The sequence below is a fragment of the Nostoc sp. genome (genome assembly GCF_036917465.1).
Taxonomy (GTDB): Bacteria; Cyanobacteriota; Cyanobacteriia; order Cyanobacteriales; family Nostocaceae; genus Nostoc.
In genome coordinates, this window is sequence record NZ_JBALDL010000086.1 from 173,015 (window position 1) to 254,864 (window position 81,850).

The 81,850-nt window shown below is 40.3% G+C and carries 60 protein-coding genes (1 of these 60 only partly in view); 28 read left to right on the plus strand and 32 right to left on the minus strand.

The window, feature by feature from the left end:
* The 4 genes from V7K38_RS21890 to V7K38_RS21900 all read left to right on the plus strand — a co-directional run.
* Positions 1–25, plus strand: the 3' end of a protein-coding gene (locus tag V7K38_RS21890; RefSeq protein WP_334860567.1) for a XisI protein. It extends 314 nt beyond the left edge of the window; only the last 25 of its 339 coding nucleotides appear in the window; the start codon falls outside the window, past its left edge; it ends in the stop codon at positions 23–25.
* Between the two features lie 529 nt (positions 26–554).
* A complete protein-coding gene (locus V7K38_RS21895; protein WP_334860569.1) occupies positions 555–1,004 on the plus strand; it encodes a pyridoxamine 5'-phosphate oxidase family protein in 450 nt (149 codons plus the stop codon).
* A 263-nt stretch (positions 1,005–1,267) separates the two neighbouring features.
* Complete coding sequence (locus tag V7K38_RS29715; protein WP_442940792.1) at positions 1,268–1,357, plus strand: hypothetical protein; 90 nt, start codon at positions 1,268–1,270, stop codon at positions 1,355–1,357.
* Positions 1,358–1,505: 148 nt separating this feature from the next.
* Positions 1,506–2,990, plus strand: coding sequence for a CIA30 family protein (locus V7K38_RS21900; protein ID WP_334860571.1), 1,485 nt, complete (start codon positions 1,506–1,508; stop codon positions 2,988–2,990).
* Positions 2,991–3,713: 723 nt separating this feature from the next.
* On the opposite strand, the gene V7K38_RS21905 is transcribed toward V7K38_RS21900, so the two are convergent.
* Together V7K38_RS21905 and tmk are read right to left on the minus strand one after the other, a co-directional pair.
* Positions 3,714–4,526, minus strand: a complete 813-nt coding sequence (locus V7K38_RS21905; protein ID WP_334860573.1) for an alpha/beta fold hydrolase — start codon at positions 4,524–4,526, stop codon at positions 3,714–3,716.
* Positions 4,527–5,190: 664 nt separating this feature from the next.
* Positions 5,191–5,826 carry a dTMP kinase gene (tmk, locus tag V7K38_RS21910; protein ID WP_334860575.1) on the minus strand — a complete coding sequence of 212 codons (636 nt, stop codon included), beginning with the start codon at positions 5,824–5,826 and terminating at the stop codon, positions 5,191–5,193.
* Positions 5,827–6,153: 327 nt separating this feature from the next.
* On the opposite strand from tmk, the gene V7K38_RS21915 reads away from it, so the two are divergent.
* The 5 genes from V7K38_RS21915 to V7K38_RS21935 all read left to right on the plus strand — a co-directional run bounded on the left by V7K38_RS21915 (position 6,154) and on the right by V7K38_RS21935 (position 16,887).
* Positions 6,154–7,722, plus strand: coding sequence for a GMC oxidoreductase (locus V7K38_RS21915; protein WP_334860577.1), 1,569 nt, complete (start codon positions 6,154–6,156; stop codon positions 7,720–7,722).
* 284 nt (positions 7,723–8,006) lie between these two features.
* Positions 8,007–10,817 (plus strand): ATP-binding protein, encoded by a 2,811-nt coding sequence (locus V7K38_RS21920; RefSeq protein WP_334860579.1) that lies wholly within the window; start codon positions 8,007–8,009, stop codon positions 10,815–10,817.
* A gap of 329 nt (positions 10,818–11,146) precedes the next feature.
* Positions 11,147–12,754, plus strand: a complete 1,608-nt coding sequence (locus V7K38_RS21925) for an ABC transporter substrate-binding protein (RefSeq protein WP_334860580.1) — start codon at positions 11,147–11,149, stop codon at positions 12,752–12,754.
* 138 nt (positions 12,755–12,892) lie between these two features.
* The gene (locus V7K38_RS21930) at positions 12,893–14,992 is read left to right on the plus strand and encodes a hydantoinase/oxoprolinase family protein (RefSeq protein WP_334860581.1); all 2,100 of its coding nucleotides are present in this window, start codon (positions 12,893–12,895) and stop codon (positions 14,990–14,992) included.
* 317 nt (positions 14,993–15,309) lie between these two features.
* Positions 15,310–16,887, plus strand: a complete 1,578-nt coding sequence (locus tag V7K38_RS21935; RefSeq protein ID WP_334860583.1) for a hydantoinase B/oxoprolinase family protein — start codon at positions 15,310–15,312, stop codon at positions 16,885–16,887.
* Between the two features lie 157 nt (positions 16,888–17,044).
* Here the strand turns inward: V7K38_RS21935 and V7K38_RS21940 are convergent, their stop codons facing one another.
* Positions 17,045–17,260, minus strand: a complete 216-nt coding sequence (locus V7K38_RS21940) for a hypothetical protein (protein WP_334860585.1) — start codon at positions 17,258–17,260, stop codon at positions 17,045–17,047.
* Positions 17,261–17,476: 216 nt separating this feature from the next.
* On the opposite strand from V7K38_RS21940, the gene V7K38_RS21945 reads away from it, so the two are divergent.
* From V7K38_RS21945 to V7K38_RS21955, 3 genes are all read left to right on the plus strand, one after another.
* Complete coding sequence (locus V7K38_RS21945; RefSeq protein WP_334860587.1) at positions 17,477–18,994, plus strand: aminotransferase-like domain-containing protein; 1,518 nt, start codon at positions 17,477–17,479, stop codon at positions 18,992–18,994.
* Between the two features lie 269 nt (positions 18,995–19,263).
* On the plus strand, positions 19,264–20,511 hold the full coding sequence (locus V7K38_RS21950; protein WP_334860589.1) for a TIR domain-containing protein: 1,248 nt from the start codon (positions 19,264–19,266) through the stop codon (positions 20,509–20,511).
* Positions 20,512–20,629: 118 nt separating this feature from the next.
* The gene (locus tag V7K38_RS21955; protein WP_334860591.1) at positions 20,630–24,256 is read left to right on the plus strand and encodes an nSTAND1 domain-containing NTPase; all 3,627 of its coding nucleotides are present in this window, start codon (positions 20,630–20,632) and stop codon (positions 24,254–24,256) included.
* Between the two features lie 234 nt (positions 24,257–24,490).
* Here V7K38_RS21955 and V7K38_RS21960 read toward each other — a convergent pair whose 3' ends face one another.
* From V7K38_RS21960 to V7K38_RS21980, 5 genes are all read right to left on the minus strand, one after another.
* Positions 24,491–24,769 (minus strand): hypothetical protein, encoded by a 279-nt coding sequence (locus tag V7K38_RS21960; RefSeq protein ID WP_334860593.1) that lies wholly within the window; start codon positions 24,767–24,769, stop codon positions 24,491–24,493.
* A 597-nt stretch (positions 24,770–25,366) separates the two neighbouring features.
* A complete protein-coding gene (locus V7K38_RS21965; protein ID WP_334860595.1) occupies positions 25,367–27,607 on the minus strand; it encodes a glycoside hydrolase family 10 protein in 2,241 nt (746 codons plus the stop codon).
* 334 nt (positions 27,608–27,941) lie between these two features.
* Entirely contained in the window at positions 27,942–28,208 is a 267-nt protein-coding gene (locus V7K38_RS21970; RefSeq protein WP_334860597.1) for a Precorrin-3B methylase, read from the minus strand.
* A gap of 253 nt (positions 28,209–28,461) precedes the next feature.
* Positions 28,462–29,541 (minus strand): homoserine O-acetyltransferase MetX, encoded by a 1,080-nt coding sequence (gene metX, locus V7K38_RS21975; RefSeq protein ID WP_334860599.1) that lies wholly within the window; start codon positions 29,539–29,541, stop codon positions 28,462–28,464.
* 430 nt (positions 29,542–29,971) lie between these two features.
* A complete protein-coding gene (locus V7K38_RS21980; RefSeq protein WP_334860601.1) occupies positions 29,972–31,261 on the minus strand; it encodes an O-acetylhomoserine aminocarboxypropyltransferase/cysteine synthase family protein in 1,290 nt (429 codons plus the stop codon).
* Between the two features lie 527 nt (positions 31,262–31,788).
* Between V7K38_RS21980 and V7K38_RS21985 the strand changes: the two genes are divergently transcribed.
* Together V7K38_RS21985 and V7K38_RS21990 are read left to right on the plus strand one after the other, a co-directional pair.
* The gene (locus V7K38_RS21985) at positions 31,789–32,181 is read left to right on the plus strand and encodes a hypothetical protein (RefSeq protein ID WP_334860603.1); all 393 of its coding nucleotides are present in this window, start codon (positions 31,789–31,791) and stop codon (positions 32,179–32,181) included.
* A 223-nt stretch (positions 32,182–32,404) separates the two neighbouring features.
* Positions 32,405–33,352 carry a tetratricopeptide repeat protein gene (locus tag V7K38_RS21990; RefSeq protein ID WP_334860605.1) on the plus strand — a complete coding sequence of 316 codons (948 nt, stop codon included), beginning with the start codon at positions 32,405–32,407 and terminating at the stop codon, positions 33,350–33,352.
* A gap of 118 nt (positions 33,353–33,470) precedes the next feature.
* Here the strand turns inward: V7K38_RS21990 and V7K38_RS21995 are convergent, their stop codons facing one another.
* Complete coding sequence (locus tag V7K38_RS21995) at positions 33,471–34,088, minus strand: DUF411 domain-containing protein (protein ID WP_334860607.1); 618 nt, start codon at positions 34,086–34,088, stop codon at positions 33,471–33,473.
* Positions 34,089–34,197: 109 nt separating this feature from the next.
* Here V7K38_RS21995 and V7K38_RS22000 point away from each other — a divergent pair, with 109 nt between their 5' ends.
* The 3 genes from V7K38_RS22000 to V7K38_RS22010 all read left to right on the plus strand — a co-directional run bounded on the left by V7K38_RS22000 (position 34,198) and on the right by V7K38_RS22010 (position 36,559).
* Entirely contained in the window at positions 34,198–34,470 is a 273-nt protein-coding gene (locus V7K38_RS22000) for a hypothetical protein (RefSeq protein WP_334860609.1), read from the plus strand.
* Positions 34,471–34,546: 76 nt separating this feature from the next.
* The gene (locus V7K38_RS22005; protein WP_334860678.1) at positions 34,547–35,488 is read left to right on the plus strand and encodes a DNA polymerase III subunit delta'; all 942 of its coding nucleotides are present in this window, start codon (positions 34,547–34,549) and stop codon (positions 35,486–35,488) included.
* 444 nt (positions 35,489–35,932) lie between these two features.
* Positions 35,933–36,559 (plus strand): hypothetical protein, encoded by a 627-nt coding sequence (locus V7K38_RS22010; protein WP_334860611.1) that lies wholly within the window; start codon positions 35,933–35,935, stop codon positions 36,557–36,559.
* Positions 36,560–36,796: 237 nt separating this feature from the next.
* On the opposite strand, the gene V7K38_RS22015 is transcribed toward V7K38_RS22010, so the two are convergent.
* The 4 genes from V7K38_RS22015 to mnmG all read right to left on the minus strand — a co-directional run bounded on the left by V7K38_RS22015 (position 36,797) and on the right by mnmG (position 42,238).
* A complete protein-coding gene (locus V7K38_RS22015; protein ID WP_334860613.1) occupies positions 36,797–37,771 on the minus strand; it encodes a bestrophin family protein in 975 nt (324 codons plus the stop codon).
* 985 nt (positions 37,772–38,756) lie between these two features.
* Positions 38,757–40,085, minus strand: coding sequence for a hypothetical protein (locus V7K38_RS22020; RefSeq protein WP_334860615.1), 1,329 nt, complete (start codon positions 40,083–40,085; stop codon positions 38,757–38,759).
* 60 nt (positions 40,086–40,145) lie between these two features.
* Entirely contained in the window at positions 40,146–40,268 is a 123-nt protein-coding gene (locus V7K38_RS22025; protein ID WP_334860617.1) for a hypothetical protein, read from the minus strand.
* A 47-nt stretch (positions 40,269–40,315) separates the two neighbouring features.
* Positions 40,316–42,238, minus strand: coding sequence for a tRNA uridine-5-carboxymethylaminomethyl(34) synthesis enzyme MnmG (gene mnmG / locus V7K38_RS22030; protein ID WP_334860680.1), 1,923 nt, complete (start codon positions 42,236–42,238; stop codon positions 40,316–40,318).
* A gap of 380 nt (positions 42,239–42,618) precedes the next feature.
* Here mnmG and V7K38_RS22035 point away from each other — a divergent pair, with 380 nt between their 5' ends.
* Both V7K38_RS22035 and V7K38_RS22040 read left to right on the plus strand, forming a co-directional pair.
* Positions 42,619–43,491: a D-alanyl-D-alanine carboxypeptidase family protein gene (locus tag V7K38_RS22035; RefSeq protein WP_334860619.1), complete on the plus strand. Its 873-nt coding sequence runs from the start codon at positions 42,619–42,621 to the stop codon at positions 43,489–43,491.
* Positions 43,492–43,554: 63 nt separating this feature from the next.
* Positions 43,555–45,069 carry an NYN domain-containing protein gene (locus tag V7K38_RS22040; RefSeq protein WP_334860621.1) on the plus strand — a complete coding sequence of 505 codons (1,515 nt, stop codon included), beginning with the start codon at positions 43,555–43,557 and terminating at the stop codon, positions 45,067–45,069.
* 244 nt (positions 45,070–45,313) lie between these two features.
* Here V7K38_RS22040 and V7K38_RS22045 read toward each other — a convergent pair whose 3' ends face one another.
* Complete coding sequence (locus V7K38_RS22045) at positions 45,314–45,676, minus strand: hypothetical protein (RefSeq protein WP_334860623.1); 363 nt, start codon at positions 45,674–45,676, stop codon at positions 45,314–45,316.
* A 208-nt stretch (positions 45,677–45,884) separates the two neighbouring features.
* Here V7K38_RS22045 and V7K38_RS22050 point away from each other — a divergent pair, with 208 nt between their 5' ends.
* The 3 genes from V7K38_RS22050 (at position 45,885) to acsF (ending at position 49,451) form a co-directional block, all read left to right on the plus strand.
* On the plus strand, positions 45,885–46,985 hold the full coding sequence (locus V7K38_RS22050) for a DMT family transporter (RefSeq protein ID WP_442940789.1): 1,101 nt from the start codon (positions 45,885–45,887) through the stop codon (positions 46,983–46,985).
* Between the two features lie 246 nt (positions 46,986–47,231).
* Positions 47,232–47,891 carry a DUF2996 domain-containing protein gene (locus V7K38_RS22055; protein ID WP_334860627.1) on the plus strand — a complete coding sequence of 220 codons (660 nt, stop codon included), beginning with the start codon at positions 47,232–47,234 and terminating at the stop codon, positions 47,889–47,891.
* A 483-nt stretch (positions 47,892–48,374) separates the two neighbouring features.
* A complete protein-coding gene (gene acsF, locus V7K38_RS22060; protein WP_334860629.1) occupies positions 48,375–49,451 on the plus strand; it encodes a magnesium-protoporphyrin IX monomethyl ester (oxidative) cyclase in 1,077 nt (358 codons plus the stop codon).
* Positions 49,452–49,794: 343 nt separating this feature from the next.
* Here the strand turns inward: acsF and V7K38_RS22065 are convergent, their stop codons facing one another.
* From V7K38_RS22065 to V7K38_RS22080, 4 genes are all read right to left on the minus strand, one after another.
* Complete coding sequence (locus tag V7K38_RS22065; RefSeq protein WP_334860631.1) at positions 49,795–50,046, minus strand: hypothetical protein; 252 nt, start codon at positions 50,044–50,046, stop codon at positions 49,795–49,797.
* A 2-nt stretch (positions 50,047–50,048) separates the two neighbouring features.
* Positions 50,049–50,906 (minus strand): hypothetical protein, encoded by an 858-nt coding sequence (locus tag V7K38_RS22070; RefSeq protein ID WP_334860633.1) that lies wholly within the window; start codon positions 50,904–50,906, stop codon positions 50,049–50,051.
* A gap of 165 nt (positions 50,907–51,071) precedes the next feature.
* A complete protein-coding gene (locus tag V7K38_RS22075; RefSeq protein ID WP_334860635.1) occupies positions 51,072–51,848 on the minus strand; it encodes an RNA polymerase sigma factor SigF in 777 nt (258 codons plus the stop codon).
* 877 nt (positions 51,849–52,725) lie between these two features.
* Entirely contained in the window at positions 52,726–53,559 is an 834-nt protein-coding gene (locus V7K38_RS22080; RefSeq protein ID WP_334860637.1) for a photosystem II manganese-stabilizing polypeptide, read from the minus strand.
* Positions 53,560–54,376: 817 nt separating this feature from the next.
* Here V7K38_RS22080 and V7K38_RS22085 point away from each other — a divergent pair.
* Positions 54,377–54,727, plus strand: a complete 351-nt coding sequence (locus V7K38_RS22085) for a hypothetical protein (protein ID WP_334860639.1) — start codon at positions 54,377–54,379, stop codon at positions 54,725–54,727.
* Positions 54,728–54,845: 118 nt separating this feature from the next.
* On the opposite strand, the gene V7K38_RS22090 is transcribed toward V7K38_RS22085, so the two are convergent.
* Together V7K38_RS22090 and V7K38_RS22095 are read right to left on the minus strand one after the other, a co-directional pair.
* Positions 54,846–59,903 carry an nSTAND1 domain-containing NTPase gene (locus V7K38_RS22090; protein WP_334860641.1) on the minus strand — a complete coding sequence of 1,686 codons (5,058 nt, stop codon included), beginning with the start codon at positions 59,901–59,903 and terminating at the stop codon, positions 54,846–54,848.
* 95 nt (positions 59,904–59,998) lie between these two features.
* Entirely contained in the window at positions 59,999–61,330 is a 1,332-nt protein-coding gene (locus V7K38_RS22095; RefSeq protein ID WP_334860643.1) for a P-loop NTPase fold protein, read from the minus strand.
* 789 nt (positions 61,331–62,119) lie between these two features.
* Between V7K38_RS22095 and V7K38_RS22100 the strand changes: the two genes are divergently transcribed.
* From V7K38_RS22100 to ftsZ, 3 genes are all read left to right on the plus strand, one after another.
* Positions 62,120–62,974, plus strand: a complete 855-nt coding sequence (locus tag V7K38_RS22100; RefSeq protein WP_334860645.1) for a cell division protein FtsQ/DivIB — start codon at positions 62,120–62,122, stop codon at positions 62,972–62,974.
* Between the two features lie 560 nt (positions 62,975–63,534).
* A complete protein-coding gene (locus V7K38_RS22105; RefSeq protein ID WP_334860647.1) occupies positions 63,535–63,825 on the plus strand; it encodes a hypothetical protein in 291 nt (96 codons plus the stop codon).
* 54 nt (positions 63,826–63,879) lie between these two features.
* Positions 63,880–65,208 (plus strand): cell division protein FtsZ, encoded by a 1,329-nt coding sequence (ftsZ, locus tag V7K38_RS22110; protein ID WP_334860649.1) that lies wholly within the window; start codon positions 63,880–63,882, stop codon positions 65,206–65,208.
* A 575-nt stretch (positions 65,209–65,783) separates the two neighbouring features.
* Here ftsZ and gshB read toward each other — a convergent pair.
* The 12 genes from gshB to V7K38_RS22170 all read right to left on the minus strand — a co-directional run bounded on the left by gshB (position 65,784) and on the right by V7K38_RS22170 (position 79,556).
* Entirely contained in the window at positions 65,784–66,749 is a 966-nt protein-coding gene (gene gshB / locus V7K38_RS22115; protein ID WP_334860651.1) for a glutathione synthase, read from the minus strand.
* A 192-nt stretch (positions 66,750–66,941) separates the two neighbouring features.
* Positions 66,942–67,205 carry a glutaredoxin 3 gene (gene grxC / locus V7K38_RS22120; RefSeq protein WP_334860653.1) on the minus strand — a complete coding sequence of 88 codons (264 nt, stop codon included), beginning with the start codon at positions 67,203–67,205 and terminating at the stop codon, positions 66,942–66,944.
* Positions 67,206–67,579: 374 nt separating this feature from the next.
* A complete protein-coding gene (locus V7K38_RS22125; protein WP_334860655.1) occupies positions 67,580–68,401 on the minus strand; it encodes an XDD4 family exosortase-dependent surface protein in 822 nt (273 codons plus the stop codon).
* A gap of 745 nt (positions 68,402–69,146) precedes the next feature.
* Entirely contained in the window at positions 69,147–70,892 is a 1,746-nt protein-coding gene (gene hflX / locus V7K38_RS22130) for a GTPase HflX (RefSeq protein ID WP_334860682.1), read from the minus strand.
* 154 nt (positions 70,893–71,046) lie between these two features.
* Positions 71,047–72,018 carry a 7,8-didemethyl-8-hydroxy-5-deazariboflavin synthase subunit CofG gene (gene cofG / locus V7K38_RS22135; protein ID WP_334860657.1) on the minus strand — a complete coding sequence of 324 codons (972 nt, stop codon included), beginning with the start codon at positions 72,016–72,018 and terminating at the stop codon, positions 71,047–71,049.
* 248 nt (positions 72,019–72,266) lie between these two features.
* Positions 72,267–73,028 carry a beta-carotene ketolase CrtW gene (crtW, locus tag V7K38_RS22140; protein WP_334860659.1) on the minus strand — a complete coding sequence of 254 codons (762 nt, stop codon included), beginning with the start codon at positions 73,026–73,028 and terminating at the stop codon, positions 72,267–72,269.
* 847 nt (positions 73,029–73,875) lie between these two features.
* Positions 73,876–74,325 (minus strand): SRPBCC family protein, encoded by a 450-nt coding sequence (locus V7K38_RS22145; protein WP_334860660.1) that lies wholly within the window; start codon positions 74,323–74,325, stop codon positions 73,876–73,878.
* Between the two features lie 19 nt (positions 74,326–74,344).
* A complete protein-coding gene (locus V7K38_RS22150; protein ID WP_334860686.1) occupies positions 74,345–74,533 on the minus strand; it encodes a CPXCG motif-containing cysteine-rich protein in 189 nt (62 codons plus the stop codon).
* A gap of 131 nt (positions 74,534–74,664) precedes the next feature.
* The gene (locus V7K38_RS22155) at positions 74,665–76,320 is read right to left on the minus strand and encodes a B12-binding domain-containing radical SAM protein (protein WP_334860661.1); all 1,656 of its coding nucleotides are present in this window, start codon (positions 76,318–76,320) and stop codon (positions 74,665–74,667) included.
* Positions 76,321–76,441: 121 nt separating this feature from the next.
* Complete coding sequence (locus V7K38_RS22160) at positions 76,442–76,696, minus strand: SemiSWEET transporter (protein WP_334860663.1); 255 nt, start codon at positions 76,694–76,696, stop codon at positions 76,442–76,444.
* A 458-nt stretch (positions 76,697–77,154) separates the two neighbouring features.
* Positions 77,155–78,036: a hypothetical protein gene (locus V7K38_RS22165; protein WP_334860665.1), complete on the minus strand. Its 882-nt coding sequence runs from the start codon at positions 78,034–78,036 to the stop codon at positions 77,155–77,157.
* 29 nt (positions 78,037–78,065) lie between these two features.
* Complete coding sequence (locus tag V7K38_RS22170) at positions 78,066–79,556, minus strand: hypothetical protein (RefSeq protein WP_334860667.1); 1,491 nt, start codon at positions 79,554–79,556, stop codon at positions 78,066–78,068.
* A 272-nt stretch (positions 79,557–79,828) separates the two neighbouring features.
* Between V7K38_RS22170 and V7K38_RS22175 the strand changes: the two genes are divergently transcribed.
* Positions 79,829–81,544 (plus strand): tetratricopeptide repeat protein, encoded by a 1,716-nt coding sequence (locus tag V7K38_RS22175; protein ID WP_334860669.1) that lies wholly within the window; start codon positions 79,829–79,831, stop codon positions 81,542–81,544.
* The coding region (locus tag V7K38_RS22180; protein ID WP_442940790.1) for a hypothetical protein at positions 81,528–81,850 on the plus strand (323 nt) is incomplete at its 3' end. The genes V7K38_RS22175 and V7K38_RS22180, both read left to right, overlap by 17 nt.

Sequence of the window (81,850 nt, forward strand, 5' to 3'; positions counted from 1 at the left end):
ATATACAGGGTTTGCTGTTGCCTGATGGGTAACAGTTACTATCCTAGAAAAAAGTAAATTTATATCTGACATTTTTCTTACTTTTTATATTGTAATCAAACAAATAACCCTAGAAATCAAACAACACTATGTCATGGTGTAGAAAATTAACAAGAGTGCAAAAGTGCTTTTTGACCTCTTGTTGATATTTGGTTCACCAAACCCCTGGATTTTGATGAGTTACTTGCTGTGCTTACTTGTTTAGCGATTTCCCAACAGTCCTCATCTGCGAACGGCTTGCCGTCTGCGACAGCGATCGCTTAACGGATTTTGGGTCAAGTCTCTAGAAATGGAGAACTAAGTCTTTAAAAGCAGTTAGAAAAGGCATATCTCAGTTATTATCACCATTTTTGAAACACTATCAAACAACTCATTTGATTTGCTTATGTAGATTTACAAGGGGGATATTTTTTGCTATCCATACCCTCGGAATAGTTAGGATGAAAGTAGGCAAAATGTCAACAACATATTTGTGACTAGATTAATCAATTAAATATTTATTCTGGAGAATGACAATGTTAGATATCGATGAAATGGGCACAAAAGAGATACATGAACTCTTGCAGAAAGTAGGATATGGACACTTAGGTTGTGCTATTGAAGGACATCCTTATGTTGTGCCTATGCGCTATTATTTTGAAGAGCCAAACATCTACATCTTTACTACGGTTGGGATGAAGACCAAGTATATGGATGCGAATCCAGAAGTTTGTTTGCAAGTTGAAGATGTCCACAATCAAAAGCATTGGCGCAGCGTTACTGTGACAGGTCTTGCTGAACACATCACTCTTGGGCAAGACATCGATCGCGTGATGCAATTTGTAAAAACCCAAAATCCAACGCTTTCACCCGCGATTAATCGCACCTGGATTGATGCCTGGGGTCGTGCGGAGGAGATGGCGCTCTATTGTATCCATCCTACTGAGATGGCTGGGCGAACTACTGATGGACTTAGCAGCCGGTGAGAATCTAGATGTCCAAATAGGCAGGGGAGAAGTTGTAGTAAGTCTTTCCCCTCTGCCTCTTATCATAGTCAAGCCTTAGAAAAACAGGAGGAAAAAATGTCTCCTGAAACAACCTGTAAAGACTCGGTAGATAAAGAAGTATGTGTGAAAAATGTTTTGATATTCTAATGCAGAGTTATCAACAAGTATTGTGCTACACGTCTGGAGTAACGGCAGTCGCAAAAACAGAGAGTAACTAACTGCCGTTAGCAAAACTTAATCTTATTAGAAGTCTTGCCATTAGCTCAGATGGGCAGAATCTAGTTAGTAGTTGCAGTTGGAACAAAACTATTAAAGTGTGGGGACTGGCTTAAAGACAACATAACTAGTACAACAAGGCAAAAGTAAAAAGAAAGAACGCTGATTTTGTAGGGTGTCTAGCGATTTTAAATGGGTGGTTTATTTACGCCGTGAGGTACTAGCTTATTGGGCTAAACTGAAGAAAGTTATGAGGACGCAAATATGACTGACAAAAATCGTTCTCAATGGGACTTAGGCAGGTTTATCGAAACCCTGACTTACTTTGAGGTAATTCCTTTCCTTAACTGGGTACAGCAGTTAAGGAAAGGCCGTCCTAAGGATAATCAAAATAGACCCAATGGAGGAAGAAACGTGGGTGTAATATTAGTAGCAGGTGCAACAGGTGGTGTAGGTAAACGAGTCGTACAGCGATCGCTCCAACAAGGTTATAAAGTTCGCGCCCTAGTTCGAGATATTGACAAAGCGCGGTCAATTATTGGTAACAATATAGACTTAGCAGTTGCGGACATCACTCAACCAGAAACCTTAACTTCTGTAGTTATGGCTGATATCCAAGCTGTAGTTTGTTGCACAGCAGTGCGCGTACAACCAGTTGAGGGAGACACAGCAGATAGAGCAAAATATTATCAAGGTGTTAAATTTTACCATCCAGAAATTGTTGGCGACACTCCAGAAAATGTTGAATATCAAGGTGTCAAAAACTTAGTTCAAGCAGCTGCAAAATATCTACCTCAAGCAAATGAAAAAGTAATATTTGATTTCACCAAGCCATCAGCAGAATTAAAGGATTACTGGGGGGCGCTGGATGATGTCGTTATGGGTGGGGTGAGTGCTAGTAATATTCAATTAGTAGAAAATGCAGCTTTGTTTGCTGGTAATGTCTCCACGGCTAACTCTGGTGGATTTGCTTCTATCAGAACCAAGAATTTTGATCCACCCTTCAACTTATCCGGTTGCAAAGGTGTAAAATTGCGCGTCAAAGGTGACGGTCAACGTTATAAAATATTCTTACGGACAGAGGCAAAATGGGATGGCATTGGGTATAGCTATTCTTTCGATACTGTAGCTAGTACCTGGATAGATGTTGATATTCCCTTTGCAGATTTGATTCCCGTCTTTCGGGCAAAAACTGTCAAAGATGCACCGCCACTTGAGGATAATAGAATTTGTTCATTCCAACTGATGTTGAGCAAATTTGAACACGATGGTGCTTTAAATCCCAAATTTTCTCCTGGTGGTTTTACTTTGGAGTTGGAATCAATTAAAGCTTATGGCGGGACAACTTTACCACAATTTATCCTAGTCAGTTCAGCAGGCGTGACTCGTCCCGGCCGCCCTGGGATTAATTTAGATGAAGAACCGCCAGCAGTGAAATTAAATGACCAATTGGGAGGAATTTTAACTTGGAAGTTGAAGGGAGAAGATAGTTTAAGAGAAAGCAAAATTCCTTATACGATTATTAGACCTTGTGCTTTAACTGAAGAATCAGGAGGTAAGGAATTAATATTTGAGCAAGGTGATAATATTAAGGGCAAAATCAGCCGTGAGGATGTGGCAGAACTTTGTGTGCAAGCATTAAAATTAGCGAAAGCTTCTAATGTTACCTTTGAGGTAAAACAGGCAGACAATACTGTTAGCTCTATCGATTGGCAGAAGCTATTTTCTAATTTAATAAAGGATAAATAAGTAGGTAGGCTTAATTAAATATAAGCTCAAACCTCACCCTCAATCCCTTTCCTTAGTAAGGCTACGGTTCTAATTACCCCCCTTAATCCCCCCTTGGAAAGGTGGGAAACAAGAGAATTTCTTTTCCTCACCTTTCTAAGGCTACGGTGTACACACAAGTCTTTGAGAGTGGCCTCATAGGCTTTTGATCCCCCCAACCCCCCGATAAATTGGGGGGCAAAAGTCTCTTAAAGTCCCCCTTTTTAAGGGGAGCCACTGCGGTCTTGGGGTTTCCCCAAGTGGAGCATGTGGCGTGGATTTAGGGGGATCTCCAACGATTTTGGGTTTGTACAAAGATGTGTGTACACCGTAGCCTTTCTAAGGGGAGGGTTAGGGTGGGGTAATTCAAGAACTGGTAGTGATTCGATAACTTGTGTGTACACCATAGCCTTAGTAAGGAGAGGGAAGCCGGAGGCAGGGTGAGGTTTTATATTTAATTTGACCCACTTACTTAAAGTGGCTATAGAGTTATATAGAACTAGTATTTGATTTTTGAAATCCACGTAGGGGAGCTAGTCGCGTGGGCGGGTTTCCCGACTTGAGCATTAGCGTAGCCCGCCAGCTTATGGTGCGTTGTTCCGTCTAACACACCCTACAGATACTTGTATTTTTTCAATAATCAAATATGATTCCTATAGTCTGTAGCCATACCAATAAATATGTCTATAAAACCAGTTTTATTAATTACATAATGTAAGCTGGCTTCAATTTTCGTAGGAAGTTAAGCATGGCTGAAATCACCATATCCGGCGACTCAACTAAGAAGCCATGACCACCACAGTCGAGGACTACTAGTTCAGCGTTAGAAATGCCTTGGACAAGTTGCTGAGAAAACTTTAGCGGGGTAAGAATGTCTTGTTTCCCAACTAGAACTAGGGTAGGACAATGAATTTGTTGAAGGCGGTCTGTTGTGTCAAAGTCAAGAATGGCTCGGCTGTGATGATGGAGTGAATGAGTTGCTGGTGGGAAAGGATATCTGATTGCAAATTCGATTAGACCTTCAATCATTCCAGGAATCGAGTAGAAGGTATCTGTAAATATCCAGGGTAAGAGGACTTTTTCGTAAAGTTTTAAGTCTACATTAGCGCAGAGATCGCCCCAAGTCTCAATGATGCTGTTAAATAATCCATCACCCTTAGCCAACGATGAAAGTAGCATCAGACTTTTTACTTTTTCGGGATGTGCTAATACTAACTCTTGCGCTATTTGACCACCCATTGAATGACCTGCTAGATGTACCTTCTCGATCGCAAGATAATCGAGCAATGCTGCAACGTCATTAGCCATCTGTTTCAGACTATAGGGGGTTTCGGGAGCAGAACTTCGCCCCATACCTCGGTTGTCTAAGCGAATCACTTGATATTGCGAAACCAGCGATGGCATGAGCAGTGACCAATAGGCATGATCGCAAAGGAAGCCAGCTATTAATAGCAAAGGCTCACCTGTTCCCTTAATGTCGTAAAACAAATCAATCCCGTTTATCTGAATCTTTGGCATAGTTAATAATCCTGCTGAACCCGATCTGAAGTAGGGATGGATAAGGCTACACTCCTACGTCTTTAATCTCTCGTATACCGGAATTTGATAGCCGTTGGCGAGGCGATTGATCGTGTTGGCAGTAGCTGCGATCGCCATTAGTTCCCCGAATATCGTATCATTCATACTTTGGGTAAGTGCCGATTATTATTTATATTTCTATACAAATGACCAAGAACAAGGGCAAGCCAGAGAATCTAAAACCGTTCGCTACAGACAGAGAAGAACCATTAACCGAAAGATTAAATTTACACATCACTAAGAGGTTGAATGAACAAGTATTTCACTGTGATTTTAGGCACTTTTAGATCCCCCCTATCCCCCCTTAAAAAGGGGGGAACCGGAGTCAAAGTCCCCCTTTTTAAGGGGAGCCACTGCGTTGGGCGGCTCTGCCGACTTGAAGCACGTGGCGTGGATTTAGGGGGATCTAAAACTTTTTATACCGACAAGATGACTAGTTCATTCATCCTCTAAGACAATGAAAGAGAAAGTGCAGCAACAAGACGACCCTCCTGAATTCTGTAGAGAAGCTATTCAGAAAGCACTAGATGAGAAAAAAGGGAAGTAGTGAAAAGTTGTTGGAGTTTAGTGCAGGAACTTTTATAAAAATAGGTTTATTTTTGTCCTAACTCGGTAAGTGCAGGTGTACGCGCAAAATTTCTTGAATTGCACGTTTTACAGCTTCTTTACTCAAGCTGCCATCTACCCGCATAATTCTTGAGGGATGGGATGCTGCTAACTCTGCGTATCCTTGCTGAACGCGCTGATGAAAAGCGATCGTTTCTTGTTCAATGCGGTCTAATCCGATTCCATCTCCCCGTTTGCGGGCTAGTCCGACTTCGACATCGACATCTAACCAAATAGTTAAGTCACTCTCTAAACCAGCAGTGGCAATATAGTTAAGCTGATGGATTAAACTCATGTTCAAACCACGACCATATCCTTGGTAGGCAATGGTAGAGTCAGTATAGCGATCGCATAAAATATATTTTCCTGCTGCGAGATTTGGTTTGAGTTCTTGTTCAACGTGTTGCGATCGGTCAGCAGCATACAATAAAAGTTCTGTCACTTCAGCAACTGGCTTATCCTCTGCCTTCTCTAGTAGCAAGCGGCGAAGATGTAAGCCTAACTCCGTTCCCCCTGGTTCACGAGTTACCACCAGAGAAACACCCAGACTTTCTAACCACTGACAACAAAGCTGCATTTGGCTGGTTTTGCCGCAGCCTTCCACCCCTTCAAATACAATTAATTTGCCACCCATGCTTTTTTAAAGTTCGCTGACGCTTGATCAAGAATACCGTGAAGTGTTACAGGCGGGTGAGACAACTACCCCGCAATCAGTAATTGGATATTTTTATCTGGAAGTTTTGAAATAGACAAAACAAGTTTTTGGCAATTTGGCAGATCAACTATTTTTGATACTGATATTTTTGGGATTGTGCAACGAGTGTAACAGAAGTTGCCATAACCAGGTGGTCGAGATTTTTAAGTTACTTCTGTAATTCCTTGAAGACATCAATCGCAGCTAGTTATTTCAACTGGTATGTCAACGTGTCAGTGCATAATCAACTCGTACAGGAAATCAATTATGTCAGGCGTAATTAAACGTCGTCAATTTATTCAGGCAACACTGGCAGCAACTGCAAGCATAGCTGTGCCTAACATTGCTTCTGCTACCTATCGTGGTGAAGAATGTGTAGAAGCGCTGGTGATTGGTAGCGGTTTTGGTGGAGCAGTTGCAGCATTACGCCTTGGTGAAGCTGGAATTCAAACCATAGTATTGGAGCGAGGACGACGATGGCCAATAACCAATGCAGGTAATACTTTCTCCACATATCAAAACCCAGATGGTCGGTCTACTTGGTTAAGTCCGACTACAGTTATATTCAACAAAGTTCCGATTGATATTTATACTGGTGTTCTTGATGTTAAGGTAGGCGATGGTATTATTGCTTATCGTGGGGCGGGGGTAGGAGGCGGTTCGCTAGTCTACAATGCTGTCAGTTATCAGCCAACTAAAGAACTTTTTTATCAGGTTTTTCCACGCAGTATCAAATATGAGGAACTGGATAAAGTTTACTATCCAAGAGTGCGTTCCATCATCAAACCATCTCCTATACCGGATGATATTTTACAGACTGACTACTATTTGGCAAGCTGCATTTTATTAGAGCAAGCAGCCAAAGCTGGTTTAAGAGCTAGGAAGCTTGATGTCGCTGTTGATTGGGATATCGTTCGCCAAGAAATTGCGGGTAAGAAGGTTCCTTCAGCGATCGCAGGTCAAGTTTACTATGGGCTTAATAGTGGTGCAAAAAATAGTTTAGATCGAAATTATCTCAGCATGGCAGAAGCTACTAAAAAGGTGGAAATCCGACCCTTACATGTAGTAAACACAATCGAAGAATACCATGCTGGGCGTTACCGAGTTACCTGCAATCAAATCGATGAGCGCGGAGTTGTACTGTCCAAAAAATCCTTTATCTGTCGCTATCTATTTTTAGCAGCCGGTTCCATTGGCACTACTGAATTGCTTTTGCGTGCCAAGCAGAATGGGACATTGCGCCGCTTGAACAATCAAGTCGGAAAATTGTGGGGAACTAACGGTGATGGAATAAGTGCGATTGTCACCTCTGGTCAAACTAATGCCACACTGGGCGGGCCAGCATCGGTAGTAATTGAAGACTTTGACAATCCCATCGCTCCATTAGTTATCGAGCAACTTCCTTTTCCCATAGTTCCCCAAGGGGTGTTAGCTCCTCTGAGCCTTGCGATCGTCAAGCCAGAGGGCTATCTGACTTACAATACTTCTACGCAATCAGCTAATCTGTTCTGGCCGAAAGACTCAGCCAACAATCAAAAAATTACTCAAGCTAATCAGTATACTTACCAACGGCTAAATCAAGCTAATGGTACTACTTTTGGCGCTCCACTTGACTTTAGTGCTACAGCGCATCCTCTTGGTGGTGCAACGATAGGTGCTGTATGCAACACTTACGGTAAAGTCCACGGCTATTCTAACTTATTTGTTGTTGATGGTTCTTTGATTCCTGGTTCGACTGCCTGCACTAACCCATCACTAACCATCGCGGCTTTAGCGGAGCGCTGCATGGATCGCTTTCTTAATAAGAAGCTTCCTGAAAGTATGGAGTGGGAGTAAAGATAAGACATCTCCAGAAATCAATTAAGACCTCTCCCCGTTGGCGTTAGCCTGCCGTTAGGCAAGCGGAGAGAGGCTTAATTTCCGTGATATTTTTATGTAAATTTAAGGTAACAAAATCTTTTCTGGAGATGTCTATAGGTTACTGAAGCTGTACCGTCAAAAAATGCTGATGTTGTAAATATGTTTTGATTCCGAGCAAAAAGTCTCTGTTCAGAACACTTAGAAGATGGGAACTCTAGCTAATAAGCTTAATTACAGTATCCCATCCAGCACTGCCAATCATGTCCCATCCTGCTGATCTTACTTTGGGCCAGTCTTCTTACCCTCGCTTGACTAGAAGCCTGAGTGCTGTTGAAAGTTGGGGCTTCGGTTTAACGGCTCATATTTCCTGGACAGCATTGGTTCCGGCAATTCATGCTGCTCTCGGTTCCCAAGCTATTTTTGTCTGGATACCTGCGGTGATTTTCGGAATGCTGCTCAACTACCAGGTAAAACGTTTGGGTATACATTTTGTTAACGTGGCTGGAGGAACGCCTAATTATGCTACTAAGCTGCTGCAAAACTACCCAGGAATAGCTTGTTATGCCGCTATTGGATACCTCCTCAACTGGGTTTCCTACCTGTCAGTTAATACCATCGTTCTCAAAGATTTAATTAAGGTGAATTTGGAGGCACTGGGTATTGCCTGTCCAGAAATATTACTGAATATTGGCTTTACACTGTTGCCGTTTATAGTGGCGTTTAGTGGGACTCGCGCCCTAAGTATTTTACATCTATTTTTTGTAATTCCAGCCTTTGGGCTACTAATGACCTTCTGTATACAGGGTTTGGGCTGGTTAGCGTTCTCTAATGTTAGTCCGGGATTTTTTCCTACCAATTGGTCATCTTTGAGCTTTGTCGATTGGGCCAAGTGGTTCTTTTTTGTCACTTATGCTACCTACAGTTGCGAAACGGCTTCTTCTTTTGTCGCCGATAGCCGTCAACCCTCGCAAACGCTGCGCTTTTTAGATGTTGCGGCTTGGATGATGCCACCCATCTTTTTAGGGGGATCTTGGGTAATGATGCGGTTAGCAACCGATTCTAGCCTCGCAGACAATGCTTTTCTGAATCTTGTGGCGGCTTCCCAACCTTTTTGGGGAAAATCAGCACCTATAAGTGTTTCTTTTTTGCTGGTGGCTGCTTGTCTTTTAGGTTCGGCAACAGTGGTTTCTAATTGTCCTCGGATTTTGTATCAGTTGGCTTTAGACAAACACATTTCACCTGTATTTTCTGTTGTGTCACGTCGGGGTGTATTTGTGCCAGCACTGACCTTAACATTGGTATTGTGCCTAATCTATTTAATTTGGGGAGATGTCGAGCGAATCGTAGCCGTTGGCAATGTCGGCTGGTTTGTCTCCTTTATGTTATTGCATTTGGGGCTTTGGCTGCGGCGCGATCGCCCGGAAGTTTTGTTCCCTCCCATATCTTTGGCCATTTTGCTGTTAGAAGTTGTGGTGCTAGTGGTGGGCGGATTTGCCTGGGGTTGGCTCAACTTGCTAATTGGGCTATTATTTCCCATTGGCGTTATGGGAATAGATGCGGTGATTCGCCGGGTAAACTTCCCTCCCTTCCACCCCAGTTGGTGGATGCGGCGATATAAATCGCGCCCTGTGGTAATTATCAAGGACTCAGTAGTTCTCCAGGTGAGCATCCTGATTTTTTTACTATGCAGCGCAGTGACAGTTGGCTGGTTATTTGGTGTCAAACTTAATAAAGCGGCAAGTGCGGCGGGTGAAAACCTATTTGTGGCGCTACTGATGACGGTAGCATTTGTAGGAGTAGCGATCGCTTGTTGGACAAGTTTACCGCAAGTGGTGGCGATCGCAGAAGCCCGTGAAGCTGCCGAACACCTATTTACTGTTGCCCAAGATGGTATTTTAGTTGTGGATGATCGAGGCATTATTCAGCAGGCGAATCCAGCCACTGAATTTTTCTTTAGCGTTAACCCATCCGAGTTACGGGGAAATCACCTCAACAAATGGCTAACTGCATTAGTCTCCTATCCAGACGAGTGGACAAAGCGTAGCGAACAAACCTTACTCCGCAATGGCAAAAACAAAATCCTAGAAGTTTCGATCTCAGACAGGCCCCATCAGGATTTTCAAGAGTATGTAGTCATTCTCCACGATATTACCCAGCGCAAACAAGCAGAACAGATATTGCGATACTCAGAAGCACAACTGCGCCAAGAGGCAAAGGAGTTAGCATCTCAACTCGTGCATAGTGAAAAAATGTCCAGTTTAGGGCAGTTGGTAGCAGGTGTAGCGCACGAAATCAACAACCCAGTCAACTTTATTTATGGCAATATCACTTATGCCAATCAATATATCGAAGATTTACTCAAACTACTGGAATTATACCAGAAAAACTATCCTAAGCCAGTAACTGAAATTAAAGAACAAATAGAAGCGATCGACTTAAATTTCCTGATAGCAGACTTGCCCAACTTGCTAACTTCTATGACAGTCGGTGTCGAAAGAATCACAGAAATTGTTTTATCTCTGCGAAACTTTTCCCGGTTAGATGAGACAGAGATGAAAGCTGTGAATATCCATGAGGGTATAGATAATACATTAATGATTCTGGAACATCGCTTAAAGGCAAAATCTAACTCTCTAACAATTGAAGTCATCAAAAAATACGGCGATTTGCCATTAGTAGAATGTTATGCTGGACAACTGAATCAGGTATTTATGAATCTTCTAGCAAATGCGATCGATGCTTTAGAAGAGGCAGTTGAAAATGGTGCATGGGGAGCAAAAAAAGCAGCACTATCTCCTCCCAAAATTCATATTTATACTGAAATTACTAGTGAAAATCAGGTAGTTATTCGGATTGTTGATAATGGTACAGGCATTCCAGAAAATATCCAAAAACAGTTATTTGAAACATTCTTTACTACTAAACCAGTTGGCAAAGGTACGGGATTAGGTTTATCTATTAGTTACCAGATTATTACCCAAAAACATCAGGGAAAATTACAATGTATTTCTACTCCTGGAGAGGGTACAGAATTTATAGTTGTAATTCCGCTAAAGAAGCAAGCTATTTAATTATCAACATGAATAGAAATTAGTTCGACACCTATCGAATCGTAAAAGTTAGGAGTTATACTATCATTTTGGAAAAAGGATGATAGATAATTATGCCGTGTCCAAACTGCCAACAGGTTATAGAACAGCTAAATATTAATATTGACCTTTTCTTTCAGAAATTAGAGACAACTTCAAATAGAAGGCAGATTAGTGAACTTGACAAGGAAATAATTTGCCAATCTCTATTGGGACATTCTCGACAACATATAGCTCAAATATTCAATTTATCCGATCAGCAAATTAGAGACAGACTGAGTAATAATATTTATCCAAGAATAGCAGAATTGATGCAAATTGACCAAGAGCAGATAGCTGGAAAGTGGGTTAAGCTTATTAATTTGTTACTTCATCCCAATAACGGATATAAATTGCAGACTGCTCCCCAATTAAACAATGATAACTTTCAAGGTAGTTTTGGTAGACAAATTTTTCTTTATCCCCCAAATCAAGATATTGTTGAGTTACAAATTCAAGCTAATAAATTTTATCAACAAGGACTTTACTACCAAGCATTAAAGTGCTTTATTTGGGCTTGGAAAAAAGAAAAAGAAATATATGGCATAGGTAATCCAGAAGTTTTAATTTATATTAATAACTGTTTAATTGAATACAAACAATCTCTTTTTAAAAACAAAAATATTAATATTTATACTTTAGCTGTAGTTGTGCCATTTTATCATAATCAAGGTCATGTCGCATCTGAGATTTTACGTGGGATTGCTCAAATTCAACTTCAAATAAATCTTCAAAGCTTTGAGAGAATTTCACTAGAGAAAGAGATAAGTTTAGATGAAATCAAACCTGACAAACTTTTTACTCTAAATAATACTGATAGTCGGATAGCCTTAAGGATTCTAATTGTCAACGATCCTAATAATCTCTATGCACCATATAGCCAAACAGCAGAGAATTTAGCCAATTTAGCGCCACAATTAAACCTGATTTCTATTATTGGTCACTATTCAAGTGAAATGACTAAAAAAGCACTACAGTTATATTCTCAAAATGGACTAATTTTAGTCAACTCTAGTAGTACCTCTAATGAACTTTCTCATTTATCTGGGGGTGAAAGCTTATCCTTTTTTAGACTGACTACTCAAGATAGCATAAATGCTACACAATTAGCTCATCACTTAACAGAAAGATTGTCAGGTAAAAATAATCAAAAAGTAGCTATTATCTATAATAAAAATAGTAGTTATAGCACTTCATACAAAAATACTATCAAGAAATATCTAGAGCAATATAGTGAACAGCTTATTTTTCTCAAAGAATGTAGTTATATCAGCGAAAACTATTATCACATTCAAGCTTATCTAGAAGATATTAAACAGAATGGCGTTGATATTATTATCATAATTCCTGATGGAGGAATTGAACCTAATTCCCTCGATAATGCTGGATTAATTAGTAGATTAAAAATCAATGACTGTCTGATAGCTGGTTCAGCTACTTTTTATCATGAGAATGTTTTACATTGGATTCATGAGCAAAGCCAGTATAATTTGGTGAATCAAAACGAGTGTCAAATTATAGCCTGTGTTCCTTGGCATTGGCAAAGTAAAACAAATGGTTGCAATAGCGAAAATCAGCTAGGACAAAGATTTTGTCAACTAGGAGAGCAATTATGGGGAGAAGGAAAACTAACATGGCGTAGTGCAACAGCTTTCGATTCAGTGTTAATAATATTCCGAATTTTAGAACAATTTTATATTTCCGATAGTCAATCTTTACTGATACACATGAATAAATATTTCAAAGAATGCAAAAAACAAGTGAAAGGAGTTACAGGAATTATCCAATTTGAAAAAAATGGCGATCGCATCAATCCCCCAACAGAAATAGTCGCCGTAAAATGGAATGCACAACAGCATAAATGGCAATGGACAATATAAGATTTATGTTTCTAACTGAAATGATGATATTGAGTATATATAAAATTCCACGCTTGTAGAAAAATATTCCACACCTGAAGGATAAATACTCTCGATACCATTGTTATCCTACCTGTATAGCGTTGAAGAAACAGAATCATGTTAAAAGTTTTTGCCGATCGCGGTGGTACATTCACAGATATTGTTGCCGTTACTGATAATCAGGCAATTATAGATAGACTATCAAAATATACTGAACGTTTTTTAATTGTGACTCTACCTCAAAGGCAATGGATTATAGTCTACAAACTACTTTCAGAAAATCCCGAACAATATCAAGATGCAGCCATTCAAGGTATACGGGATATTATAGATATTTCCAGCAATCAACCCATTCCTACTGAAGCGATAGAAGTAGTAAAAATGGGGACAACAGTAGCAACAAATGCACTGTTAGAAAGGAAAGGCGATCGCGTCGTTCTTCTCATCACCAAAGGGTTTAAAGATGCGCTGCGAATTGGCTATCAAAATCGTCCTAACATCTTTGCTCGTCATATAGTTTTACCAACCATGCTTTATGAACAGGTAGTTGAGATTGACGAACGTTATGATGCTCATGGCAATGAATTAATACCTGTAAATATTCAACAAGCCAGGAATGACTTAGAAGAAGTGTACAACACAGGAATTCGGAGTTGTGCTATTGTTTTTATGCACAGCGATCGCTACCCAAATCACGAACAACAAATAGCCAAAATCGCGCAAAAAATTGGCTTTCAACAAATATCTGTATCTCATCAAGTTAGTCCGTTAATGAAATTAGTTAGCCGAGGAGATACAACAGTAGTCGATGCTTATTTAACACCTATTCTCCGTCGCTATGTCAACCAGATAGCGAGTCAGTTACCTGGAGTAAAATTAATGTTTATGAAATCTGACGGGGGTTTAGTTGCAGCCGAACAATTTCAAGGCAAAGATAGTATTTTAAGTGGCCCGGCTGGTGGTATTGTCGGCGCAGTTCAAACTAGTAAAAGAGCAGGTTTTGACTCAGTTATTACCTTTGATATGGGAGGGACAAGTACAGATGTTGCTCACTTTAAAGAAGAGTATGAACGACAACTAGATTCAGAAATTGCTGGGGCGCGGATGCGAGTTCCCGTATTAGCAATTAATACCATTGCAGCTGGAGGCGGTTCAATTCTCTTTTTTGATGGTTCTAGTTATCGTGTCGGCCCTCAATCTGCTGGTTCAAATCCTGGGCCTGCTTGTTATCGCCGTGGCGGGCCATTAGCGGTTACTGATGCCAATGTGATGTTAGGTAAAATTCACCCGCAATATTTTCCATCGGTTTTTGGAATTGATGGCAATTTACCTTTAGATAAAGATACAGTCATTCAGCAATTTACCCAATTAGCCCAAGATATTCAAGCCGTGACATTCAATGATTGTACTCCCGAACAGGTAGCGGCTGGATTTATTGCGATCGCAGTGGAAAATATGGCAAACGCAATTAAAAAAATCAGTCTGCAACGGGGTTATGATGTCAGCCAATATGTGCTTTGTTGTTTTGGCGGCGCAGGCGGACAAGTTGCTTGTTTAATTGCCAATACCTTGGGAATGAAAAAGATATTCCTTCACCCTTATGCTGGTGTTCTTTCCGCTTATGGAATGGGATTAGCTGATGTCCGGGCAATTAGAGAAGGAGGAGTAGAACAGCCTTTAACCCAAGCATTAATCCCTAAATTACACCAGTTAATGGAATATTTAGAGACTCAAGCTAAAGCTGAAATAAATGAAGATAATATCACACCAGAAATAGTCCAAAAAGTCAACTTAAAATATGAAGGAACTAACTCTACTTTAACCATTAGCTTTGTCGATGATGTGCTACTGATGCGACAAAAATTTGAGGTTGAACATCAATATCGTTATGGTTTCATACAATTAGAGAAAACTTTAATTGTGGAATCAGTCTCAGTAGAGGTAATTCAGAAAATGGAGACTCCAGAAGAACCTTTAATTATTCGTACTCGCCCTTTAAATGAAGCTCCTGCATCTGTTGAGATAGTAAGGATGTTTACTGCTGATAGATGGTATAATACGCCTGTTTATCGACGAGAATATTTAGAGCCAGAAGATATTATTAATGGCCCTGCGATCGTTGTTGAAAAAATTAGCACAATTGTAGTTGAACCTAACTGGAACGCTAGATTAACTGAACGTAATCATCTAATTTTACAGCGTCTATCAACAGGCTAGAGATAAAATCTCTCTAAAAGTATTAACGCTAAAAAGCAGAATTGGCATAGATGTTAAAAATGGGCGAGGTATCCACCCTTAACCGCTAAAATTTGACCAGTGATATATATGATGCAGATGGAGAAGCAAAGAAAACGACAGCACCAGCAATTTCTTTTGGAGCTCCCCAACGGCCAAGGGAGGTTCGTTTTTGTAACCAAAGTTTCCGGTAGGGGCAATTCATGAATTGCCCCTACCGCGTGTAGTTTTGCGTAAGTCCTAAAATATTCAACCCTTCTGCTTTCTAATATTTATCAAAGTTAAACAAATAAGAAAAAATGTACATAATATCTCAACCCGATCCCATCTGCTTAGAAATCTTCAAAAATCTCTATCAATTTATCGCCGAACAAATGGGAATTGTGTTACAAAACACAGCAACATCTGTAAATATCAAAGAGAGACTAGATTTCTCCTGTGCTATTTTTGACTCATCGGGATTATTAGTCGCTAATGCTCCTCATATTCCTGTACATTTAGGTTCGATGAGTGAAAGTGTTCGCAGTTTAATTAACGATAAAGGCGACACCCTAAAACCAGGAAATGTCTATCTCTCTAATAACCCCTATAACGGCGGAACTCACCTTCCTGATGTCACTGCAATTACTCCTGTATTTTTGGAAATTAGGGAAAATAATCCATCCCCAATGCCAAATGCCCAATGCCCCATGCCCCTCTTTTTTGTCGCTTCTCGCGGACACCAAGCAGATATCGGTGGAATTACCCCCGGTTCAATGCCTCCCCACAGTACCACACTAGAAGAAGAAGGAATTCTTTTTGATAATTTTATCTTGGTTGAAGAGGGAAATTTCCAAGAAACCACAGTTAGACAGCATCTTTCAAATCATACTTATCCTGCCCGTAACCCTGATCAAAATATCGCTGATTTTAAGGCACAAATTGCCGCAAATGAACGGGGAGTACAAGAACTTATTAAAATGGTTTCCAAATATAGTGTTGAGACTGTTCAAGCTTACATGAACTTTGTGCAAGCCAATGCTGAGGAGTCAGTGAGAAAAGCTATCAATCTTCTCAAAGATGGCTCATTTCTTTATGAAATGGATAATGGGGCAATAATTAAAGTTAAAGTGACTATTCATCCAGAAAGTCGTAGTGCTACCATTGATTTTACTGGCACTTCTGGACAACTAAATAGTAATTTAAATGCTCCTAAAGCTGTAACTCAAGCCGCAGTTTTATATGTCTTTCGGACTTTGGTTGATGATAATATTCCTCTGAATGCCGGGTGTCTTAACCCTCTAGAAATTATCATACCGAGTGGCTGTATGCTGAATCCAACTTATCCAGCAGCAGTAGTGGCGGGTAATGTAGAAACTTCTCAAACCATTGTCGATGCTTTATATGGCGCTTTAGGTGTCATGGCTGCTTCTCAAGGAACGATGAATAATTTTACTTTTGGGAATGAGCAATATCAATATTATGAAACCATTTGCGGCGGCTCTGGGGCAGGAATTGATTTTGATGGAACTGATGGTGTTCATTCTCACATGACTAACTCCCGCTTGACCGATCCAGAAGTCTTAGAAACCCGTTATCCTGTACTTTTAGAAAGCTTTAGTCTTCGTCCTGATAGCGGTGGTAAAGGAAAATATTCCGGTGGTAATGGAGTTGTCCGCCGCATCCGTTTTTTAGAACAGATGACAGCTAATATTCTCTCTGGACATCGGGTTATCCCTCCTTTTGGATTAAATGGTGGGGAAGCCGGAATTGTCGGACGCAACTGGATACAACGTCAGAATGGAATTGAAGAGAATTTAGACAGCACAGCAACAGTACATATGAAGACTGGGGATGTTTTTGTGATAGAAACTCCTGGAGGAGGCGGATATGGATAATTTGTAATTCGTAATTATAGGACTTACGTAAAATATCTCTCAAACTCTCATTTCTCCGTGTCCTCTGCGCCTCTGCGGTTCGTTATTCCATAACTAATGCGTAAGTCCTAAATTACTATTACATAAGGGTTTTAGACGTTTATAAAAGGTAGATTTTTTATCTGTAGTAACATTTGTCAATCCAAATTCGCATTTCTTCTTCCGAGCCAAAACAAGCAGAGCGCCCTGTCATTGGATCGTAGGCGTGCCAAGAATAAATGTTACCACGCCGATCTGATTCCTGCCACACTTGGAGGTCAGAACCACTAGCCATCCAGATGATAAAATGTTGCCAATATTTTCGTAAACTTAACAAGAAATTAAATTTATTCATAGTGAAAGCACCTGATAAACAGTGAACCATTACTTTTACTTTCACGTAATAATTTTCAACTGAGAAGGTACAGTTTTGGCAGATTTTATCTACTACAGTTAAGCAGCATTCCAACTGGTATAGTAAAAAATCTCGCAACTGTACTAGGTAAAGTTGGTAAAAATAGTTTATATTGCCAGTATTGATGATTATTTAGTCATTGACGAGTGCACCAAAATGAACATTTTATTAGAACGGCAGTCACCAAAACCGATTTATTTACAAATCCGCGATCGCATCAGTTGTCTGATTAAATCTGGCGCACTCAAAAGTGGCGATCGCCTCCCTTCTATCCGCTCTCTGGCAGAAAGTTTGCAAGTTAATAAACTTACGGTTATTGAAGCATATAACCTTTTAGAAGCAAATGGGATTGTTTCTGCTCGTCAAGGTTCAGGATATTTTGTCAGCAGCATTTTTCTCAAGAGTGCCAACTTAGAATCTAAATTTGCTCCAGCCCAAAATGTCATAATTACAAAACCAGGAAAGTGTTCTTTTTATGATATGTATACTCCACTGGTGCAGGCACAAACACAGCCAGGAATGATTAATTTTGGCTACGGTTATCCTCGTCCACCAAAAGATATTAATCTCATTGCTCGACGAGCGCTCAGACAAGATGATGCTGATATTTTCTTTCCTCATGAGATGCCTCAAGGACAACTAACTCTGTGCAGACAAATTGCTCAGATGCTAGTACATCAAGGATTAGAGGTTTTTCCAGAAGATTTAATTATTACTAATGGCTCTCAGCAAGGGTTGTCATTAGCGATGAATTATTATGTCCAACCTGGTGATTGGGTGATTGTGGAAGCACCCACTTATTATGGTGCAATTTCTATTTTAGAAAACTTAGGAGCTAAGATTATTGGTATTCCCATGACTACGGAGGGAATGAATTTAGATTTATTAGAGCAATATCTCCACAGCCACCGTCCGAAATTAATTTATACGATTAGTACTTTTCACAACCCTACTGGATTGACGACGACACAAAATCATCGTCAACAATTACTAGCATTAGCTGAAAAATATGAGTGTCCCATTTTGGAAGATAATGCTTATGAAGGCATAAATTTTGATGTAGTGCCAGCACCAATTAAGGCTTTAGATAAAAATGATTTGGTTACTTATTTAAGCACCTTTTCTAAAACTTTAATGCCTGGGTTAAGAGTTGGCTATATGGTTGTTACAGGAAAGCATTATCAGGCAATTATTGAGCGGAAGTTGCTCCACGACTTGCATACATCCAGTATTTCGCAAACAATAGTTAGTGAATATCTCGCCTCAGGGCATTACCGCCGTCACCTCAGCCGACTTCGCACTGATAATCTGCAAAGTCGTAATATAACGCTGCAAGCTTTGGAGCGTTATTTTCCTGAAGAAATCCGGTGGACAGTTCCCACGGGTGGATTATTTCTCTGGGTACAGTTACCAGATGATTTTCCGATTGAGACAATTCGTAAGGAAGCCTTTGCACAAAATGTTTACTTGGCCTGCGGTTCGGCGTTTTTCCCCGATAAGCAAGGTTATCCAGCGATGCGTTTAACTTTCTGTCTCTCGGCAGAGGAGATTGAGCAAGGTATTTCAATTGTAGGTAAGTTGCTGAAAAAGTACATTTCCAGAGGATGCGTAGATACAGAGCGGCTTGTCGTTAAACATCGTATATCTAATTATCAACCGCTTGTTCACAGTTAGCAAATTAGTACTTTTGGACTAATTTGCTTCGCGCTACACATCTTGTAATCATAAATCACCGCTCTACATTTGTTTTTGTACTTCACAAGTGCCAGGCTAAGAAACACCTCTTGTACCGTTTTCAATACAAAAGCGCAATTTTATTTTTCTGTTACAAACGTCAATATCATGATTGCAGATTGTAAAGTAAGCTTTGAAAGCCTTTTGTAGGTGGTAAAAGTTAGATACAGTTTGAACTAAACCTGATTGAAGGAATTGCTAATTGTCTTATGGTTTCAATGGAGAATGCTTATGGTTTAGTCGTTGGCATTGCCAACTATCAGAAAATTAATAAACTTCCTGAGATTGTCCTGAAGGATGCACAGGACATTTATAATCTGTTGATTAGTCCACAATGCTCTGGCTATCAACCTGAAAAAGTGCAGTTACTATTAGACACTCAGGCAACCCAGGTAGCTTTACGTCAGGCATTAGCGTTTATAGCCCAACATAGTCAGCAAAACTCTACCGTCTTTATTTATATTTCGAGTCATGGTGGACAAGTGGAGTTTGGTCTCCATGCTGGTCAGTACCTGTTACCTGTGGATACAGACTGTACATCTGAGGCATCATTAGCGCAAACGGCAATTTCTGGTACTGAATTTACGGAGGCGTTACGTGCTATCCCTGCCCAAAAAATTGTAGTCATCTTTGATTGTTGTCATTCTGGCGGTATTGGTCAACCGAAGGATGCCAATGCACCTACAGTAAAAACTGGTTTACCAGAAAGCTATTATGATGTTCTCAAACAAGGCCGAGGTAGAGTCATCCTAGCTTCTTCACGTAGTACTGAACAATCTTACGTACTACCTAATGCTGCTAATAGTCTCTTCACTCAACACTTACTAGATGGGTTCCGAGGGGGAGCTATTGGTTCTGGTGGTGTGATCCGTATCCTTGATATTTTTAGTTACTTACAACCCAAAGTAACTAGTGATTGGGCAAATCAACATCCCATCTTGAAGGCTGAAATTGAAGAGAATTTTCCTGTTGCCCTTTACTTGGGAGGCAAAGCACCAAAACTTCTGCCGCCAATATCAGTTACTGATACTTACGAATACGATGTATTTATCAGTTATCGTGCTAAAGAAGGAGATAAAACTTGGGTTCGCAAGACACTGTTACCCTACTTGGAATCACAAGGGATAAGGGTCTGTGTTGATTTTCGTTTTCCATTGGGTGTTCCCTTAATCACCAGTATCGAACGTGCTATTCAAAAGAGTAAGTATACAGTTATAGTTCTTTCGCCTGGGTATATAGAAAGCGGCTACTCTGAGTTTGAAAACTTGCTGGCTCAACATCTTGGGCTAGAAGAAAGCAAGTACCGTTTAATTCCAATTATGCGTGAAGAATGTACACCAAGATTGGGTTTACGTATTCTCTTTTTATTAGATATGACTGATGATGATGAGTTTGAAACTAATATGGAGCGACTAGTCTACCAACTACAGCAGCTACCCTCAAATAGAAATGGCTGATTTTGATTTTTCGGTTCGCTGGTTAGGTGTAACGACATGCAACATCAGCAAATTAAAACTTGTGTTTTGCTTGAATACTCAATATGATTTTTAAGAGTGTTTTTATAAAAACAGATATATGACGCAAGCACAAAAATGGGATCTGTTTATTTCCTATGCTGATGCTGACCATGCATGGGTAGAAGGTTATTTACTAGATGCCTTGAGCGAAGCTGGCGTTAACTATTATACAGAAGCAGCATTTGTTTTAGGTGCAATAAGATTACAAGAATTTGAGCGTGCTATACGGCAAAGCAATCGGACATTGCTTGTTATTTCATCAGCTTATCTAGCAAACAGTTTCAACCTGTTCTCTGATGTGCTTGCTCAGAGTTACGGTTTGGACAACTCAACCTGGCCAGTTATTCCCCTAATATTACAACCTGTTGTAGAATTACCAGCTCGTCTAAAAATGCTGGTAAAACTTAACGCTACCAATTCTGAAGAACAGGAAGAGGCAATCCACCGTCTTTGTGCAGATATCAAGCAATCACAACCTACTCCCGCCTCCAAGCCACCTTGTCCTTATCCGGGAATGATGTCTTTCAGTGAACAGATGAGCGATCGCTTTTTTGGTCGAGATCAGGACGTAGACGAACTAAAAGCGCGCCTACGTCTAAATCCTTTTATTGCTGTGATTGGCCCTTCTGGAAGTGGAAAGTCCTCGTTAGTGTTAGCAGGATTAATCCCTCATCTACGCCACAGCACACTGTTCGGTGCTGGTGAATGGTTAATCCATATAATACGTCCTGGAGAGACCCCCCTGGCTAATCTTAAAAATAAACTGGGAAGTGATTTAATCAATCCGTCACAGGTAGTAACACAAGCGCTCCAAACCCAGCCCAATGCTCAACGACTGTTATTAGTCATAGACCAGTTTGAAGAAGTATTTACCATTGCTGAAACAGAGGCAGTACCTTTTGCAGAAACATTGCTACGTCTAATAAACGTTCCCAACAGCTACCTAATTTTGACAGTAAGAGCCGATTTTTATCCAGAATTGATGAATTCACCGCTTTGGCAAAAAATTAAATCACATCGATTGGAGGTACTTCCTTTAGAGCCAAACAATTTACGCCAAGCCATACTCAGACCTGCTGAAGATGTAGATGTATTTATAGAACCGGCTCTAATAGAGCGCTTAATTACAGATGCCGCCAGAGAACCAGGAGTTTTACCTTTAATTCAAGAGACATTAGTACTATTGTGGGAACGAGTAGAGCGGCGATTTTTGCCTTTAAGAGCTTATGAAGCTTTAGTGCTTCCCCGTAAAGCCTATGGCGGCATAGCAGAGAATCCACGCACAGGATTGCAAATAGCGATATCTCGTCGTGCAGATGCTGCGATCGCAAACTTGAACGAAGAACAACAAGTAATTGCTCGGCGGATTTTCCTCCGTTTGGTGCAGTTTGGCGAAGGACGGGCTGATACTCGTCGTCAGCAGTCGGTAAATGAACTACGTGCAGCTAGTGATGAACCACGCCTGTTTGATCAAACATTGAGCCATCTGGCAGATCGTCGCCTGCTAACTCTTAGCGGACTGGAAGACACTAGCATAAAAGTTGATATTGCCCACGAAGCTCTGATTATTGGCTGGCCGTCCTTGCAGAAATGGCTAGTTGAGCGACGAGAGGCAGAACAAACTCGTAGGCGTTTAGAGAGTAAAACTCAGGAATGGTTACGACTAGGTGCGGGCAACAGTGGACTGTTAGATGAAGTAGAACTAGCAGAAGCACAACGTTGGCTTAATAGTGATGATGCGACTGATTTAGGATACAGTGAGTTGCCTAAATTAGTACAAGCTAGTGACCAAGCAATTCAAGAAGTCAAGCAACGAGAAGAAGCAGCCAGACAAAGAGAATTGGATTTGATCCGGGAAAACCTAGAACAAGAAAAAAAGGCATCAGAGCAAGAAAGAAAAGCACTTAAAGCTTCTCAGTTAACAAATAGAATTGCTATTATTTCAATTTTTGCATTGACTGGATTGACAATATATGCAATTCACCAACAGCGTGTTGCTCAAAAGAATGCAACAGAAGCAGAGCGACAGAGTGTATACGCTCTATCAAAAACCTCTGAAGCTTTCTCTGTTTTTGAATATAAACGGCTTGAGACTTTGGTTGCTGCTGTACAGGCTGGTAGCCAGTTTAAGAAGGCGCACTTAGAAGCAGACTCTATTTTAAAACTCCTTGTAGCTGGGACGTTACAGCAAGCAATTTATGGAATGCAAGAAAGCAACCGTTTGTCAGGACATAACGGTGATGTCCAGAGCGTCAGTTTCAGCCCTGATGGCCAAATAATTGCCTCTGCTAGTAGTGAGGACAAAACTATTAAACTTTGGAATTTAAAAGGAGAGAACCTAAAAACTCTTAAGGGTCATAGTGATGCTGTTAATAGCATTAGCTTTAGCCCGGATGGTAAAACTATTGTTTCTGCTAGTAGTGACAAAACTATTAAACTTTGGAATTTAAAAGGAGAGAACCTGAAAACTCTCAATGGTCATAGTGATGCTGTTAATAGCGTTAGCTTTAGCCCCGATGGCCAGACCATTGTTTCTGCTAGTAGTGACAAAACTATTAAACTTTGGAATTTAAAAGGGGAGAACCTAAAAACTCTTAACGGTCATAGTGATGCTGTTAATAGCGTTAGCTTTAGCCCTAATGGTCAAACTATTGCCTCTGCTAGTAGTGACAAAACTATTAAACTTTGGAATTTAAAAGGGGAGAACCTAAAAACTCTTAATGGTCATAGTGATGCTGTTAATAGCGTTAGTTTTAGCCGCGATGGTCAAACTATCGCCTCTGCTAGTAGTGACAAAACTATTAAACTTTGGAATTTAAAAGGGGAGAACCTAAAAACTCTCGAAGGAAAGAGTTTTAACGCCGATAATAATATTATCTATAGCGTCACATTTAGCCCCGATGGTAAAACTATTGCCTCTGCTAGCTGGGGAATTATCCAACTCTGGGATTTAAACGGTCAGAACCTTGAAACCCTAAACGCACATAATGATAGGGTTCTGGGTCTTAGTTTTAGCCCTGATAATAAAACCCTTGCCTCTGCAAGTGGAGATAACACTATCAAACTGTGGAATCTAAATGGTAAGAAACTTCAAAGGTTCGCTGGGCATAAGGATGAGGTCAATAGTGTTAGCTTTAGCCCTGATGGTAAAACTATTGCTTCTGCTAGTAGTGACAAAACTATTAAACTTTGGAATTTAAAAGGGGAAAACCTAAAAACTTTCAACGGTCATAGCGATAGGGTTAATAGTGTTAGCTTTAGTCCTGATGGTAAAACCCTCGCTTCTGCTAGTAGTGACGCAAGCATTATATTGTGGAGTTTAGATGGGCAAATACTGAAAACTCTTTTTGGTCATCGTGCTGAAGTCTATAACGTCAATTTCAGTCTTAATGGTAATACGCTTGCTTCTGCTAGTGAAGACAACACAATCATACTTTGGAGTAAGGATGGTCAGGAACTAAAAACTCTCAAAGGACATGGCTATAAATCCAAAGTTGGTGCAGTTATTAGTATTAGCTTTAGTCCCGATGGCATGAATCTTGCATCTGCAAGTGCCGATCAAAACCTTATATTATGGAATTTAAATTTAGATAATTTGTTGAATGATGGCTGCGATTGGCTACGCGATTATCTAAGTACTAATGTTAATAACAAAGACAAGCATGACCTCTGCAATAAAGTTTAAACACATTTCATTTAGACGTTGCTGAATTATTATGGGATAATTTTGCTCAAATTGGAAGTAATTTTCAATGGTTTTAACCACCAAATGACATTCTTGATTTTTTGACTTTTGCAAGATGGCTATTGAACTTACCATAAGAAGGGAAGTTAGGGCTGCTGTAAGCAGCCCTAACTTCACACTCTATGATAATGCTTATCATTACGATGCAGTAGGTACTTTATTTATTGAAAGTCCCTAGCTGCATCCACCATAATACGGACATGATGGTGGACGAGGACTAGGACGACGAGCATAAACATCAGACAGATGAGTACCAAGAAGCTGACTAGTTAGTTCTTGGTTAAGCGGTTGAGTAATTTCTAGGTTATTGGAATGTAAACGTATAGTTATAGATTCAGCATTCCTGTTTTCAACGGATGAAGCATACGAAGCCGCAATTTCACCATATAGTATGGCAGAGGTAATTAAAGAGGTAACTACCAATAGGCTATACTTGGGATTTTTTGCTTTCATGGGTTATTTGTACCTGACTAATGTTTTAGTATCAAGCCAAAATCAAGCATTTTGAGTTTTATTAAATTCAGTAGACCGAAAAATTTGGACAGTTGAAGCAATCAAAAGCATTTTAGACAATACTTTCTCATCTAACGCAAGCGTTAGCTACTTCATGACACAGAGCTTATCCACCACACCCGTTACTCAAAAGGCAGATTTTAAGGGAATTACAAAGGTTTATATTCCCTGGCTCAAATAAGATCCTGGTAAGGATTAGAGAGAAATTTTCGGCCTATTGAAATTGATAGAAGTAGTATGACAGTAGTATTGTCGCATAAGTGAAGGTTTTTTGATAGTAGTTTGAGGGTACTAAGCTGTACACCATTTAAATTAGGACTTACACAAAACTCACGCAGTAGGGACAATACCCTGCGGGAAGCCGCTTTGGGTCTACATAAATTGACCCTATCTGGAAATAAGGGTTTCGGCTATTGTTTGCGTAAGTCCTATACATGTGACTGATAGAGAGAATCTGGCATTGTCATTTGGGAAGGTGCTAAGAGTCTACCTGTAGCATTAGCAACACAGGCGGATTTTAAAACATCCTCTTAAGTTTTACCGCCGACTGCGAAAACCTTGTCTTCCATTAACTTGGTCAAAAAGGATATCGTATTTATCAAAAAATGCAATTCCAGTATTTACAAATATAGGTAGTTCTGACTGTGGTGAGATACTCAGATTCCAGCGATTAAATCCGTCACGGGTTCCTGGTTTCAGACTGTAATCAAAAATGCCATTAATTCCTACTTTCACAGCATTTGCTGAACCTAATACTCCTGGTTTAAGTTTTCCTGCTGTAGAAGCTGACTTGAATTCAGTCAAACCATTAATAGTTCCAGTATCAGTAATCATTGTGACATTACAAGCATTTTTAGCAGAACTCCCAGCAATAGTTAAACAAACTTTGCCTAGCCGAGAGTCCCATCTTTTACCGAGTACACCATTAATTTCAGGTTGTTGATTCCAAGGAGCCATTTTGAAACCTGCTTGATTTTCAGCAGTTAAACCGAGAATTAGGCTGCCATTGTTATTACTACCACCATTTCCAATCACAATAAATCCGTTACTCAAATTGCCTGGTAATTTTCTTAACGGGTTATAGAGAAGTGATTTTTCAAAATAGTTGACACCAATAATACCAGCAAATGGCACACCGTTATTTGCCGAACATTTAGGTTTTTGGGCAGTACATTGGCGACTAGTAACAATTTGTACTGGAAGGGGTTCTGTGGTGGGAAGCAAACCAAATCGGACATTAGTATAAACTAATTCTCCCTCCATGATAGTACCATCACTTAATACTTCCTTGATATTCTGTCCCGTTCTTTGGATGGGAGCATTACCTAAAAACTCTTTGGGAACCCTTATGCCTGCCGAACCTGTATCTAATAGAATACGTTTTGGCTGACCACCTGCGATCGCTACTTCCAAAAAATAGCCGCGAATACGTTGACCGAGGGAAGGTTTTGTGTATAAAGGTAGAGAGATAGTATCAAAAGTTGGCTGGCGGGGTATATTTTGAGAGATATCGCGCAACGCTGAGTTTGGGAAAAGAGCCGCAAATGCTGACTGGCGTTGCTCTGCTGGTTCAGGTGCGATATCCCAAAGGCTTTCGTAGTAGAAAAAGCCAATACCTAAACCGCGTTGTTGTGCTGCTTGCACCTGGGGTTGGATTTGTGATAAAGAAATTGGGCGATTTCGTAACCCCGCTAAAATACCGATACCAGTTGGGATGATTTTTTGGGTTTCTAAAATTTCTGGGCGGGTAATTTGACTGATAAAACTTTCCAAATCATTACGGTATACCTGCATGACTAACTCATCAACAATACCCAACCGTACCCAGTTAAGCCAGTCTTGCAATTGCACTTTATAGGCGTAGTCAGAATCAACAGGAGAAACTGAGAAGATAGCGTTCGGTTTTCTAGCTTTCACGGTTTGGTACAGGTCTACCATGAATGCAGTGATTTTATCTGCCCGCCATTTTTTCCAGGCTTGGGCTTGGGGATTAGGTGGGGGAGGATTCCCAGTTTCTTGAGTATATAGATTAATTGTGTACTTATCGTAACCAAAATCTACAGGTAAACTCGTGTGGTCATCAAATTGAACGCCATCAGCATTGTATTGAGTAATGATTTCCATCACGAGGTCGGTGATAAACTTTTGCACTTCGGGGTGAAAGGGATTTAACCACGCTACTTCACCCGCAGCACTAATTGAAGTTTGAGTCCCATCCAGCTTTTGTGTCAGCCAATCTGGATGCTGGGATGCAAGTTCTGAAGTTAGGGGAACCATGAAACCAAATTCAAACCAAGGTATTACTAGTAGTCCTTCTCTGCGGGCTTGGCTGATAATGTCTGCAATCACATCTTGTCCATCTGTTCCCTTGAAGAAGAAGGGAATACCCATTTTTTGCATGATGACACTGGGATATTGTGTGTAACCATCGTTCCAGACTACGGGATAAACAGTATTAAAGTTTAACTGCCGTAGTTGGCTCATGGCTGCAAGCACCTGTGAGCGATTTCTAAAAACGCTAAAATCGTTACCACTCAGCCACACTCCCCGAATTTCCTGACGAGGTTGAGGAGGTAGTTGGGCAACAGCAGGGGTAAAGGTGTTGAGTTGCAATACCAGAACGAATGATATTAAACATAATAATGGCAGCAGACGCTTCTTCAAAAGCCACCAACCTTGATGAATTGCCGCTTCTGTATTAGAGAGTACAGATTTAAATAGCAAGTTAGTTATATATGTATTAATTTCTCTGCTTTTTTCCCAAAACTGACTTGTCATTACTTCTGCTTACTAAATAAGGTTAATTGGTTAGATTTCATTTCATATAAACAAACGTTAAATCGCTATACCAGTAAGACTTACGCAAAACTACACGCGGTAGGGGCAATTCATGAATTGCCCCTACCGGAAACTCAAGGTTTGGGCTATTTTTTGCGTAAGTCCTGACTAGGAAAACTGATAGAGTAATTTACCTGCAAGTATAGACGACGCAGTTGTACGGTTAGTAGTGCCAAAAGGTTTAGTACTTTGGGCGATGTTTGGTATGGGTGGGTTAGCTGTGATTTATAGCCTGCGTGCGCTATTACCTATACGCTGATCTTTTGGTGGGTAACTATTTTGATTTTCGTGGTGACTTTGGCGGCGTTCGGTGTGCGCCAAAGTATTTTTCACTGCGGTAACGCAACCACACCCGCAACACTTGCGGAATCCGATCTTTTTGTTCTTTGGTTAGGGTGTTATAAAGAGTTAAGGCGCGATCGCGTTCACCCCGACAAGCTGCATTATTGTGAGCATCCCAATAGTTACGCGCTACTCGAATCCGCCGACAGACTTCTTTAATCAGGGCTTCTCCGGTAAGTGGAGTATCTTGGTTAGCCATACTCAAATCTAATAAATTTCTAATGCCATCCTATCGGAAAATCAAGGTTTGGGCTATTTTTGCGTATTAAGAATGTTGGGATGAGGGGGCTAGCACTGCAATCGTAAAACTGTTCCGAGAAATATAATTGTCATAATCAATCCCTGTGGTTAGGGATTAATTATAGCGATCGCTCATACGGAACTGCGATCGCTTCTCTAATAACCCAAGTTGCGTAATTCGGCACTCCAAGCTTTTTTCTCAATCTGTCGAGTTAAGAAGTTGAAAAATCTAAGCTTTGCCGAAAAGAGATTAGTATTTCATTCAATGCAGCCATGTCAATTAAAAATGCATCATGCCCGTGGGTTGACTTTAGCCACGCCAGTTGAGCATTAGGGATTAAATTTGCTAATTCTTGTTGTTCTACTGGCGGATAAAGGATATCAGAATCAATGGCCACAACTAGAGTGGGTTGCTGGATGCTTCGCAGAACAGATTCATAATCTGATAAATTAGGAACTGTGCGATCGCGCCCAACATCGTAGCGATCCATTGCGTGAGTGAGAGTGATGTAAGTGTTGGCATCAAATCGTTCTATCAGCTTTTGACCCTGATGCTGTAAATAACTCGCTATAGCAAACTGCTCAGATGCATCATACTGCCGCCCAAAGCGCATTGTAAAACTATCCCAAGAACGGTAAGTACTCATCGCCATCATCCGCGCTACTGCTAATCCTTGATTTGGGGGCGTATCCAGGGTATAGTTGCCTCCTTGCCAATTTGGATCTGCATAAATTGCTTGTCTTTGGGCTTCACTTAATCCAATACACCAAGCGGAATGTCTGCCAGAAACAGCGATGGGTGCAATACTTTCCACCTTGTCTGGATATAATAATGCCCACTCTAGTACTTGCATTCCACCGAGTGAACCGCCAATTACGAACCGCAGCGATTGAATACCCAGATATGCTAGTAGTGCAGCTTGCAGGTGAACCATATCTCGGATTGTAATGCTAGGGAAAGAGACACCATAGGAGTTTCCCGTTGTTGGGTTGATAGTAGTTGGCCCAGTTGTACCGTAACAACTTCCCAAAATGTTGCTGCACACAATAAAATTGCGATCGGGATTGAAGGCTTTCCCTGAACCAAACAAAGGCTCCCACCAATCATCAGCATCAGCCGAACCAGTTAAGGCATGACAAATTAGTACCCCATTATCGCCTTGAGCATTTAACTCTCCCCAAGTACGATAAGCAACCTGAACCCCAGTTAATGTTTCGCCACCTTCAAGTTGAAATGGTTCTGTAAGCTGGTAAAACTGAGTTTGCGGTGAGATGAAAGTTGAGTAGATCATATATAGGAATTGGGAATTGGGAATGGGGAGTTAGGGATTTCCAGAAAATAAATTATCCAAATAAACGAACCACAGAGACGCAGAAAACACAGAGTGAAGAGGAATAGAGAGATTTTGCGATCGACTTTGAGATATTTTTATTTGGAAGTCCCTTAGAGGTTGAATGAACAAGTATTTTGCTGTGATTTTAGCCACTCTTAGATCCCCCCTAACCCCCCTTTTTAAGGGGGGAATCGGAATCAAAGTCCCCCTTTTTAAGGGGAGCCACTGCGTTGGGCGGCTCTGCCGACTTGAAGCACGTGGCGTGGATTTAGGGGGATCTAAAACTTTTGATACCGACAAGAGGACTTTTCAAACATCCTCTTAGAAGTTAGGAGTTAAAAGTTAGCGAACAGAGGGAGATAATGCCCAATTCCCAATTCCCAATTTATTAAAATGCCTGCTCAAAATCTTCTTTGATATCGTCGATATGTTCAATTCCCACTGATACCCTCACCAAATCGGGTGTCACGCCTGCGGAAAGCTGTTCGTCATCACTTAGCTGTTGATGGGTTGTGGAAGCGGGATGAATCACGAGGGTTTTAGCATCACCAACGTTTGCTAAATGACTCGCCAATTTTACACGATTAATAAAGGCTTTACCTGCCTCCAATCCACCTTTGATGCCAAAGTTTAAAACTCCCCCAAACCCATGTCGGAGATACTTTTTCGCTCGTTCATGATATGGATGATTGGGAAGTCCGGGATAATTAACCCATAATACTTGCTCTTGCTGCTCTAACCACCGGGCCAATTCTAGGGCATTACTTACATGACGATCTACACGCAAAGAAAGAGTCTCTAATCCTTGCAGTAAAAGAAAGGCGTTAAATGGACTCAACGACGGGCCAAAATCCCTTAACCCTTCGACTCTGGCGCGGATAATAAAAGCAATGTTGCCAAAGGAACTACTAGGGCCAAACACTTCTTGGAAATTCAACCCATGATAACCGGGTGCTGGCTCAGTAAATAGGGGAAATTTGCCGTTACCCCAGTCAAATTTACCCGAATCGACTATTACGCCACCAATGGAAGTACCATGTCCACCAATCCATTTAGTTGCAGATTCCACTACAATGTCTGCACCATGTTCAATTGGTCGAGCTAGATACCCACCAGCACCGAAGGTATTATCCACAATTAAAGGTATGCCGTTTTCATGGGCAATTTCAGCTAAAGCGGCAAAGTCGGGAATGTTGAATTGAGGATTGCCAATAGTTTCAACGTACAGTGCTTTGGTGCGATCGTCGATCGCCTGACGGAAACTTTCTGGATCGTCCCCCTCAACAAATTTGACCTTAATACCTAAACGTGGTAAGGATACTTTAAACTGGTTATATGTTCCCCCATACAGAAAACTAGTAGAAACGATATTATCTCCAGCCTGAGCGATCGTACTGATTGTCAAGAATTGCGCCGCCTGACCACTAGCTGTTGCTAATGCTGCTACACCCCCTTCAAGTGCAGCAATCCGCTTTTCAAATACATCCGTCGTCGGGTTCATGATTCGGGTGTAAATGTTACCAAATTCCTGGAGAGCAAATAACCGCGCTCCGTGTTCGGTGTCGTCAAAAACGTAGGAAGTTGTTTGGTAAATTGGTACAGCACGAGCATTAGTTCCAGGAGCCGGCTCTTGTCCAGCATGAACTTGCAGGGTTTCAAAACGATATTGTTTAGACATCAGGAGTTATTTGAGTTTCCAATTATATAAAGGAAGTAATATAAGCTGTTCTGCATTTAATTTGCACGCTCGACGCGGGCAGGATGCCCGCACTACAATAATTTGAATTAAATCACAATGTGCAAATTACAAGATTATCAGCTTACTATTTGAGCGTTGTATTAGATTAATCAACGGTGATTTGTCAGACTTGCAGTATTTTACAGTTATTTAGCGATCGCCTGTTTGAAGAATCGTAGGAAGTTTTCGCTAATCTGGGACAATAATTACTGCGATGCTTAGGAAACTCAAGACGCAAGTTGAAAAATTGCATAAATGTTCAACTGCCTCCGTTAAGTATTTGGAAACTTCAACCACTTTGTTCTGTATCTGAACTTAATGGGCTTTCTTTTGCTCAATTAGCTCACCCTTTTGGGTGAGTCATATATCAACCGATCAGATGAACTGACTGAAGGAAGCTGAGATTAACAATAAAGAGGATTCTATTACTAAAGAAGACCGCTTGCATTTTACCTAAGAATAAACTTATGAAACTCGTTACTTTAATAAATTCTGCACTTATTTTTGCTTCTATTACTTTTGTACCCGGAATCGCTAGCGCTCAAACAGCTACTAGCAATAGTAATGAAACAATCGCTATTAACTCTAACAATTTACCTAGTAACTCTACTTCTGCAAATAACTTTCAGCCCTTCAATCTAGTTACTTTTGCTTATCAGGGAGGTCTAAAGCAGCACGGGATTCCTAGTGGAGAAACACTAGTATCTGAAACTCAGAACAAAAAGATTATTGCAGAAGATTTGGTGAAGGCTGCTGTTAATGCAGATAAATTACCATCAGAAGTTTTAAACGACCAAAATTACCTAAGTAGTGTTAATTTACAACTCAACGCATTGCCTGATTATGCTGCTGCTGATTGATTGGTTTTTCTTATATTTTTTCTAAAGCTAAATTTGTGAGTATACTATACTCGTGTGCTTCTTACCAATATAAATAAAAGCCTTTATATACAGCGATCGCTGTATAAAACAAAGTTAGATATTCACAGAACTTGTACCTATAAGTTCTGTCATTGTATGCTGAAGGCACAGAAAATCGTATAATCAACAACTTATCAAGTAAAAATTTCGTTTTCTATAGAGAATGACAGAAGTAATTAGAACAGGGAGCCTAAATAACATCGAGTCCATTGAGTTTGAAAAGCAGTGCTTGCACCAAGCCAGAGAAATAGGCGATCGCAATAGTGAAGTCATTTGTTTAGCAAGTTTGGGCAATGCTTATCAGTCCATTGGGGAGTACCACTTGGCAATTGAGTTTTATCAGCAGTGGTTGGATATAGCGAAAGAAATAGGCGATCACTTCGCCCAAGCCAAGTCTTTGTCTGGATTGGGCAACGCTTATCAATCACTGGGTAAATACCAGCGAGCGATTGAATTTTATCACCAGTGGTTGAGTATCACCAGGAAAATAGGCGATCGCACAGGGGAAGGCATTTGTCTAGGAAGTTTGGGCAATACTTATGAATACCTGGGCAAGTACGAGCAAGCCATTGAGTTTTATCACCAGTGGTTGACTATTAGCAAAAACACAGGCGATCACACTGGAGAAGGCATTTGTCTAGGAAGTTTGGGTAATACTTATGAATCATTGGGGCAGTATCAACTGGCAATTGAGTTTTACCATCAATGGTTAGAACTGACAAAATTGAACTGCGATCGCAATGGGCAAGGCATGGCGCTAAGTGCTTTGGGCAGTGCTTATAAAACATTGGGAGAGTACCAAAGAGCAGTTGAGTTTCATCAGTATTCATTAGATATTAGAAGGAATCTTGATGACCAAAATGCCGAAGCAAACACCTGGTTTAATTTAGGTTTGGTGTTAGAAAAAATCAATCGAGAATCAGAAGCAATGGATGCCTTTTGCAATGCTCGTGGCATCTATCACACAATGGGAATTGATGCAAGTTTGCAAGATTGTAACCATGCAATTGAGCTTCTTTCTCAAAATGTTTCAACCATAGAATCTCGCGTCTGGTTTGGGAGATGGTTCAGTCATTTGTCGCAGTTAATCAAAACTGATTCTCACCAATAATATTTTCTACCACTGATTCAGCTAATATGAGGATATTTTAAAAGCTTTTGACTATTTTAAATCCTAAACATAGATTAAAATCCACTTTTAAAATATCCTCTGAATCGGTGAGATTATATCAAGAGGATGGGTATTTATTAAATACCGCAACTGAGTTGTTGTCATCAAAAGCAAACACAGTAAACGGGTCTTTTTGATTTCCTATCTCCATCCCAGGAGTGCCTACAGGCATTTGAGGGACAGATAAACCAGCAATATTTAGCTTTTCTTGCAGCAAGCGTTTGATGTCATTTGCTGGGACATGTCCTTCGATGACATATCCATTAACAATTGCCGTATGGCAAGATGACAAATTATCCGGCACATTGTACTTTTGTTTAACCCTTTCAATATCAGGTGTGGAAAAGTCTGTAATTTGAAAACCTTGTGTTTTTAAGTGGTCAATCCACCCGCCACAACAGTTACAAGCGGGGCTATGATATACAGTGGCATTTAGTGTTGTTGCTTTTGATAGTGTTTGTTTACCTTGGATACGTTTAGTAGTATTTATCAGTTTAGTATTAGCTGCAACAGAAGCAGGAAAAACAGCTTGAGCATTACTTGTATGAGCAGTGCTTCCCAAGATGCCCAACGTCCCTACTGTTAAACAAATTATTACCACTGCACGCAAAGCAGCACGTACCAAGATGGGAGGTAAGGATTGTTGCCAGCAATAAATAAATTGTTTGTGTGACATCTCAGACTTCCTAATTACAATATTGCATAATTTTGTTGTAACAAATTCCCTTCAAAAAAACTCTGCATACTTTGCGCCCCTCTGCGAAAACAGTACGCCTTGTTAAACAATGGCATTACGTCGCCTGACAATGGCATTACGTCGCCTGACAATAGCATTGCATCGCCTTACAATGGCATCGCATCGCTTTACAATGGCATCGCATCGCCCTACAATGGCATTGCATCGCCTGACAATGGCATTGCATCGTCTTACAATGGCATTGCATCGCCTTACAATGGCATCGCATCCCTCTGTATTTAATAAAAGCTGGGAACCTTATCCTGTAGAAGTCATTGCAAGAGTGCTAGTATGTCAAATATTGGCATTTTGTCGGTTCTAAATTGTTGTTTTAGAAGACAACTCTACTACATCAGCCCTCTGTTTTCATATTCTTGTTTTGGCGAAGGTACTGAACTATTAACCCATTTGCACCACTTCTAGGACAACAGCAAGCAATAGAATTACTCACTCAGGCTGTCAGACAAAAGCGAGTTGCTCCAGCCTATCTATTTGTGGGGCCAGATGGTGTAGGAAGAAGTTTAGCAGCCAAGTGCTTTGTGGAATTGCTATTTTCTAATGAGATGGGAGTCACTGCGGCTTTACAAAACCGTTTGCGTCAGGGGAACCATCCAGCTTTGTTGTGGGTGCAACCGACGTACCAATACCAAGGACAACGATTAACAGCAGTAGAAGCGACTGAAAAAGGACTTAAGCGTAAAGCACCACCTGTAATTCGGCTAGAGCAAATTCGAGAAATTACCGAGTTTCTGAGTCGGCCACCCTTAGAAGCGCCGAGAAATGTGGTAGTGCTAGAAGAAGCTCAAACAATGGCAGAAGCCGCAGCCAATGCTTTACTTAAAACTTTAGAAGAACCGGGACAGGCGACGTTAATTTTAATTGCACCTACACCTGAGTCGGTTTTGCCAACCTTGGTGTCACGTTGTCAACGCATTCCTTTTTATCGTTTAAATGCAGAGTCTTTGGGTGTTGTTCTCACACAAACAAATCATCAAGAAATTTTACAAAATCACGCAGTATTGAATATAGCAGCTGGCAGTGCAGGAAGTGCGATCGCATCTTACGAGCAATTACAAGCTATTCCCCCTGAGTTACTCGAAGATTTGAAAAAAGCTCCTGCTTCCTACCGCAAAGCCTTAGAGTTAGCCAAAAAAATTGATAAAGATTTAGATACAGAAGCCCAATTATGGTTAGTTGATTATCTTCAGCAATTTTACTGGCAGCTTTGGCATCAACCCAGTATTATTAACCAGCTAGAACAATCTCGCAAATACTTACTTGCTTACGCTCAACCCAGGCTCGTTTGGGAATGTCTGCTTTTATCTATATGTCAGAAATAGAATATTATTTGCTAACTGCAAGTCCCTTAGAGGATGTTTGAAAAGTCCTCTTGTCGGTATCAAAGGTTTTAGATCCCCCTAAATCCCCCTTAAAAAGGGGGACTTTAACTCCGGTTCCCCCCTTTTTAAGGGGGGTTAGGGGGGATCTAAAAGTGCCTAAAATCGCAGTGAAATACTTGTTTATTCAACCTCTTACACAAAAACCTCAAACCTTTTAGCAATATTAAATAATATTACTTAAGTATCTATGATTAGTTAGTACTAGTGTATTATTGAATTAAGCTACGCAAAACGTCTCGTAGAAAATGCGGCGAGTCAAAAGACATTACCCAAAGACACTGCAATTTGCTCAATTTTAAAAGCTTCACAGCAAACAAAAGTCTTGTGGGAAATAACCAATAAAAACTGTCCGATTATTATCTTTGAAGATTGTACCCCTGACTTATGATGAACTTATTGCAGACAATTCCAGTTCTTTGTTTAGGGGCTATTTTGGCTGTGCTTTCCCCTAAAGCTTGTGCTGCTTTCAATGTTCAAAAGGTAGCTAGTCTTACCAAAGCACAAGCATCAAGCGATTTACCAGTAGTCAAATCAGCAGGATTGTCCCCCGACATGGACGTACCTTGGTCGAAAGCCGTGAGAATTGTTGACCCTTTTGAAGGGGAGTTTCTTGGGGTTTTTGACCGCAACTCTTTAGGTGGTTATTTGTACCGTGAGGGTTCAACGCAAGTTCTTAGTTTGTGGACTCCTTCAAGCATTCGAGTCCTCGTAACATTAAATTCGGGTCAAGCAATGTCTTCTTTCTATACCGCAGGTCGAGTATATCCCAGACCTGACTTTATTAGGTTTGTCACTACCAAGAAAGTCGATAAACTTTTGCTCAAGGTTGGGGAAAAAGTTTTTAAATTAGACGGTTCAACCGGCGCATTTCCTGTTAGTCAAGAATTAGCCACTGCTTTAAAAAATGCTCCAGATAAGAACTTAAACATCAGACTAATTTTGGAAGGAGGCCAAACTGTTGATAGCGAAATTGGCAAAGAGACAGTGAAAGCTTGGCGCAGCATTTATTAAATGGTATCTCCAGGGAGCTTTGCCTACGCATTTTTGACCCAACTACTAAGTAGGTAGGCGTAATTAAATATAAGATAAAACCTCACCCTCAATCCCTCTCCGATACTTTGGAGAGGGAAGCCGGAGGCAGGGTGAGGTTTTATATTTAATTTGACCTACTTACTTATCTATTCTTAAAAAAGAAGGAAGTTTTTACCCTCTCATCAGGGATTTATCTAGTAAAACTTGTTTATAGATTTAGCAAGAACGAACATTATTAGAAGCAAGCCTGATTAGTTCTTCAACATTGTTTGAGATTGTATTGCAAATCGCATTTAAAGGTAAGTCATTGGGATCAAACCCAAAAGGTTCTTCGATTTCTGAGCCAATTTGCTCAATACTTAATAAGGTAAAACTTACAAAAGCCATTATTAAACCAGTCCACCAATTCAAAAAGCTCACAATTTCCAAAGGTAATATTAGACAAAAAATTAATAACAGTTGTCTAAGTTTAATAGTATATATCAAAGGCAGTGGCGTTTTTAAAATGCGTTCACAACCACCTAAAATATCTACTAAATCATCTACGCAATTATGCAGAGTAGTTAGTTGATAGACGTTTAGATATTTCTGGTCATGCTGATACTGCAAGTAATCTCCTATCCAGTAAGCAATTTGTAGTGAAGGATGATTAGTATCTTGAAGTTGTAAGTATTGTTTTTTAGACATTAAGGATGCTAAATGAGTGTCTAAAGGTGCCGATCTTAGATGTAACTTCATTGCAAAAGCAAAAGCAGTTACTAACCTAAGTATTGCCTCTTTTTCTACTCTATCTTGCGGTGTTTTCTCTTTAATTATTATCCAAATTCCACGAGTTAAGTTACGAGATGTATTAACTAAAGCTCCCCACAGTTGCCGACCTTCCCAAAATCTATCATGGGCTGTATTCGTCCGAAAAACTAATAGTAATGTAAAGCCAATATTAAAACTTAAAACAGCATTAGTAATAATACTTGAATTTGAAAATGCTATTGGCAATCCTAAATAATAGAAAAATGATATTAGAATACCATACGCGGTACAAAAAAGTACCCAAGGAAGAATGACAGAAATAATTGACCTTTCAAGCCGAAGAGTTACTTGAAGCCAGTTCAACTTTTCGCCCTTGTAAAGGTGATACTTTTCTATTAAAGAGTTTTTGGAATTATTTTTAAAATAGTGAAGTCGTTTCATATTGGTAAGGTTTTAGGATTACATCAATTAGCAAACTAACTTTTTAGCTAAGGAATAAGAATTAAATAATATACATTTTATGTCCCTCGCTTACCTCACACTCAATTCCTCTCCTTATAAAGGAGAGGGAAGCTAGAGTAGAGATAGGATGAAGTTTTGCATTTTATTTAATCCACGTTCCTAAAGTTATCTTGCTTAAGCAAGATAGGTAGAAGATGTAGGTTTGGAGATAGCGACCGTCATGCAACTATAATCAACATAAATTTTAGTTCTAACATTTAAATTTATTTCTGTTAACCTTCTTTAGGTAGGGAAATTCAGAAATTTTCTCAAACTATTGACTATAAGCTTAGTTTTTTCATTTTTTTGGTTAAAATTCCCTAATTTTAAAATTTATTTCCAGTAAATACGTAAATACTCACTTTTTATCATTGACAAACCACAAAACAAGGAAATATTCTAAGACTTGTTATGTCTAAAGTTTTCCAAAAATAGAGTGCTGACGATTCAGTTGTGAATTTATGCTTTATTTGTCTTGAGCTTGAGAGCGCAGAAATTCAATCAATAATTAAGTTTAATCGTGCTAGAAATACCACCAGAAATTGAGAAGCAAATTAAAAAATAGCATTCTACAATTTTTTATAGTACAGCACGGCGTAAATAAACCACCCATTCCAAATCAATAGAACGCTCACCCTGTATTCATTTTGAATTTTGAATTTTGAATTTTGAATTGTTAATGGTTATTGTAAGTTTTTAACTCGGACTCCCTATAAAGGTTTAGAAGAGTATACCAATACACCAGAAAATTTTCTTGGCTTTCTCAAGACTAAAGGCTATTCATCCGATCCTAAATATGTCTGAAAAGTTGTAGCTAATTAAAGAGGGACTTTGTGTTTCTCTAAGTGGTGACGACAATCATATTCATTTTGAAATTAACCCACCAGTAAGGATCTCATTTTTGGTGAGTTCGATGCATTGGATTTCACAACTTCTGCCCTGCGTAAATCGAGCGCACTTCACCGTTACGACGGATGACTGCTTCGCCATTACTAACCTCTACGAGTGTCCAACCGCTTTCACCAATGCTTTCACCCATATTGATGCGGCGAGTCACACCGTCAATTTTAAACAAAGCGGCAGATTTGTTACCTAACTCTAGCAATCCTTCTAAGGTATTACTCGGAGCAACTGCGATCGCAGTTGCTGGATATACTTGTTCCTGGGTAATAGTTGGTTCTGACTCTGGCGCAAGTGCAGCCCGTAATGGAACCACTGGTAATGCAGGCAGAGGGTTAGGTGTTTGGCGCACCGTAATAGGTACAGTTCGTCCAGCTACAGGTTTGAGTTCTGCTTGGACAGCCGCAGCCAACATGCTGACGTTTACAGGCTTGGCAGCTTGTTGCACTTTATTCAGGGCGTTTTTCACAATATTAGGTTGATATCCCTGCAACGCACTGGCAACTTGCGGCATTAGCATAGGACTACCAGGAATTGACGGCAGTGCATTATGCATTGGCGACGGCGCTTGATAAACGGGAACATAGATCCGCTCAACAACGCTTCCAGAACGGTTAGGGGTTGATGGTGTATTGTTAGCGAGAGGTGGAAGTGGTGGTAAATTACTAGTTGTTTGCCCGTTACCAAGGGCTATTTGATTAGTATTTGTCTGACTGGAGAATCTTGAACTGAAAGATTTTTGATTGCTTTTTAATTCTTGTTTGTCTATAACTGCTAGCGATCCCAGCATATAGTCAACCAAATCTGCCTCAATTTCTGTTTTTACAGGCAACTGTGAGTGCGTTTGCGGTGCTAGAAAAGCTTGCTGGGTCAAGTTAGGATTTAAAAGGTATACGACTCCAGACTGCACCAGGTAGATAATACCAGCGATCGCCACACCTAAAGTTGTTCCCACAATCAGCAATCTGCCCAAAGCCCGACTACTTTTATGACGCTTTCTACTAACTGGTTTAATGATGCCATTATTAAAGACAACGGTACTCAAGTGCTTGTGGTTATCTTGAGTAACTGACTGTCCGTTTGGTAATATAATCTGCGGTATCGTAACTGTATGCAACACCTTTTCTGGAGCTTGGGAGGAAACTCCAGCAAAAGACTGGCTCGATTTGTTCTGCCTACCCTGCCTAATGGTTTGAGAAGGCAGATTATCACTAACATCCAGAATGTAGTCGATATCGGCAAAGAGTTCATCCATTAGACCATCAGCATAGTTTTCTATCGACCAAGGCTCGTTGGCGATTAAGTCTTCTGATGGTTCTGGTACTATGAGACGGGTGCTGGCTTCTTGTAACATAGACGTTCTGGGTTATTGCTAGGACGAGGAAACGCCGCGCCTACTGCCTCTTAATTAGGATTACAGATGAGATATCCAATCCGCCGTCTTCTTGAGACGAGTTGGTTGAGCGTTGGTATTAAAATCAACTTGAATCTGGGGATTGGGGATGATAGCAGTACTAATATTTATGTCATCTATCATACCAATCTCCCTGCTTACTACTATACTCAGTCTTTATCAAGTTTGTGTTAAGCCAAAGCTGGAAATCCTTGCTGGTTATTGCTTCTACGCAATTCCAAATATAATAATAAAGCGTTGATATCGGCTGGGTTTACACCACCTATACGTGCAGCTTGACCAAGAGTGAGTGGTTTTACGTAATTCAGCTTTTCCCGTGCCTCTTTGGAAAGGGTATCAATTGTTGTATAATCCAAATCCACAGGTAACTGGCGGTATGCTTGGCGGGCAATTTGGTCAATCTGATTTTGTTGCCTAGCGAGATAGCCAGAATATTTGATGTCAATTTCTGCGCCTTCTTTCTCCGCGCGGTTGAGGTTGGGGTTTCCTAGTCCGAACCTGTCGAGGTGAACGTAATGGAATCCGGGACGGCGCAGTAAGTCATTGAGTGTAATTGAACCTTTAATTAATTGCTGGGTATCAGATGCGATCGCTATTCCTATTTCATCATGTTCTTTGACTCGTGTAGCTTGCAATCTTTGTTTTTCTATGGTAATATTTCCCTGTTTTTGGGTAAATAGATCCCATCTGCGATCGTCAATTAAACCAATTTCTCGTCCCAAGGTTGTCAAACGTTGGTCGGCGTTGTCAGAACGCAATAATAAGCGATACTCAGACCGACTGGTGAGCATCCGGTAAGGTTCGCGTAAATCTTTTGTACACAGGTCATCAACTAGCGTGCCAATGTAACTTTGCTCGCGGGCAAACACAATCATTTCTTGAGAACGAACAAATCGAGCTGCGTTAATTCCTGCCACAATTCCTTGGGCTGCCGCTTCTTCATAACCTGTAGTGCCGTTAATTTGCCCAGCACAAAATAATCCGGCAACCTTCTTGGTCATCAGTGTAGGGTAACACTGAGTTGCAGGTAAATAATCATATTCCACAGCATAAGCGGGACGCAGCATCACACATTTTTCCAAACCGGGAAGAGTCCGCAACATAAACAGTTGCAAATTTTCTGGCAACCCTGTAGAAAAACCTTGGATATAAAGTTCGGGTATATCCCGTCCTTCTGGCTCAATAAAAATTTGGTGGCTTTCCTTATCGGCAAAGCGCACAATTTTATCCTCAATACTGGGACAATAACGCGGCCCTTTCGCTTCCACCCAACCGCCATAAACTGGTGACAGGTGCAAATTATCTTTAATTAGGCGATGGGTTTCGGCGGTGGTGCGGGTGATGTAACAAGGCATTTGTTCCCGTTCTACCCACGCCTCTGGGTCAAAACTAAACCAGCGCACATCTTCATCCCCTGGCTGGATTAGCATTTTACTATAATCTAGCGATCGCTTATCTACTCGTGCTGGAGTTCCAGTTTTGAGTCTTCCGGTTTCAAATCCCAGCCGATTTAGGGTTTGTGTCAATCCCTCAGCCGCAAATTCTCCAGCGCGTCCGGCTGGCATTGATTTGTTGCCAACCCAAATTTTCCCTCCTAAGAAAGTGCCAGTTGTCAAGATGACAGCTTTACATTGGAACCCTACACCAAAATAAGTTTCAACGCCGATGACTTCATCATTAGCACCTAGCACCAAATCTACTACCATACTTTCGCGGATTGTCAAGTTTTCTTGATTCTCGACAATATTCTTCATCACTGCTGCATATTCGCGCTTGTCCGTCTGGGCGCGTAATGCCCAAACAGCAGGCCCCCGTGAAGAGTTGAGGATACGTTTTTGCAAATAGGTGCGGTCTGCTACTTTACCGATTTCTCCGCCGAGTGCGTCTACCTCATGAGTCAATTGAGATTTGGCAGGGCCACCCACTGCTGGATTACAGGGTTGCCAAGCGATTTTATCCAAGTTGAGCGTCAATAACAGGGTTCGACAACCGAGGCGTGCAGAGGCGAGAGCCGCTTCGCAACCGGAGTGACCTGCACCGACGACTATGACATCAAAAGCGTCTTGGAATTCAACGGAATTGTGCATGGTCATACTTACAGGATCGGCAAGCTTAGAGTTCTTTTCAATTTTAACTGTTCCAGTGGTTTCATGGATGTAACTTTCTAATAAAAAAGTTATCAAATTTACTAGTACTCAATTAGATACAATTTTTTATTTTTCAACTTGAGTATTAAACAAAAAATATAATATTTTTTAATATTTGTGACAACGTTCCGGGTTATTTATCACAGCTATTGTTCACATGGTTAGTCATTAATACAATCTAATCTCTGATTGGTATGTATTCGATAATTTGGATAAAACTAGAGTTCAGTGACAATAAAACATTTATGATTTTAACTTATCAATAACATAAATTCCCAGAAGTTCATTACCTTGTATCTTTGAATCAACTAAACAATTATTTAAGAATGAAACTCACCATCAAGAAGCCAAGAGATATTACTAGATTTATTAGAAAAGCAAGTTTCATAATTATAGTTATCGGGATGATTTTTGTCTTAGTAGCTAGTAATGAGATTACCCACCAAAAATTTGCTAGAACTGCCCAACCATTAAGTGTATGCTCTACTACTGGTTCACTACCTTGTATTGATACCTCTAAAGAGATGACATCAAAACCATTTATTCCCAACCTAAAATTAAATGAAAAACAGCGTTTTTTATCTGCGGTTAGCCAGAAATTAGCCACGATTCCCCAGGCTGGTACTTATGAATATACTTTGTTGCGAACTTATGGTGCAGTTTTTGTAAATCAAGATATCGGAATTAAACTGCCGCCAAAAGATATCTTTGCCAATGAACAAGAAGCCGAACAATTTCAAGCTACTTTAATAATGGGTCACGTTGATAGCACTAATGATTGTTATTTACAAAAATCGGCAGCTGACGCTCTAAATAAAGCGCAAGTTCAACAACATATACCACTAAAATCTGGTTATGGTTCTGGTGATTGTACTCGCACTTTTAACACGAATTTAAGATTTTGGCAAAAATATGCTAACAATCAAACTTTGGCAAAAGTCCAACAGGGCAAAGAAACAAAAATTCTCGGTTTAGTTGCACCTCCAGGAACTTCACAACATCTCTGGGGATTAGCAATTGATTTACGTGTAGGCAGTAAAGAACAAAGAAAAGCTCTGAATCAAAATGGTTGGTTTCAAACTGTAGAAAATGATGTTCCACATTGGACTTATGTGGGTTTAACTGAAGATAATTTACCTCTATTTGGTTTCAATAAACAAGTTATCCGGGGAATTACTTATTGGATTACACCACTTTAATTGTTAGATAGCATGAAAACTTGGGAATACTAATCTAAAAGATGTATTGTCAGGGATTTAGCTATGCCAAACGAAGCTGCTAACCAGGAGCAAAGCTTCCTAATTGATTTATTAAGAGCAACTTATCAAAATCAGGAAGTATATCCAATTCTGCAACATAACTTAAGCAAACTCAACGATAATTTAGCTTTAATGTTGCGAAAATGGGTCAGCGATCGCTTTGCTAAAGAACCTGCGATTGCTATTAATTTAGCTAGAGTCCTTATAAAACTGAGTACAATTATTCAAGAGTTTGAACAAGGGAACCTTGCGAGTAATTTGGAAATTGCGATTGCAGGTTATGAATCAGTTTTACAAGTGTGTACCCGTGAAGCTTTTCCCAAAGAATGCGATATCGTTCAGCAAGCTTTGGTAACAGCTTATCAGCAACGCCAGCAAATTTTTTCCAGAACCATTGGTGAACTTCGAGAGCATACTGTTCAAACCCAGAGTCAGATTAATACATTAACTGAGCAGTTACAGCAGGAATCAGAACAAGCAAAACTACAAGTTGATGAATTAAAAACAATCATTACGCAGTTAAAGCAGGAAGTAAGTAGTTACGAGCCGACACAAGAAATAACGTCTTTAATAGCTGATTTGACAGAATTAAAACAGCGTCATGCTCGTGTGGAGCAGCTTACTACCAAGGCTCATATTTCATCTAATATTGGGGAGTTCAATACAGCTATTTTTTATGATGTTGAAAACTTAACAATGGGTAGAAGTAACCCTAATTTAAATTTCTCTCTTAAACAAATTCAAACAAATCTGGAAAACACTTGTTTAGTTAATAAAATTGCTATCCAATGTGCTTATGCTGACTGGAGTGATTCTCGATTAAGACTGTTAAAGAATGAGATTCAAGAACTTGGTATTGAAGCAATTCAAATTTTTGATTACAGTTATAAACGGAATGCAGCAGATATGCAACTAGCGATTGATGTCATGGAATTAGCCCAGAGTCGTCCGACGTTGCAAGTTTTTGTTATTATATCAGGTGATGGTGCATTTGCCGCTTTAGCTAAAAAGCTCCATGAATATGGAAAGACTGTAATTGGATGTGCTTACGAAGGACAAATTAATCGGGTTCTTAAGTCTGTTTGCGATTGCTTTATACCTATACCTGCTCCCCAAGCAAAAATAGAGGAGATTCCAATTCATGAAGTAACTAGCGATAGTTTATTAAATGATGATGTTTTCGTAGAAACTAAGAAAATTTTGCAGGGATTAAAGCAAAATATTGAGCAATTAAATCAGCTTAAGCAAGTTGGTATTCCTATATCTCAAATTCACAAGATATTAAGAGAAAAAATTCCAGCTTTTGACCAAAAAAGAGAACAATACGGTGAAAAATTGACAATATTCTTGAATAAAGTCATTGAAGAAACAGATATTTATCTATCGATTGAGAACAATAAATTATTTTTAAGAGAAATATTAACGATAGGCTCTAATGACTCATCAAATAAAATCGTGAAAGCTCTAACTGACTCTAGCAATAGCTTCAAAGAAGTTGTAGCATCTGGTAAATCTTAATACCAATTATTACTTTATCAAATCAACCTTGTTGAAACAACGAGATTAAGCCCCTTGTTCAAGAGTTTTAGGTTGTAGATCCATAGCAGCTTGTTATTAAACATCGCAACCTAAATGTCATAAATTACGCAACAATAGCACAAACACAAATTTTCAGGTAGGGGCAATTCATGAATTGCCCCTACCGCATGTAGTTTTGCTTCTCTGGTTTTAGCAAAATATTAATTGAAAGGTCGATTTAGTATTACTTCACTTCGCTAGGTTCAAACTTTGTCACTTTACCTTTCTTAATTGCTACAATCACATCGTAGTGAGAGCAGTAAGCGAATGTGACATCATTGGCTTTGTTATAAAGGTTAACTACATGACCTGCACCACCTACCTGGATACCAATTGGCTCCAAGTCACCAAAAAAGAAACGACGTAGTTGATCGCCACTACCAATCTGACCCTTACTTTTAGTAAGCAAATCTATTTTTTGGGCTACAGACATCTCTTCGGCTGCTGATGCCTGTACTAATGACGGATTGATCGCTTTTAATGGTGCGTCCCAAACTGTGAAAAAACCAACCAAAGCAAAAGTTGTAAGTAAAGGTGCTAGTTTCATTTTTGACTTCTCTTTTTTGTTTTATCCTGAACATCCCAAGCATCTCAAGTGGGAGTGAGAGCCGATTGAAACTAAGGCACTATTTTCATGAATTTATCCTTTGAGAAAACTTAGTTTATTCTCAGCGCTTTCTCAGGCAATGATGGTGCCTCAAAGTCACAGCATAATTTAAGTATTTTCTCAACAAAACCTCATTTTAAACTGCGTGATGGCAACATATAATGAGCAATGCTTTCATTGCAGTGGTGTTATTGTGAGTAGACCCAAAAGACCACATTGCTTAATTCATAGAGTTTCAGGACAAACATATCTCTGGCTAGCAATGCTAATTTTTGCAGCATCTGGTGCAGTTACCCGGAAGCTAACAGAAATTGGCGCTGAACATTTTATCGGCGAACGTAATCCGATTTCTTTGTGTAATGTTTTATTTGTGGGAAACCTTTGCGCCTTGATACTTTTAATCCTGATTTATGGGGGACAGTGGAACAAAGCTACTTTAAAGCAACTCTCAAGGACGGATTGGGTCAGTTTAACAGCAGTAGCTATTTTATCGGGAGCATTGGCTCCTGGCTTAGTTTTCCAGGCGCTTGCACTCACAGGGGTAAATAATGTCATCTTGGTAGGACGCTTGGAACCGCCTCTAACTCTGGCTTTATCAGTTTGGTTATTAAGAGAACGGGTAAATATTTGGGAATTTGTCGGCGCGATCGCAGCCTTTATTGGTGTTATCCTAACTATCATCCTTCAGCCTCCAGCAGATACCATGATGCATATGGGAGGTTTCAGGTTAGGCATAGGGGAACTTTTAGCAGCAGTAGCATCTATAGCCGGAACTGCTTCTACCATTATTGGTAAGAAATACCTTTCGCAGATTCCTTTAGGAATCTATAGCATCTTTCGCACTGCATTAGGAACCGTAATCTTTTTCTTCATTGCTTTAATCCTTTATGGCAGCGATCATTTCGCTGATGTCCTCTCACCATTCTTATGGCAGTGGATGTTTCTCTATGGTGGGTTAATTGTGGTAGTAGGTCAGTCTTTTTGGATTAAAGGCTTGAAAACTTCTACTGTCTCTACAGCTTCCTTAGTTAGCTCATTTAGCCCAATTATAGGCATCCTAGCAGCCTATTTAATTTTGGGTGAAGCCCCTACCATACCTCAATATATTGGCGGTAGCGTGATTTTAGTAGGTATATTTTTGAGCCAGCTTGGAATTTGGCGTAAGACTTCTAAGATTGCTTCTGGCAAGGTAAATTCTACTGCGGCACAGCAACAGATAGAAGCTGATATGGGATTCAAGGGGATTTGAAGAAGGCGGAAGAATTTTAGATTTTGGATTTTGGATTTTGGATTTTGGATTGAACATCTAAAATCGCAAATCAAAAATTGAAGAGTGGGGGACAGAAGGGAAGAAAGCTTATGCCATAAGCTTTTGTGTTGTTTTTAACTGTACAGTTATTATTGCCTTGCTGCACTAGTATGTCAAAATAAAAATACCAGATATATCAAGGTGAGCGATCGCTCCAAAAGCTAGATTAAAGGATTGACCTGAGCAATGGCAGACCCAACCAATCACAATCAAGCGGGAGAAGTAGCTCCCAGCACTGTTGACAAACAAGCCCCTAGTGTGGCTGAAGAACACGCTCCTAGTACAGATTCCCCCGAAGCTACAGACCTTCCTACTGCTAACACGCCAGATCCGAAAGCCGCAAACCCTGAAGATAATCTCAATGCTGCTAAACCAGCTGCTGCATCATCGAAGCGAGAAAAACCAGCCGCCGCCGCCGCAACAGAAGAAAAACCAGCCGCCGCTAAAGCCGCCAAAAAGGAAAAAGCCCCAGCTGTTGAAGATAAGCCATTTGTAGAGTTCATCGAGCAAGACTACTTGCCAGCTTTACAAAAAGCGATCGCTCAACAAGGGGTACAAGATTTACAGGTATCTTTTGCCAAGCAGAAATTACGAATTACTGGCTTTGAATCTGCTGAAGAATGCTGGCAAATTATCGGCAGTTGGAAAGAAACTGGTGTGCGTCAGTTCAACCTGTATTTCCCCGACGAAGATATTCAAGGTAAAAAGGGATTTTCCTGTAACGAAGGCAAAAAACCTAGCACTCTTGAGTCATTCTTAATCGATGAGCGCAAAATCACACTCGATTTGTTAGTATTTGGCTTAGTTCAGCGCTTAGATGGTCAAAAGTGGCTAGGTATAAATTAGTCATTGAGCATTAGTTTTTGACAAAGAACTAATGACGAAGGACACTTTAGAGTGGGTGGAAATGATAAATAATATCATGTCCGCTAGACATCTCCAAAAATGATTGTAGAGACGTTGCAGTGCTACGTCTTTACAATCATTCTGGATAACACATATTTAATTTCTGGAGATGTCTAATCTAAAAAACACTCGATTACTCACTAACACTGCAAAGAAAGCAAACCTAAATCCTGTCTCCGATTCTTGGTTCTGTAAACATTGAATGATTGTTGCAACTCTTAATCTTTTGCTTACAAATTTCTAACCCACACCTTGGTAGACTGAACTTTATACAATTGGATTATTATGGGCTGTTAGGCTTTAACAGAACATTATCCTTGGCTTTCTGGTGAGGCAGTTGCTCGGAGGGGTTTTCCCCCATGAATAACTGCACCAAGTCGAAGGGTTTACTTAAGATAATAAAGACGAAAGAGCAATCAAGACATGGTAGATTCCCTCAAAAAACCAGGCTTTGAAGAAATCCGGCCAGGGATTAAAGTCCCGGCAAAAGAAACCCTGTTAACACCTCGGTTTTATACTACCGATTTTGATGAAATGGCGCGGATGGATATTTCCGTCAATGAAGACGAGTTACAAGCCATTCTCGAAGAGTTCCGCACTGACTACAACCGCCATCACTTTGTTCGAGATGCGGAGTTTGACCAATCCTGGGATCATATTGATGGGGAAACTCGCAAGTTATTCGTTGAGTTTCTAGAACGTTCTTGTACGGCAGAGTTTTCTGGCTTTTTGCTATATAAAGAACTTGGCCGTCGTTTGAAAGGAAAAAGCCCCGTATTGGCAGAGTGCTTTAACCTGATGTCACGGGATGAAGCACGTCACGCTGGCTTTTTGAATAAAGCTTTGTCGGACTTTAATCTTTCCCTAGATCTAGGGTTTTTGACTAAGAGTCGCAGTTATACCTTCTTTAAACCGAAATTCATCTTCTACGCCACCTATATTTCTGAGAAGATTGGTTATTGGCGCTACATCACTATTTATCGCCATTTAGAAACACACCCCGAAGACCGGGTTTATCCAATCTTCCGGTTCTTTGAGAACTGGTGTCAGGATGAAAACCGTCACAGTGATTTCTTTGATGCGGTCATGAAATCTCAGCCGCAAATGTTGAACGATTGGAAAGCACGGCTGTGGAGTCGGTTCTTCCTGTTGTCGGTATTTGCGACAATGTATCTCAATGACATCCAACGCAAGGACTTTTACGCCACCTTGGGATTGGATGCAAGAGAATACGACATCCACGTAATTCAGAAGACTAACGAAAACGCTGGTCGGGTGTTCCCTCTGATGCTGGATGTAGAGAATCCAGAGTTTTATCAGCGCTTGGATACTTGTATCAGCAATAATGAGAAACTGGGTGCGATCGCTAATTCTAACACTCCCAAATTCCTGCAATTCTTCCAGAAACTGCCACATTACATCTCGAACGGCTGGCAGTTATTGCGGCTGTACTTAATGAAACCGATTGATACTGCTTCTACTCAAGGGGCAGTTCGCTAATTTATAACAGGTTTGCGAATGCTTTAGTGGTTCTGCTGATTGCAGAGCCACTTTTTTTGTCCAGAATACGGGCAATTCATGAATTGTCCCTACCTAACCCTCACTTAATCATTCACGAACAACAAAATTCCCGACTTCTCTAAGAGGATGTTTTAAAAGTCCTCTGGTCGGTAGCCAAACGTTTTAGATCCCCCTAAATCCCCCTTAAAAAGGGAGACTTTCAGAGACTTTGCCCCCCTTTTTAAGGGGGGTTGGGGGGATCAGCAAGTGCCTAAAATTACAGCCAACCACTTTTAAAACATCCTCTAAGAAATCAGGAATCTCAGGCTTGAATTTTTACAAATCAAATAGGATTCATATAGCGATTTTGATAGTAAGCCAAAATTTGGTTAAATCGTTGCCGACTTTCTAAACTAGAGTTTGCTGCCCACGAAATGGACAAGCCACCAATTTGACTTTGATTGTAATCAAACTGTTGGGATGATTGAGGAATTAAATCCACTTCTACCCCTTCTATTTGACGTAAATGAGCTGCTATCTCTCTATAGACAGCTAAAGGCAAACCAGCGAATTCAATTTTTTCCTTAGTCTCCATCTCTATGAAGCTCCAACATTAAAAGGATTTGAGGAGGGCGTTGCCACTGAAACAGGATTACCATTAGCAGATACAGCTGATGGCGTTGAGTTGACAGGCCCTTCCCCTACCATTTTGGCAACTTCGATACCAAATTGTTCAAGAATTACAATCGGATTGGAGCCTCCATTCATTTCAATCCGTTTAATCAGTACACCATTGGCTAACCTCTGTCCAGCTTGCACATAGCGACTTGTGGGTTCATCTGGTACTTTGATAATTGCCTGCGGTTCCTTACTAATCAGAACTACACCACTCACAATAACTGCCCTTGCTAGCTCAGGTTGTGCTGCTGGTGGTAATACAGATACTAAGGTGGGGTTGGAGACAACTTGAGGCAAAACTTTAGGCAAGACTGAAGTCAAAGTAGGATTGACTTTTTTTGGTACAGAAGCAATGTTATTTTTCTTCTGATTTGAAGCTATAGCTATGCTGCGTGTTGGAAGTTTTCGTACTACTAGCGATGCAGTAGGTAGCTTAGGCAACACGGGAACTGGTCTTCCAGGTGTTGCAGAAACTCCAAAAACCGTCGGCCCTAAAATTTGTGCGAACGGATCAGTGCGGTTTTTTGATATCAGAATTAACCGTTCCCGCTCTGTAGCATTAGTGGATTGAATCAAGCTAGCAGATGCAGGAGTAACTTGTGAAATCTGTTTGGCAGGTATCACTGGATTCTTAAAGGATTGAGCCGCCGGTGGCGACTTTGCGGCTATTTTGGCAATCGGTGCGGGATTGATGGCTTGTGGTGTATCTTCGGAAGCACATCCAGCGATCGCTAAGGTTAAAATAGCTGCAATTGTAATTTTTGAATTTCTGCCCATGAGCTGTTCTCAAAAGCCATTGGAAAATTTAAAAATGGAAATCAACATGCCTGAAATTTGTATCAAAGGCAAAGTATCTTCCCTTTATAACCTAATTTTTTACATTTCAAGGGTTATTTTTAGCACTAGCAGCCCAGCATAACTGCGGATTCAGTTTTTTTGCAGTTAATCGTCTGCTACACCCATAAGCTGTTTCATCAAATCCAGACCTTTCTTGACTCTACGGGAAACTGTGACGACACTGATTCCCAGATGCTCTGCAACTTGTTTTTGTGTCAAATCTTGTAAAAACACGCATTCCAACACATCGCGGGTACGTTCTTCAAGCTGAACTAATGCTTGTTGCAAGCGAAGTTGATCTTCTTGTGCCAATTGAAAGCTGCGATAGTGAGGATCTGGAACCAATTCTCCCAAACAAGTAGAGCCTTCTTCTCCATCTTGGATTGGTACATCAAGACTCAAGGGAGCGCGATTTATCCACGCTAACTTAATTTCTTGCCATTCGTTTGGAGAAATTTCTAGTGCTGTTGCTAATTCGGTGTCTGTTGGTTGGCGATTATGCTTTTCACGCCAAGAACGTGACACTCCTATTGCTTGCTGTTGCAGTGCTAACCACTTCCGAGGAATTCGCACAGTGACACCTTTATCTCGGAGATAGTGTTGAATTTCACCCCGAATATAGGGAAGAGCATAGGAACTAAAGGCGTGTCCCTTGGAAAGTTCAAATTTTTCAATTGCTCTGATTAAACCCAAACATCCAACCTGGATCAAATCATCGTAGGTTTCATGACATTGATTCGTCCAGTAGTGAGCTTCTTTTCTTACAAGTCCAAAATTGAGTTTTACCAGTTGATTGCGAACATTTTCTGACCGAGATTGCTGATATTCTCGCAACAACTGCCAAATTTCATGTTTGAGTTCATTGGTGACTGTGGTAGGCATAGCACCGTATTTATTGAGTAAATTAACAATCAATTACTCACTTTTAAATTTAGCTGCGATCGCACGATATTAAAGACAATATTGTGCTATTTCTAATAGCAAATACTATGGTAGTAACAATTTATTTGTAGACAAAATTCCATAGATTTGCTTGAGTGAGAATCGAGCAAAATTTAAATGAGCGGAATTGGTATTTATTTTGTTATTTATCTTTAGGATAATCTGTAGCTGCTTTTAGAACTACATAGAAATAAAATATAAAATTAATCACTAAATATCAAACCGAGATTTTACTTAACTTTAATTAATTAATGGTGAAGCTAATTTCTAGAAATAAAACAATAGTAGCCAGAATTTTTTTTGATAGTAAAAGTTTTATTTACAGTAAAATTACCTGTCATTCAACTGATATTCAACCAATAATTAAAAATTACTAATAATATTGGGAAAATAGTATGTATATTTACGTAACCCAATACAACAAAAGTCAATCTCGCCATTTGTTGTACTAGGGAGATATTGCGGGGCAAAATATCACTCAATACGGTTCAGTTAAGGGCTATTGGTAAAAATTTTTGGTTTTTGAGAGGCGATAAATCGCCGTCTCTACAAGTGTTTTGGTCTGATCTGAACTGTATTGCTTTATAAAAAACCTATCTACCACCTTAAAAAAAGGCAGGGCTGTTTTATTCTTTCAAAGCCTCTTGAAAACTTGGGGACAAAGGAAGGATTTGTCTCTTGTCCTTTTCATCTATGTAAGGCTTTTATAGGAATGAAACAGCCCTGCAAATGGGCAGAAGTTAACTTTTGCGATCAAACCTGATGCTGACAGAATTTTAGTTCTGAATGTCAGGTCAGTTATCTAACTCCAGAGAATTTAGCCACGGTCTGGTTCAACCCGTGCAAAAAATAGACCACGAATCTTGACTTCTTTCGGTTCGCCAGCACCTAAGTCTGTATCAGATGGCTGTTCGCTCTCGAAAGTACCAGCAATTTCACCACTAGAGTTATCTACTTTAGCGATTTGCAGAGAAATCTTACCATTTAGATTTTCAGCACGCTTAACGTTAGTGCGGGTAAGTTCTTCATCATCTGCTTGGGCGGGGAGAGCCACAGCATTATCGTAACCACTGACGACCCCACGACCTTTAGGATCTAGGAAGGCAGCACCACGATAGGAAGGAACTTTGAAAGTGCCTTCAAAGTCCGTGGAGGTGTTAATACTACTCAAGCTGGGTTGGGTTTGAGCAACCAAGTTTTTGATGGTGAAGAGGAAAGGTACTCGCTCACCGCCAGGAAGTTGCACGGTGATGGCTTGGAAGTCAAGACCATCAGTTTCCGTGAAAGTCAAGCTATTATCTGAGTTGATTTTTAGATTGCCTTGCACCTGGTCAATGGTGGAAGTGTATCTGGTCAACAATTTGCCAGCAACAAATTCTGCTTCTTGGCGTTTATTTGCAGGTTCTTCTTTGATGAAGAAGCTAGTTGGTTCTAAGCAAAGTTCTTTGATGGCATAAGACTGACTAGAATCAATGGGAATGGAGCCACGGCTTGTTTCTGCTAGTTGGGGGCATTTGTTCGCCAAGCCAGTGCCACGAATTTGGTCGTAAGTCAGTACATCTCTACTACTAGTAGCAGGAGCATCACTACAAGCTGTGATTAGCCCTAAACACAAAGCGAAGAATGCAACAATTAAAGCGCGATACCTCATGGTCAACCTCAATCTCAAAAATTAATATCTAAGTTGTAAAACTGCATCGAAGCTTTGATCTCTGACGATAAGCCATCCTCGATCGGACACTGCGTTGCTCTGATTACCAGAGTTGAGGCAAATGTTCGGGCGTATAGGTTGGAAGTCGCCACTCAAAATTTCCTCTGCTAAACGTAGTTAAACGTGTCGTTCTTTTGAGCTTGGGGTGTAAACCCCAGAGTAAGTCGCACACTGTATCCTTTTTGGATGTGTGTAACTAGGGGAGCAAAACCAGCAGTTTTACTGTTGGTGGCATTTGTTAGAGTTGGGCGTGTGGATGAGTAAGCGCCACACAGAGCGGCATAAGTGCTTGCCTCAAAGAGTGCGAAGAGAGTTGTCTGCTTCGCACTTTACTTTTGCCAATTGCAAAAGCAGCGTCGCCCAAGTCTTTTTGTATCATGTATGTGACGCTACTACATACAGCCCATTGTTTGATGGGTAAATTAGCCAGATCATACGATTTTTTTTAACTCAAAATCAAAGGACTCAAAATCCAAGAAAGTCTCGTCTCGATCGCATCTAGCTGATGTGGAGGCTATGTTAAACTTTACCGCTCCGTTTTAGGAACGATCGCAATTGCTTTTAATAAAGATACAAATCTAGTTATATTCAACCCTTACTTAGGTAGTGAAGGCATGGACGATCGCAGTGAGTGTACAAAAAACCATCTAGAAGCCTACAACAGGTTCATTTTCTCGACTCCTAGTCTAGAGTAACTAGGGAAAATTAAAAATCTCCGGTAAATTTGAGTTGACCTCATTTATACGGAAAGACTGGGATGAACGATCACAAAAATCTCGAATCAGGGGAGTTGTCCTGTAAACTGCAAGCGATCGCAACTGTGGTATATGATGCAGTTCAGGGTTGTGAAGGTGATACTGTAGCTCTTTTGGCAATGCTTAGGCAATTAGAACAGTTACACCGAGAGATCCGGGATGGGGTTTTTCAAGAGAGTTTGCCTGTTAACCGTCGGCAACTTTACTCGCTGCTGAAAGATATTGAGTCTGAGGGAGGCTGGCCTTATATTGAGCGCATGAGACTACAAGCCTTTTTAGCGAATTTACCACAAGAGACTCCCCAAGAAAATAGCCGTGAAGTTTTAGAGAGCAATCGCTCCTTTGCTGATTAGCTCGAAATTAACAACTCTGATCGCCTCATCAACCGCTAAACCAAGAGCGGTTGCTCATTGAGGCTTCAAGTTAATTCGTAATAGAGCCTCCGGCACGCTCCGCGAACGTAATTCGTAATTAAAAGGGGCTGGTACGGGTTATGCCATCACAAAGAAGGCGATCGCGCTCCTCAAGATTACGGTTGTGCTTAAGGTAATCACCCACCCAGTCGCAGCCACGAACCAGCAGATCGTCAAGATTTAAATTCCACAGAATTATCGTGTTGTCATTACTAGCTGATGCTAGTGTTTGACCATCTGGGCTAAAACTAACACTTAACACTGGGGCATGATGCCCATTCAGACTTTTAATTAATTTGCCTTCATGACTCCAGAGTTTCACTGTACTATCCCAACTGGCGGCGGCAAGCAATTCACCATTGGGACTGAAAGTTACAGCATTGACGCTATCGCTATACCCCTTTAACAAGGTTTTTAACAACGTACCATCCCGTCGCCACAGTTTCACGGTGTTATCCCAACTGGCAGAAGCCAGTAATTCATCGGTGGGACTAAAGCTGACACCTAACACCCAACTGTCATGGGGTGAAAAAGTTTTGAGCAACTTGCCTTCACGGTTCCACAGTTTTACAGTTTGGTCATCACTGGCGGAGGCTAAAATCTGACTATCAGGGCTGAAATTCACACTATTTACCCAACCTTGATGCCCTACTAAGGTTTTGAGTAACTTACCTTGACGGTTCCAGAGTTTCACGGTTTTATCTTTGCTAGCTGATGCCAAAAACTGACCATCGGGGCTGAAATTCACGCTCATCACACTATCGCCATGTCCGTGGAGAGTCATGATTAAAGTACCGTCAAGCCGCCAAAGTTTCACAGTTTTGTCATAACTTCCTGAAGCTAGCATTTCACCTTTGGGGTCAAAACTGACACTAGGAACTTTATTTTTATGACCCACTAAAGTTTTGTAAAGCCGGGTTTTGAACTCGCCATTACTGGTGTATCGTTGCCAGAGTTTTACGGTGCGATCGCTACTACCAGAAGCCAGCATCTGGCCATTGGGACTCCAAGCAACGCTCAAAACTCGATCCTGATGCCCTTTAAGAATAGACGGTGTTGGGGCATTTAAACTCCATAGTTTCACGCTTTTGTCGAAACTTCCTGAAGCCAGTAATTTGTTATTTGGACTGAAAGCTAAACTAACAACAGCATCGCTATGTCCTTTGAAGGTTTTGAGTAAAATACCAGTGATACTCCAGAGGTTTATGGTATTGTCTTCACCAGAGGAAGCTAACTTTTTACTATCGGAACTAAAGCTCAAACTCCATACCGTACTGCTATGTCGCCGTAAATTTTTGTAAAGACGAAAGTCAAAACCGTCTTTAGTGTCGTTAATCTCCCTCTGCCAAAGTTTCACTGTCTGATCTCGACCTGCTGACGCTAAAAATTTCCCGTCAGGGCTAAAAACAGCTACAATTATGCCCTGCCGATGTCCCTGCAAAGTTGTAACTAGGCTACCATCTCGTCGCCAGATTTTCACTGTCTTGTCGTCGCTGGCGGAGGCGATTAATTGGCCATCGGGACTAAAGTTTACCCAGTTAACCCACCCGCGATGTCCTCTCAGAGTTTTTACTAATGTCCCGTCTTTGCGCCAGAGTTTTATAGTTCTATCTTTACTGGCAGTAGCTAACAACTCACCATCAGGACTGAAATTAACGCTATAAACCCAATCTTTATGTCCTTTCAGGGTTTTATATGGTTTGGGGTCGAATTCACCTGTAACCGCGTTTTTGTGCCAAATTCGCACTGTTTTGTCGAGACTGGCGGAAGCGAGGGTTTGACCATCTGGGCTGAAATTTACACTAGTAACAGCATCAGTGTGACCTTTGAGGGTTTGGAGTAAAGTACCATCAGGATGCCAAATTTTTACCGTCTGATCTCGGCTACCTGATGCTAGGGTTTCACCATCTGGGCTGAAAGTTACTCCCCAGACAATATCAGTGTGTCCTTCCAGGCGATTGACTTCTGTTACTCCATAAACAGCTTGTTGTAGGGCTGTCACTACCCGCATTCGAGTATCTGGTTGCACTCCATCTGCCTGTTTCAGTCCTCTCCAAGCCCGCAAACTTTCTAATAAAGCATCAAATTCTTTATTAGACGCAAATAGAGCTTCACTAGCAGCAGTGATTCCACTAATGCTCAAGTTGGTTTCACTGCGTTCAGCTCGTAGAGTTTGGCGAATTGCTGCTGTTTTTTGCAAGTCGGCTTGCCACCATAATGCTGCTATTGTTCCCCCCATGATTGCTAGGATTGCGCCGACAATCCGTGCTTCTAGCAGTCGCCGTTGCAACACCAAATTAAGTTGCCTTTGACTAAGTTGTTGGGCGACTTCTGCTTTAGTTTTTTCAAGTTTGATTTTTTCAAATTTAGCGAGCATACCATAGTTGTTTTTTTGGCGAATTGGCTCAACTAGATAATCGTGAACTAGCTGGTAGCGATCGCCTAATTCTTGTCTGACTCGCAATACCAAACCTGAACCCACCAATATTTCTAAAATCAGTTCCCCAACTGTGTCAAAACTTGATATTGTATTTATATCGTGGTTATTAACTAATGCAGCTGCTAAATCAACTTTAGTTTTTAATGGTCGCGTCCCTTTTTCATCAGTTAACTCAAATAATAATTTCCAACTTAACTCTTCATTCTCTTGACCGCAGTCTTTTATTACTTCGCCAAGCCAGCGTTCAACTAATTTTGCCGAGCCTCCACAAAGCTTGTATTGTCCAAGAGTAGTAATGTTTTCTATTTGTAATTGAGCGCCGACTATTTGTAATTCAATTGGATGTACTTCATCTAGTTCTCCTGTCAAATCCTGGACTAATCGGTTAATTAATTCATCACTTAGTTCATAATGCGAACGTTGAGTAAGACTGTGAATTATAGCTTTAGCATCCTGGCTAGAGAATTTTCCTAGATAGTAGCGAATATCCTTATCGAGAATATTTTTATTAATTACGCCCAAATCATATTGTCCAATACTATTTTTTTGGCTCAAACGTTCAAACTCTAATAAGTAATGTAAATAATCTTCTCTTAAGGAAAGAATAATTTTTACATAAGAGATATTTAAACATTCACTAAAGAATTGATAAAATTCAATTCTTTGCATGGGAGCATTACTAATAAAGAAAAATTCTTCAAACTGGTCTAATATGATAATTATTGTATAATTGCGCTCGGTTGCTAACCGAATTCTTTCTAGCAGTATAGTAGGTGTAGAGTCAGGATTAAGTGATATTTCTGTGTATGCCAGCACTTGGTTTATGCTGCTGATTAAAACTGTGAGCCAATCAGTATAAACAGATAAAACAATAGGTATAGGAATGCGTTCTCCGATCACTTTTCCTGTCAATGCGGGGACTAGACCGGCTTTGAGGATTGAACTTTTACCTACGCCTGATGGCCCATAAATTACTGTGAGTTTATAGTCAGCACGACTAATTCTTTCAATCAAACGATTGACATCTTGCTGTCGTCCAGAAGCAGATATTTCTTGAGCAACTCCTTCAGGAATAAAAGGTATTTTTTGAGGTTCTAATGCTGGGTTAATTCTCGCTCGTTGCGGCTGTAATTGACTTGCCCCAATAAAAGCACGAAAGCCATACTGATGTTCTATTTGAATTTTTTCTTGCTTGAGTTTAAAAGCTTCTGTATAGTTATGACGCTCAAAAAAGTAAAGCGATCGCAGTTCCTCTAAAATCTCTAAATACAGTGATGGATGATGTTGTAGTTCACAAACTATCCTCGCCCATTCCAGGTTATTGATAGCTTCCTCTGGCTCACCTAGATGCCTTTGTGTACGTGCTAGCAAGAGCAGATACCAACTTTCTTGTCGTCGTCTTCGCAAAGCGTCTCCCAGAGAAGCTTGTATTACTTCTTCGGAGATAGAAAGTGCTGTATTCGCTAATTCATGAGCTAGTATCCAATTTGATTCAGAAGCTGCAACATTTGCCAAAAAGCCATAATTTTGAGCAACTTGTGCGGGAGTTCCATAATTTTTATGTAGATATAATGACTTTTGAGCTAATTTTTTTAAGTCATCCCAGGCTTGTAAACGTTGCAGCATTTCACAAGCGGGCAAAATAAATTTAGCCACTAAGTCTTCTCTTTGCACCTCCTCCAATATTTCTAGGCATTGTTTAAACCACAAGAGAGCATATTCGCAATATCTACTATTACTATTATTGTTGTAGTGCAAATCTGCCATTCGGTGATAACACAGCCCTAAATGGAATAGTACTATTGCTTGCTTGAGTAAAGACGATGAAAGTTTAGGATGAGAAGATGGGAGGGGCAAAGAAGAATTACTCTCTAACTCTGCTATTTTCTTCGTTTCGTGCTGCCATAACGCTAGGCTTCTTTGATAGTTGTCTAAAGCACTATTAATTTGATCGTTGGCGTATTTATCTCGCCCTAAGACAAATTCTAAACTAGCTTCTAATCCTGGTGTTAATTTAAAACCATATAGGCGCAACAAATCATTACGGGCTGATTCTATTTCATGGCGGGGTTGAGACTTAGGATCTAAATCTAGGGAAGCATTAGATAAAAATGTTTCGGCACCTGCTTCTAAAACTTTGGTAAATAGAGATTCTGCTTCTTGATGAATCAAAGCAATTAAATCTACTTTTGCCATTTCAAATTTAATTGTGGTTGCAGCCCAACTTTTAAAATCAGGGGCTAATCTAGACAGCAATGATGCCACTTCATCTTGTAGCCACAAGACTACTGGAAATGGAAAAGTTGCAGCATAAATATCTCGCGCTTGGTTAATGCCTGTAAGTAAGTTTTCTAGATCGAATACTGACTCAATACCAAAAATCATCACAGCATCTGGCAAAGAGTCTGTGCCGACAGCAGGAATATCAAGAGATAGTTCTGAGACTATTGTGTTATGTAAGCAAGTAGTTGATGAATTGAGAAAGATTTCTTTAATATTGATATCTTTAGTGGTAGAACGAATATTTTCTAACATCTGCTTACGTAATTGCCCATAGTTACACCGAACTAAAATTAGGGCAAATTGACCTTCGGATAGTGCGATCGCTCTAATCAGTCTTTGCAAAGTATGCTGATTTTCTCTTGTATGGATATGTAGTTGCTTGTCCGTAGTCATTGGTTGTTGGGCATTGGGAATTGGGCATGGAGCATTGGTTATTAGTCCAATGACAAAGGACTAATGACTAATGACTATTAACTTAACCAGCACTATTACTTCTTTTGCTGCCAAGCTAAAACTTTTTCTGTTTCTGCTAGGGCTGGACTGATGCCAAACCAGCGCCCCGCAGGATCGCGATATTCAAATAAATACATGCTTCGTAGTAAGCTTTGATAATCAGACTCACCTTTAACTCTCTGTTGTTGCACTACTTCAAACAATAATTCCCACTGGGATTCATCAATAGCTAATAGCAAATCGTCACGGTAGTCTTTAATCACAGCTTCTAAGCAGTCCCTAGAAAAAGGTGGATCTTGCCGTTGCAGGCAGCTATAAAGTAAACCCAATAAGTTACGAATGTGGCCACCGCTAACGCGACATATCCGATCCAAGCTTTGGGAATGATCGAATAGTTCTGTAATTAATAAAAGCCTTTCATTCAAAGGAACTTCTGGAAAAGCTCTTGCTAAGACTAACTGGCGTACTAGTGACATCCCTGGTTCGTAGTCAGTGCCATCTCTTTGCCGCACTAACACCATCGGCAGTACTTTTGGTGCAATTCCTCCCCCCAAACGATTTTTTAGTGTCTCGTACTCATTGGAGAATATTAAGGTTAGGGGAATGGTGTAAACTAAGTGGCATTTGAGTCGGCGTAACTGTTCGCCTCGGTCGATGAAAAGATATTCTGGTTGCGATCGCCCCGATGCTAAGGGACGCATATCAACTCTATCCAAATTATCTACAATTACTACCAGTCCTTTTTGACCCCGTAGCTTTAGCTGTTCAACAGCCTTTTCTAAAATTTCTTCGTTAATCGCTTGCAAAATACTATTGGTACGTGGCTCCAAATATTGCCTCAGTTGATTTCGCATCTGAGTACTATCTTTGGTTTTGGCGGTAATTTTGGCAATACCCAAAGACAATTCTGCTTGTCCAGAAAGCTCTATGGGGGTTTGCAAAAAATCTCCTACTTCTTTAAACAAATTGTTAAAGTAACCACCTTTGAGTTTGATGTTAATCCCTTCTAAACTGGCACTGACTTGACGGGCTACACTCAGTAAAATATCGCTGATATCAATATCTGCCATATCTAAGTCTTGACTGGACTCAAAATAAACTACATGAAATCCCGCTAATTCGAGTTCTGTTTTGAGACGCTGCAATTCTGTTGATTTACCGCAACCAATATGACCTGTAAATAACTGGCAGGTTGGCTCATCAGGAGAAATCCGAACTATAGTCCGTTGCAATTCTTCAACAATCTTGCAACCACGGACATCAGCAAAATCTATATAATACTGGCGATCTAGCAGGTTACTTATGTTTAGCGTGTAGCTTGGATTACATGCTTTATAAAAACGTGACAAATTGAATGTCGTTTTCATGTATGTAGATGTGTGTAGATGCACTCTATTTGGTATTTCTTATACCGACAATATCTAGCTTGAAGTAAGCATACGATTAATTCGCAAGTTAGTAGTATCTTGCAGAAGTCAGTACTTATTACAGGCTCACTGTCAGTAGTATGGTAAAGATTTAATTGACCCTAATAAGTTTAAGCATATTTGTCCTTTTTACACCTGCTGGGGTTTTGACAATCTCTAACTTTTGTTTGAGGCATAAACCTTTATGGCTAAGTTAATCAGTAAAAAAGCTACTACATTCTATAGTTCCCCGTTTGTATAGCTGATGAGGTATGACTAGTATGAATTATAGCAATTTATACAAAAATTCAGCCATACTTAGTTCTCATTTCATGTTTTATTTGTCAATAAAACAAAATCAGAAATAAATATTTAAATTAATTTAGAGAAAAAATATTTGATGATCCCTTGTCAAAAAGACAACAGTGAGTTAAGAATGGACACCGGAAACTTTAATAGGAAGGATTACTAGCGTCGCGTTGGTTCTGTAGTTACTGTAAAGTGTTACTAAAAATAAAAAAAGTCTTGAGGAGAGCGGATAACAGATGTTGACAGTGTTTACTGAGATTAATAATGATACAAGCGCATGAAGAGGGCTAAGTCAAAAGACCGCTATGCTACTTGCTTGATATTGGGATACTCTAAGTTGAGCAATAGAATAGTGAAACTTGTACTAAGTACAAAGTGTTTTATTGCACTCAACACTCAGCTTTGTCAAGGAATTTGGACTGTAAGGAGGAAGGGGTTTGAATGGCTGGCATAATATCAGTTTCCCGTACCAATATAGCCCAGCGTCGTAAGAAATTACGGCGGCGACGGCAGATGAAGATTATTCAAGCTATCTGGCGAACTTTTGCCATTACTGGTTTGGCAGGTGGATTGCTGTGGGTAGCAGTTCAACCAGTATGGGTGTTAAAAACTCCCAAACAAGTAGTGATGAAATCAGGCAATCAATTACTGTCTGATGAGACAACTAAATCCCTGTTGGTGCTATCTTACCCCCAATCTTTGTGGCGAATTGAACCGGCTGCGATCGCAAACTCTTTGAAAAAACAACCAACTATTGCCCAAGCGATCGTTAAACGCCGCCTATTCCCTCCTGGATTAAATATCGAAATCCAAGAACGAGTCCCTGTAGCGGTGACTCAAACTCCAAGTGTACAAAATCAAGGCACTGGCAACAAAAAAGTCACAATCGGCTTACTAGATGCAAGTGGGGCCTGGATACCTTTAGAAAAATACACATCACTGAATCCAACTCGCAAATTACCCAATCTTAGAGTAATTGGATCGCCAAAACAATACTGTCTCGACTGGACTCAAATTCATCAAGCTGTCAGCCAAAGTCGCGTGAAAGTGATGGAAATTGATTGCCAAAATCCAGCAAATTTAATTTTGAAAACAGAACTAGGAAATGTACATCTTGGTGTTCCAGGCCCTCAGTTGTCTGAACAAATTAAGGTACTCGCCCAAATGCTCCCTTTAACAGCAAAACTCAATTCCGGCCAAATAGAGTATATTGATCTGAAAAATCCGGAATTTCCCTTAGTACAAATGAACCAAAAAGACCAAAAATCAACTCCCAAAAACCCTAAAAATATCTAGGGTGTTGAATGTATTGATAGCTCCTAGTAAATTAAGAAGCTTTATGCTGATAAATATATTTATTATTTTCAGTTTTCCGGCACCCCGCACGAAAATCGGCATTAACTTCTAATTAAAATGAGAAGATCAATCATAAAATCTCTCTTGTGAGGAAAACACTCTCAATTGTTACCTAAACATCTAATAATAGGGTGCAAGATGTCAGACAATCTAAGCTTTGGTCTGTTGAGGATACTTCCGAAGACAGTTTACTGAAGTTTATTTTTGTAATTTAAAGTACTAGAAGAGTTGCGTAAACGCTGCTTTTTGGCAATTACTTTGGACTATTCTGTACCGTAATTCCTAATTGGGTTACGAAACCTCTAGCAAAATCTTGATTTGTTGACCACACTAGTGAAGGTTCTCGTAAGATAGACTATTGCTCCAACAAAGTGTCCATTAAGACCCCCCAAACAACAAATTAATCAGGTATAGTCTGACAAGTAAATTCTTGCTTACTTAAACCTTAAAAATCAGTAATTGTCAGGTAAACTTTGTGTCTAAAGTTGCAATTATACCCAATGGTGAAACCTATTAACAATATTATTGAGGCAAATAAGATACGCTGTAGTGTGTCTTTAGAACTTCTGTTCTTTGATGAGAAGAATAAAGAGATTAATGTCTGGTTGAAGTTATACAGGTCACTTTTAGATAAATATAGGTATACTTCTCTAGAATTGGCTGTGCGATCGGCTGCCTTAAAAGCTTATCCCATAGCAAATTTTCCCTCTGCTAATTCTGTTAGGCTTGGCAGTAGTGAAAACAATAAAGAACAGTGCCATCGTTTTGTGGCAGTGTCAAACTATAGTTGACTCTTAAGTGAATAACACCTGAAAAAGTCGTTTATCTACCCTTTCACAAATCCAATGACACTTGATAATAACCAAGGACTCACCTATAAAAATTCCCAATCTCCTGGACAGCCAGGACTTTCTCTGGCAGTTAACTCGACCAATCCCTTTAATAACTCTGGTTTGAACTTCGGACAAAATCACGATAATAAGAAGATTTCTGCGGAAAATAGCCGAATTGGTGAGATTGTTCCTGGACGGGTTGCCAACATCAAAGTGATTGGTGTCGGTGGTGGTGGAGGTAATGCCGTTAACCGCATGATCGAATCTGATGTCTCTGGTGTGGAATTTTGGTCAATTAACACTGATGCCCAAGCTTTAACTTTGGCAGGCGCTCCCAGTCGATTACAAATTGGGCAGAAGTTGACACGGGGTTTAGGAGCAGGTGGTAATCCTGCCATTGGTCAAAAGGCAGCTGAGGAATCACGAGACGAAATTGCTACAGCTTTAGAGGGCGCTGACCTAGTATTTATTACTGCTGGTATGGGTGGTGGTACTGGGACTGGTGCAGCCCCAATCGTCGCAGAAGTAGCAAAAGAAATGGGCGCTCTTACTGTTGGTGTAGTTACACGTCCATTCGTTTTTGAGGGTCGCCGCCGCACCAGCCAAGCAGAACAAGGGATTGAAGGGTTAAAAAGTAGGGTAGATACACTGATTATTATTCCTAATAACAAATTGCTGGAAGTGATCCCCGAACAAACACCAGTGCAAGAAGCTTTTCGCTATGCAGATGACGTGTTGCGTCAAGGGGTGCAAGGTATTTCTGATATCATCACGATTCCCGGTTTAGTAAACGTTGACTTTGCTGATGTCCGCGCTATTATGGCAGATGCGGGATCGGCATTGATGGGAATTGGTGTCAGTTCTGGGAAATCTAGAGCCAGAGAAGCTGCGATCGCAGCTATTTCTTCTCCCTTACTAGAGTCTTCTATTGAAGGTGCTAGAGGGGTTGTCTTTAATATAACAGGTGGTACTGACCTCACTCTGCATGAAGTGAATGCAGCCGCAGAAGCAATCTATGAAGTAGTCGATCCCAACGCCAATATTATTTTTGGGGCAGTAATTGATGACAGGCTCCAAGGTGAGGTAAGAATTACTGTAATTGCCACCGGATTTACAGGTGAAGTGCAAGCTGCGGTACAACAAAGTGTAGCTAGCGTTCGAGTAGCACCTAATACCTCGAAGCGACCAACAACACAACAACCCGCAATTAATCCCCCAACCTCAACTCCAAGTTCAACCCCTACTCCAACTCCAACTCCAACTCCAATTCCAGAACCAAAAGAAAAACCTGGATTGGATATACCTGACTTTCTGAGAAACCGATCAAAACCACGAAATTAAAAGATTTTGGATTTGAGATTTTAGATTAAATTAGCAGTCTTAAGTTAGGCTGAGTGCTGTATAAAATCTGTTAGTTTCAGGGTTTTACCAAAAGCAGGGATAAGCAATCCGTTGCCATCCCTAATTTTGCTAATTGGTAAAGAAACTCATCAACGTTATTTAATAGAATGAAATTGGCCAGGAGTATGTTGGCTTAGATTTCTAGTTGTGCTTTTGAAAGAAAAAATCTGGAAACCTGCCTGACTACGAAGGTTTAAACGTAGCCCGTCGTAGGCATTGCTACATCTACCACCGCAATCCATTAAATTTATATTCGGTATAAACAAAGCTGCGTGGGTGAGTTAACCACGGAAGCGCCCAAAGGAATTCTGTTTCCTGGAGAATATGATATTAAGTAAACAATAATTTACATTTATTAAAGAGGTAGGAGGCAGGAGGAGAACTGCCCCTACTCTATAACTGACACGACCAGAGAGAGCAACGCTTTAAGATCCCTACTGAACTATAGTTCAGTGGTTTCAAATCAGTAGGGGTCAAATCCGCAACTGAAAAGCTCCTCCTGTCTCCTGCTTCATTCAATTTAGTGACTGTTCAATCCATTGAATAACCTGATAACCAAGATTAGTACCATCTAGGCGATCAATCTCACGAATTCCTGTAGGACTAGTGACGTTAACTTCAGTTAAGTAGCCACCGATAACATCTATACCCACAAAAATTAAACCGTCTTGACGTAAGCGTTGGGCTACTTGGGTACAAATTTCATTTTCTCTTGGGGTAATTTCGGTTTGAGCGACTGTACCACCAGTGGCCATATTATTGCGAAAATCAGTTCCACTAGAGAGGCGATTGAGCGCACCAATCGGTTCGCCATTCAGCAGGATAATTCGTTTATCTCCTGCTTTTGCCTCCGGTAGATAGGTTTGTACCATTACTGGGACTCGACCTTGGAGAGTACTGAGTTCGACAATAGAGTTAAAATTGCGATCGCTTGATTGCAAAAATAAAATTCCTTCTCCAGCTTTGTTTCCCAGTGGTTTAAGAACTGCTGCCCCCTTTGCTTTGACAAATTGTCGGATAAACTCTTTATCAGCACTGACAATCGTTTCTGGAATTGCCTTGGTAAACTGGAGGGCATACATTTTTTCATTTGCCCCTCGGATGCCACTAGGACTGTTAATCAGCAGAGTTTTATTTTGGTCAATGTAATCCAGAATGTAGGTGGCATAGAGGTAGGAATCATTGACAGGTGGATCTGTCCGCATAAATACGGCATTCATTGTCTCTAAAGAAGTTAAGGAGGAATCGCTCAACCCATACCAAGGATTCGCCGCTACCCAGCGTCCCTCTACTAACTGCACTGGTACAAGTTCGACTCGCTGTAGGACAGCCCAAGCTTTGCCCTCCACCACACTCAGCAGATTTGCTTGAGTTACCCAAACTTCGTGTCCCAGGATTTGCGCTGCTTCGATCAGGGCAATGCTGGTATCATGACATGGGTCAAGCAGATGGATGGGATCAATGATAAAAGCCAGTTTCACCCTTTATACCTCAATCACCAAGAAATTAAATGGTTATTCAATTATTATCTCTTGATGATCTTACTAATTGACGTACATCTGTACTGCTGAGTAGAAACTGGAGGGTAAAGTCTTGTAGACAGATACTTTTGCAAGAAAAAAGTTCGTAAACAGAGTTGTAGTGGCTTGTCGCTAGCGCAATATCTTCTAAACTTACATGGTAGTTAGTAACTCATCCAGCTTACCTTGACTGTCTAAAGCGTGGATGTCATCACAACCACCAATATGATCGTCATTGATGAAAATTTGCGGTAAAGAACGCCGTCCATTTGCTCTTTGAGCCATTGTATTTCTGGCTGCCTCATCTCCGTCAATGCTGTATTCTGTAAATTCAACACCCTTACTCTTCAGCAAACTTTTGGCACGGATACAAAACGGGCAAGTCCTCCAGGTGTAAATTTCTACTTTGGCAGCCATAATGTCCTCAATTTGATTTAATACTTTTTAATTTTATAACTTGTCACTTGCTATAGCGGCTCTATCTCGTTTTCACTTTATCTTCAGAAGGGCTAACTAAATTCAGTTATTTGGTATCGCTGAGTTCCTTAGAGATCCGCTACACCTAGCTTGCTTGCTTTTTTGCAGAACTATGCAAAAAGAAAAATCGTTGAAAAGCCTATAAATAATGTGAGCTTTTCAACGGTTTATAATTACAGGTCTATTTACACATGTTTTACTTGATCAATTTTTACAAAATTTAGGTGATACACACTTAATTTTCTAAAACAACGGTATTTTCTCTTAGGGAAGTATCTGGTCTTTGCCAGTGTTTACTACTAGAAGACTGTCATTTAGGCTACTGCTAAAGACTTTTTCCTCACCCCTCTCAATGCACCCACTGCAAATAAACTAAGGGCGGCTGTCGTCCCAGGTTCAGGTACTTTTTTAGGTGTAGGAGGCGGAGGACTATAATAACTGCCTTGTGCTTTTATAATGCTAGGCTCCTTTAAATCAGTGCCATATTGGAAGCGAACACTGCCAATTTTGCTTATATCAAAGTTAGTGGGTAGTCCTGACAAAACGAATGTGGCAGAATTGTCAACAAAACTTCCCCCTTTGACTGGTGAATTTGCATTAGCATTGTAGCCGTCAATAATGCCGTAATTCACTTGCTGCTGTCCACCAATGCCTTGAAAAATACCCAAGCCGACAGTACCTAAACCGTAGTCTTGGGTTACTCCATTAATAAGTCCTGCAGAATTGGTCGTAGATGCAAATGCCCATTCTTTGCCATTATTAGGAGTATTGAGAAGATTTACATTATTTGTAGTGGTTGAGGGGTTGTTTTGAGTGACCTTTGAGGCTGTTGCTGAAATTAAAGATAAATTTAAGGGAGATCCTGCATAGTCCCAAAAGACTGATGTGAGGACATCAGAAGGAACTGAGACATTTTTCATGTTCGTCAGGGTCACTGTCAACTTACCTGGATTGAGTAAGTCATCAAAGACAACTGATGATGCCAGAGCATTATTCGATGCTGAGTTAGTTCCTGTGACTGAGAAAGTCATAGAGGCTGCATCTGCTTGGGATATCTGTGAAACTGTCACCACAGCTAATGCTGATATACAACAGACTGCATAACCCGCTATTTTCTTGGAATATGGTTGAGACACGCGATTGAAACTCCTTTTCTTTTTATTGAGAACATTTAAGACCTCTCAAAATAACTCTTTTATGGAAGTTACCAATGTCTAAATTGACACAAAACAATACCAATTGTCTATGTTATTTATCGAGGTTAGCTAAAAATTTAAATTTAGAATTATCAATATAGTTTTTATGAACTAATGGAGATTTTCAGTATTTCCACTTGATATATCTTTCTAAATTAAAATTGTATATATCCACGTTGAATAATCAATATTTGGTTTATCGATGTTATTACTTAATCAACAGATTTGTAGGAGATATTGATTATTCCGTGAGTAAGAGTTGTAGGTTGCATAGAGCGCAGTGTTACCTTGTAGAAAGCCAGCCTGCAATAGGTATCTCACCCCAATCTACACGAGTAGATGTTTTAATCTTTCACTAAGTACATGAGTTAAATTAAATATAGGACTCCAATCTGATGCTTTAAAATATACTGAGTGTGAAAAATCAGCTTTATCAGAGTTTTATTTAAAATATTGTTCAAAAATCAGATAGGAGTCTCATATAAAACCACTGGACTGGTGTGGCAATGCTAAAATAGTGCATTAAAAGTCTCTGGAAAATTAAAGTTTAAAAGGCAGAATTCAATTTTTCTACTCTTCCCTATAACAATGCAATAAATAAGGGAAGGCAATTTATCGCCTTCCCCAAAGTTAAATATTCACGACACCAATATAAAGTGCCAACATTGAAGTAGTTACTCAACATTTACCTACTGTCAACCGCATATTCAATTAGTTGAGCAAGGCGGTGGCGTAGGGTTTCTAATCCCAAGCGCTGACTGGCAGAAATAAATACCGCTAGAGGGAATTCTTCTCTAGCTAAAGCTAGCGTCTCACTATTTGCTTGATCAATCTTGTTAAAAATAACTAGCGCCGGGCCAGGAGTTATCGGCATTTGTGCCAAAATTTCTCTGACTGAGCGAATATGACGCAACCAAGCTGGGTGAGACAAATCCACCAAGTGGAGTAGGGCATCAGCTTCTGTGACTTCTTCCAAGGTGGCGCGAAAGGCATCCATTAATGATGCGGGTAGTTCGTGTATGAAACCTACCGTATCTGTAATCAGAATTTCCTGATGTTCATTTGTTTCGCCATAAGGAATCACTAAACGGCGAGTGGTAGGATCGAGAGTTGCAAATAGTTGGTCGGCTGTATAAACTTCTGCATTAGTGAGAGCATTCAACAGAGTAGATTTACCAGCATTGGTATATCCAACCAAAGCCACTGAGGGAATTTCTCGATGCTGCCTTCGTTGCCGTAACCGCGAACGATGAGCCTGTAACTGGGTTACTTCTTTTTGCAGTCGGGATATGCGCTGTCCAATGGCACGGCGTTCAGTTTCTAGTTTGGTTTCACCAGGGCCACGAGTCCCTATACCACCACCCAATCGGGACATGGTGCGCCCTCTACCAGCTAGTCGTGGCTGCATGTATTCTAGCTGTGCTAGTTCTACTTGCAACTTACCGGCACGAGATTGAGCGCGTTGAGCAAAGATATCCAAAATTACTTCGGTGCGGTCAACTACCCGGATGCCAATTTGCACTTCTAAGTTGCGGACTTGGGAGGGTGAGAGGTCGCGGTCGAAGACAACGAGATTGACTCCTAGTGTTTGGGCAGTTAGAGCAATTTCTTGGACTTTACCTTCGCCAACTACTGTTTGGGGATGAACGCGCGATCGCTTTTGTCGGATTGTCTGTAATACATCTCCCCCAGCAGTATCAACTAAACGCGCCAATTCTACTAGGGTGTCTTGGAATTGTAGGGGAGTTGTCTCACTGGTCATTAGCCCGACAATTAGCACGCGATCGTTGTCAGCATCTACTTCTTGGGCGATAAATTCGCGCTGGAATTCCGCTTCCAGATTTTCTACCAAATCTACTAAATCCTGGTCTGCCAAATCATCCAAATCCATTGGTGGCGATATATTCCAACTTGGGGTTTGAATTTGGCTTTCCCCTACCTTGAAAGCAGCAGGACTAGTAATCAGAGTGCGGGACTCTTGGGGTATGAGATGAGCTAGATAAGCTTCTTTGACATATCCAGTTGCACCGCCTCCCCGCCGTGTAAAGCCTGTTCCGGTAATATTTAGAACAACTAGAGCATCTAAGCGTTGCAGGGCCATAGCCGTGAGTGCCGCTTCATTTGGCGGTTCTGGCTTCAGATGGGTGGCGATGCAACGAATACCACTGAGTCGTTCTGCACCGTAACGGGGCAATTCCATCGGTGGTATTTGCGTTTGTCGCGGTGTGCCTACCCCGACGCGAATCACTTGTCCGCGACGGTTGATGTAAGCGCACACTGGCTGATTGACTTCTGTGCTAATTGCTGCCAGACGCTGGGAAAACTCAGGCGTGGTGATGCGATCGCCTGGTATACGCTGGTGATACAGCCTCTGTAGTTGTTTCAGCTGGCTGGACTTCAAACCTTGGAGATTTCCGAAGATAGTTTCTATAGGCGTTTATGACCAGTAAATGGCCCCCCAATCCTTATATGTCTATTTTACAACAGGGTTTAGGCTGCCATCTATATCTTCTGAGGGATGCATTAGGAATTTGTCGCCCACAGTCTTGATTTAAAGCTATTTTGGTGGTGTGAGTATAGCAATGTTAAACCAATAACATAGCATTCCGCGATCGCTTCACTGCTGTTTGTAATTCTTCCGATAGCCAGCTATCAAATTGCGGATAAACTGGCGATCGCGGCACTAATTCCCACCCAGCAGGCTGTAAAATATTTCTCAAAGCCTGTTCCTGAATATGGGGATAATCAGGATTCACTTCATCTTTTGGCCCTATTCCGCCCAAATCCCTAGCACCAGCTTGAATACAAGCGAGTAACCAGCAGTCATCCTTAACTAAATTCGGCGGAATTTGAATAGTAATATCTGGCGGTAAAATCTCACGGGCTTTAGCAATTACTTGTGGTAACTGATGGGGATTAAAAGGTGGTGCATCAAAAGTTTGCTGATTTCCAGGACTATGAGGTTGCAGAATGACTTCTTGAATATGATGGTAACGTTGGTGCAAGTTAGATATAGCTTCTAAGGTTTCCCACCAATCATTAACGGTTTCTCCAATTCCCAAAAGTAACCCAGTTGTAAAGGCAATTTGTAACTCTCCTGCCCACTGCAATTGTTGTAAACGAATTTCTGGTAATTTACTCGGTGCGTGTCGATGTACACTATTTAACAATGTTGGCGTTAACTGTTCCAACATCAGCCCCATCGAAGCATTTACACCTTTAAGCTTTTGCATTTCATCAAAGCTCAAGGGCCCCACATTAGTGTGTGGTAAAAATCCCATTGCAAGCGCTAACTTGCACAAATCATAAATTAGCCCAAACCACTCCTCACGCTTTGGCGAATTTGGATGAACTTCACCGCTTAGTATGAGGATTTCACAGATTTTTTCGCTTTGAAGTGGTTTTAAAATATTTCTTGCATCTGAAAGACTCATCCAGGGACTTTTACCAGGTTCACTACGAAAGTTGCAGTAACTACACCGATTAAAGCATTCGTAAGTGGGAACAATTGTATAAGCAGGGCTATAGGTGACAAGATGAGAATTATTAATTGGCATAAGCCGGATAATTTCAAAGAATGCCTTGCTTAAACTATATATAGCAATTCTATGTGATTTGTGAAAATTACTTTTTTAACGAAGCACAGAGGCACAGAGAAGCCAGTGCATTGGGCGGCTTCCGCGACTTGTAGCAACTGGCGCGACACAGAGAGAAGAGTCAGCAGAAATTTTTACAAATGATTTAGTAATGCTATCGATTACCATCTGACTCTTATTTATTGCCATGATATTTAGATAAATAAGAACTATTTGCTTTTATAAATTTCTGGTAACTGCCACCAAGGAACATGGGGATACTCGTGATGTTCCTCATGATAGCCAAAATGATAGCACGTAATAAATGACCACCAAATTGGACGATTAATCGTTTGGGAACGATGGGGCTGAATATAACCTCCTATGGGTTCACTATGAGGTAGGAAAGTACCAAAGTAAAATAGTTGGAATGAACTTAAAAGCGAAGGAATTACCCAAAAGTAAGTTAGATTATCAGATGGTATATGGAGGACGTGATTATTAAAGTGATAGATAGTAGTCAAGGCAATGATTTGTCCCCAACTCCAGTAACCCTTCATAAAATGAAAATACCACGCGAAGAAATTTTTGTATTTCCCATTATGAAAATCTGGGTCTATTTGACTCGCTGGATTGTGGTGGTGTATCCAATGTTTTTTTAATAATTTTTTATATGATAAAAGGCCATATAGAGATAAGGTTAATGTCCCAATAAAATTATTAATCTTGGTATTTTGGGGAAATACTACCCCGTGCATAGCATCATGAGATGTAATAAATAACCCTGTATATAAAAATGTTTGCCAAAGTATGGTGGGCAATAGAATCCAAAATGTTAACTTGGAAATGTCAAGGGAAAGTAATAAACTCAGGCTAATGACCCATGCAGTAACAATGAGAATAGCAATGAAAAGTCCCTTAAACTGAGATTTATTTTTCCCTACTGTGGTCAGTTTTGTTTGATGATTGGGTGGTTGTTCTAATTGAATCACGCTTTTACTCCGCCTAGTATTCAGGTAAAAATTCCTAAAATATAGTCACGACAAAAAGCACTAACCAGCATTCAGAAAACTCTATTAGTGGTCAGTGTTTTGGATTGGACAGTGCCAATACTATAATAATATGTACAAACGTAAAGATACTTTAACTATTATTACATATACAAGCGCTATACCCAAAACTGTTTTCGGTTAAAAGGCAAAAAGTATAAATAACAACGCCAATAATTTTAGCGTTTACAGAAAACAGTGTTTCTATTTGGTAATTTCTAAATAGATGAAGCCTTAAAAATAAATAGACGTTTATATAATAGTTAGCGGTAAAAGCAGGGAATTAAGTTAAGCAATTTCCTGTTTCCGGTGTAGCTTTTAAAGCGGCATCGTGAGTAAATACTGAAACTTACCATATTCTAAAGTTCGGACTAAAGACATTTTCTCGTTAGAAAAAGTAGCCTTTTATATTTGTACAGATTTGGAGAGAATCAACTAGGACTGACGCAAACAATGGTCAAAACCCTTATTTTCAGGTAGGAGCAATTCATGAATTGCCCCTACAGTGTGTAGTTTTGCGTAAATCTTATAAACGTCTATGGCTTTTTTCTTGTTTTTGGAATTTTGAGATAACTTTAGGACTTACGCATTGACAGAAAACAATAAATATATATCGCGGAAAAACCATATTTCTCGTAAGGGTTTAGCATTGCTAAACCCCTACTCCACGGTTAATTTCTCGGTAAAAATATAATTAGTCAAAGTCTGAAACAAGCTATTTCGGTGAGAGCATACTATGACTAATTTGTACAGTGCATAAGTCCTAAACTTTATTGTTCAGCACATTTTGCTATCGTGACTCACATTCTCGTTTAGTCACATAATGGCGATAGCGAAACATTGCTTCTAGTTGCGCTTGCACTAACCAACCACTAACAAATTCAACTGTCCCTCCACCAGGCATAGAGAAGGAAATAGCATCAGTCAGCCTAGTTTTGCCAGCTTCCGATTCAAATTCATGTCGATGTACCCAAGACTCAAAAGGGCCAGAAATCTGTTCGTCGGTAAACAGGCGATATTTGTCGCATTCAGTATGACGCGCTAACCAAGTTAATGGTAATGGGCCGAGAAACAGGCGAAATTCTGTGATAGCGCCCACGTTCAGTCCCCCTTCACGGCGAACCACTTGGACTGGTTGCCAAGGTGGATTCAGCATTTGCAAAATATCTGGCCTTTCGTGAAATTTCCAAACTACTTCGGGTGAGGCATTTATTACTGAGGAATGTTTAAAGTGCAGCATGGAAAGAAAAACCTAAAATTCAACTTTCGGATTCTGTATCAATCTCGATATCTAGAGTATCTTCATCAACCCGGACATACAAAACATTTGGGTTACAACAAACTTGGCAATCTTCTACATAAGATTGCTGTCCTCCAGCACTCAAATCAATAAAAGTTAAGTTCGGTTCACCGCAATAAGCGCAGTAATACTCAGCTGTATTTTGCATCAAGTTTTTAGGATTGGAAATTGGGCATTGGGCATTGGGCATTGGGAATTGGGAATTGGATATTAAATTTTTATCTTAGTCCTTAATTCCCAGTCCCCAGTCGCCAGTTGCCAGTCGCCAGTCCCCAGTCCCTAGTCCCTAGCCCCCAGTAACGGCTGTAGTTCTTTTGGAGATGGGTTGATATAACTCTGGGCATCAGCCAAATGCTTTAGTAGTGTAGACTGTGGTAGAGGCCCTTGCAAGTGGCTCCAGGGTAATATTTGCTCTGTTGACCATTCGGCGTGGACGTAAAAATCTAAATCGGGGATTTGTCCTTTGAGTTGTTTGAAAGCACGTTTGTAGCTACCCAAGGAGTCGCCAAAGTCACGAGTTAGTTGCAGAAGTTGGGAGAGTCTACGATCGCCTCTCGACAACAAAGCTTGTATAATCGACCAATTATAGCTTTCTGGACGAAACTCTATCCCCTGTGGTTTTAGCTGTTTTTGCAAAAACTGCAACCGCTTTTCTGCTTGCCGATTTACCCCAAACCATTGAAATGGTGTGTGCGCTTTGGGGACAAATGTGCTGCATCCAAATGTTAGGCGTAATCCTGGTGCAGCTTTTTTGATATTACGCATCATCGTCACGGTTTGGTCTAAATCCTCTGCTTCTTCACCGGGAATTCCTGCCATTCCGTAGAGTTTCAAGCTTTTTAATCCGCCAGTTTTGGCATTTATCGCTGCTTGGATAATTTCGTCGTTATGCAGCTTTTTGTTGACAATTTGCCGGATTTTCTCAGAACCACTCTCTACTGCAATGGTAAGCGATCGCGTGTCTCGTTTTGTCAAAGTTTCTGCTAACTGGACTGTTACGGTATTGGTTCGCACTGAGGCAATACTGAGACGGACATCATCGTACTTTGGTTGACTGATATAATCTAGCAAATCTTCAAACTCTGGATGCTGAGTTACAGAAGCCCCCAATAATCCTAGTCGATTTGTGACTTCTAAACCTTTTGCGATCGCGGGAATTAAAGAATCTTCCAGACTGGCTGTTCTAAAAGGCAGTGTGAGATAACTCGCCAAACAAAAGCGGCACATTTCTGGACAACTTCTCACCACTTCCACCATATAAATATTTTCCCAAGCGGCTTTTTCGGTGACTACAGTCGAAGCCGATAGAGTATTTCCCCGATAAGTCTGTTTTTGCACCACTGCGGGAATTTCTGGAGAAATTGGTTTAATTGACTTGACTGCACCATCTTTTGTGTGATATTCGACTTCATACAAACTAGGAATATAAATCCCTGGGACTTGTGCAAGTCTTTTTAGTTGAGTTTGTCTAGAAGCATTTCTGACTTCTTTGTACGCCTCAATGAAATTTCCTAGTAGATTTTCGCCATCCCCCAGTAAAATTACATCAAAAAAATCTGCAAAAGGTTCGGGGTTAGCTGTGAGAACCGGGCCACCACCAAAAATTATCGGATGAGAATCATCACGAGAACTTGCTTGAATGGGAATTTCTAAAGATTCCAATAAATTTAAAATATTCACATAATCCAGTTCCCAGGAAATTGAAAATCCCACAATTTCTGGTGTTCTGGGGAGTTGTTCGTGAGTATCTGTAAACAGGCGACTCACCTGGACATCATCACGCATTGCCAAAGTTGCCCAAACTACCTGATAGCCAAGGCTAGTGATACCTACGCTATATTCATTGGGAAAGGCGAAGATTATGGGAATAGCGTTGGTGTCTGGGGTGGTGGGGGTGAAAAGGAGGCGTTCAGATTCAAATACAGATGAGGTCATGATAATTCGTAATTAATACAGTTACATAAAGGCTATAAACAGGTAGTTTACAATTGTTTTTCCTGTTAATAACAGAATATATCCCTTTTTATGGTGTCAGAGGTTTTAGTTATGAGTAGGGTTATCTATATTTAATTTTAAGCCATAGAATTATCAAGTTAAAAAACAATGTCACGCTATTAGCAAGAATAATTGGTAAGGCTTGTAGATAAATTCCGTAGATTAACCATAAAAAAACACCAATTATGAATGTAATCAGCGTAACTGAAGAAACATCTTTTGCTGATTTTGTTTGCCATGTTTTAAACATCTGTGGTAAGAATGCAGTACTGGTTAGTGTGGCAGCAGCTAATCCTAGAATTGTCAGAAAATCCATTTATATAAACCTATAAGCTCAAGTTTCTATTGGTTAAAATTTTTAGAGACTTATTTTCATTAAAACTTACGCAAATAATAATCATAATACTGATTTTGAGGTAGGAGCAATTCATGAATTGCCTCTAATGATGTAGTTTTGCGTCAGTAGGATTCATAATACTGTATTAATGTCTTCGGTTTTACATTGTAACGTGAGGTAGAAAGTGGAAAAAATAAAAAGGGAAAAGATTTAAAATTTTTCCCTTCTTCTTTAAGCCTTAGAGGATGTTTGAAAAGTCCTTTTCTTAGTAGCAAAACGTTTGAGATCCCCCTAAATCCCCCTTAAAAAGGGGGACTTTGATTCCAGTTCCCCCCTTTTTAAGGGGGGTTAGGGGGGATCAACAAGTGCCTAAAATCACAGCTAAATACTTTTCAAATAACCTCTTAGCCTAATCATCAAAAAATATATGATTGACGCTAGTGAAATTGATTAATTAATTCTTCACGGGATAACTGCAATAGTAAAGGCGTAAATTCTTCTGGTGGTAACGTCAATAAAGGTTCAATAATTTCTTGAAGTTCATTATCTACTTCACCAAAACGAAATTTGAGCAAGTTTTCCACCACCAAACGTTCTCCCTGCTGAATTCCTTGTTGTTTAGCCTGTTCTCGGTCTTGTTGGTAAAGTGGTGCTAATCGCATAAGTAATTCCCTATCTTCCTCATCTTGATTTTGAGTGACTTGTAAGTTTTGCTGCAAGTTGTACAGCAATTCTAACGCTGCTTTTCGGAAAGGATTATCTGGAGTCAGTGCTTCTAGTTCGTCAATTGCTTGCTTTTGAACGTTCCCTCTACCGATGATTCTCAGCCATAAAGTTTCTGATATGGATGGCAACTGATGAATTGCTACTATTGCGGTGCGTAAATATTCTGGCATAAAGTGTATCCCAGGCAAGTAGTCGTCTTTTGGATTAGCACCAAATCCTGATAAAAGTTGTGGTGATGCTGTGGGGGTAAGAATCCATAATTTTGGTAAATCAGATTCTAGAATGCGTGTTTTATTTCGATTGGCTTGTCGGTAGAAATCGCCACGCACCTCTAATAATTTTAAGAGACAATCGCAAATTTCTGTAGCTGACGCTGCGTTACGAAATGGTTCAAATAGAGAAGGGGTAGTGACAAGTTGACCTAATAATCCGAGGGTTTCTGGTATGTTACTTGGTTGTGGTTTGGGGATGAAATAAACATCAATTTGTCTAACTTCTCCTGCAACTCGTCTAGCTGCTTGGACTTCGCCGTAAGGAGTGAGTAATTGTTCGAGATAGTCTTTGGCGAATTGGTCATGAATAAATCTGGTCATGTGTTGATAGTTTGGTGATGCAACCCAGTTTATTTACTATTATCTTGCGACTTCTTGAGATAAGACTTAGCCCAAGAATAGCGTTGTGAATCTTTTTTCAGCAGGTACTCTATTACTTCTCGACGCTTATTTTCATCCTTAGCATTTTTCACTACTCGCTTGATTTCAGAATCCATATCTCTAGGATTAGCCCCATGTTTGATTGCTTCTTGAAACCAATACTCGCCATCTGAATATTGATACCGTTCAAAACAAATAGCTCCCATCAAGGTGTAAGGATGATGGCTTTCTGGCTGATACTCAATAGCTTGACGAGCGCAATTTTCGGATTTATCTAATTTTTCAATATCTCGAAAGGCTCCACCTCTGCTAGTTAGCAAAGCTGACCTAAGTTTATTCACCTGGATTCTGTCGAAGTGTAAATTATTCGTCAGTTGCAATGCCTGTTCTGGTTCATTTGCTTTGCGCCAATGGCTGCTAGCATTTACTAAATTCCATTTATTGTCAGTGCGCTGAAACTCCTGCTCATAGAAATTTGCTTCAATTGTGTGGTAAGCAATTAAAATCTTACCAGAGAATAATTTATATTCTTGACACATATAATAACTATATGTAGCTTGAGGTACTTCCGTTTTATTCTCTTGAAGCCAAGCAACATGTGTTGGTTCAAGTCGCTCCTTTAACTCAAGCTTTTGTAGAATTGTGTATAAAAGACTGGTGTGCGATTTATCTTGATAGTCTAAAACACCATATTTTGATTTCAACCCTGCAAAGTGCTTTTCTTGTGCGAGAATAATTATATATTCTCGCTCATGATTTTTCAGCCACTCAATTTCTGTTTCATTTAGAGTTTTCCCTGATTCTATATTTAACTCTAGAGTATTAGCATATTTATCATTAGCAATTTCATTTATAAACTCTTGTTTTTCAAAAAATTCTATAGTTTCAAAAAGTTCATTATCTAGCAGCCACTCATATTCAGCATCACTTAAACTTGCTTCTGTATCTAGCTTTTTGAGTATTTTATACACTGGGCTATCAGGAGATGAATCTTGATACTTGGTAGCATGATATTTATACTTTAGATTAGCAAAGTGTTTTATATCTTGAACAATTGTAATTGTTTGATTAAGATTATTATCTCGCAAGAATTTTACTTCTAAATCAGTCAAACTATTTTCTGATTCAAGTTTCCAAAGTATTGGATACAAAACACTGCCTACTGATGATTCCCAATTTTTAGCAACTTTATACTTAGCTTTTAGATGAGAAAATTCAGCTTCTAGTCTTTTGGATTCTCCCATTGTAAATTGTTGTAGCCAGATAATTTCAAGGGTTTCAAAAAGCTCATGCTCTTGTAACCAATTAGATTCTAAGTCAAGGAGTTCAATTCCCAAGTCAGCTTTTCGTAGTATGAAATACAGCAGACTCGCGGATGATGAATCTTGATAATTAGCAACTTGATATTTAGATTTTAGTGCAGCGAAGTGTTTAAGCCGATTTTGAGACTCTTTAACCATATTGATAGTAGATGCGATCGCACTTAATATATGTGTTATCCGCTACTATAACAATCTCAGTAAAAAACGGCGAGTCATACACCCACCGTTGTTATTTGCGGTGCTTGCTGGTGTTTAAGTCGCCTGAAAATCGTCGCACTGATATAATCTCACAGAAAATCAGGAATTAAAATCTTAGCAAGAGGCACAATAAGCTGGAACAATTATCAAAACATATCGTTAAGAATGCCGTTGCCTTTAAGCTAGGGAATGTCGAAATCCAGGAAAATTATATGAATGCTGAAGAATTATTAAACCAAGGATTAAACCACAGTTTACAAGGGGATTATCAAAAAGCGATCGCTACTTTCAACCACGCTATAGAAATCAACCCCAATTTTGCCACAGCCTACTCTCAGCGAGGTAATGCTCGTTACTTTTTAGCCGATTATCAAGGAGCGATCGCAGATCATAATCAAGCATTGCAAATCGATCCCAATCTCGCCCAATCTTACCACAGTCGGGGTAATGCCTACTTTGCTTTAGAAAAATACGACAAAGCGATCGCTGATTATATCAAAACAATCGAAACTAGTACCCAGTTAGCTGATAATATCAATATTGATATTGCCAATGCTTATCATAATCGAGGTGTAGCTTGTTTTGAAAAGGGCGATCGTCAAGGAGCGATCGCAGATTTTCAACAAGCTTTACAGTGGCATCCCAATTTTGCCGCAGCATACAGCAATCGGGGTAATATTCACCATATCTTAGGAAATTTTCCCGAAGCGATCGCAGATCATGACCGAGCATTACAATTAGATCCTAAGTTGGCGGAGGCTTATCATAATCGAGGTAATGCCCACTACTCTTTAGCAGATTATCAAAGTGCGATCGCAGATTACAACCGCGCTTTAGAACTAAATCCCAGGTTTGCCGGAGCATATTACAATCGGGGTTTGGTTCTTGCTCATCTCAAAGAATATCACCGAGCAATTGAGGATTTTAACCAAGCGCTAAAGTTAAATCCTGATGATGTGCAAGCCTATTGTGAACGGGGTCTTGTCCGTAGTACTCTTGAAGATTATAAGGGTGCGATCGCAGATTATGACCGAGCCTTACAAGAAAATCCGACTCTAGCTTTAATATATGGCTTTCGGGCTAATGCTCTCCGCCGACTGGGAGATTATCAAGGCGCAATTGAAGATAGCAATCGCCTATTACAACTCAATCCTAGTTTACCTGAAGGATATTGCGATCGCGCTGCGGCTCGTCGTTCTTTAGGAGATCATAAAGGAGCAATTAAAGATTACGATCGGGCATTAGAGATTAATGATAACCTAGCCGCAGCTTATTATGGTCGGGGAATTGCCCGTGAAGCTCTCCAAGATTTACAGGGTTCAATTGACGATAACACTCAAGCAATAGAGTTGGTTCCTGAATTTTCGCAAGCGTATTGTAATAGAGGAAATGCTCGTCGGCTTTTGGGGGATGAACAAGGAGCGATCGCAGATTATAATCAAGCATTGGAAATTAATCCTGATTTAATTGAAGCATATTACAACCGAGGTTCAACCCATTATGCTTTAGAAGCTTATGAAAATGCGATCGCAGATTACACCCAAGCTTTACAAATAAATCCCCAATCTGCTGCATTTTACAGCGATCGCGCTAATGCTCGCTATGCCCTAGAAGATTATCAAAGGGCAATAGAAGATTATAGTCGAGCGATCGCGCTCGACCCCAGTTTTGCTGAAGACTGGTACAATCGGGGTCGTAGCCGTTCTCTATTGAGAGATATACAGGGAGCGCTTACTGACTTAAATGAAGCCTTACAGCTTCAGCCTCATTGGGCTTCAGCTTACATCCTTCGAGCAGATGTCTACCAAAATTTAGGTGATTCTCAAAGAGCAATTGCGGATTTCCAGAAATCCGCAGACTTGTATTACCAAGAGGGAAATGTTCAGTATTATCAACAAATTACTGAGCTAATTGAACAACTTCAATGAAGATAGTGGGATTGGGTATGGAGGAATAGGGGATAAGTCTTTAATACTCACTGACGAGTCTTTGATACTCGTGAATGAGTCTTTTAACTCCGTTAACGAGTCTTTGATACTCGCTGACGAGTCTTTTAACTCCGTTAACGAGTCTTTTAACTCCGTTAACGAGTCTTTAATACTCGCTGACGAGTCTTTTAACTCCGTTAACGAGTCTTTGATACTCGCTGACGAGTCTTTTAACTCCGTTAACGAGTCTTTGATACTCGCTGACGAGTCTTTTAACTCCGTTAACGAGTCTTTGATACTCGCTGA

Bases quoted from the DNA above. Each gene is read 5' to 3' on its own strand.
- V7K38_RS21895 (WP_334860569.1), top strand. From the start codon at position 555: ATGTTAGATATCGATGAAATGGGCACAAAAGAGATACATGAACTCTTG.
- V7K38_RS21900 (WP_334860571.1), top strand. From the start codon at position 1,506: ATGACTGACAAAAATCGTTCTCAATGGGACTTAGGCAGGTTTATCGAA.
- V7K38_RS21905 (WP_334860573.1), bottom strand. From the start codon at position 4,526: ATGCCAAAGATTCAGATAAACGGGATTGATTTGTTTTACGACATTAAG.
- tmk (WP_334860575.1), bottom strand. From the start codon at position 5,826: ATGGGTGGCAAATTAATTGTATTTGAAGGGGTGGAAGGCTGCGGCAAA.
- V7K38_RS21915 (WP_334860577.1), top strand. From the start codon at position 6,154: ATGTCAGGCGTAATTAAACGTCGTCAATTTATTCAGGCAACACTGGCA.
- V7K38_RS21920 (WP_334860579.1), top strand. From the start codon at position 8,007: ATGTCCCATCCTGCTGATCTTACTTTGGGCCAGTCTTCTTACCCTCGC.
- V7K38_RS21925 (WP_334860580.1), top strand. From the start codon at position 11,147: ATGCAAATTGACCAAGAGCAGATAGCTGGAAAGTGGGTTAAGCTTATT.
- V7K38_RS21930 (WP_334860581.1), top strand. From the start codon at position 12,893: ATGTTAAAAGTTTTTGCCGATCGCGGTGGTACATTCACAGATATTGTT.
- V7K38_RS21935 (WP_334860583.1), top strand. From the start codon at position 15,310: ATGTACATAATATCTCAACCCGATCCCATCTGCTTAGAAATCTTCAAA.
- V7K38_RS21940 (WP_334860585.1), bottom strand. From the start codon at position 17,260: ATGAATAAATTTAATTTCTTGTTAAGTTTACGAAAATATTGGCAACAT.
- V7K38_RS21945 (WP_334860587.1), top strand. From the start codon at position 17,477: ATGAACATTTTATTAGAACGGCAGTCACCAAAACCGATTTATTTACAA.
- V7K38_RS21950 (WP_334860589.1), top strand. From the start codon at position 19,264: ATGGTTTCAATGGAGAATGCTTATGGTTTAGTCGTTGGCATTGCCAAC.
- V7K38_RS21955 (WP_334860591.1), top strand. From the start codon at position 20,630: ATGACGCAAGCACAAAAATGGGATCTGTTTATTTCCTATGCTGATGCT.
- V7K38_RS21960 (WP_334860593.1), bottom strand. From the start codon at position 24,769: ATGAAAGCAAAAAATCCCAAGTATAGCCTATTGGTAGTTACCTCTTTA.
- V7K38_RS21965 (WP_334860595.1), bottom strand. From the start codon at position 27,607: ATGACAAGTCAGTTTTGGGAAAAAAGCAGAGAAATTAATACATATATA.
- V7K38_RS21970 (WP_334860597.1), bottom strand. From the start codon at position 28,208: ATGGCTAACCAAGATACTCCACTTACCGGAGAAGCCCTGATTAAAGAA.
- metX (WP_334860599.1), bottom strand. From the start codon at position 29,541: ATGATCTACTCAACTTTCATCTCACCGCAAACTCAGTTTTACCAGCTT.
- V7K38_RS21980 (WP_334860601.1), bottom strand. From the start codon at position 31,261: ATGTCTAAACAATATCGTTTTGAAACCCTGCAAGTTCATGCTGGACAA.
- V7K38_RS21985 (WP_334860603.1), top strand. From the start codon at position 31,789: ATGAAACTCGTTACTTTAATAAATTCTGCACTTATTTTTGCTTCTATT.
- V7K38_RS21990 (WP_334860605.1), top strand. From the start codon at position 32,405: ATGACAGAAGTAATTAGAACAGGGAGCCTAAATAACATCGAGTCCATT.
- V7K38_RS21995 (WP_334860607.1), bottom strand. From the start codon at position 34,088: ATGTCACACAAACAATTTATTTATTGCTGGCAACAATCCTTACCTCCC.
- V7K38_RS22000 (WP_334860609.1), top strand. From the start codon at position 34,198: ATGGCATTACGTCGCCTGACAATGGCATTACGTCGCCTGACAATAGCA.
- V7K38_RS22010 (WP_334860611.1), top strand. From the start codon at position 35,933: ATGATGAACTTATTGCAGACAATTCCAGTTCTTTGTTTAGGGGCTATT.
- V7K38_RS22015 (WP_334860613.1), bottom strand. From the start codon at position 37,771: ATGAAACGACTTCACTATTTTAAAAATAATTCCAAAAACTCTTTAATA.
- V7K38_RS22020 (WP_334860615.1), bottom strand. From the start codon at position 40,085: ATGTTACAAGAAGCCAGCACCCGTCTCATAGTACCAGAACCATCAGAA.
- V7K38_RS22025 (WP_334860617.1), bottom strand. From the start codon at position 40,268: ATGATAGATGACATAAATATTAGTACTGCTATCATCCCCAATCCCCAG.
- mnmG (WP_334860680.1), bottom strand. From the start codon at position 42,238: ATGACCATGCACAATTCCGTTGAATTCCAAGACGCTTTTGATGTCATA.
- V7K38_RS22035 (WP_334860619.1), top strand. From the start codon at position 42,619: ATGAAACTCACCATCAAGAAGCCAAGAGATATTACTAGATTTATTAGA.
- V7K38_RS22040 (WP_334860621.1), top strand. From the start codon at position 43,555: ATGCCAAACGAAGCTGCTAACCAGGAGCAAAGCTTCCTAATTGATTTA.
- V7K38_RS22045 (WP_334860623.1), bottom strand. From the start codon at position 45,676: ATGAAACTAGCACCTTTACTTACAACTTTTGCTTTGGTTGGTTTTTTC.
- V7K38_RS22050 (WP_442940789.1), top strand. From the start codon at position 45,885: ATGGCAACATATAATGAGCAATGCTTTCATTGCAGTGGTGTTATTGTG.
- V7K38_RS22055 (WP_334860627.1), top strand. From the start codon at position 47,232: ATGGCAGACCCAACCAATCACAATCAAGCGGGAGAAGTAGCTCCCAGC.
- acsF (WP_334860629.1), top strand. From the start codon at position 48,375: ATGGTAGATTCCCTCAAAAAACCAGGCTTTGAAGAAATCCGGCCAGGG.
- V7K38_RS22065 (WP_334860631.1), bottom strand. From the start codon at position 50,046: ATGGAGACTAAGGAAAAAATTGAATTCGCTGGTTTGCCTTTAGCTGTC.
- V7K38_RS22070 (WP_334860633.1), bottom strand. From the start codon at position 50,906: ATGGGCAGAAATTCAAAAATTACAATTGCAGCTATTTTAACCTTAGCG.
- V7K38_RS22075 (WP_334860635.1), bottom strand. From the start codon at position 51,848: ATGCCTACCACAGTCACCAATGAACTCAAACATGAAATTTGGCAGTTG.
- V7K38_RS22080 (WP_334860637.1), bottom strand. From the start codon at position 53,559: ATGAGGTATCGCGCTTTAATTGTTGCATTCTTCGCTTTGTGTTTAGGG.
- V7K38_RS22085 (WP_334860639.1), top strand. From the start codon at position 54,377: ATGAACGATCACAAAAATCTCGAATCAGGGGAGTTGTCCTGTAAACTG.
- V7K38_RS22090 (WP_334860641.1), bottom strand. From the start codon at position 59,903: ATGACTACGGACAAGCAACTACATATCCATACAAGAGAAAATCAGCAT.
- V7K38_RS22095 (WP_334860643.1), bottom strand. From the start codon at position 61,330: ATGAAAACGACATTCAATTTGTCACGTTTTTATAAAGCATGTAATCCA.
- V7K38_RS22100 (WP_334860645.1), top strand. From the start codon at position 62,120: ATGGCTGGCATAATATCAGTTTCCCGTACCAATATAGCCCAGCGTCGT.
- V7K38_RS22105 (WP_334860647.1), top strand. From the start codon at position 63,535: ATGGTGAAACCTATTAACAATATTATTGAGGCAAATAAGATACGCTGT.
- ftsZ (WP_334860649.1), top strand. From the start codon at position 63,880: ATGACACTTGATAATAACCAAGGACTCACCTATAAAAATTCCCAATCT.
- grxC (WP_334860653.1), bottom strand. From the start codon at position 67,205: ATGGCTGCCAAAGTAGAAATTTACACCTGGAGGACTTGCCCGTTTTGT.
- cofG (WP_334860657.1), bottom strand. From the start codon at position 72,018: ATGCCAATTAATAATTCTCATCTTGTCACCTATAGCCCTGCTTATACA.
- V7K38_RS22145 (WP_334860660.1), bottom strand. From the start codon at position 74,325: ATGCTGCACTTTAAACATTCCTCAGTAATAAATGCCTCACCCGAAGTA.
- V7K38_RS22150 (WP_334860686.1), bottom strand. From the start codon at position 74,533: ATGCAAAATACAGCTGAGTATTACTGCGCTTATTGCGGTGAACCGAAC.
- V7K38_RS22155 (WP_334860661.1), bottom strand. From the start codon at position 76,320: ATGACCTCATCTGTATTTGAATCTGAACGCCTCCTTTTCACCCCCACC.
- V7K38_RS22160 (WP_334860663.1), bottom strand. From the start codon at position 76,696: ATGGATTTTCTGACAATTCTAGGATTAGCTGCTGCCACACTAACCAGT.
- V7K38_RS22165 (WP_334860665.1), bottom strand. From the start codon at position 78,036: ATGACCAGATTTATTCATGACCAATTCGCCAAAGACTATCTCGAACAA.
- V7K38_RS22170 (WP_334860667.1), bottom strand. From the start codon at position 79,556: ATGGTTAAAGAGTCTCAAAATCGGCTTAAACACTTCGCTGCACTAAAA.
- V7K38_RS22175 (WP_334860669.1), top strand. From the start codon at position 79,829: ATGAATGCTGAAGAATTATTAAACCAAGGATTAAACCACAGTTTACAA.